The sequence below is a fragment of the Virgibacillus chiguensis genome, from assembly GCF_900129865.1.
Taxonomy (GTDB): Bacteria; Bacillota; Bacilli; order Bacillales; family Amphibacillaceae; genus Virgibacillus; species Virgibacillus chiguensis.
The window spans coordinates 1-87,769 of sequence record NZ_FQXD01000008.1 but is presented as its reverse complement, the minus strand read 5'-3'; the positions used below and the strand labels follow the sequence as shown (position 1 = coordinate 87,769).

Annotated in this window: 87 protein-coding genes and 1 pseudogene; 56 read left to right on the top strand and 32 right to left on the bottom strand. The window is 36.6% G+C overall.

The genetic code is table 11. From position 1 onward, the window contains the following. From BUB45_RS19360 to BUB45_RS10670, 5 genes are all read left to right on the top strand, one after another. A partial coding sequence (locus BUB45_RS19360) for a hypothetical protein (protein ID WP_212590764.1) occupies nucleotides 1–547 on the top strand: 547 nt, incomplete at its 5' end. Between the two features lie 255 nt (nucleotides 548–802). Beyond that, a complete protein-coding gene (locus BUB45_RS10685; protein ID WP_084723618.1) occupies nucleotides 803–2,479 on the top strand; it encodes a hypothetical protein in 1,677 nt (558 codons plus the stop codon). Next, entirely contained in the window at nucleotides 2,463–3,047 is a 585-nt protein-coding gene (locus BUB45_RS10680) for a class D sortase (RefSeq protein ID WP_073008712.1), read from the top strand. Before BUB45_RS10685 ends, BUB45_RS10680 begins: the two co-directional genes overlap by 17 nt. Before the next feature lie 11 nt (nucleotides 3,048–3,058). Next, entirely contained in the window at nucleotides 3,059–4,135 is a 1,077-nt protein-coding gene (locus BUB45_RS10675) for a YheC/YheD family protein (RefSeq protein ID WP_084723616.1), read from the top strand. 23 nt (nucleotides 4,136–4,158) lie between these two features. Further along, nucleotides 4,159–5,232 (top strand): D-alanine--D-alanine ligase family protein, encoded by a 1,074-nt coding sequence (locus tag BUB45_RS10670; RefSeq protein WP_073008706.1) that lies wholly within the window; start codon nucleotides 4,159–4,161, stop codon nucleotides 5,230–5,232. Nucleotides 5,233–5,557: 325 nt separating this feature from the next. Here the strand turns inward: BUB45_RS10670 and nheC (BUB45_RS10665) are convergent, their stop codons facing one another. From nheC (BUB45_RS10665) to nheA (BUB45_RS10610), 12 genes are all read right to left on the bottom strand, one after another. Continuing rightward, nucleotides 5,558–6,646 (bottom strand): non-hemolytic enterotoxin subunit C, encoded by a 1,089-nt coding sequence (nheC, locus tag BUB45_RS10665; RefSeq protein ID WP_073008703.1) that lies wholly within the window; start codon nucleotides 6,644–6,646, stop codon nucleotides 5,558–5,560. A 100-nt stretch (nucleotides 6,647–6,746) separates the two neighbouring features. Beyond that, nucleotides 6,747–7,937 carry a non-hemolytic enterotoxin subunit B gene (nheB, locus tag BUB45_RS10660; RefSeq protein WP_073008700.1) on the bottom strand — a complete coding sequence of 397 codons (1,191 nt, stop codon included), beginning with the start codon at nucleotides 7,935–7,937 and terminating at the stop codon, nucleotides 6,747–6,749. A 29-nt stretch (nucleotides 7,938–7,966) separates the two neighbouring features. After that, a complete protein-coding gene (nheA, locus tag BUB45_RS10655; protein ID WP_073008697.1) occupies nucleotides 7,967–9,088 on the bottom strand; it encodes a non-hemolytic enterotoxin subunit A in 1,122 nt (373 codons plus the stop codon). Between the two features lie 757 nt (nucleotides 9,089–9,845). Beyond that, nucleotides 9,846–10,628 (bottom strand): ABC transporter permease, encoded by a 783-nt coding sequence (locus BUB45_RS10650; protein WP_073008695.1) that lies wholly within the window; start codon nucleotides 10,626–10,628, stop codon nucleotides 9,846–9,848. Continuing rightward, complete coding sequence (locus tag BUB45_RS10645) at nucleotides 10,621–11,556, bottom strand: ABC transporter ATP-binding protein (RefSeq protein WP_073008691.1); 936 nt, start codon at nucleotides 11,554–11,556, stop codon at nucleotides 10,621–10,623. The genes BUB45_RS10650 and BUB45_RS10645 overlap by 8 nt, the downstream gene beginning before the upstream one ends. Further along, a complete protein-coding gene (locus BUB45_RS10640; protein WP_073008688.1) occupies nucleotides 11,553–12,152 on the bottom strand; it encodes a TetR/AcrR family transcriptional regulator in 600 nt (199 codons plus the stop codon). The genes BUB45_RS10645 and BUB45_RS10640 overlap by 4 nt, the downstream gene beginning before the upstream one ends. Before the next feature lie 485 nt (nucleotides 12,153–12,637). Further along, nucleotides 12,638–13,147, bottom strand: a complete 510-nt coding sequence (locus BUB45_RS10635) for a QueT transporter family protein (protein ID WP_073008685.1) — start codon at nucleotides 13,145–13,147, stop codon at nucleotides 12,638–12,640. A gap of 136 nt (nucleotides 13,148–13,283) precedes the next feature. Beyond that, a complete protein-coding gene (locus tag BUB45_RS10630; RefSeq protein ID WP_073008680.1) occupies nucleotides 13,284–14,039 on the bottom strand; it encodes a 3-oxoacyl-ACP reductase in 756 nt (251 codons plus the stop codon). A 24-nt stretch (nucleotides 14,040–14,063) separates the two neighbouring features. Beyond that, nucleotides 14,064–14,285: a DUF2829 domain-containing protein gene (locus BUB45_RS10625; RefSeq protein WP_073008677.1), complete on the bottom strand. Its 222-nt coding sequence runs from the start codon at nucleotides 14,283–14,285 to the stop codon at nucleotides 14,064–14,066. 127 nt (nucleotides 14,286–14,412) lie between these two features. Continuing rightward, entirely contained in the window at nucleotides 14,413–15,471 is a 1,059-nt protein-coding gene (nheC, locus tag BUB45_RS10620) for a non-hemolytic enterotoxin subunit C (RefSeq protein ID WP_073008675.1), read from the bottom strand. A 211-nt stretch (nucleotides 15,472–15,682) separates the two neighbouring features. Further along, nucleotides 15,683–16,882, bottom strand: a complete 1,200-nt coding sequence (gene nheB, locus BUB45_RS10615; RefSeq protein ID WP_073008672.1) for a non-hemolytic enterotoxin subunit B — start codon at nucleotides 16,880–16,882, stop codon at nucleotides 15,683–15,685. A 26-nt stretch (nucleotides 16,883–16,908) separates the two neighbouring features. Then, nucleotides 16,909–18,033, bottom strand: coding sequence for a non-hemolytic enterotoxin subunit A (gene nheA / locus BUB45_RS10610; RefSeq protein WP_073008669.1), 1,125 nt, complete (start codon nucleotides 18,031–18,033; stop codon nucleotides 16,909–16,911). Between the two features lie 766 nt (nucleotides 18,034–18,799). On the opposite strand from nheA (BUB45_RS10610), the gene BUB45_RS10605 reads away from it, so the two are divergent. Beyond that, on the top strand, nucleotides 18,800–19,825 hold the full coding sequence (locus tag BUB45_RS10605; RefSeq protein WP_073008666.1) for an NAD-dependent formate dehydrogenase: 1,026 nt from the start codon (nucleotides 18,800–18,802) through the stop codon (nucleotides 19,823–19,825). A gap of 398 nt (nucleotides 19,826–20,223) precedes the next feature. Here the strand turns inward: BUB45_RS10605 and BUB45_RS10600 are convergent, their stop codons facing one another. Then, the gene (locus BUB45_RS10600; protein WP_237342776.1) at nucleotides 20,224–20,541 is read right to left on the bottom strand and encodes a TM2 domain-containing protein; all 318 of its coding nucleotides are present in this window, start codon (nucleotides 20,539–20,541) and stop codon (nucleotides 20,224–20,226) included. Nucleotides 20,542–20,931: 390 nt separating this feature from the next. Here BUB45_RS10600 and BUB45_RS10595 point away from each other — a divergent pair, with 390 nt between their 5' ends. Further along, complete coding sequence (locus BUB45_RS10595; RefSeq protein ID WP_073008663.1) at nucleotides 20,932–21,372, top strand: OsmC family protein; 441 nt, start codon at nucleotides 20,932–20,934, stop codon at nucleotides 21,370–21,372. A 207-nt stretch (nucleotides 21,373–21,579) separates the two neighbouring features. On the opposite strand, the gene manZ is transcribed toward BUB45_RS10595, so the two are convergent. From manZ to BUB45_RS19885, 4 genes are read right to left on the bottom strand one after another with little or no spacing between them, the layout of a single operon-like run. Then, a complete protein-coding gene (manZ, locus tag BUB45_RS10590) occupies nucleotides 21,580–22,431 on the bottom strand; it encodes a PTS mannose transporter subunit IID (protein ID WP_073008660.1) in 852 nt (283 codons plus the stop codon). Nucleotides 22,432–22,449: 18 nt separating this feature from the next. Further along, entirely contained in the window at nucleotides 22,450–23,262 is an 813-nt protein-coding gene (locus BUB45_RS10585; RefSeq protein WP_073008657.1) for a PTS mannose/fructose/sorbose transporter subunit IIC, read from the bottom strand. A gap of 21 nt (nucleotides 23,263–23,283) precedes the next feature. Continuing rightward, the gene (locus BUB45_RS19890; protein ID WP_073008655.1) at nucleotides 23,284–23,772 is read right to left on the bottom strand and encodes a mannose/fructose/sorbose PTS transporter subunit IIB; all 489 of its coding nucleotides are present in this window, start codon (nucleotides 23,770–23,772) and stop codon (nucleotides 23,284–23,286) included. Continuing rightward, nucleotides 23,773–24,204 carry a mannose/fructose/sorbose PTS transporter subunit IIA gene (locus BUB45_RS19885; RefSeq protein WP_073008652.1) on the bottom strand — a complete coding sequence of 144 codons (432 nt, stop codon included), beginning with the start codon at nucleotides 24,202–24,204 and terminating at the stop codon, nucleotides 23,773–23,775. It abuts the gene before it with no gap. A gap of 267 nt (nucleotides 24,205–24,471) precedes the next feature. Here BUB45_RS19885 and BUB45_RS20185 point away from each other — a divergent pair, with 267 nt between their 5' ends. The 11 genes from BUB45_RS20185 (at nucleotide 24,472) to BUB45_RS10535 (ending at nucleotide 34,060) form a co-directional block, all read left to right on the top strand. Next, nucleotides 24,472–24,669 (top strand): hypothetical protein, encoded by a 198-nt coding sequence (locus tag BUB45_RS20185; RefSeq protein ID WP_073008650.1) that lies wholly within the window; start codon nucleotides 24,472–24,474, stop codon nucleotides 24,667–24,669. Between the two features lie 221 nt (nucleotides 24,670–24,890). Next, a complete protein-coding gene (locus BUB45_RS19880; protein ID WP_170861747.1) occupies nucleotides 24,891–25,043 on the top strand; it encodes a hypothetical protein in 153 nt (50 codons plus the stop codon). A gap of 217 nt (nucleotides 25,044–25,260) precedes the next feature. Beyond that, nucleotides 25,261–26,244, top strand: a complete 984-nt coding sequence (locus BUB45_RS10565; protein ID WP_073008647.1) for a LacI family DNA-binding transcriptional regulator — start codon at nucleotides 25,261–25,263, stop codon at nucleotides 26,242–26,244. 307 nt (nucleotides 26,245–26,551) lie between these two features. Further along, complete coding sequence (locus BUB45_RS10560; RefSeq protein WP_073008644.1) at nucleotides 26,552–27,949, top strand: sucrose-specific PTS transporter subunit IIBC; 1,398 nt, start codon at nucleotides 26,552–26,554, stop codon at nucleotides 27,947–27,949. A 108-nt stretch (nucleotides 27,950–28,057) separates the two neighbouring features. Further along, nucleotides 28,058–29,509, top strand: coding sequence for a glycoside hydrolase family 32 protein (locus tag BUB45_RS10555; protein ID WP_073008641.1), 1,452 nt, complete (start codon nucleotides 28,058–28,060; stop codon nucleotides 29,507–29,509). A gap of 66 nt (nucleotides 29,510–29,575) precedes the next feature. Next, the gene (locus BUB45_RS10550) at nucleotides 29,576–30,436 is read left to right on the top strand and encodes an ROK family protein (RefSeq protein ID WP_073008639.1); all 861 of its coding nucleotides are present in this window, start codon (nucleotides 29,576–29,578) and stop codon (nucleotides 30,434–30,436) included. A gap of 197 nt (nucleotides 30,437–30,633) precedes the next feature. Further along, a complete protein-coding gene (locus BUB45_RS10545) occupies nucleotides 30,634–32,016 on the top strand; it encodes a M17 family metallopeptidase (protein ID WP_073008619.1) in 1,383 nt (460 codons plus the stop codon). A 107-nt stretch (nucleotides 32,017–32,123) separates the two neighbouring features. Continuing rightward, nucleotides 32,124–32,267: a copper homeostasis protein CutC gene (locus BUB45_RS20630; protein ID WP_280157421.1), complete on the top strand. Its 144-nt coding sequence runs from the start codon at nucleotides 32,124–32,126 to the stop codon at nucleotides 32,265–32,267. A 37-nt stretch (nucleotides 32,268–32,304) separates the two neighbouring features. Then, nucleotides 32,305–32,481, top strand: a complete 177-nt coding sequence (locus tag BUB45_RS20625) for a copper homeostasis protein CutC (protein WP_280157420.1) — start codon at nucleotides 32,305–32,307, stop codon at nucleotides 32,479–32,481. A gap of 49 nt (nucleotides 32,482–32,530) precedes the next feature. Then, nucleotides 32,531–32,713 carry a hypothetical protein gene (locus BUB45_RS20410; protein ID WP_244527713.1) on the top strand — a complete coding sequence of 61 codons (183 nt, stop codon included), beginning with the start codon at nucleotides 32,531–32,533 and terminating at the stop codon, nucleotides 32,711–32,713. A gap of 258 nt (nucleotides 32,714–32,971) precedes the next feature. Beyond that, nucleotides 32,972–34,060 carry a glycosyltransferase gene (locus BUB45_RS10535; protein ID WP_073008616.1) on the top strand — a complete coding sequence of 363 codons (1,089 nt, stop codon included), beginning with the start codon at nucleotides 32,972–32,974 and terminating at the stop codon, nucleotides 34,058–34,060. A 397-nt stretch (nucleotides 34,061–34,457) separates the two neighbouring features. Here the strand turns inward: BUB45_RS10535 and cydC are convergent, their stop codons facing one another. From cydC to BUB45_RS10515, 4 genes are read right to left on the bottom strand one after another with little or no spacing between them, the layout of a single operon-like run. After that, complete coding sequence (cydC, locus tag BUB45_RS10530; protein ID WP_073008613.1) at nucleotides 34,458–36,209, bottom strand: thiol reductant ABC exporter subunit CydC; 1,752 nt, start codon at nucleotides 36,207–36,209, stop codon at nucleotides 34,458–34,460. Then, entirely contained in the window at nucleotides 36,206–37,930 is a 1,725-nt protein-coding gene (cydD, locus tag BUB45_RS10525; RefSeq protein ID WP_073008976.1) for a thiol reductant ABC exporter subunit CydD, read from the bottom strand. Before cydD ends, cydC begins: the two co-directional genes overlap by 4 nt. A gap of 11 nt (nucleotides 37,931–37,941) precedes the next feature. Continuing rightward, a complete protein-coding gene (gene cydB, locus BUB45_RS10520) occupies nucleotides 37,942–38,961 on the bottom strand; it encodes a cytochrome d ubiquinol oxidase subunit II (protein ID WP_139300140.1) in 1,020 nt (339 codons plus the stop codon). Next, on the bottom strand, nucleotides 38,942–40,345 hold the full coding sequence (locus BUB45_RS10515; RefSeq protein ID WP_073008610.1) for a cytochrome ubiquinol oxidase subunit I: 1,404 nt from the start codon (nucleotides 40,343–40,345) through the stop codon (nucleotides 38,942–38,944). The genes cydB and BUB45_RS10515 overlap by 20 nt, the downstream gene beginning before the upstream one ends. Nucleotides 40,346–41,147: 802 nt before the next feature. Between BUB45_RS10515 and BUB45_RS10510 the strand changes: the two genes are divergently transcribed. Together BUB45_RS10510 and BUB45_RS10505 are read left to right on the top strand one after the other, a co-directional pair. After that, on the top strand, nucleotides 41,148–43,220 hold the full coding sequence (locus tag BUB45_RS10510; RefSeq protein ID WP_073008607.1) for a peptidoglycan D,D-transpeptidase FtsI family protein: 2,073 nt from the start codon (nucleotides 41,148–41,150) through the stop codon (nucleotides 43,218–43,220). A 173-nt stretch (nucleotides 43,221–43,393) separates the two neighbouring features. Beyond that, nucleotides 43,394–43,906, top strand: coding sequence for a GrpB family protein (locus BUB45_RS10505; protein WP_073008604.1), 513 nt, complete (start codon nucleotides 43,394–43,396; stop codon nucleotides 43,904–43,906). A gap of 183 nt (nucleotides 43,907–44,089) precedes the next feature. On the opposite strand, the gene BUB45_RS19875 is transcribed toward BUB45_RS10505, so the two are convergent. After that, on the bottom strand, nucleotides 44,090–44,257 hold the full coding sequence (locus BUB45_RS19875; RefSeq protein ID WP_170861746.1) for a hypothetical protein: 168 nt from the start codon (nucleotides 44,255–44,257) through the stop codon (nucleotides 44,090–44,092). Between the two features lie 275 nt (nucleotides 44,258–44,532). Between BUB45_RS19875 and BUB45_RS10500 the strand changes: the two genes are divergently transcribed. Continuing rightward, nucleotides 44,533–45,993 (top strand): SulP family inorganic anion transporter, encoded by a 1,461-nt coding sequence (locus BUB45_RS10500; protein WP_073008601.1) that lies wholly within the window; start codon nucleotides 44,533–44,535, stop codon nucleotides 45,991–45,993. Between the two features lie 204 nt (nucleotides 45,994–46,197). Beyond that, on the top strand, nucleotides 46,198–46,614 hold the full coding sequence (locus BUB45_RS10495) for a universal stress protein (protein ID WP_073008598.1): 417 nt from the start codon (nucleotides 46,198–46,200) through the stop codon (nucleotides 46,612–46,614). A gap of 222 nt (nucleotides 46,615–46,836) precedes the next feature. Here the strand turns inward: BUB45_RS10495 and BUB45_RS10490 are convergent, their stop codons facing one another. Continuing rightward, nucleotides 46,837–47,973: an NAD(P)/FAD-dependent oxidoreductase gene (locus tag BUB45_RS10490; protein WP_073008596.1), complete on the bottom strand. Its 1,137-nt coding sequence runs from the start codon at nucleotides 47,971–47,973 to the stop codon at nucleotides 46,837–46,839. A gap of 195 nt (nucleotides 47,974–48,168) precedes the next feature. On the opposite strand from BUB45_RS10490, the gene BUB45_RS10485 reads away from it, so the two are divergent. From BUB45_RS10485 to BUB45_RS10475, 3 genes are all read left to right on the top strand, one after another. After that, a complete protein-coding gene (locus BUB45_RS10485) occupies nucleotides 48,169–49,098 on the top strand; it encodes a manganese-dependent inorganic pyrophosphatase (protein ID WP_073008593.1) in 930 nt (309 codons plus the stop codon). 210 nt (nucleotides 49,099–49,308) lie between these two features. Next, nucleotides 49,309–49,824: a GNAT family N-acetyltransferase gene (locus BUB45_RS10480; RefSeq protein WP_073008590.1), complete on the top strand. Its 516-nt coding sequence runs from the start codon at nucleotides 49,309–49,311 to the stop codon at nucleotides 49,822–49,824. A gap of 103 nt (nucleotides 49,825–49,927) precedes the next feature. Continuing rightward, nucleotides 49,928–50,080, top strand: a complete 153-nt coding sequence (locus BUB45_RS10475) for a small acid-soluble spore protein P (RefSeq protein WP_073008587.1) — start codon at nucleotides 49,928–49,930, stop codon at nucleotides 50,078–50,080. A gap of 14 nt (nucleotides 50,081–50,094) precedes the next feature. Here BUB45_RS10475 and BUB45_RS10470 read toward each other — a convergent pair whose 3' ends face one another. Continuing rightward, nucleotides 50,095–50,463, bottom strand: a complete 369-nt coding sequence (locus BUB45_RS10470; protein WP_073008582.1) for a MazG nucleotide pyrophosphohydrolase domain-containing protein — start codon at nucleotides 50,461–50,463, stop codon at nucleotides 50,095–50,097. A gap of 245 nt (nucleotides 50,464–50,708) precedes the next feature. Then, nucleotides 50,709–50,999, bottom strand: a complete 291-nt coding sequence (locus BUB45_RS10465) for a MazG-like family protein (protein WP_073008580.1) — start codon at nucleotides 50,997–50,999, stop codon at nucleotides 50,709–50,711. Nucleotides 51,000–51,342: 343 nt separating this feature from the next. On the opposite strand from BUB45_RS10465, the gene BUB45_RS20620 reads away from it, so the two are divergent. From BUB45_RS20620 to BUB45_RS10400, 14 genes are all read left to right on the top strand, one after another. After that, on the top strand, nucleotides 51,343–51,468 hold the full coding sequence (locus BUB45_RS20620; RefSeq protein WP_280157418.1) for a hypothetical protein: 126 nt from the start codon (nucleotides 51,343–51,345) through the stop codon (nucleotides 51,466–51,468). A 96-nt stretch (nucleotides 51,469–51,564) separates the two neighbouring features. Then, nucleotides 51,565–51,957, top strand: coding sequence for a large conductance mechanosensitive channel protein MscL (gene mscL / locus BUB45_RS10460; protein ID WP_073008577.1), 393 nt, complete (start codon nucleotides 51,565–51,567; stop codon nucleotides 51,955–51,957). A gap of 17 nt (nucleotides 51,958–51,974) precedes the next feature. Continuing rightward, on the top strand, nucleotides 51,975–52,574 hold the full coding sequence (locus tag BUB45_RS10455) for a GNAT family N-acetyltransferase (RefSeq protein ID WP_073008574.1): 600 nt from the start codon (nucleotides 51,975–51,977) through the stop codon (nucleotides 52,572–52,574). Next, nucleotides 52,558–53,091, top strand: coding sequence for a DUF4269 domain-containing protein (locus BUB45_RS10450; protein WP_073008571.1), 534 nt, complete (start codon nucleotides 52,558–52,560; stop codon nucleotides 53,089–53,091). Before BUB45_RS10455 ends, BUB45_RS10450 begins: the two co-directional genes overlap by 17 nt. Before the next feature lie 243 nt (nucleotides 53,092–53,334). Beyond that, nucleotides 53,335–53,700: a CotD family spore coat protein gene (locus tag BUB45_RS10445; RefSeq protein ID WP_073008569.1), complete on the top strand. Its 366-nt coding sequence runs from the start codon at nucleotides 53,335–53,337 to the stop codon at nucleotides 53,698–53,700. Nucleotides 53,701–53,851: 151 nt separating this feature from the next. Continuing rightward, nucleotides 53,852–54,406, top strand: a complete 555-nt coding sequence (locus BUB45_RS10440; protein ID WP_073008566.1) for an SLOG family protein — start codon at nucleotides 53,852–53,854, stop codon at nucleotides 54,404–54,406. A 203-nt stretch (nucleotides 54,407–54,609) separates the two neighbouring features. Next, the gene (locus tag BUB45_RS10435; protein ID WP_073008563.1) at nucleotides 54,610–55,578 is read left to right on the top strand and encodes a nuclease-related domain-containing protein; all 969 of its coding nucleotides are present in this window, start codon (nucleotides 54,610–54,612) and stop codon (nucleotides 55,576–55,578) included. Nucleotides 55,579–55,840: 262 nt separating this feature from the next. Continuing rightward, nucleotides 55,841–56,491, top strand: coding sequence for an SIMPL domain-containing protein (locus BUB45_RS10430; protein ID WP_073008970.1), 651 nt, complete (start codon nucleotides 55,841–55,843; stop codon nucleotides 56,489–56,491). Between the two features lie 111 nt (nucleotides 56,492–56,602). Continuing rightward, nucleotides 56,603–56,968, top strand: a complete 366-nt coding sequence (locus tag BUB45_RS10425) for a DnaJ family domain-containing protein (protein ID WP_073008561.1) — start codon at nucleotides 56,603–56,605, stop codon at nucleotides 56,966–56,968. A gap of 223 nt (nucleotides 56,969–57,191) precedes the next feature. Next, nucleotides 57,192–57,671, top strand: coding sequence for a GNAT family N-acetyltransferase (locus BUB45_RS10420; RefSeq protein WP_073008559.1), 480 nt, complete (start codon nucleotides 57,192–57,194; stop codon nucleotides 57,669–57,671). Between the two features lie 115 nt (nucleotides 57,672–57,786). After that, nucleotides 57,787–58,209 carry a cupin domain-containing protein gene (locus BUB45_RS10415; RefSeq protein ID WP_139300139.1) on the top strand — a complete coding sequence of 141 codons (423 nt, stop codon included), beginning with the start codon at nucleotides 57,787–57,789 and terminating at the stop codon, nucleotides 58,207–58,209. A 14-nt stretch (nucleotides 58,210–58,223) separates the two neighbouring features. Next, nucleotides 58,224–58,730 (top strand): GNAT family N-acetyltransferase, encoded by a 507-nt coding sequence (locus BUB45_RS10410; RefSeq protein WP_073008553.1) that lies wholly within the window; start codon nucleotides 58,224–58,226, stop codon nucleotides 58,728–58,730. 269 nt (nucleotides 58,731–58,999) lie between these two features. Beyond that, on the top strand, nucleotides 59,000–59,542 hold the full coding sequence (locus BUB45_RS10405) for a GNAT family N-acetyltransferase (protein ID WP_073008550.1): 543 nt from the start codon (nucleotides 59,000–59,002) through the stop codon (nucleotides 59,540–59,542). A 104-nt stretch (nucleotides 59,543–59,646) separates the two neighbouring features. After that, the gene (locus BUB45_RS10400; RefSeq protein ID WP_073008547.1) at nucleotides 59,647–60,576 is read left to right on the top strand and encodes a phosphotransferase; all 930 of its coding nucleotides are present in this window, start codon (nucleotides 59,647–59,649) and stop codon (nucleotides 60,574–60,576) included. 257 nt (nucleotides 60,577–60,833) lie between these two features. Here the strand turns inward: BUB45_RS10400 and BUB45_RS10395 are convergent, their stop codons facing one another. Next, nucleotides 60,834–61,187 carry a carboxymuconolactone decarboxylase family protein gene (locus tag BUB45_RS10395; RefSeq protein WP_073008544.1) on the bottom strand — a complete coding sequence of 118 codons (354 nt, stop codon included), beginning with the start codon at nucleotides 61,185–61,187 and terminating at the stop codon, nucleotides 60,834–60,836. A 495-nt stretch (nucleotides 61,188–61,682) separates the two neighbouring features. Between BUB45_RS10395 and fosB the strand changes: the two genes are divergently transcribed. Beyond that, the gene (fosB, locus tag BUB45_RS10390) at nucleotides 61,683–62,102 is read left to right on the top strand and encodes a metallothiol transferase FosB (protein ID WP_073008541.1); all 420 of its coding nucleotides are present in this window, start codon (nucleotides 61,683–61,685) and stop codon (nucleotides 62,100–62,102) included. Between the two features lie 157 nt (nucleotides 62,103–62,259). On the opposite strand, the gene BUB45_RS10385 is transcribed toward fosB, so the two are convergent. Then, the gene (locus BUB45_RS10385; RefSeq protein WP_073008538.1) at nucleotides 62,260–62,670 is read right to left on the bottom strand and encodes a DUF6376 family protein; all 411 of its coding nucleotides are present in this window, start codon (nucleotides 62,668–62,670) and stop codon (nucleotides 62,260–62,262) included. 184 nt (nucleotides 62,671–62,854) lie between these two features. Here BUB45_RS10385 and BUB45_RS20615 point away from each other — a divergent pair, with 184 nt between their 5' ends. The 15 genes from BUB45_RS20615 to ilvA all read left to right on the top strand — a co-directional run bounded on the left by BUB45_RS20615 (nucleotide 62,855) and on the right by ilvA (nucleotide 81,527). Then, nucleotides 62,855–62,977, top strand: coding sequence for a hypothetical protein (locus tag BUB45_RS20615; RefSeq protein WP_280157417.1), 123 nt, complete (start codon nucleotides 62,855–62,857; stop codon nucleotides 62,975–62,977). 48 nt (nucleotides 62,978–63,025) lie between these two features. Continuing rightward, nucleotides 63,026–63,790 (top strand): hypothetical protein, encoded by a 765-nt coding sequence (locus BUB45_RS10380; RefSeq protein WP_073008536.1) that lies wholly within the window; start codon nucleotides 63,026–63,028, stop codon nucleotides 63,788–63,790. A gap of 850 nt (nucleotides 63,791–64,640) precedes the next feature. Further along, the gene (locus BUB45_RS10375; protein WP_073008533.1) at nucleotides 64,641–66,065 is read left to right on the top strand and encodes a DHA2 family efflux MFS transporter permease subunit; all 1,425 of its coding nucleotides are present in this window, start codon (nucleotides 64,641–64,643) and stop codon (nucleotides 66,063–66,065) included. A gap of 453 nt (nucleotides 66,066–66,518) precedes the next feature. After that, nucleotides 66,519–67,610, top strand: a complete 1,092-nt coding sequence (gene proB, locus BUB45_RS10370; RefSeq protein ID WP_073008530.1) for a glutamate 5-kinase — start codon at nucleotides 66,519–66,521, stop codon at nucleotides 67,608–67,610. 27 nt (nucleotides 67,611–67,637) lie between these two features. Then, the gene (locus BUB45_RS10365; RefSeq protein WP_170861744.1) at nucleotides 67,638–68,885 is read left to right on the top strand and encodes a glutamate-5-semialdehyde dehydrogenase; all 1,248 of its coding nucleotides are present in this window, start codon (nucleotides 67,638–67,640) and stop codon (nucleotides 68,883–68,885) included. A 289-nt stretch (nucleotides 68,886–69,174) separates the two neighbouring features. Next, nucleotides 69,175–69,504: a chaperone CsaA gene (csaA, locus tag BUB45_RS10360; protein WP_073008524.1), complete on the top strand. Its 330-nt coding sequence runs from the start codon at nucleotides 69,175–69,177 to the stop codon at nucleotides 69,502–69,504. Nucleotides 69,505–69,824: 320 nt separating this feature from the next. Beyond that, the gene (gene ilvD, locus BUB45_RS10355; protein ID WP_073008521.1) at nucleotides 69,825–71,510 is read left to right on the top strand and encodes a dihydroxy-acid dehydratase; all 1,686 of its coding nucleotides are present in this window, start codon (nucleotides 69,825–69,827) and stop codon (nucleotides 71,508–71,510) included. Between the two features lie 972 nt (nucleotides 71,511–72,482). Next, the gene (gene ilvB, locus BUB45_RS10350; protein ID WP_073008518.1) at nucleotides 72,483–74,204 is read left to right on the top strand and encodes an acetolactate synthase large subunit; all 1,722 of its coding nucleotides are present in this window, start codon (nucleotides 72,483–72,485) and stop codon (nucleotides 74,202–74,204) included. Continuing rightward, nucleotides 74,201–74,719, top strand: a complete 519-nt coding sequence (ilvN, locus tag BUB45_RS10345) for an acetolactate synthase small subunit (protein WP_073008515.1) — start codon at nucleotides 74,201–74,203, stop codon at nucleotides 74,717–74,719. Before ilvB ends, ilvN begins: the two co-directional genes overlap by 4 nt. 18 nt (nucleotides 74,720–74,737) lie before the next feature. Further along, on the top strand, nucleotides 74,738–75,781 hold the full coding sequence (ilvC, locus tag BUB45_RS10340; protein WP_073008512.1) for a ketol-acid reductoisomerase: 1,044 nt from the start codon (nucleotides 74,738–74,740) through the stop codon (nucleotides 75,779–75,781). Beyond that, nucleotides 75,768–77,318, top strand: a complete 1,551-nt coding sequence (locus BUB45_RS10335) for a 2-isopropylmalate synthase (RefSeq protein ID WP_073008509.1) — start codon at nucleotides 75,768–75,770, stop codon at nucleotides 77,316–77,318. The genes ilvC and BUB45_RS10335 overlap by 14 nt, the downstream gene beginning before the upstream one ends. 16 nt (nucleotides 77,319–77,334) lie before the next feature. Continuing rightward, nucleotides 77,335–78,441, top strand: coding sequence for a 3-isopropylmalate dehydrogenase (gene leuB, locus BUB45_RS10330; RefSeq protein WP_073008506.1), 1,107 nt, complete (start codon nucleotides 77,335–77,337; stop codon nucleotides 78,439–78,441). A 17-nt stretch (nucleotides 78,442–78,458) separates the two neighbouring features. After that, nucleotides 78,459–79,871: a 3-isopropylmalate dehydratase large subunit gene (gene leuC, locus BUB45_RS10325; protein ID WP_073008503.1), complete on the top strand. Its 1,413-nt coding sequence runs from the start codon at nucleotides 78,459–78,461 to the stop codon at nucleotides 79,869–79,871. Nucleotides 79,872–79,905: 34 nt separating this feature from the next. After that, nucleotides 79,906–80,487 carry a 3-isopropylmalate dehydratase small subunit gene (gene leuD, locus BUB45_RS10320; protein ID WP_073008500.1) on the top strand — a complete coding sequence of 194 codons (582 nt, stop codon included), beginning with the start codon at nucleotides 79,906–79,908 and terminating at the stop codon, nucleotides 80,485–80,487. Between the two features lie 80 nt (nucleotides 80,488–80,567). Further along, entirely contained in the window at nucleotides 80,568–81,527 is a 960-nt protein-coding gene (gene ilvA, locus BUB45_RS10315; protein ID WP_084723613.1) for a threonine ammonia-lyase, read from the top strand. Between the two features lie 107 nt (nucleotides 81,528–81,634). On the opposite strand, the gene BUB45_RS10310 is transcribed toward ilvA, so the two are convergent. Together BUB45_RS10310 and BUB45_RS10305 are read right to left on the bottom strand one after the other, a co-directional pair. Next, entirely contained in the window at nucleotides 81,635–82,507 is an 873-nt protein-coding gene (locus BUB45_RS10310; RefSeq protein ID WP_073008494.1) for a YitT family protein, read from the bottom strand. 386 nt (nucleotides 82,508–82,893) lie between these two features. Continuing rightward, entirely contained in the window at nucleotides 82,894–83,352 is a 459-nt protein-coding gene (locus BUB45_RS10305) for an SRPBCC family protein (protein WP_073008492.1), read from the bottom strand. 311 nt (nucleotides 83,353–83,663) lie between these two features. Here BUB45_RS10305 and galE point away from each other — a divergent pair, with 311 nt between their 5' ends. After that, nucleotides 83,664–84,653, top strand: coding sequence for a UDP-glucose 4-epimerase GalE (galE, locus tag BUB45_RS10300; RefSeq protein WP_073008489.1), 990 nt, complete (start codon nucleotides 83,664–83,666; stop codon nucleotides 84,651–84,653). 939 nt (nucleotides 84,654–85,592) lie between these two features. Here the strand turns inward: galE and BUB45_RS20855 are convergent. From BUB45_RS20855 to BUB45_RS10290, 3 genes and pseudogenes are all read right to left on the bottom strand, one after another. Further along, the gene (locus BUB45_RS20855) at nucleotides 85,593–86,039 is read right to left on the bottom strand and encodes a DUF11 domain-containing protein (protein ID WP_483263800.1); all 447 of its coding nucleotides are present in this window, start codon (nucleotides 86,037–86,039) and stop codon (nucleotides 85,593–85,595) included. Between the two features lie 648 nt (nucleotides 86,040–86,687). Next, a pseudogene (locus tag BUB45_RS20850) lies at nucleotides 86,688–87,101 on the bottom strand (hypothetical protein); the annotation flags it as partial. A gap of 198 nt (nucleotides 87,102–87,299) precedes the next feature. Further along, a partial coding sequence (locus tag BUB45_RS10290; protein WP_139300137.1) for a DUF11 domain-containing protein occupies nucleotides 87,300–87,769 on the bottom strand: 470 nt, incomplete at its 5' end.

Genomic DNA, 87,769 nt, shown 5'->3' with positions numbered 1-87,769 from the left:
GATGCCGACGCTGATGCCGATGCCGATGCTGACGCTGATGCCGATGCTGACGCTGATGCTGACGCTGATGCCGACGCTGATGCCGATGCTGATGCTGACGCTGACGCCGATGCTGACGCTGATGCCGACGCCGATGCTGACGCTGACGCCGATGCCGACGCTGACGCTGATGCCGATGCTGACGCCGATGCCGACGCTGACGCCGATGCTGATGCTGACGCTGATGCCGATGCTGATGCTGATGCTGATGCTGACGCTGATGCCGACGCTGATGCCGACGCCGATGCCGACGCTGATGCCGATGCTGATGCTGACGCTGACGCCGATGCTGACGCTGATGCCGACGCCGATGCTGATGCTGACGCTGACGCCGATGCCGACGCTGATGCCGATGCTGACGCCGATGCCGACGCTGACGCCGATGCTGATGCTGACGCTGATGCCGATGCTGACGCTGATGCTGACGCTGATGCCGACGCCGATGCCGACGCTGACGCTGATGCTGATGCCGACGCTGACGCTGATGCCGATGCTGATGAGGATTTAGGCTCGGTTACAACTGTAAATAGCGACAATTCTACTGATAAAGATGGAAATAAGGAAAAAGGTAACGAGCTTCCCAACACATCAAACAACTGGCTAATGCTTTCTTTAATGGGGCTAACTTCACTAGTAGCAGGATTGTTTACTCGCTTGTTTAGAAGAAGAACACAGAACTAAGCATAATGTAAATGTTATAAAAATAGAGGGGCCATTGATAGAGTGGACCCTCTATATACATATAAATGAACGGAGTAGTATTGTGAATAAAACAAAAGATAAACTATTAAAATTGAAAGATAGTTTTATGGACGAGTATAAAAGGCTTGATTCTACCTATTATTTCAATAGTAGATTAATAGGATTTTTATCATTAGGTAACCCAGAGCAACGAGCAATTGTAGTACCAATAACAGCTAACAACTTAAGCAGTTTGTTTAGAAAGATGATTCAAGAAGTGGAAAAAAAAACGCAGGCAAATAGGAACTTCAAGTGGGTAAAAGTAGATATAGCTAAAAATTTTAACATACAAAAGTTTAGAGAGTTAAATTTAGATATCTTAAAAACAAAAAAAAACTATTTTCGTAAAGGGATATCATTAGATTTAGAGTTTAAATATGCATTACTAGAACAAGAGTTGAACGGCAATGCCATTTTGTCAAATGTAGGAAAATCAAGTGAGTTGGCTTTTAATCTAGATAATTTAGCAAGTTATTTCGCTCAAAGCAAAGCCGTGTCTAAAGGAAAACAAATAAATATGGATGATGATGTAGTTGTTTTTAATACGGATAGTAAATTTATAGATAATTGCGTCGTTGCATTAGAAGATTCGTATTATGAACATGGGTTCCCCAAAGTGGAAAAGTTAACAAAAAAAGAGATAGTAGAATTGATTACTCATTCTTCAGATTATCTAGCGGATCAAGTTCAAATCAATGGAAAATTTGTATACGGGTATTTTTCATCCTTCGACAAGCAAATTAATTTTTATAATAGCTTGCGCCATGCTAGTACAGTGTATTCTATGATAGAAGGTTATGAAGTAAATCCAAAGAAATCATTAAAAATGGCAATAGAAAAGGCAGTTAACTACTTAACCCACGAACTAATTCGTGAAAATGAATGGAAGAACGAGGCGTACGTTATTGATTGGGAGAACCATAACGAAATAAAATTAGGTGCAAATGCTGCGGCAATTTTAGCGCTTACTAAATATGCAAGTGTTTTTAAGTCTAGAATATTTCAACCTCTTTGTGAGAAATTAGCAAATGCTATTGTTTCATTCCAATTACCTGATGGAAATTTTAATCATGTATATACATATCCTTCTTTAGAATTAAAAGAAAAGTTTCGAATTATTTACTATGATGGCGAAGCAGCGTTTTCATTAATGAAATTGTACCAGCTTGATCATAATCCCAAATGGTTACTATCTGTAGAAAAAGCATTTGATTTTTTTATTCAACATAAATACTGGGAAAATCATGATCATTGGTTGGCCTATTGCACGAATGAGTTAACTAAAATAAGACCAGAAGATAAATACTTTGAGTTTGGGTTATTAAACGTTACACAGAAGCTGAATTTTATATTTCATCGTAAGACAACATACCCTACTTTTTTGGAGCTGACTCTTGCTAGTTATGAAATGATTAGGAGAATTCAAAAGTTAAAACGGGAGCACTTACTAACAATAGTGTCAGTTAAAGAATTGATACATGTAATCAATAAACGGGCTTTATATCAATTAAATGGGTATTTTTATGCTAGCTTTGCCATGTATTTTAAAAATCCAAAACGAATTTTACACGCATTTTTTATTCGGCACCAATCATTTAGAGTCAGAATTGACGATGTTGAACACAATATCTCTGGATATCGTCGATATTTAGATTGGTTAGATGAATTGGGAGAGAATGCAAATGAAAAAGTTGAGTAATGCTCTTCTCTTCATTGGCTTGGCTCTACTTATATTTGTTGGTTACCAAATTTATGAATATAAATTAAGTGAAAAGCAGGCTATGCAAGAAGTAAGACAGACAATAAATACCCATAAATCAAATGAATCCATTGATGTCATCACCAATAATTATCAAGTAAACAAAGGGGAAGCATTTGCTTTTTTACGCATTCCGTCTATTGGTTTAGAACTTCCTGTAGTTGAAGGAACAGATAATGAAACGCTAAAAAAAGGAGTAGGTCACCACCATTCTACATGGTTTCCTGGTGAAGGTAATCAAGTATTCTTAGCGGGTCATAACGATTCAGCGTTTAAAAATGTTGGAAACGTTAAAAACGGCGACGTGTTAGAAGTCGAAATGCCATATGGAACTTTTTCGTATGAAATGAAAAAAAGCGATATTGTTTTAGCGACAAACACTTCTGTTATTGGAAATATGGACGAAGAAACACTTGTATTATCAACCTGCTATCCATTTCATGCACTAACAGATACACCAGAGCGATATTTATTATATGCAGAACTAAAAAACATTAAAATAAAATAAAGGCAGTGGCAATGATGAAGAACAGAGTTGGAATTTTAAGATTGAATCAATCTCCCCAATTAAGAGATCAGATTGCATGTGTGATAGCGAAAGCAATGGATTTAAATGCATTCTTTTTTCGACCGCAAGATGTAGACTTTACTACCAATACAATACAGGGAATGCACTTTCATGATGAGCAATGGATTGTCGGAACACAATCATTCCCAGATGTTATATACAATCACTTACCCATTGGTAAAAACCATAAAGATACATTTATTCGTTTAGCGCAATCAATTCCTTTTACGACACATCGTATTGGTAACAAAAATGTGGTTTTGAAACGATTGCAAAATGATAGTGAATTTAGTGAATTTTTAGTACCTAGTTATACAGTGAAATCATCGATAGAAGTTTTTCGACTCATAGAGAAATATAGAAAAGTAGTCTTTAAACCAGCTAATGGTAAGCAAGGCAGAAGAATATATACGATTGAAGCCGAAGATGTACAAGACAATACCTTTTTATTTAAAGAGGTGACACATACAATGGAATTCAATAGAGATCGTTTAAAGGCTCGCATTATTGACGAGTTAAATCTAAATCCGATGATTATTCAACCATTCATAGAATCAAAAACAATACATGGACACTCATTCTGTATGCGAGTGCATGTAGCCAAGGCAAGTAGAGGTAAATGGAAGCTAATTCGCTATTTTCCTTATGTAAGTAATAATAATAAAGAAACAGTTAGCCATATTAGCCATGGAGCTTTTGCTACAACAAGGTTGGATATTTTTATGAAACAAAACTTTCCAAGTAATTACAAAGATATATCACGTAAAATTACACGCTTTGCAAAACTATTTCCACCTTATTTCGAATCATATTATAAGTATCCATTAGATGCATTAGGCATAGATATGGGAGTAACTAAAAATGGAGGTATTTATATATATGAAGTAAACAGTTTACCAGGTACTCGTTATGTTGAATTCCAAGCTGAATATGCAGCTATGCAATATTGTAAATATCTTGCTAATCATCATAATAAGAAATTGAAGCACGGACTTTATTTAGATTCTAAAGGTAATAGTGTATATTGATGCTTCAATAAAAGGAGAAAAATATGAGCAAATTAAACGTGGGACTGCTATTCGGTGGTGAGTCAAGAGAACATGAGGTTTCTCTACAATCAGCAAGTAATGTTGCTAAAGCACTGGATGTAACAAAATTTAATCTAATACCAATCGCTATTTCCAAAGATGGTAAGTGGCTTTATGCTGATTCGATAGATAAAATAATTATAAACCAAGAACACCCCCAGCATATTGAATTAGATGTAAGTAGAAGTAAGTTGGCTATTTTCCCTGGTGACAAATACCAATTTATGGAGATAGATAAATTAAAACCTATTCCAAAATTAGATGTAATATTTTCAGTACTGCATGGTGGTTCTGGAGAAAATGGAAGTATGAATGGATTGTTTAATATCTTAAGGGTTCCTTGTGTGGGATCTAGTCTGCTTTCATCGGCGATTTGTATGGACAAAGACCTAACAAAGAAATTATTACGGTACAACAATGTCAAAGTTGCGAATTATGTATCCGTTACAAAGGAAACAAAAGATGTCTTTACCTATCAAGAATTAAAAGAGACATTGGGTGAGGAATTATTTATTAAACCTAATGCCGAAGGATCGTCTATTGGGGTGCACAAAGTAACAAATGAGCAAGAGTTTACGAAAGCTGTTGCAAATGCTTTACTATATGACGAAAAAATTCTCATCGAAGAAAGAATTATTGGTAAAGAAATTGAGTGTGCAGTTTTAGGGAATCAAGAGCCTGAAGCTAGTACAACTGGCGAGATAACATTTGATAGTAATTTTTATAGTTACGAGGCTAAATATATTTCTTCAAGTGCTGCAAAAATTAGTATACCATCATCTTTATCAGAATGTTTGTCTAGTAAGGTAGCTAAATTATCAATCGATATATTTAAAATATTGGGTTGTAAAGGTTTAGCAAGAATCGATTTTTTTATCACTGAAAGCAAAGAAATCTATGTGAATGAGATTAATGCTTTGCCTGGATTCACAAATATTAGCATGTACCCCAAATTATGGGAGTTCTCGGGTGTGAAGTATAAGGATTTAATTACTAAGCTAATTATGTTGGCATTAGATAGAGAGGATGCTTTATAAAGTAACGAGTTTATGCACCTGAAGCCATCTGATTTATTAGTATTATTCTTATCCTTATTTTTAGCTAATTTTTTTCAGTGTGGCTAGAATTTTACAGCGTTTCATGTAACTATGGCTATCAATAAATAAGTGAGAGGATTTATTAATGAAAGATTTTATATATTATGCATTTATCATAATGATAGTAATAGCCATTATAGGTAAAGTTTCGCTATTTATTTCCAGTATTATGAAGTTGTTTAGCTCGAATATAATGTGAGTGGCGGGGGTAACTCCAGCCACTCAAGCACTCACTAGTTTGATTTTATTCGAGCAATTAATATAGTTATTTCGCACTATCTAGAACATCGTTTTGATTTAAACCTTGATTAATAGCATCAGCAAATTGCTTCAATTGATTCCAACTTTGCTTTGCTATTTGCAAGTCCTCTTTCAATAATTCAAAATCTTGCTCTTCCATGACAGACACATTGTCTAATAGATTGTTATACTTTGCACCCATAATATGCCAATTATTAGACATGCTTTGTAAAGAAGTAATTGCCTTATCAATGGTACTTGCCATATTTGTAAACTTACTTTGGATATCTGTTAATACTGCTATCTCTTTTTCTATCCCTGAGATTTTTGCTTCTAAATTAGCAATTTGTTCTTCAGCATCATTTTTTTCATCAACTGCATTTTTAATCATTGGGCCACCTGCAAGACATAAGATCCCTGTTGCGCAAAGAAGTGAACCAGCCGCTATTTTTCCATTCGCTGCATTGATAACATCATTATAATAAGCGATTTGTTTTCGCATTAATGGGATGTCTGCATTTGTTGTGGCGAGATTAATTTGTAACTGGTTAGCGTTATTTTTAAAACTTGTTACATCCTTATTCATATTGTTTCGAAATGTAATTAAATTCTCTATTAAATAATCTACTTGTTTATTGCTTGCTGAGATGTGTTCGTATAATTGTTCAATTTCTGATTGTAATTTCTTTGCGTCTTTTTTATCAATAGCAGCTACTATATTTTCATGGTGGTGTTGAAAAGTAGTATTAAAATCAATTGTTTGCTGAATGGATAGTCTCATATCTGGCTTTACTTGATCAAACCATTGATTCGCATTATCTTTGGCTTCTTTTAAATTGTTTTGCATATGATTCTTTAATGAATTATCAATAGACTGTAGATCATCCAACTTAGGTAGTTGTTTGGTTTTAATATATTGTGCATAACTATCAATAATTGCAATATTAGCGCCAACGTTCTCAATGGATTTTTGGAATTCTTCAGAAACAAGATTTTCTGCTGCGTTGTTTGCTTGTTCTTGAGCGAAAACGACTGGCTTTGGAACAATATAAGTTATGGTAAATACAGCGAGTATAATGATGACAAACCATTTGTTTATATTTTTTTTATTCATATACATCACCCACCTTATTTTGGCGGGAAGGCTTTCTTCTCCCCGCCAAGAGTAAAAACAGCTAACCTTTACGACAACCCTCTAACGTTACGTCTGTTATCTACAGATTATCGACAACTTTGGTATCTTCTACATATAACTTCTCAGCAAATTCTTTAATATTTCCCCAACTCTTTTTAGCAATAGTTAAATCTTCTTTTAGTAAATCAAAGTCGTCTGGAGACATGATAGCAATATTGCTTAGCAAACTTTTATATTTTGCATCCATTGTATTCCACTGTGTTGAAATGCTTTGTAAGGAATCAATCGCTATATCAATTGTTTCTGTTAAATACTCCATTTGCTGTTTTATGCCTGTCACACCAGCAAGTTGAATTTGTGCATCTGTTACTTTTCCTGTCAAGTTTTTAATTTCTGCTTCTGCTTCATCAATTCCTTTTTTCGCTAGTACGACGCCTGTTATGCCTCCGCCAGCTAGTCCTACTCCACCAGCGATAAGCCCTATTCCTAGCGGGGTGCCAGCTCCAGTAGCAAGAACTGCTACGCCTCCAACAATAATGAGAGGACCTGCGGCAGTAGCGACAGAAGAAGCTATTAAAATATTATTATACTTGCTAATTGCTTCATAATATGTTTCAATTTGCTTCTGTAAAAGTGGAATACCTGCATCTTGACTTGCAAGCAGTGTGGATAGTTCATTGGTATCCCCTTTTAAATTTTGTGTGTCAGACTGTAATTTTTGCCTAAACTCCTTTAAATCGACGATTAGTTTATCGACAGCGGCTTTATTATCAGAGACACTGTTTGCTAACCGGCTTAATCTGGCGGCTAAAGCTTTGGTATCTTTGTTTTCAGCCGCTTCTACTAATCTATCATAATACCCTTCAAATTTATTGTCATAATTAATAATATTTTGATTGGTAGTAATTAATTGTGGCTTTAAATCATCCAACCACGTTTTGGCGTTTCCTCGAGCATTCTTTTGATCATGTAAGATCTTTTTTTGTAATGGGTTATCCACGATATTGACATTGTTAAAGTTAATATCTGGTTGTTTTATAACGGTTAGCGCGTATAAATCCATGACCAGTGCGTTAGACCCAGTTGTTTCTAATGCATCTCGAAGTCCGTCTGGACCTAGCTCAAATTTTTTATGCTGATCGACTTGAACTGGTTGTTGTTTTACAGCTGTTTCTGCATAAGCGTAGGATGGAGCTATATTGCTAAAAATGACTGTTGCTGCCATTGCAGATAATAAAATTGGTTTAACTTTTTTTGTTTTCTTTGTCACTATTGTTACCCCCTAACATAGAGCAAGTTTTATTTAATACTTGTTGTAAAGGTCTCAAATTGCTTAGCTTGTTTACTCATATCATGGACAATTGTTTGCAAATATTTTAGTTGATTCTGTAATTCCTTATTGTCTATTTTTCCAGAAATAACTTCTTGTTTTAGATTTGTGAGTAGGCTATTTAAGGTTGCAAAATTGTTGGCTAAGTTGTCAAAAACAGCTACTTCTCTTTTCACCATTTCTGCAAAGCCTAAAATTTGATCTTCTACAACGGTAACTTCTGTTGCTTGGCGCTCAGCATCCGTTAATTTCTTAAATAAAGCAGTAACTTCTTGCTGTTTTTGTTGAATGGTAGAAGCGGATTCTTTGGTTTGAAAATCGCGAGCATTCATAATTTCTTTACCAATTGCTTCCACAGATGCAACATCAATGGTTTTATTTTCACCGCTTGTTTTTACTAAATCATAAAGTTGTTGACCAAATTTAAATGAAAAATCATACACTTCATTCGGGTTGTTCAATATTTTGATTAGCTCATCTTGAATTTCAGCAAGTAATTCTTTTATTTGCTTTCTTAACTTCGTTGCTTCGCCATTTTCACCATTTAACGATTCAATTGCCTTCTCTGCTTTTTCAGAGAATGATTGGGCATCAGCCAATATAAGATTTTTGTAAGCGTTTAAATCGTTTGATGTTCGTTCCAGAACAAATTGTGTATTTTCAAAGTTGTTTTCAAGTCGATTAAATCGATTTAAAAAGTTGGATTTAGCTTGTTCACTTTCGTTAATTTGCCCTGCTAAATCATATAGACTTTTGTAATACTGATCTACTCTTTGCGTTAGTCCATACATATTTTCATTAACGTAGATAAGTTTTGGGCTATATTCATCTAACCACTCATGCACGTTTCTTCTTGCTATTTTTTGGTCATTTGTAAGGCTACTCATGTTGTTCACGGCAAGATTTGGTTGTTTTAATATGACGAGTCCGTAAGATTCTAGTAAAGGGTATTGGGAACCTAAAGTTCGAATCCAATTAGAAAATGTCACACTTCTTAAATCATCATTTGATTTAGCAAAAACATTTTTCGGTACTAGACCACTAAAAATGATAGCTAAAATCATTAATGTTATAAGTATTTTTTTCTTCATGAAGAAAACCTCCTTTTATCATGGAAATCTACCAATATAATTCTTCATATGGCTAATATGAAATAGTTTATTGAATCAGATGTGGAAATGAAAGGTGTATAATTAATCACCTTATGAAAGTATTTAATTGTGAATTATTTGTACAAACCTTTTTTCCGTTATAGATATATTATTATCAAGTAACAATTGGTGAAGATAGCTCATCGCAATATATTTTCATTTGTTTTTTCTTTATTTATAAAAGAATGGTATAGAAATATATTGGTTTGCAAATACTTCACATCTACATGGTTTGATGTAAAAGTTCATTGAAACTGTGTTGCTTTCACTCCCTTTCTTTATTGCTTGTCCATACTATACAATGACTTAAATTGTAGCGTCAACCTTATTTAAGTGGTTGTTTTTACCAATTTAACACTTGGAAATAGGTAGTGGTGTATATTTTTTAACATTTTGTGGTGTGAATACGAATGTTCAGTTACATTTTTGTAACTAATTTTACATTTAAGTTACAAAATGATTTCAAAAAATATGGTGTTTTTTTGCGAAAAGCCGAGTTTTGTAAACATTTATTATTTCTCTCTAGTGGATACTATGATTTTTTGTTTTTCAAAAAAGCAAGTAGCTGCAAACGTAATATATTACGCTTGTAGCTACTTCATCCTTTAAAGAAAATCAATGTTTGTGATGTATGATATAAGTATTAACGATAAGAATTTTTTCCTACGTATTTATATCAGCACAGTTGTCAACTTTATTAGCATTGATCTGCTAATCGCCACCAAAGCATCGTACTTAACAATCCAAATGCACTAGTGAAAAGTAAAATAATTAAACTGACTTCTTCAACGATATATGCTTTGTTGCCAGCTGCTCCACTAGCAAGGGCGGGAATAGACCAGGGGAAATATGCACCGTATCCTGCTACTGCAACAATTTGCGCTAAGATGAGTGTGAAAATCATAAATCCAAGGGGAGATAAGTATCCGCGACCAATACTTGCAACCAAAGCGACGGGTGTAGAAAGAAGTACGGTCAATGTGGCACAAACTGCAAAGACGATGATGCCTTCAGCCACTATTCCCTTTGATCCTTGCGGTAAATCAAGCATCATTCCTACAAGTAGTCCAACCAATAAAACAAATAAAGATAACATAAGACACCAAATAAAGGATGTTAAAAACTTTGCCAAAACAATGGTACTTCTAGATAGTGGTAGAGCTAATAAATCTTTTATCGTTCGATCGGAGTATTCTCTGCCAAAGATCCAACTTATAATAAAACCGAAAATAATTAATCCGCCAATGGAAATTGCTTGTGCAAGTAAGCTAAGATAAGAGGGCCAATCCGCTGACCCTATTATTTGTGCTTTGGTAGAAATAAAACCAAGGGCCTCAGCAAAATCCGGATGCTTTAACACGAACATGAAAAAACCACCAATAAACGGTATGAGCATAAATGTAAGCAAAGTTATTAAAGGGATTTTTGAGTGGAATAATTTTTTAAATTCGACGGAAATGCTGGCGAAAAGTTTATTCATGTTGATCGCCTCCAAATTCTTGAATGGTTCTTAGAAAATACATTTCTAAATCTTCTTTTACTACTTGTAGCAATGTTGGTGGGTACCCAGCATTTACAAGTAATGTCGCAATTTTCCCAGGGTCATGTACTGCATTTGCTTCCTTCATTTGAAGTGGTGAGTTTTCTTCATTATTCGTAGTAACCTTATAACCTGCTGTCAATAGAGTGTGTTTGATTGCTAACCTATTTTTTCCATCTAATAGCAAAGTTTTGTGCAACTGTTTTTCCAGTTGTTCACCAGATATTTTTTTGATTAGTATGCCTTGATGTATGATGGCTATATTTGTAGCTATTTTTGAAATTTCATCCAACTTATGGCTAGAGATGAGAATGGTTACGCCTTTGTTTTGGGCTAATTCCTTCAGAAGTTGACGAACTTCAACGATGCCAGCAGGGTCTAATCCGTTCGTTGGCTCATCTAATATTAAAATAGGAGGATGGTGAAGTAGCGCTTTTGCTATTCCAAGTCTTTGGTTATTTCCCATAGATAGGTGTTTTGCTTTTTTAGCAGCGTAGGCTTCTAACTGTAAGTTTTTAATAATCCAATCGACACAACTTTTGTCTCTAATCCCTCTTAGTTTGCAGATAACGTCAAGGTTTTCTCTTACCGTTAACTCTGGATAGGAATAGGGTGTTTCCACCATATAACCGACATGACGCCAAATGTCCTTATTTTTAGAATGAACCTTTTCTCCATTGAGGTAGCATGTTCCAGAAGTAGGTGTGATCATACCTAATAGCATTTGGATAGTTGTCGTTTTTCCAGCACCGTTTAAACCTAAGAAACCATAGATTTCGCCTTTCGCAACAGATAAATCAACGTTATTAACTGCAAAGGTTTGCCCATATGCTTTTGTTAGATTTTCTGTATAAATAACGTCATTCATGTCTCAACCTCCTCTATAATTTGCAGAGCGATTCCCTTAATTAAAAGATTTAGAACTTCGTCAAATTCTTGCTCACCGATTTCTTCCATGTACATCATGCTCATGAAAATGGATCTTAATGAAGCTGCGACAACACGCTTATTTACATGGTCTTTTATCTTTATATAAGAAAAAACTTGCTCCATAAACATATCATCTAGTGAGTGGTGATTCATAATGAATTCTGGCGGTACTTTTCTCATGAGGTACTCTAATTCTTGCTGTTGAATAAGATTCATCAGAAAAGATTGTCTTACATTTTGATATAACTGAAAAATGAAATCAGTAAACTGTTCCACTCCTATGTTAGCTTCTTTCTCAAGTCTGTTTGCTAATTCTTTCATGAGTGATTTTTGATAGTCTTCTAAGACGTAAAAAAACAGGATTTCTTTTTGAGGATAAAATTTATAAAAGGCGCCCTTTGATATGCCGGCTATTTGGACAAGGTGATCGACGGTCGTTTTCCTAATACCGTACTTCCCAAGGCATTCCTTTGCAGCCTGTTGCAGTTTTCCTCTAATTATTTCTTTTTCGTTATTGGAGAAAGCGGTAGCCAAAATTTATACCTCCTTGCGTACTGTATGACTGGAATTGTTTGTTTAGTCATATAGTACACATTAGGCTTTTTGTTGTCAACACAATGCTGTGAGAAGAATAGTGTTCGAGGCTAGCCTTTGTTCTTGTCTAGGAAATTATAAAATTTAGCAGCTGTGAATAAACTTACTAAGTTATTTAGCCACGTCCGGCTCCAGCGCCAGCAACTAGGCGACTTCACTCCCTACGATAAGTTATTATCAATGTTTAAAGTCGCTAGTAGGTTAGTTAAAACAGGACAAAATTTGCACTTCAAACTATCGTCCTAAGCTTTTTTTGGGAAGGAATTACAACGAATCAAAACTTTACAGATAGAATAAATTACGGAGCTAGCGTATCTTCGTATTATTGTAGATAGCAACCTTTTAAATTTTTTCTGCGCCTATTTAAAAAACAAGCCTTTCATTTAGGAAGGCTTGTTTTCGTAAAAGGAATCTTAAGCTGTCTATTATTTTGTAAAATCTACTCTCTTTGCTAACAAGTATATCACTATTCCACCGATCGTCATGGATAATAGTTCCCCTATACCGACGGTTAACCATGTATAAAAGAAAGGCAAGTCAAATAGGAGCGTTAATTGTGCTGCAATTGTGAACATGGAGACAGCAAAAATAATAGTTGTTGTAGCTATTTTTAGTATGTCATTTTTCATCTGCTGGGTTACATGTCTACAAAAAATTAACACAAGAAAAGTAGAAATACTACCAATTGGAACATCCAGAAACCAAGTAGGGGACATGAAATTGGCAATAACAACTCCGAAAGTGACGGCAATAACGTAACGCTTATGATACAATGCTAGAAAATTAAACATTTCAGATAAACGAAACTGAAGAGCACCGAAACTAATTGGAGCAAGAGAAATGGTAACAATCACATAGAGGGAACTAATAATGGCAATTTTAGTTAGCTCGGAGATCATCGTTGGTGAAGATGTTTGGGATATTAACTTATGCATTTATATGTCTCCTTTGTAAAATAGCATCTAGCTATTTTAGTATTAACTGCAACCAAAGAAGGAAGTGCTACAGTGCATCTTTGTTATGTTTGCTACACTATTATATTAGAACGGAACAGCTTGCGCAATAATAGAATTATTTATTGGTCCATCCGCCGTCAATAGGAACAACGACACCATGCATATAATCAGCAGCCCTACTTGCTAAAAAAAGCGTGAGCTCGCCTACTTCTATGGGGTCTGCCCATCTCCCGGCAGGTGTCTGATTCGCTACCCATTCGGCGATTTTTCCATTTCCAGAAAAATCGGCTTTGTTCATTGGCGTTTTAATCGCACCTGGTGCAATTGCGTTAGCTCGAATTCCTTTTCTACAATAGTCATAATCTAATTGTTTGGTATAACCTATAATGGCATGCTTAGAAGCAGTATACGCAGCACCACCGCCACCAGCGACAAAGCCTGCAATGGATGACATATTGATAATAACTCCGCTTTCTTGCTGAAGCATATAAGGGAGTACGAAGTTGGTTACAAGGTAGGTTCCTTTTACATTTGTATCCATAACCTTATCCCATAACCATTCTTCTGTTTCTAATGTAGTTACATATCCATCCAGTATCCCCGCAGTATTTAGTAAAATATCAATGCGTTCAAATTTATGTAATGCGTATTGCACAGCTTTGTGTACAGACACTTTATCGGTAACACTTCCTATCGCATAGGTGAATTGTCCGCTATATTGTTCTTCCATTTCTGCTAAGTTTTTTTTCGCTTTATCGAAGACAAATACATTAGCGCCATTTTTTAAAAAACAGAGGGCTTGTGCTTTTCCTATACCCGAAGCGCCACCAGTGATAAAAACAGTTTGTCCTGTATATTCATCAAAATTCATATACAACCTCCAAAAACAATCATATTATTTAATGATGTTCCAGTCGTCAGCAAGAATATCACATACAGTAGGGGTGAACATAGTATAGCCTTCTCCTGAGACATTGATTAAAAAGTAAGGGTTTAGCTTTTTTCCCTCGTGCTTACTTTCTCCGACGAGCTTCACATATAGTTCAGCACCATGCCATCCACTGCGAATTACTTTCTTACCAGATTTTAATTGAGGTAATACTTCTTCAAATGTCATATGTGTTTTTCTCCTTTAATTCTGTTATCGCCACTTTGAAGTGAGGGGGAAAACCCTCACTGCTTACGTGTAATAAAGTGACATCAAAGATTTTAATAGGAATAAATGTGTGTATCGTGCTATTGTTCTATTTTAATGCTTGAGCTAGGTTTTTGGCAAACTGTTTAATTTGCTCCCAACTTTTACTTGCAATTTGCATATCCTCTCTTAAAAGATCTAATTCTGCTGGATTTAATATACGGACATCATCTAGCAGGTTTTGGTATTTAGAGTTCATGAGGTACCAGTAATTTGTTAGATTTTGGATGGAATCGATAGCTGTATCAATTTTTTGCACCATATTTGTTAGTTTACTTTGTATGTCTGTTATCGTAGCTATTTCTTTCTCAATCCCATCTATTTTTGCTTTAAGTTTGTCTATTTGATATTCTGCATCTCGCTTATCACTTGTAGCGTTATCAATCTCAATTCCCCCCCAAATACAGCCAATCAGGGAAGCACACGCTAATGAACCAGCAGCTATTCTATAATCAGTATTATCAATAACATCATTATAATAATTTATTTTTCTCTTTAAAAGAGGTATATCTGCTTTTGAAGATGATATGGCTTGGACATCTAATTGATTAGAATTGTTCTTGAAACGTTGTGTATCCTCCGTTACATCATCTCGAAACTGGGTTAAATTTTTTACTAATCTTTCTGCGTTTTCGCTTTGTCTTACAATATTATTATTAAGCCGTTCTACCTCAGCACGTATCTTTTCTTTGTCTTTATTCTCCAAAGCAGCTAATAATGCAGAATGACTTTCTTGAAATACATCGTTAAAATGTCCAATACTATCTAGAAATGTGTTCATAGAAGGTTTTAAACTGCTTGTCCAATATGTAGCGTTGTTTTTAGCATCGGCAAAATTATTGTTTATGTTACGTTTTAATTCGTTACTTACAGAATTTAAATTTGTTAAATTGGGTTTTGGTTCGTTTTGGATAGTTGTTGCATAGGAGTCTATGCTCGCTATACTAGTAGCCAATTCTTCTAAATTCTTTATTATCTTTTCTGAATCGGGTTTCATTGTTTCTGTTTGTTCAGCTGCATAAATCATTGTTTGTGGTAACGAATAGGTTACTAAAAAAATAGTTAGAATGGAGCAAATCCATATTTGTTTTATTACTTTCGTTTGCATGTTTATCACCTATTTTTCTCGGTTATAAGGTGCTGTAATCTGCTTTTAGGTTACACACTACTAATTTAAGTGGAAGATAACAGCATGAACTGCGTGTTGTTAGCATTCTTTAGATTTTAAAATATAAGCAAAAATTTAAGCTACCAACAATCAGTGGAGGAGGGTTAACCCCTGGACTGATTGTTGGTTCACTTATATTCTTGGTGGTAGTTTATTGATGATCGACCACTTTAATTTCTTCTACATATAATTTTTGCGCATAGTCTCGAATATTACTCCAACTCATTTTAGCAATGGATAAATCTTCCTTAATAAGATCAAGGTCTTCAGGACTCATAAATTCAATATCGCTAAGTAAGCTTCTATATTTTGCATCCATCGTACTCCACTGTGTTGAAATATTTTGTAAAGAGTCAATTGCTAGATCAATCGTCTTGGTTAAATTATTGGTTTGTTGTTTGACTCCTGTTGTCAATGCTAATTGAATTTCTGTATCTGTTAATTCTTTGGTTATAGATTTAATTTCTGACTCTGCTTCATCAATTCCTTGTTTGGCTAATACAATACCTGCAATTCCTCCACCAGTTAAACCAGTTCCACCTGCAATAAGAGCAACACCGAGTGGCGTTCCAGCGCCTGTAGCAATTACAGCGATTCCCCCTACAATAGCTACAGGTCCTAATGATGTAGAGACAGAAGAGGCTATTAATACTTTGTTATATTTACTAATGGCATCATGGTAAGATTCAATTTGTTGTTTTAAAAGCGGTATACCTGCATCTTGGCTCTTTAAAATAGATGAAAGCTTATTTGTATCTGCTTTTAAATTTTGTGTATCAGACTGTAATTTTTGTCTGTAGTCTTTTAAATCGACAATTAATTGGTCGACTTCTTGTTTGTTTTTGGAAACGCTCCTTGATAGTCTTTTTATTCTAGCTCCTAAGGCATCTTTATCTTTGTTTTCTGCGGCTTCTATTAGCTTATCATAGTACCCTTCGAAACGATTATCATAATTTATAATATTTTCATTCGTTTTAATTAATTGTGGTTTTAATTGATCTAACCATACTTTTGCATTCTCTCTTGCAATGCTTTGATCCGATATGATTTTATTTTGTAAGTTATTGTCGATGATAACAACATTAGTAAAATTGATATCTGGCTGTTTTAAAACTGTTAAAGCATATAAATCCATCACCAACGCATTAGATCCTGTTGCCTCGAGTGCTTGTCTTAGTCCTTCTGGACCTAGCTCATATTTTTTATATTGATTGGCTAAGTCACTAACTTTATCTACCTGATGGTTGTTATCAGATAGATTAGCAGAAGCATAGGAAGGAGCAACGCTACTAAATACTAAAGTTGTTGCGACTGCTACTTGTAAAATAGGTTTTAAAAATTTTTTGGTCATTTGTAATCCCTCCCACTATAAAATGATTAGTATTTAACTGATGTAGTAAATTGTTCAAATTGTCCTGTTTGCTTGTCTATTTCATCCATTATATCTTTGTAATATCTAAGTTGTCGCTTTATTTCAGATGGAGTAATGTTGCCTTCCATAATATCTTCTTTTAAATTGCTCATAATATGATTCAGTTCAGTAAATTCATTGACCATATAATCAAAAATCGTAATTTGGCGTTTAACCATAGAAGTAAACCCAAATAGTTGATCTTCTGCAATAGTAACTTCTGTTGCTTGATGTTCAATTTCCGATAGCTGTTTCATTAGGGAAGTAACGGTTTTATGTTTTTGACGAATAGTAGAATAAGATTCTTTTGTATTCAGATCTTCGGAACTCATTAATGTTTTTCCTAAAGCTTCAATAGACGCTACATCTACCGTTTTGGTTTCCGCACCCGTTTTCACCGTGTTGTAAATCTCTGTACCTAGTTTAAAAGAGAAGTCATATACTTCGTCCGGGTTATTAAGTATTTTTACTAGTTCATTTTGAATATCTTCTAAATTAGCTTTGATAGCTGATCTTAATGTTGTTGCTTTGCCGTCTCCGCCGTTTAATGAAGCAGTTGCTTGATCTGCTTTTTTGGAGAAGTTGTTGCTATCTTCTGCCAATAGGTCATAATAAGCTTGTAAATTCATGGAGGTTCTTTCCATTTTGTATTGTACATCATCCATGACTCTCTGTAGTCGGTTATATCGACTTAAAAAGGAATTTTTAGCCTGCTCGTTACTATCTATTTGTTCCGATAGATTATAAAGGCGGTCGTAGTAATAATTGACTCTTTGTGTTAATCCTTTCATATTTTCATTAATGTAAATGAGTTTTGAACTGTATTCATCTAGCCATTCACGAACGTTATTCCTTGCTATATACTGGTTATTGGATAAGCTACTCATATTTTTGACGTTTAGATCTGGCTGCTTTAAAATTACTAATCCATAAGCTTGAAGCAGTGGGTATTGAGAACCTAATGTTCTTATCCAATTGGAAAAAGTCACGCTCCGCAAACTCTCTTTTGATTGTGCAAATGCGCTTTGGGGTATAAAGGCAGTAAATAGAACAACAAGAATCAATAAACATGATAGTATTTTTTTCTTCATAAAAAACGCTCCTTTCAAGTTGGCGGTTTCTGGATTAACGTAAAAAGATATTTAATACAGTAATCATAAGTAATAACAAAAGTATCGTATATAATAATTATTAACTACGAAACCCCTATTTGTGTAGTGAATCACTTAACAAATAGTCTTTGGTTGAAGAAAGGTATTCAGAAATATCACTCCAATTAATTAATTGAAACGAAAAATATTCTGAAAATTAAAATTAGTGAATCAGAAAAATATTTGAGTTTTATTTCACCTCCAGTTACTATTAACCTTTGGATTTGCAAGTACACGTAATATTGCAAAATAGCTAGATTGTTTATTATTTAAAAAATTGGGGGAGACGAAACAATCTAATTTTGATGTCTCGTAAGCAAGTTCCAAAAGTTAAAACCATGTTGTATAACACTTCACATTATAACTTCATTTCACCTCTTTCTTTATCTTTTTATTGTTCAAAATTAATATACAATGGAATAAAAAGGGTAGTCAACCACTTTTTATAGGCGTATAGAACTGTTTTTTGATATTTAATAGTCATATTTACTTATATTTTTACATATAATTACAAAATATCGCAAAAAACATATACAAATTAAAGATTTTTTTCTGTTCTTTATTGGAATTGCTTAAAATATGTAGAAGGAAAATAGTGAGTAGGATAAAAGTGGAACATTTGAATGAAAATGTTTAATAAAAGTAAAAAAGTGGTAAATCTATCATATGGATCAAATTATACAATATATACGAGGAGGAGTTACACATGAAGATCCTAGCACTTTTTCCAGAAGCTACAAGTGCTACACAATTATTATCCAAAGAAAAGACATTGGGGCTAGATGAATTCCTAAAGAATACAGAGCACGAATTAACAATTGTTACAAGTGATAAAGAAGTGGACGATTACATTGAAGATGTGGATGTAGTCATTTCATCACCATTTCTTCCAGCTTATATTACGAAAGAAAGGGCAAATAAAGCGAAAAACTTAAAGCTAGCTATTACGGCTGGAATTGGATCAGACCATGTCGATCTTGATGCTGCTATAGACAAAGGGATTACAGTAGTCGAAATACCTGGGAGTAATAATTTAAGTGTAGCGGAGCAAAACGTTATGGAAGCACTGTTACTACTAAGAAATTATGAAGAAGGACATAGACAAGCTGAAGAAGGAGAGTGGGATTTACCTAGAGTAGGTGCTAAAGCACATGACATGATAGGTAAAACAATAGGTATTTTTGGATTTGGTCGTATTGGCCAATTAACGGCAGAGAGATTAAAGCCATTTGAGGTACATTTACAATATAATGATCCTTATCGTAAAGAAGATATAGAAGAGAAGCTAGGAATTAAATATGTTGACTTTGACACTTTAGTAAAAACATCTGATGTAATTATTATTCAATCACCGTTAACAAAGGATACGAAAAATAAATTTGATAAAGACGTCATTTGTAACATGAAAGATAGTGCTGTACTTGTGAATTGCGCTAGAGGTGGAATTGTAGAACGAGATGCTATTGCAGAGGCAGTTAATCTTGGTAAAATTCGATATGGTGGTGATGTTTGGTATCCACAACCGGCACCAAAGAACCATCCTTGGCGTTCTCTTGAACAAACAGGTCTTACTGTTCATTATTCAGGTATGACTGTGGAGGCTCAGGAGAGAATACAAAAAGGCGTTTTTGAAATATTAACAAGCTTTATGGAAAATAATCCAATTGAAGAAACCTATCTAATTGTTGCTAATCATAAGGTAGCCAATAAAAGCTATCAAACCCAAAACTAAGTTTCTAAGAAAGAACAGCGTTAATAAATGGTGATAAATAGCCATCCGTAGTTTTAATGCGGGTGGCTTTGTTTACTCTATAGTAATTTGAAGGTTGTAATAATGTTTACCGTATTGTAGGTCGTCATGAATTGTACTTGCAGAGAACTCATTTATTAGAATAGGCATTGCACGTACAGGCGAGTTTCTATTCGAGCTGAAAAGATTTGGAGATAAAGATGTTTTTTCAAAGTTTCAAAGAAAGTCGCTGTAAAAGAAAAATAAAGGAGACGGCTTGGATTGCCGTTCACCTTTATTTAACTATAGGAAAGCATGAATTTTTTAGAGTTTTGACGCTTTATTGTCATAAAGATTTTGGCGATAGCCAAGTTTTATGAAATGTAAATGAATGACATCATTTAACGTAAATTTCGAATGATTTCTTGCTCAATACGTTCATTTTCTTTTTCGACCATACCTGGAACTAAGAATAGATCGATGAAAAGCCATATGCCCACGATAATAAGAGGGATAAACCCAATAAGAATGATTGCTGTAAGCCCACCTACAACACTGAGTATAAGTTGCGTAATAGCAGTCCCTTTTTTGTCAAGGTAGAATCGATGTATACCTAAGGTACCTAAGAAGATAAGTAATACATACGCTAAAAGCATGTTTTTACCTTTTCGGTTTAATTCTGAGCTTACGAGTAGTTTTTCGTGATCTGTTAATGCCAAATTCCTCTCCCCTTTTATTACTTCATTTATAAATGCCCATTCATTATATCATGAAATGAGCTATTATTTTTAGGGTTTTTCCATTTTTTTTAGAGGCAATGGACTATAGGTATAGGAAGGAAAAAGTGCTTTATAAATGTCTCTAGCTTATATATAGATCAATGAATATTTAAACAGTAAAAATATAACCACTTCCATTTTTATGAGCGAGAATAACAAAGCATGATTTGTAAAATCGAATGCTACTAATCCGATCCTTTTTCTCTTGTGTTTTTTCGATAGACAACGTAAATATTTGGATTTATAGTATAATTAAAACTCTAGATATAGCTTAAAAGATTGTGAGGTAGCGAAGTTTAGGTGTTTGTTATTTTTTATGGAGGTGTAAACATGGCAGAACATCGTTTTCATTTAACTGCAACGTGGCCTGGTGGAAGAAATTCTAGCGGTTATATTGCATCAGGAAATTTACGGACTAACGTATCCATCCCCCCGGAAATGGATGGTCCGGGTATTGGGACGAATCCAGATGAGATGCTGTTAGGAGCAGCGGCAACTTGTTACCTTATTACACTTGCGGCCATGATTGAACGTGCTGAGCTTCCTTTAGAAGAAATGAGCTTAGACTCAGAAGGCATTGTCGATGTTACACGAGGTGTATTTACATATCAAAAAATTATTCACCGACCAAAGGTTACCCTAAAGGTAGAAGCGACCGAAGAACAAAGAATTCAGCTGCAAAAGCTTGTTGAAAAAGCGGAGAAAAGCTGTATGATCTCAAGAGCTATACAAGGAAATGTAAAAATAGAGCTAGAGGCTGATCTAAACTAGTATACAAGCATCTTTTCACTATAGGGGAAAAGATGGTGTAGGTGAAATAGGGGAGAAAAGCATGTTTAGATAAGAAAATCCTTCTCAATGGTAAGACACATCAAGCTACAGGAAATGTAAATATTTCTGAATGAGGTGTTGAAAGACCCTTACTCCAAGGTCGTTATTTTATGAAGTGAGGGTCTTTAGCAACTTTTTAGGTTTACATTAAGCTAAAATTCCTCCCCAATATCCTAAAATACCAACGACAAACATACCCAAAATAACGGTTATAGGACTTAGTTTTTTTCTTAGTAGCCACATGACGAAAAAAGTTAATAACAGCGGTACTAATCCAGGAATCAATGAGTCTAAAATGTCTTGTACGGTTTGTACATCGACTTTTTTGGTTTCTGGATTTTTTATTTTTGACACAACGACTGGTATATTAATTGTCGTCCATTTATTAACTAACGCTCCCATAATAAATAACCCTAAAACAGAAGACCCAACGGTTAATTTTTGTAGTAATCCACCGTCCATATCTTTTATAATATCCATCCCTTTTCTGAAACCGTAATCTATCCCCCAATATCTAAACCCCATGCGTAAGATATTCCATAATATAAAAAATAGTATAGGTCCTAACAAATTTCCATTCATAGCAATACCTGCGCCTAAAGCAGCGATAACGGGACGTGCTGTACCCCACCAAACTGGATCACCCACACCAGCAAGAGGTCCCATCATTCCAACTTTTAATCCATTAATTCCAGCATCATTAATGGAAGCGCCTTTCTTCTTTTGTTCTTCCATCGCTGCCGTAACTCCAACAATTGGTGCAGCCATATAAGGGTGTGTATTAAAGAATTCTAAATGTCGTTTCATCGCTTGCTTTCTCTCATCATTGTTTTCAGGATACAGTTTTTTAAAAAAAGGAATCATCGTAAACAGATAGCCAAGGGCATGCATTCTTTCAAAGTTCCATGATCCTTGCCATAAATTTGAACGCCAAAATGAATGCTTAATTTCTTTTTTTGTAATTAGTTTATCTTTTTTGGGCATTTCGTTTGTTTTCATAATACTCCCTCCAATCTTTTAATCTAGCTCATCATCCAGGTCGTCGTCAGCGGAAATAGTTGTGTTGGTACCAGCTACTTGGATATTATTTTGATTAAACTGTGGACTTAATTGTACATACAAAATGGCTAGAACTAAGCCAATAATACCTAAGCCAACAAGGTTAAAATCTGTAAACGCCGCAATGGTGAAGCCTAAATATAAAAATGGCATAAGAGATCCAGTTTTCATCATATTAATAACCATAGCGTAACCAACAACGACAATCATTCCACCAGCAACGTTTAAACCACCAGTAATGACTTCTGGAATAGCATTTAAGAAAGATTGCACCGCATTTGTTCCTACAGTTAAAGCAACAATTAGTGCAGGTATAGCTACGCGAAGCGCTTGAACCAATAACGCCGATATATGAAGGAAATCAACCCTTCTAAAGTCACCCTTTTCTGCTGCACGGTCACCAGCATGTTGAAAAAATATAGTAATAGTCCGCACTAAAATGGTTAATACTTGTCCTGCAGCAGCAAGAGGTATAGCTAATGCAATCCCCGCACCAATATCCTGATTACCCGCAATAACGAATATCGTTGCAATGATAGAAGCTAAAGCAGCATCCGGTGCTTGAGCAGCGCCAATATTCATCCAACCTAGCGCAATCATTTCTAATGTACCACCAATGATGATACCTGTAGTCATATCTCCTAGTACCAAACCCATTAATGTACAAGCAATTAATGGGCGATGGGTTTGAAATTCATCCAAAACGCTTCCCATACCAGCTATACTAGCAAAAATAAATATGAGAATGATTTGCATAACGGATAAGTCCATTGCATATTCCTCCTTTCAAAATTATAGATTTTGTTTGTCTAAAAGTTTAATCATATCTTCTTTTGGATCACTAACTACGCCTCTTACGTCCAGTTCAATATCTTTTTCAGCAAGCCTCCTAAAACAGGTCGCTTCTTCCTTGTTTAGAAAGTTAGATTTATTTACTTTCACCTTACCTTCTTTATATGAAATTCCTCCAATGTTAATAGATGTTAATGGGATTCCTTTTTGAATAACTCGTTCAACGTCAAAGGGATTGGTAAATAGTAACATAACACGGTCATTTTCGTATTTTGGATTTTTATAAACCCGTATCAACTTGTCAATGCTTACAACGCTAGCTTTTACTGAAGGTGGAGCTACTTGCTTTAATAATGTTTTTCTTACTTCGTCATGAGCGACTTCATCATTAACTACAATTATTCTGCTAACGTTTGCATCTTTCACCCAGACTGTAGCTACTTGTCCGTGAATTAAACGATCATCTATTCTTACTAGTCCTATAATCATTTATAATTCATCTCCTTCTAAGTCATCCTTTTCAATGCTATTTTTATTCAATTGTGAAATGCCATTTTTCCCAGCAGTTATTGATATTTCAAGCAGTTGTTGCAAGGTTTTGGAGTTTCTCGATACCAAAGTTTCTAATAACATTGGAATATTAACACCTGTAATAACCTCAATTTTGTCATTGTGTAAAGCTATTTGAGAAGCTGCATTAAATGGAGAGCCGCCAAGTAAATCAACCATTATCAAAACGCCATTAGTACAATCTAATTGTTCGAATAGCAAGTGATATTTTCTTATTAAATCTGCGGTGTTTTCTCCAGGTACAAAATTAGTAGGTAATATATTTTCTTGTTTCCCCATAATCATTTCAACTGTTTTTAGTATTTCCATTGCTGTATCTCCGTGAGTACAAACGATGATTGCGCTATTCATAATCTCACCTCCTCCTTGGTAAAATTATACATTTGAAATCTGGTTGTTTGTAAAATAGATAGTAAATTTCAATATACTGTAAATTCTTTATTACATAATTGTGAAAACGTTTGCTCTCTAAGCTTAAAATTGTAAAAATATGTTATTATATACATATCTATACCATGCTTGTGTGTGAACAATAATTAGAGTTTGAACTCTAATCATTCTCTAAATGAAATTATTCATAAATACAGCAGATGAAAAGAAAGCTAGAGGTGTTAAACAATGAAGAAATGTCTGTCTTATCTTGCCATGTGTTTATTACTTTTTATCATAAATTTGTTTGTGACTTATATTGACGATGGCGCTTGGAAAGTGTGGAAAAGCCTTGGAATAGTAGCATTATTCCTTACCATTTTATTTGTTTTAGATGGATTGAATTTATTTCTCGTTAAGAAGAAAAAAGTTAAAAGTAATCAATAAGTAACTTTTGGTAAAGCTCTTCATTATATAAAAAGCTTTTACAAAAACTTATTTTGTTATAAGATAAGAAAATAGATACTTTAGGATAACGCAAGAACGTAATAGCCACGTCTGGCTCCATCGCCCAGTAACACTAGTTACTTCACTGCATGTCCCACGCTAAGTCACCATCGGTTCATTACTAAGCAGAACTAAAAGAATATTTTTCAGAGGCGAGTAATTTGCCTACCGTTGAAAAAGTATTGGATATTATTCACGAGGAAACAAAAAAATCACCACAAGTAATGTATGAAGAAGAAGAGGAAGGGTACTTTTATATTGATTATGTCGAGAGGGGGAAGCTGTGGCTACAACCAATGTTTGGTGGAAGGTAATTGGACCTTTGTCCGTACCAAAGAAGATAACAGATTTATGTGAGGAAGGCTGGCAACTAAGTGGAGTAGTGGGAAGAAGTCAGGGAAAATGGTATTGAAAGTGGTAACGTCTATAGATAAAGACGCTGTAGATTTTTTAACAGTATAGGAAAGAAAAAACTAAAACGATAAAGATTATTAAAAATCTAAACAGAACTGCTGTAGGGAGGATAGCTACTTGGTAACGATTAAGGATATAGCAACAATGGCAAATGTGTCAAGATCAACGGTTTCTCGTGTGCTAAATAATTCAGGCTATGTGAGTGAAGAGGCTAGACAAAGAGTAGAAAAAGTAATTGAGGCAACGGGTTATGTACCGAGTGGGTATGCTAAATCTCTGCGAACAAAGCAAACAAAAGTAATTGGAGTTATTTTACCAACCATACAAACGGAAACACCAAGCAGAGTTGTAACAGGTCTGGGAAGGGAACTATCTAAGCACGGATACCAAATCTTACTTGCGAATACGGATCATGATAAGGAGAAGGAACTTGAATATTTGGATCTGCTTGTCAGACAAGTAGATGGCATTGTATTAATAGCGACTAACACAGAGCCAGAGCTCACGCAAAAAATAAAAAGCATGAACCTTCCATTTGTAATGGTAGGTCAAGAAGCAGAAAATGTGATATGCGTGACGTATGATGATTATCATGTTGCTAGAGACGTGACAGCTTTTTTAGTTGATAAAGGACATACACAAATTGGATTTATTGGCGTGGATGAAACAGATCAGGCTGTAGGTTGTTTTCGTAAAAAAGGTTTTTACGATGAAATGAAATCCCGCGACTTGTCTATTGAAGAAGCTTGGGTGCAAAAAGGTGTGTTTGATATTGATTCGGGTTGTAAAGCGATGAAGAAAATTATAGAGGATTCCAAACAGCGACCAACAGCGATTTTTGCTGTTACAGACAGACTTGCTATCGGGGCGATGAGTTATGTAAAACGGATTGGTATGGAGATACCTAAAGATATTGCCATTGCAGGCATTGGTGCTTCTGAACTATCTCAATATGTCGATCCGCCTTTGACGACAGTGGATTACAAAAACGAAACAGCAGGAGAAGAAGCGGCTAAACAGCTACTAGCTTTTATTCAAGGTGAAGATTATCAAAAGAAAATTGTATTAGACTATAGACTTCTATCTAGAGATAGTGTATGATAAAGGTGAAATCGATTTCACCTATTTTTATGCGATGTGGTATCGATTCCATGATGGAATCATGCAACATTTTATCTTTAAACCCTCTTTTCAAGAATAGAGAGTGAATGGATGTTCGTTTGTTCCGCTATAGGAAATGATAGAAACTTTAGGGTTATAGCGGAAAAACTAGGACGTTTTTCTTCTGCTATAAGATTTATCCAAAGGTCAAGTTATTCTATTTAAAATTTCACTTATGAGAAGGTGAAGCGTTGCAATATTTTATCTGCCGTGTGGGATCGATACCACAAAATTAGGAGGGATAAAAATGTTAGATAACAAACAAATAGCTGAAGCACTGTTGGAAGCTGTTGGTGGGAAAGAGAATATTTCATCAGTCGCACATTGTGCAACTAGGTTACGTTTACTGGTGATGGATGAGGACCAAGTTGATCGTGAACAGGTGGAAAGCATAGCAAAAGTGAAAGGGGCATTTTTTCATTCTGGACAGTTTCAAATTATTTTCGGTACTGGTACAGTAAATCAAATTTATGAAGAAGTAGAGAAGCTTCATGTTTCTACGATTAATAAACAGGAGCAAACGAAGAAAGCTAGTCAGAGCGGAAATAAGTTACAACGTGCAATTCGTACATTAGGAGACGTGTTTGTACCCATTATTCCAGTACTTGTAGCAACAGGTCTATTTATGGGGCTACGTGGGTTACTTATGCAGGAGAAAATTTTAGCTTTATTCGGACTCGTTCCAGCCGATATTCCTAATAATTTTATCTTGTTTACGCAAATATTAACGGACACGGCTTTTATTTTTTTACCAGCACTCGTTGCTTGGTCCACGTTTCGTGTATTTGGTGGTACACCGATTATAGGAATTGTACTTGGATTAATGCTTGTTAGCCCCTCGTTACCAAGTGCTTGGGGAGTTGCAGAAGGTGCTGAACCATTACTGTTTTTTGGCTTTATACCTGTAGTAGGTTATCAAGGATCGGTACTTCCAGCGTTTATTGCTGGAATTATTGGAGCTAAATTGGAGCGTGCAATTCGTAAGCGTGTGCCGGAAGCATTGGATTTAATTATAACGCCGTTTTTAACATTACTTATAATGATAGGTGCAGCTCTGTTTATCATTGGACCCATTTTCCATGTGGTAGAAAATTATATTTTAGATGGTACACTTGCTGTTTTAAATTTACCATTTGGGTTAGCTGGTTTGCTTATCGGTTTTTTGCACCAAATTATTGTCATTACTGGTGTTCACCATATTTTTAATCTTTTAGAAATAAAACTGTTAGAGGATGTAGGAAGTAATCCATTTAATGCTATTATTACCGCTTCTATTGCTGCCCAGGGTGGTGCAGCTCTTGCTGTTGGTTTAAAAACAAAATCAAAGAAATTGAAAGCTTTAGCTTTTCCATCTTCATTATCTGCTTTCTTAGGTATAACGGAACCAGCTATATTTGGGGTGAATTTACGCTATGTAAAACCATTTATTATGGGGTTAATTGGTGGTGGCGTAGGAGGTTTTTCCGCTATGTTGTTAGAATTAAAAGGGACTGGAATGGCTATTACCGTAATTCCAGGTACATTATTGTATTTGGATGGGCAAATTCTTTCCTATTTACTTGTGAATATCATTGCAGTTGGAGTAGCATTTGCGCTAACTTGGTTATTTGGATTTTCCGATAAGCAATTGAAAGACAATGGATAAAGGCTATCAAAATCAAAATAAGTGATTCCTGTTTTACTCTAATTTTGAAGGGGAGGACTTATAGATTGAAGTTTCATTGTATCATATATAAGTTTAGGAGTTTAGGATATGAATAATAACGTAACAAAAGATATGGTATGTAAACAAATGGAGAAAAACCAACCTTTAATAGCAAGAGATCCCTATCGTTTGCATTACCATTTAATGCCTTCAGTAGGACTATTAAATGATCCAAACGGTTTTGTCTTTTTTAAAGGAAAATATCATATTTTTTATCAGTGGAATCCTTTTGCTGTTGAGCATGGTGTGAAATGTTGGGGGCATTCTATATCTAAAGACCTTATTCATTGGCAAGAAGTACCTGTTGCTTTACTACCTGATCAATGGTATGACCAAAATGGATGTTATTCTGGAAGTGCTGTTGTATACCAGAATCAACTGTACGTTTTTTATACGGGGAATGTGAGGGATAATGAAGGAAATCGGCAATCTTATCAGTGTTTGGCAATATCGAATGATGGAATCCATTTTGAAAAAAAGGGACCAATTATTCAAGTTCCAGACGGTTACACTGCTCATTTTCGTGATCCAAAAGTATTCTATATGAATGAAGCATGGTGGATGGTGCTTGGTGCACAAACAGAGGCGAAAAATGGAGAGGTTGTGTTATATCGTTCTGCTGATTTATGGAATTGGACATTTGCAGGAACGTTAACTGGAAACGGACATCAAGGGTTAGATCACTTCGGTTATATGTGGGAATGCCCTGATCTGTTTCAATTAGGAAATAAAGATATTCTGCTCGTTTGCCCACAAGGAATACCTGCACAAGGCTTTCAATATCAAAATATTTATCAATCTGGGTACTTTGCTGGGGAGATAGAGAAAAAAACAATGTCTTTTGAGCATGATGCTTTTGTGGAATTGGATCGAGGTTTTGATTTTTATGCCCCTCAGACGATGCAAGATCAGGAGGGGAGGAGGATATTGATTGGGTGGATGGGAAATGCCGAGGAAGGTTCCTCCCAGCTTCCTACAGCAAATTATGGATGGGTACACGCTTTGACTGTTCCGCGTCAATTGGATTGGAAAGACGGAACATTGCTACAATATCCTGTGGAAGAGTTTCAGCAGTTACTGGAAAACGAAGTTCGTTTTAATGAAGTTGTATTAAATGCGCAACAATTGTTATCATTATGCGTTGACAAGGCATTTGCTGTATATTTAACTGTGGAAGATATGAAGCAATCCTGTTTAAATATACAAATAGCTGGGTCTCAAATTATATATGATTCGTTATTAAAAGTTTTTACTTTTAAACGAAAAAGCTTTACAAGTTATCAGACTATGGAAAGCAGACACTGCAAATTAGATACTCTCAGCGACATACTTATTTTAAAAGATACGTCCTCTATAGAAATTTTTCTAAATCAAGGAGAGGAAGTGTTTACTTCTCGAGTATTTGACGATAAGAACGAAGAGAGTGTTCTGTTTACAGCGGACGGTGAAATAAAGCTTGATGTGAAAAAATGGGATGTACGTCGAGTTATGGATATTTAGACATGAAATGGAGATAAAATTAAGAAAAAAATGTTGCTTTTCCCCGCTTATAGGAGGTAGATGTTTATGTTAATTGGAGCAATGGAAGCAGGTGGTACAAAATTCGTTTGTGCGGTTGGCGATGAAAATGGAAACATTCTTCAAAAGACGAGCTTTCCAACTGTTTCTCCAGAGGATACACTAGCTTCAGCAAAACAGTTCTTTTCTTCATTTAAGATGGAGGCGTTGGGTGTAGGTACGTTTGGGCCTGTTGATTTGAATAAGAACAGCAAAACATATGGCTCCATTTTAAATACCCCGAAAACAAAATGGCGTTACTATCCGCTTCTTGAAAAATTGCAAAGCGAATACAATATTCCTGTATATTTGGATACGGATGTGAATACAGCTTGTCTGGGTGAGTATTACTACGGTGCTGGTAAGCATGCGGAGAGCTGTTTATACATGACGGTAGGAACTGGAATTGGAGCAGGGTTTGTTGGGGAAGGGAAAGTGTTTCAAGGAAAAAATCATCCAGAAATGGGACATATGTTACTAAAGCAACACCTGAATGACACTTTTGTAGGAAGTTGTCCGAGTCATAGGTCATGCTTCGAAGGGCTTGCTTCTGGGACGGCGATTGAAAAACGATATGGTAGAAAAGCAAATTTACTCACACATCTTGATGAGGTATGGGAGATAGAAGCGTATTATTTAGCGCAAGGGCTAATGAATATCTATGTTATTCTCTCCCCAGAGAAAATGGTTATTGGTGGCGGAGTAATGAAACAGGAAAGGCTTTATGCAATGGTTCGCGAGCAGTTTATGAAGTTGTTAAACGACTATTTGGAAGTGAACGATGTAGATGAATTAATTGTTCCACCGAAACTTGATGATGAACAAGCAGTTAAAGGTGCTATTGCTCTAGCAGTGAAAAATAAGAGATAGATGTTAAGAACTATTAAGAAATATAGGAAAATAAAAGATGGCTTATGTGCATGACGCTACTGGGTCGTCTTTTTTTGTACTATGAGGGAGTAAAATTCTATATTCTAAGTATAAGTAAACCTAAAGCAATTGCCATAAAAATTCGGTAATAAGCCAAGTTTTTTTAATAATTTCTACTTGTACTGGGAGGTTAGAAAATGGAAATTCATGTTTGTCCTTTAGAGCCTAGTCCGCTTTTAAGTCATTCATTTGTTAAAAAAGCATCTTTTGGGGAGATGAAATTATTTTATACGGAAACAACGATCTATTTATTGGTTTGTATCCGTTCAGGAAATAAAAATATGGAAGATATCCGACATCTTGGTGGAGAATTACGAAAGAAGGTGGACAAAGAATTTTTGTCTCAAACAGTTACTATCAATTTTAACGGCTTGTTCAAAGGATTGGAACATGTAATGGAGGGAAGCAATGTTGCAAATTATGTTACCGCTTTTATGGAAGGTTGGTATTTGGCTGGTTATCGGTTTCAGTACTATAAGCGTAATCGTTTAGAGATGGACTATGTGCTAGAATTTAATTATTCATCTTATAGCCCATATGTTGCATTGGCGAAAACGAAAAGTGATGCTGTATGTTTAGCTAGAGACTTATGTAATGAGCCTCCTAGTAAACTGACGCCAGAAGCTTATGCAAGCAAAATAGTAGAAATTTTTAGAGATACAGATGTAGATGTGGCTATTTTGGATACAGCTGATCTTACGAAACATGGTTTAGAAGCTGTTAAAACGGTCGGAAAGGGAAGTGTTCATCCTCCTAAAATGGTCGTTCTTACATTAAAAAATACAGTAGGAAAGCATGTAGCGCTTGTCGGTAAAGGAGTGACCTTTGATGCAGGAGGTGTTAATGTAAAAACAGGGACTGGACTTTGGGAAATGAAAATGGATATGGGGGGATCAGCGGCTGTCGTAGGTGCGATGAAGCTTTTATCTGATCTGAATAGCTCTGTATACGTTACCGCAGTTATTCCATTAGTAGAAAATGTAGTAGGGAAAAATGCATACTTGCCGGCAGATGTAATTTCTTATGCAAATGGAATGCATGTGGAAGTAGGTAACACGGATGCAGAAGGTAGACTAATTTTAGCCGATGGTATTTTATACGCTCAAGACGTAGGAGCGGAAACTATTATTGATATTGCTACACTCACAGGCTCTATTGGTCAAGCCTTAGGGTTAAAAACAGCTGGTGTTTTTACTAATAACGAGAAGGATTTGTGGACATATAAAGAAATTGGCGAAGAAACTGGGGATCATGTATGGCCTATGCCATTAATTGAAGATTATAAAGCATATTTGCACAGTGATTATGCAGACTTAAATAATAGGAGTGCTTCTAAATATGGTGGTTCGATTACGGCAGCCATTTTTTTGCAACAATTTATAAAGCGACATATGAAATGGGTACATATTGATATGGCAAATACGGTGCTACCTTGGAAGGTGTATGGCTATCATGTCGAAGGGGCTACTGGTTTTGGGGTCCGATTATTAACCAAATTGATAGAAAAGGAGTTGGAGTAACGAATTGCAATTGGAACTGATTGTACAGCAAAAACACGATACATTGCAAGCCGAAAAGCTATTAAGCAGATCGATTAGAGCTTGTTTCGGCGATACAGGAGGGGGGTTTGACACCAAACTTTGGGATGATAAAGACAGTCTTACGAAGCGTGCATATACCTGTTCAAGTTATGATACGACCACATAGTCATGATTTCTATTATCAAGAAGAGGAATTTTCAGTTATTTGTGAAGATTTAAAGGCACTGTAGAGCTTGCAATGTAATCGGGTTGTATTTGGCGCACTAAATGAGGAGCATACAATTTAACGAACAAATGCTTCATAATCTCATTGAACGCTTTCCGGGATTAGATATTACGTTTTATCGTGCTTTTAATGAAGTGAAGGATATGCAGGCAGCATACAAAACGCTAGTAAAGTATAAAGATAATGTAAAACGTATTCTAACATCTGTTGGCAAGTAAAATTGTGAAGCAGGAAAAGAACAACTTGCTCATTTAGTTCAATATTCTCTTGAAACAGGAGGACCTAATATTATGCCTGGTTGCAGGTCTTACTTCAGATAATATTGCTGAAGTCAAACAGACAACAAAAGCAGAGCAATATCATTTTGGTAAAGCAGTTTGTGAAAGACAGTCATTTGCGAAAATGATTTCAGCACAAGCAGTGGAAAAAGTGTTCTGCTGTTTAAAATAAAGCAGTGCTTGATGGAACGTCTGTTTTATAATCAACTTCATTGAAGGATAGTTCTTGACGCTTCAAAGTATGTAATTTTATTCTGATTATAAAGCAATATAAAAAATGAAGAAATCCACTATTTGATTCCACACCAAAACCCGTTATATAATCTCACTCCTAGACTGAAAAGGTATAACCTAATTTTACAAAAAAATGTTTCCAAAGGAAGAATGGTTACATATAGTAAAATAACAATAATTTTGGTGGTGTATCGTTATGATTACAATAAGTTTATGTATGATTGTAAAAAATGAGGAAGAGGTGCTGGAGCAGTGTTTATCGAGTGTGGAGGATATCTGTGATGAAATGATTATTGTAGATACTGGCTCAACAGATCAAACAAAGGATATTGCAAAAAAATTTACGGATAAAGTTCTCGATTTTGAGTGGATCGATAATTTTTCTGCTGCACGAAATTTTTCTTTCCGCCAAGCTACTTCAGATTACATTCTATGGCTGGATGCAGATGATGTGCTACTGGAAGAAGACCAAAATAAATTGAAAGCGTTAAAAAAGAAATTAGATTTTTCCGTTGATGCTGTTTCTATGATCTATCATATAGCCTTTGATGAGTATGGAAATCCTACATTCAGCTTCCGAAGAAATAGGCTTGTTAAGCGAGAGCGTAATTTTAAATGGATTGGACCTGTACATGAATATTTAGAAGTATATGGTCATATATTGCCTGCAGATATCGCTATTACGCATAGGAAATCAACGAAATCCAATGATAGTAATACTAGTGATCGTAATTTAAAAATCTATGAAAAAAGAGTAGAGCAAGGGGAAAAATTTACCCCAAGAGATTTATTTTATTATGGAAATGAACTTAAAGATCATCAGTACTATGAGAAAGCTATAAAATATTACCAGGAATTTCTAAACACTAAAAAAGGTTGGGTAGAAGATGAAATTCGCGCTTGCATAAATATGGCCGCTTGCTATAGAGCCTTGGGTGATTTAGACAAAGAAATAGATGCTCTCGTTCAATCTATTAAATACGATGTCCCTCGTCCAGAAGTTTCTTGTCGGTTAGGAGATTTATACAAGGAAAAAAAATTGTTTAAAAAAGCAATTATTTGGTATCAGCTAGCTATTCAAGTGGATTTAGAAAATAGTATGGGTTTTCAAGAAAAAGTATATTCAACTTGGTATCCTCACTTACAATTATGTGTTTGTAACTGGGGAATTGGTGAAAAAGAATTGGCATGGGAGCATAATAAGAAAGCAAAGATGTATCGTCCAGATGATCCGCAAGTAGCATATAATGAACAGGTATTTGCAGCTTATTTTGCTAACAAATAGCGGTTTTCTGTATAAAATTATAATGAAAGCTTTAACGGAACGGTTTCTCAAGGTTGTGACGTCACTAGTAAACAAAACGTTGGCTGTCTCTGTAATAATGAGACAGCTTTTATTTGACAAGTAGGGCAATTTCAGTCCCATTATGCTCACCACTTTCTAGTAATTTGGCAAGCTATTTCTTTTTAAATGCATATGCGTGAAAACTTCCAAGACCTTTTTAAAATGAGATATTCAGTATGAACTTCTCCTAGCTGTAAGCACTTTTCAAAGCGTATTAGCGCATTTTCATAGTCCCGATCTACGTAATTTGGATATTGATCAATGCTTAAGCAATGAGAGCTTTAATAATGTAAACTAAAAAAGCCTCAGTTGCTGTTGACAACTGAAACTTTTAAAACTAAACTTGCACCATTTTACGAATTGATGGTGGGACGTCTAAATAGTATAAATTTTGATATCGCTGTGAAGTGCTTAGTAGTTTTTGGTGCGAACCTTGCATTTGAATATAGCCGTTTTCTAAAAAGACAACTTCATCCATACGCTGCATACCAGCTAAATGATGTGTAATCCAAATAACGGTTTTATCATCAAGCGTTAAAAAAATGGTTTGTAACAAGTCAGCTTCTGTTTTTGAATCTAAGCCGACTGTCGGCTCATCGAGAATAACGACAGGAGAGCCTTTTAATAATATTCTTGCTAATGCTACTCGTTGTTGTTGACCGCCACTAAAGATTTGTCCTGATTCTTCCATCATCGTGTTATAACCTTTTGGCAGGCTCATAATATAATCATGGAGCTGCACCTTTTTAGCCGCTTCTACAATCTCTTGATCCGTTGCTTTTTGGTTGCCGAGTCGTAGGTTATTAGCAATCGTCGTGTTAAATAAATGAGGTCGTTGATTTAAAATCGATACGATTTCAAATAGAGAATCGCCGTAAGCTGTTGCATCGATGCCGTTAAGTGTAACATTTCCTTTTGTTGGTGCATAAGAACCACAAATTAGTTGGATGATACTTGATTTTCCAGCACCACTTTTTCCCAACAAAGCTAATTTCTTTCCTTGAGGTATCGAAATGGAAACATCTTTTAAAATTTGTTTGGCAAAGCCCGGATATTGAAAGGCAACATGATCAAGCTGAATATCAACAGAGTTAGATGTTTCTGGTAAAGATATGTTTGACTCAGTAGTATCCTTTTCTTGATCTGTTTCTTCGAGCGTTTCTAATCTTGTTAGCGATTCTGTGTATTCTGGAATTTGTTCTAAGGCTTCAGATACGGGCAAAAAAGCTTCTGCAATAGCCAATGTAACTAAAACGAAAGCAGCAATTAATGTCACGTGCATATTTCCTTCAGCTACCATCGAACTTGACCAGTACACCATGGAAATCACCATCGCACCAATGATGAGCTGAAGAAATAAGTCGCGAATTCGTTGCTCACTTTTAACGCGTCGCTCAACAATGGCAACAGCTTGATCTTTTTTTGTATCATGCTTCGTAAATTCATCTGGTTTTCCAGCAATCATCCAATCTTTAATACCAAGTAATCCATCTGTTAATATATGATATTGATCATAGCGCCCCTGTTTTATTAAAGCTGTACGTTTTCGACTAGTCCACAAAGAAAACAACGGAATGAACACAACGATAAAAAAGAGATATATTGCCATAAGTGAAGCAAACACCATATCAAACCAGCCTAGACAAGCAATAGCGATGCCGTACATACCAAGCGCAGTGATACTCGGTAAAATCGTACGAATAAATAAATCTTGCAAATGGTCGATATCATCTGATAATACGCCTAGTATCCTACCAGTTTGGAAACGAGAACGAATAAAAGCTGCTTGTGGCTCTAACGTTTGATACAATCTGCTACGCATATTTGCTAGTACGCGCAGAATCGTATCATGGCTCGTTAATCGAGAAAGATAGTGAAATACCGCTCGAAAAATACCAAAGGCTCGCACTGAAACAACAGGAATATAGACCATTAAAATATTTTCAGGTCTTAAGGCGGATTTGGAAATTAAGTATCCAGATGTAAACATAAGCGCTGCACCACAGGCTAGAGCTAATAAACTAATAATAATACTGGCTGCTAGCCCTTTGTAATGCATTTTTACATATGGAATAATCCATGCTTTCATTGTACTCCCTCCAATTGTGATAGCACGAGGTCATAGTATTCTCCGCGACGAAGCAATAATTCATGTGGTGTCCCCACTTCTACAATGACGCCATCTTTTAACACAATAATTTTATCCATTTGCTCCATCCAATGCAGCCGGTGCGTTGCAAAAAAGACTAATTTATCTTTAAACAATGTTGTCATCGTTTGTTTCAATTCGTATTCCGTTTCTATATCCAAATGGGCAGTCGGCTCATCTAATAACAGGATAGGGCGATTACCAAGAAAAGCTCGGGCCAATGCGACACGTTGTTCTTGACCGCCGCTAATTGCACGTGCGCCAGTACCAATTTCTTGTTCTATACCATTTGGAAAGGTATGGATTAACTTATCCAATTCTGCATCTTGAACAGCTTGCCACACATCTTCATCCGATGCATTTGGTTCATAAAATCGAATATTATCTGCAACCGACTGACTAAAAATATATGGACGCTGTGGAATGTATGTGATTTGACGCTGCCAAGCTTCTGTATTTAAGCTATCTAAAATTTGCTGATTGACGCGAAAACGCCCTTGATTAGGTGTTAAAAATCCACCTAATATATCAATTAAAGTCGACTTTCCTGCACCGCTTGCACCAACAATACCAATATTTTCAAAGCCTTTTACTTGCATGGAAATGGTAGATAGAGCTTGTAAGCCGTTATCGTCATGGGAATGACTAATAGAAGAAAGCTTTAAGGTACTGTTAGCTGTCCAAGCAATGGAGTTGGTAATAACGGAATGATTCTCTGGAACAGGCTCTGCTAATATCCGATCAATTGCTTTGGCTGCTTCTTGTCCATTTAATGTTGCATGGTAGTCTGCTCCAACTTCTTTTATAGGAAGAAAAAACTCTGGAGCTAAAATTAATACGACTAATGCAATATCTAATAATAGATTTCCTTCAATGAGACGTAATCCTAACCCTACAGCAACAGAGGCAACTGATAACATCGTAAAAAAGTCAAGTGCAAAAGATGAAAGGAAAGCAATTCGTAATGTTGATATAGTGGATTTTCGGTATTCATCACTCACTTTTTCAATTGTATCTCCATGTGATTTACTTTTACCTAAAAACTTTAATGTTTCTAATCCCCGTAAAGAATCAATAAAATGATTGGATAATAAATGATAAGAATGCCATTGACGCTCCATTTTCTTATTTGCAGCTAATCCTAATAAAATCATAAATGCAATAATGATAGGAACGGTTAAAAATAAAATGATACTTGACAGTTTATCTTGAAAGAAAACGTAAATGAGTACCATTGGTGGAATAATACATGCAGCAATCATCTTGGGAATAATTAATTCTAAATAAGTACGTTGTTGGTTTGCGCCTTCCATAGCTAAATTAACTAACTTGGCTGTACCGTGTTTACTCGTGTAGCTAGGGCCAAGCGCAAAAAGCTTGGCCAATAATAGTTTTCTTTTTTCCACTCTTGTTTTTTCAGCAAACTGGAAGGTTATTTTTTTCTTTAATGTACCCATAAGATACCTTGTAACAAAGGCAATAAGGAAAAAAACGCCTAACTTCCATGTTTCTTGAAATAATTCGCCGTTAAATAAGCGAAATAACCATTCTGCTAACCATTTTGCTTGCAGAATGATGGCTATTGCTTCCACGATTGTAATGGAAATAACAATGGCAAGTGTCGGTTTTACCCCTTTGTACGTTAGTAAATGATTACGCATCATTTTCTTCATTAGTATTCTAAATGCTCCTCTTCTTTAATACGTTTACGGAATACATAATAACTCCAGATTTGATAACCAAGTACAAAAGGTAATAAAGTGACGGCTACAATGGTCATGACTTTTAACGAATAGTCTCCTGAAGCTGCATTGTGAATCGTTAAGTCAAAAGTATGATTTAAGCTACTTACCATTACACGTGGGAATAAACCGACGAATACAGACGTTACTGTGAGCGCGATAGTTAATCCGGTCATCGTAAATGCCCAACCATCACGACTTTTCTTAGCAAAACTTCCAGCTAAGACAACTGCCAATACAATAAGCGCAAAAATAGGAATTAATATGGCACCTCTTACCTCGAAAATATCTGTGTAGAAATAAGATGCAGCCACAAAGGTAACTAAAGCTATACCAACAGCGTAAACAATTTTTTTGGCAGTTTCACGAGCTCTACTTTGTAGGTCACCTGTAGTTTTCAACGTGATAAAGAATAGCCCGTGTAAAAAGCAGAGCAATGTAATTGCAATTCCACCAATTAACGTATACGGTGTGATGTAATCAAAGACAGAAGCGTAAATATTCATCTCACTATCAATTGGTAAGCCTGCCATCAATGCGGCGAACACAACTCCCCATAATAATGGGTTCAATAGGCTACTAATAAAGATTGTCCAATCCCAAGTGTCCCGCCATTTAGGATTATCTAGTTTACTTCTAAACTCAAATGCTACTCCGCGCCCTATGAGCAAGAGAAGCATGATTACTAGTGGCATGTATAAGCCACTGAACAAAGTGGCATACCAATTTGGAAATGCAGCAAACATCGCCCCACCTGCTGTAATTAGCCAAACTTCATTTCCGTCCCAGACAGGACCAATTGTATTAATTAATACCCGACGTTCAACTGGCGTTTTAGCAACAAAACGCATCGCCATGCCAACACCAAAGTCAAAGCCTTCCAAAAACAAGAATCCGACAAACAATACAGCAATTAAAATAAACCATACCTCACTTAGCATAGGAACCATACCCTTCCTCTCCAAAAGGATCTGTTGTTAGTTTGACATCTTTTTCTTCTTCAACAGGGCCTTTTTTGATTACTCGAACGAACAAGTAAGCCATCACAAGTGCAAGGATCAAATAGATGGCACTAAATGAGATGAGTGAGAACAGGACTTGTCCAGCGGTTACGTTTGGTGAAACTGCGTCTTGTGTTTGCATTTCTCCAAATACGACCCAAGGTTGTCTACCAATCTCTGTCATGATCCAGCCGGCTGTTCCTCCAATAAACGGTAAAGCAATTGCCCAAAGCATCGTTTTTAAATACTTTCTGCTTTGTTCTAGCTTGTTACGTTTTACTAAGTAAGCACCATATAGTCCTAATACGATCATTAACCCGCCTGTGAACGTCATAATACGGAAGCTCCAGAATGTTGTTTTAACTGGAGGGATATAGTCTCCTTCTCCATACAACTCTTCATATTTGGCTTGGATGGATTTCATTCCTTCCACGCTTCCGCTAAATTCGCTATAGGAAAGATAACTTAATATATATGGGATATTGACTTCAAAGGAGTTTTCTTGATTTTCCGTATCAATGTGAGCAAAGACTGTCCATGGAGCAGGATCAGCGCTGTCTTCCCATAAACCTTCTGCTGCTGCCATCTTCATTGGTTGTGTTTCTACCAAAAATTGCGATTGAGCGTGACCAGTAAAGGCAATACCTAAACCAGAAATAATTGCAACAACTAAAGCGATATGAAATGATTTTTTAAAGAAATCTGTATCTTGTTTTTTAAGTAATTTCCAAGCACTTACACCTGTAATTAGAAATGCTCCTGTGGCTAATGATCCAAATACAGTATGTGGGAACTCCACCCATACTTGACCGCTCGTAATTAATGCTAGGAAGTCATTCATTTCGGCGCGACCATTGTTAATTTCATAACCGACTGGATATTGCATAAATGAGTTAGCGACTAATATCCAAAACGCAGAAATAATCGTTCCAATAGATACAAGCCAAATACATAGGAGATGTACTTTTTTAGAAAGTCTTTTCCAACCGAAAATCCATAATCCTATAAAAGTAGATTCCATAAAGAAAGCTAATAGTGCTTCAACTGCGAGTGGTGCACCGAATACGTCACCGACAAAGCGAGAATAGTTAGACCAGTTCATCCCGAATTGAAATTCCTGTAATATACCGGTAACGACTCCGACGGCAAAGTTAATAAGAAATAAGTGTCCCCAAAACTTTGCCATTTTTTTGTACTTTTCTTGCCCTTTTACAACGTACAATGTTTCCATAAGTGCAACTAAAAATACTAAACCAATGGATAAAGGCACGAAAATAAAGTGAAAAATGGTTGTAGATGCGAATTGGATTCGCGATAACATAATAACGTCCATAAAGGTTCTCCTTCCTCCCATTCTGTGTGGGGTTAAGCTTTTTTCAGTAGATCTCATAATCCGATTAGTAGTGGAATGTGTCTCTTGTTTAAACATCCCCGTATGGAGTGAGCCAAATGTGAAAAAGAAATATTTATTACGTTCCGTATGTCTCGTCATGTTCGCTATTGAACAATTTAAATAATGACAAGCATTCTGTTTATGAAGATAGATTTTATAACCATTTCAGATGTATGGAAAGCTTGCAAAAATAAATGTATGTGATCGATAAGACCTATGTTCGGTTGCAAGCGCAAAAAATAGTTTCCAAAAATATCATGCGAGCAAAATATAGTTAATGAGAATATCTCTAATATAAGGATGTCTTGACATTAATCTCTCGCCTGCATGATTGTATCCTACTATGAAAGCAAAAATGGAACTTTATAAACAGAATTAGCCCCTTTATACTATGACATTTGGACCTCCTGTTAATACTATACAATTAAAACCTAGTTTGTAACGAAGGAAATATTGAATTTTTTGTAACGTACTTTCGACAAAATTGTTAATGATTGTATTCTGTATTAACAGAAGAGTTGCTTTTGGGTAACTCAGTAAAGGTGTAAGTGATGAAAAAAGAGCAGCCACTATTTTAAAGACGTGTAGTGTAATTAACACATGCCTCTAAAAGGAAATTATTGGTTGATGGTGTATTTGTAACGTGATATGATCAATTCAAAAGGCGTAACAAGTGGAAATTTTAAAATAATTGAAATGGGCATTCTTTAAAGGGGAATAATTTAATTAAGGGGGGAAAGCAATGAGTAAGGGAATAAAGAAAAAAGAACGGAAGGATAAGCTGCCATTTCGATTGAATTTGTTATTTTTTATTATGTTTATTATGTTTGCAGCTTTAATTTTTCAGCTTGGTATTGTGCAAATTCTGAAGGGCGAAGAATTTCAGAAAGAGATCGATCGCACGGTAAACGATACAACGAAAGTGCCAGTGCCGCGTGGACAAATATATGATAGAAATCATCAACTAGTTGTTGGAAACAAACCGCGATATGCCATTACTTATACTCCAGCTAAAAGAACACAGGCGAAAGAGAGATTAGAGGTAGCTGAAAAGTTAGCTAAGCTCATTTCAGTTGAAGTAAAAGATGTTGCAGACATTAATGAAAGACTGAAAAGAGAGTATTATTACTTGAATCATAAAGAGGATGTAATAGAAAGACTTACGGATGAAGAAAGAAAGAAATTAGATGATACAGAAGAATATGATCTTGCCCTAGAACGAATAAAGAAGCACGAGATGAATGACTTGTCAGAGCAAGATAGGTTAATTATTGCCATTAAAAAGGAATTAGATAAAGCATACGCATTAACGCCACAAATTGTTAAGAATGAAGGTGTAACTGCCGAAGAGTACGCCGAAGTGTCAGAAAATTTAAGTGATTTACCTGGCGTCAATGCGATTGCAGATTGGGAGCGTAAATACCCATATGAGGAAACTTTTAAAAGCCTAGCTGGTAAGATTACATCTCAAGAACGGGGACTGCAAAAAGAAAAACTGGAATACTATTTAACTAGAGGATATAGTCGGAATGATCGAGTTGGAATTAGTGGGATTGAAGAATATTATGAACACGCTTTACGAGGTAGAAAGGAGCAAGTACAATACACTACGACGAAAGATGGTACCACAATAGGTTCAAAAGTAGCTGTGGAAGGAATGACTGGGAAGGATCTTATATTAACCATTGATATGGATTTACAAAAAAAAGTAGATGAAATATTACAAGCAGAGTTACAGAAAACCATTCAAAAGCATCCTTATCAGCATCAGTACATGTCAGATGCGATGGCGGTAGTTATGAATCCAAAAACAGGAGAGTTACTCGCTGTCAGCGGTGTATTGTATGATAAGAAAAAAAATGAATATAATAACGCTCCATATAAAGCAATTCATGATGCGCATTTGCCAGGATCTTCTATAAAAGGGGCGACCGTTTTAGCAGGTTATGAGTCAGGCGTTATTTCTCCAGGGCAAGTATTTCATGACAGGAAAATAAAGATTGCCTCTGGTGCTCCGAAAGGATCTTATAATGATTTAGGTTCAGTAAATGATTTTGATGCACTACGTCGCTCATCAAACGTATATATGTTTTATATTGCATTAAAAATGGGAGGGGAACATCGTTATCCATTTCCCAATGGAGAAAGTGCTGCATTTGATGTAGCAGCATGGGATGAAATGCGTAGCTATTTTCAACAATTTGGTTTAGGTAGCCGAACCGGTATCGATTATCCTGAGGATCCAAAAGGAGTAATTGGCGATAAACAATTTCAACCAGGTTTATTGATGGACTTTGCCATTGGGCAGTATGACAACTACACCGCATTACAGCTAGCGCAATATGTATCCACAATAGCAAATGATGGCAATCGTGTTCGCCCTCGTTTAGTAAGGGAAATTCGTAATCCGTCGCCAACACAAGATCAATTAGGTTCTGTTTATGAAAGCAAGGGGACAGAAGTATTAAATCGTATTGATATGAGCAAATCAAATATTGAACGTATTCAAGAAGGATTTAGGCAAGTGTTCAATGAATCACAAGGAACTTCCGTACGTTTTTTCGGAACATCCAAGTATCGAGGTTATAAAGTTGCTGGAAAAACAGGAACGGCTCAAAACGCTTATTATGCCGATGGAGAAAAGAAGGCTGATACAGAAAATCTCACGCTTGTTGGTTATGCACCTTATGATGACCCTGAAATGGCTTTTGCTATTATTGTACCTCACACTGGGATTGTTAATGGAAAACATCAGATTAACCAAACAATCGGGCAACGGATTATAGATGCTTATTTTACTGATAAAGAGGAATAGTAAATCTGATAATAAAAAGTAGCATACGCGTAATATAAGTTTTTTTGGTTGCGAAAATGCACTCTTTTAGGGGAAGACGACAACAGTTTTCCTAAGAGAGTATTGTATTATATGAAATGAGGCTTCTCATTCACAGGAGCCTCATTATAATAACGGGAAGAGGAGATAAATCCATGCGTGAAGTAGTAGTTATTCCATACCAAAGTCAGTGGCAGCAACTTTTTGGACAAGAAGCAACATATATAAAAGAGTTATTTCAAACGGAATTAGTTACGATACATCATATTGGTAGTACGGCTGTGCCGGGTTTAGCTGCTAAACCAATTATAGATATAATGCCAGTAGTAAAGTCGATTGAGAAAGTAGGTGAGTATATAGAAGGAATGGAAAATCTAGGGTATCATACATTAGGTGAATATGGTATCGAAGGAAGAAGATTCTTTATTAAAGGTGAGTACAAGCGGACGCATCATGTACATATGTTTCAACAAGGAGACCAGCATATCAAACGGCATATCGCATTTAGGGATTATTTAATCCATCACCCCTCGACTGCTATCGAATATGGAAACTTAAAACGGACTTTGGCAAAAAACTACTCAAATCAAGTGGAAAAATATATGAGAGGAAAAAATGATTTTGTAAAAGATGTAGAGCAGCGGGCATTAAGTTGGTATAAACAGTAAAGAAGAAATGGAAAGATGTTATGCTTGCTACTATTTTCTTGTACGCGGTAGGGGGATCAGGATAGCTCGGATGGGATGAGTAACCATCGATTAGAAAAATGGCGTCGTGATCGATGTATTTTTTCCCTCCTGCTACTTGTTCGTAGCCCATAGATGAAAAATGTGGCAATAAACTAAGTCTTTCTAAAACTGCCTGCAATCGATATGAGATGGAAGTAATTCTGTTGTTTGTACAGGAGAAGTCCGTTCTAAATCATAATCTGTAATTACATCCTGCAACCAAAACCAACATAATATAAGTACAATCATTGTAAAAATAATTACTGCGAAAACAGCTATCTTTCCTTTCATAACAATTTATCCCCCAATGTATCTTCATGTTCAATGGTATTAAATATAAAGTTAGCTTACCAAACCTTTATGTTAATGTAAATATGTTAATAAGATTACTTTTAACAAATGAGGTAGTGAATCAAAGTAAATCAAAGTAAAATAAATATAGGTAAAAATGTACCCGCTTTCTTGCGTGTTTAGTGAAAGATAATCTTATGCTATAATGCTAAGGTTAATTACGGATTTAAGCTAGGAGAGGCTTGAAGAATACTCATAGAAAGAGGTAGAACTATTTGATAGTACAAGATTGGAAGCGGGAGTGGTTTGGTAACGTTAAAGGGGATATTTTAGCTGGAATTGTGGTTGCCTTAGCATTAATTCCAGAAGCAATTGCTTTTTCTATTATAGCTGGAGTTGATCCGATGGTTGGATTATATGCATCCTTTTGTATCGCAGTAGTGATTGCTTTTGTCGGAGGGCGTCCAGGTATGATTTCCGCTGCAACTGGAGCAATGGCTCTTCTAATGGGGGGATTAGTTGCTGCGTATGGGTTAGATTATTTATTAGCAGCAACCATTTTAACTGGTATTATTCAAATTATTTTTGGGGTTTGCAAGCTTGCTAAAGTGATGAAATTTGTTCCCAGGTCAGTAATGGTTGGTTTTGTAAATGCGTTGGCAATCTTAATTTTCACAGCGCAAATCCCCCATTTTCAAGGTGAAAGCTGGGTGATGTTCGCGTTGGTAGGCGTAACTTTAGCGATTATCTACCTATTACCAAGAATTACGAAAGCAGTTCCGTCAGCTCTAGTGGCAATTGTGGTCGTAACAGCTATTGTTATTTTCGGTGATATTCAAGTTGGTACGGTTGGCGATATGGGAGCACTAACGCAAGAGTTACCTGCATTTTTAATTCCATCTGTTCCATTTACGTGGGAAACATTCATGATTATTTTACCTTATTCCTTTGCGTTAGCTATTGTCGGGTTATTAGAATCACTACTCACATCAAGTATTGTAGATGATATGACAGATACAGAAAGTGATAAAAATAAAGAAAGTCGCGGACAAGGTATTGCCAATATTGCTGCGGGTTTCTTTGGCGGCATGGCAGGTTGTGCGATGATTGGACAATCCGTTATTAACGTCAAGTCTGGTGGGCGTGGGAGATTGTCCGCTCTAGTGGCAGGTGTGTTTCTCATGTTTCTTATCATTGCGTTAGGCGGGTTAGTAGTGCAGATTCCTATGGCTGCTTTAGTAGGAGTTATGATTATGGTATCTGTCGGCACATTTGATTGGAACTCTGTCAAGCATATACATCGAATACCGCGCACAGATGCCATTGTTATGCTTACAACGGTAACTGTAGTGGTTTATACACATGATTTATCTAAAGGCGTACTTGCAGGTGTTGTTCTTAGCGCTATTTTCTTTGCGGCTAAAATTTCCCATGTAACTGTACAGAGTAAACGAGTAAATGGAGAAAACAAGCGTATCTATTATGTGGTAGGACAGCTTTTCTTTGCTTCTGTCAGTGATTTGCCAAGTAAGTTTTCGTATACGGAGAATATTCAATGTGTAGAAATTGATTTGTCACAAACCCATTTATGGGACGACTCAGCAGTAGGCGCATTAGATAAAATAGAAGCCAAATTCGCTCAACAGGATATTCGTGTGGAAATCACAGGTTTAAATGAAGCAAGCAGAAATTTAAAGCAGAGAATTGGCGGTGTTTCTAACGCATCTGGACATTAAAACAATTTAAAGTATAAGTGAAACTTACGATGAGCCAAGTTTTTTAAAAGAAATAGTGTATGTAACCGAAATCTGTAGTTCAGCAAAGTGCGTTATTCTCTATACAATAGTGTTTATAGTATAAGAAGAAAGATAGCGTTTTTCCGCTATAAAGATTTGGCAATAATGCAAGTTTTTCTAAAAATAATATGTGAGGTGAAAGCTTTGTTTCAAAATATTTTATTAGCAGCAGACGGATCTTCTCATTCGGTGAGGTCTGCTGAGTATACTGTGGAAATAGCTAAAAAGTTTGCTTCTAAAGTAGAAGTGGTATATGTGGTTGACGGTGAGACTGCAAAAGCAGATGTGCTACATGCTACAGATCATACGCAAGTAGAAAAAAACAGGCAAGAAAGGATGCAACCTGTAACAGAGGTGCTACAAGAAGGAGAAATAGACTATACGGTTACTGTTTTACATGGGGAACCAGGTCCGAAAATTGTAACTTATGCCAATGAACATGATATCGATTGTGTCATTTTAGGAAGTCGTGGTAGGAATAACCTACAAACGTTTTTGTTAGGTAGTGTCAGTCACAAAGTTGCTAAAAGAGTGGAATGCCCTGTGTTAATTGTAAAATGAACGAGTTGCTAGAATTTTAAGTAAGGTCGGATGGGATCAATAGATTATCTTTGATTTCATCCGACCTATTTTATTCCTAAAAACTCGATTCGTTCAAATGCATTAAGGTCCTACTTTTGGAATTCTAAACAATGAGTGGGGATGAAAGAAAACCTCATTCATTGATATTACCTATTTTACAAAAAATGTGTAAAAATGTTGCCATGATTTTCCCAATGTATATTAAGGCAGGTTTCTCATAGCGTTTCGTACATCATAAGGAGATAAGTCAATCTCTGGTTGTGTATTCATTGCTAAACATGCTAGTTGAGATCCGATAAATGGTCCCATCGTCAGACCTGTTGATCCAAGTCCATTTGCTAAGAGCAATCCTTGAAAACCAGCGAGAGCCCCAACAACTGGTAGATGTCCTGGCGTTACAGGACGAAAGCCAACGCGTGCTTCTACAATTGACGCATCCTTTACGTGTGGTGCGAATTCCATCGCTTTTGTAATTATTTCATGCATTCCACCGACAGTTACCCGCCAATCGTAACCAACATTATTTTCATATGTTGCACCGAGGACAATTCGATTGTTTGGAAAGGTGAGCATATATTGGTTATTGGGTGGCTTTACAACGGGTGCAGTAGACAAGTCTACATTTTGGTTTGCAAGTTGTACGTGTAAAATTTGTGCTCGTTGCGCTTCAACTTGAAAAGAAACTCCTAAAGGAGAAAGTAATTCACGCATCCAAGCACCTGTTGCAGCAATAACGATATCTGCTTTTATCTCTTCTCCATTCTGTAGAGTAACTCCTGTAATACTTTGTCCAATGTTTTGTAAGGTTGCTTCTCCTTTGATTAGCTTTGCGCTGTGCTTTTGTGCTCCTCGAAGAAGTGCATCACGGAGCTTTCTTCCGTCAACACGTGCTGCTCCACTAACATATACAGAACGGTAGCTGTCGTCTAATAGAGGAAACTGTGCTTTCGTTTGTTCGGGAGATAATAGCTCTATATTGCCAATTTCGGGTGCATCTGCTTTTCGTTTGTCTGCTCGTTCTTTCATTGCGATTAATTTTTGCTCATCTCGATGTAAATGTAATGCCCCAACTTGTTGATACCCAGTTTCATTTTCTCCATCCTTAGCAAGCGATTTCACTAAGTTTGGGTACATTCTAGCACCTGCTTTGACCAATTCATACCATGCCTTATTTCTTCGTTGGGACAGCCACGGGCAAACGATCCCTGCTGCTGCGTCTGTCGCTTGTCCTTTTTCTTTACTATCAACAATGGTGACATCCCAATTGCTTTTGGTAAGGTAATAAGCAGCAGAAGCACCAACAATGCCACTGCCAATGATAATTGCTTTTTTTTTCATTAAAGATATTCCTTTCGTTTTCATACTGTATCTAAAAATAATATTCTATACCATCATAAAAATAAGTGTGAAAAAAGTAAATCCATGGCTATTCTTTACGACTATTCTAATGAATTTTTGTTAAATTGCTATTCAAGCTAAATGAATTTTGATAAGCTAATAGTGGTAAAAGCTTATTAGAAGGAGAAATGATTGATGGCAAAGACGATAATTTTTGGACATAAAAACCCAGATACAGATGCAATTTGTTCTGCAATCGGATATGCGAATTTAAAACAGCAATTAGGAATGGATGTGGAGTCTGCTAGATTAGGTGCAGTTAGTAAAGAAACGCAATATGCACTTGATTATTTTGCAGCAAAAGCACCTGCGCTAATAGAGGAAGTAGAGCCAGGAACGAATGTAATTCTCGTTGACCATAATGAATTTCAACAAAGTGTAGCGAATATTAAAGATGCTCGTATTACGGAAGTGGTTGACCACCATCGAATTTCCAATTTCGAAACAAGTGAACCGTTATATTTCCGTGCTGAGCCTGTTGGATGTACAGCTACTATTTTAAATAAGATGTATAAAGAAAATGCGGTTGCTGTTCCAAAGCAAATTGCTGGTTTATTACTATCAGCTATTATTTCTGATTCTTTACTGTTGAAATCTCCAACGTGTACACAAGAAGATATCGATGCGGCTTATGAATTAGCAAAAATTGCTGAAGTAGATGTGCATACGTATGGTCTTGATATGCTAAAAGCAGGTGCAGATTTAGGAGATAAGTCTATTTCCGAATTAATAACCATGGATGCAAAAGAATTTTCTATGGGTGGTGCAAAAGTAGAAATTGCCCAAGTAAATGCTGTTGATACAGAACAAATCTATGCAATGCAAGCAGAAATTGAAGCGGAAATTTCCAATATCATTAAAGAAAAAAATCTTGATTTATTTTTATTCGTTGTTACGGATATCTTGAACAATGATTCAGAAGTACTTGCTGTTGGTAGTGGGAAAGCGAAAGTAGAAAATGCATTTAAGGTTGACCTTGACAAGCGTAGCCGTGCGTTGTTAAAAGGAGTTGTCTCACGTAAAAAGCAAATCGTAACAGCATTAACAAATGCCTATGAGAAATAAATAAGAATGCATAAGGGAAAAGGAATATACGCAAATAGACTAAATAAAAAAAGATATTATGCTCCACATGGGCATATATCTTTTTTATTTAGAAAAGCTTCTTATAAAGTGTATGTTAGTTAGGATGATGCATATGAAGGGGAACATCTGAATGCAAAAAAATTCTATTTTTTGCGTTCATGTCAATAAATAATTTTAGGGAGAATTTGTATGAAAATAAGAACAGAAAGATTGTTGATACGTAATTTTGAATGGGGTGATTGGCAAGAAGTGTACCACTATACGTCCCAAAGCTCTGTTATGAAATATATGCCGGAAGGATTGCTATCAAAAGAGGAAACACAGAATTGTATGAAACAGAACATGGGTAAATCAGCCAAAAAATTCCCAGTAATATTAGTTAATACAAACACTTTAATCGGCCACGTTAAATTTTTCGAATATTTCGGCAACCACACTTATGAGATAGGGTGGGTATTTAATCCCAAATATCATAATAAAGGTTACGCATCAGAGGCTGCATTTGCAATGCTAAAATATGGATTTGAAGAGCTACAGTTACATAGGGTGGTAGCCACTTGCCAGCCAGAGAATGTTCCTTCATATCGTGTCATGGAAAAGATTGGTATGAGGAGAGAAGGCTACTTTAAAAAATGCATTCCTCATGAAGACGAATGGTGGGATGAATATGCGTATGCTATTCTGAGAGAAGAATGGGAAAGGTAGCTCAGCTTCTTATTATCCTAGATAAATTTTTATGCGTATTTATCAGGAATAAACTGGGCGCTTCCTACAAATGCTAATTGTAACGAAAAGAGGAGGGATTTCCATGGGAGGTAAACCAAAAGGTCCAAAACAGCAATCACACCCTGACTTACCTGAAAGCCCCAGGCAACCTTATGGAGAACCGTTAGCTGGCTCTAAAAAGGTGAAAAAGGCAAATCATTCAAGTCAGAAGCATAATCCACATCATGGGTTATAAAGTGAAAAATTGAATCAGTGGGAGGTTTTTTCATCCCACTGATTGTTAAAGCTTTTATTTGCTTCATCATTAAAATAACGATCGGAGAGTTTCTTCTTATGTGACTGAAACACATCTTCTAGCGGGATATTATACTTATTTGCAATCACGATTAAATTACCCAACACATCCCCTAATTCTTCAGTTAACGCTTGTTTATTTTTCTCATAAGTTTCCTTCATTTCATCAGGTCTATCCCTTCCTATCTCAAGGGCTCTTACAGCACGTGCAACTTCACCCGTTTCCTCTGCTAAAAAACCGATACGAATAAAAATGTCTAATTCGGACCAGCCCCTACTTTCATAATATTCCTTTACCCATTGTTGAAATTCAATAACATTCATTCTCCTCTAACCTCCAATTTTACTACTAACAGTTTAACAAAAAATGAAAGTATTATATAATTTTATTTAGCGATGAATGGGGAGAGGTATAAAGGGAAAAAGTTAGCCGTATAGGTTTTTTATGGAACACCTTACTCCATTAAAAACCTATTTAATGAATATTGGAAAATGCAAAAAAGCAGTAAAAATAGCCCCTTAAGTTATTTTACTAAAGCACTTAGTAAATAATAAATTGCTCTGCTCTTTTACATTTTACGCTGCCATTTGTCCATTTTTGTTATTATTAATTCTTGTAACTCATTTTCATTTTCAGCGACTTTATAGAATAAGGCTAAAGTTACAAGAATGACATCTACACATTCTTCTTTTACTTCATGAATACCTAATTGTTTATATTCACTTCCATTTGCTTTTAAGTAAGATAATATTGCTTGTGATGTTTCTCCAACCTCTTCTGTTAATTTTAGTACCATTTGCTCCAATGTTTTTGGTTCTTTTTCACTTAGTAGCTTGATCTGCCTCAATAATTGCTCCATAGACGTATAATACCTCCAACTTTTATAATGGTTATATTCTCAAGTTATCATTTATGATATATATGGGGCCAGTTTTTGATGAATAATGACAATAAACAACTATTGCTTTTTATAGGATTCCCCCTACTCTAGATGAACTAATTCTTTTTATGCAATATCTATTATATAGTAAAAAAAATTTGTTTGATTTCTTTTTGGATATAGACTCTTTTGAGCGTATAAGGTATGTAAAGTAAATTCCCTTTAGATTTTGAGTCATAGTATTTGCATCTATGATACGCCTGTAAAACATAATACAGTAATATGGCATGTTTTGCGGAATAAGCTATCTCCATGTAAAAACATGTCATTACCAATAATCAGTCTTTTTGTAATGTCCTCCATTGCCCAGCAGTCCTATGATTTTATGGGGCTAGCAGCTACCAAAAGTATTACCAAAAATCCACTAGTAAAAGAAATTGTTTGCTAGGGTCTACATGACAGTTGTTCTTTCTTAACAGTTATACTTTTTAATTACTTTTTGCTATGATTAAACGTATAAATTGGCAGGAGAGGGTGCTTCGTTATGTGGAAAGATTTTAAAGAATTTGCGTTTAAAGGAAATGTGGTTGATTTAGCTGTAGCCGTTGTAATTGGAGCAGCATTTAGCGCCATTGTAACTTCCTTAGTAGAAAATATGATTACACCAATTATCGGCATTATTATGAATGGCATCGATTTTAGCAATTTATCAATCACCTATAAAAGTGCGACTATTAATTATGGGTTGTTCATCCAATCCATTGTTGATTTCTTTATTGTTGCAGGTTCTATATTTCTATTTATTCGGTTATTAATGAAATTTAAACGTAAAAGAGAAGAAGATCCTGTAGAGGAAGTACTAGAAGTGAACGCCCAAGAAGAATTATTAAAGGAAATAAGGGATTTATTGAAAGCGCAGAGAAACAACCAGAAATAGATATTGGAGGAGATTATTTGGAGATTAAAGCCTATCATCCTAAGTATGAAAAAGGGTGGTTACAATGTAGGGTATTGGCTTTTCTATCAACAGCTTACTATGATAATGTCTTACAAGAAAAAGAAAACTATAAGCACCCGTCTATTGAATTGGTGGCTATCCATCAAAGTAAAGTAGTTGGGCTGATCGATGTAGAATATGAGACGGAAAAGAATCAGGTATGTACAGGTGAACGGGGGCTTGGAGGCATGATTTGGCATCTTGCTGTACACCCTGATTATCAGCGGCTTCAAATTGGACAGCATTTATTACACCGAGTCGAAAACCTTGCCATTGAAAAAGGTTTGACCTATTTGGAAGCATGGACAAGAGACGATAACTGGGTTGTAGACTGGTATAAGAAAAATGATTTCCGCCCCGTTTATGCTTATTTGCATGTTTTTATGGAAGGTAAAAGTGAAATGCAACATGTAAAAAGTGAGATTAAAGCGCTTCGTCCTGTTCAAACTTGGGCTCATTACAATGGGGAGAACGAGGAATCTATTCGGCAAACATTTGAGCGAGTGCATACATGCACCGGTTTGGAAAAGAGGTTAGATGATGCTAAACGTTTATGAAAGGCTTCTAACTGGCGATAAACAGCAAAAGCAAGCGTATGAAGTAATCATGCATTTAAATGTATTGCATGATTTAAAAGCATATAATCCGATTTTATGCGGTACATTTCCGTTAGGGATTCACACTTCTAAGTCAGATTTAGATATCATTTTACATTCTAAAGATTTGCGGTGTTTGGAACAGAAGATCAAGCGGTTATATTCGCACCATGAATCATTTACATCAAAACGTAAAAATATTCGCGAACGGGAAGTGTTGAAAGTGAACTTTATTTATCAATCATTCTCTTTTGAACTTTTTGCGCAAAATCAGCCAGTCAATGAGCAATACGCCTACTTGCACATGATTATTGAAGAAAAAATATTGTTAAAGTATCCTGAATGGAAACAGAAAGTGATTCACTTCAAACAATCAGGGGTGAATACAGAGGCAGCTTTTTGTAAACTACTAGGGCTAGAAGGGGACCCCTTTGAAGCGTTAATTCAATATGGGAAACAAAATCATATTATAGCATAAAATAGGGGATTTTTATTTATATTTTGCTCGACTCACTATATGACGCTATAGGGAAATATATATTATGGTTTACAGTAATTAGCTTTGGTTTTTACTACATTTATGTTGTTGATGTAAATGAAAACAAACAGGACTAGTCTTTTTTTACAACATATTTTAGCTTTTTAGGTGATTGACTTATACAAAAGGGTGATACTTGCCATAGGTTATTAGTGAACCTATAACAGGAAAGGAGAATTTTTCATGTGGAATCATCATGGGAAGTGTTGTCCCCCAAAGCAGGTCGTTCATCCAACAAAATATGATTGTGTAAAACAATGTAGTGAAAATGTTGTAGAGCATATTCACCCTTCGCATACGACGGTGCAAAATCATCATACGACAATTAATAAGCATGTATTTCCTCATTCTACTTCTGTACAAAATACAAATAGCTGTGTAGATGTATATGGTGGATCTTTTAATGTACCATCTCAAGTAGGAGGAGCAATGGCACCAGGAATGGGAAATGGTCAAGTAGGAGGAGCAATGGCACCAGGAATGGGACCAGGAATGGGTCACGGCTGTCATAAGCCAAAACATTGCCAACCACCACATAAATGGTGTTAACTTAGAATGAGGGCTGGCATAGTATATGTCAGCTCTTTATTATCCCAAGCAGAAGTGTGTTATGTTATTGTTAGTACCTTCACTAATTTGATGTCATCGTATAAGGCTATTCTTTAGTGGAATAAAGACCCAATGAGTAGGAGCGTATAAAATGAAAATTTTAACCGTAACAGGATATAAACCAATGGAAATCAATATATTTAAAGAGGATGATGAACGGATTACATATGTAAAGACCGCAATAAAAAAGCGATTAATACCGATGATCGAGGAGGGCTTGGAATGGGTAATCCTATCTGGGCAAATGGGTGTGGAAATGTGGACTGCAGAGGTGATATTGGATTTGCAAGATAATTATGATGTTCAATTAGGAATATTTCCACCGTTTGAAAATCAGGACAGTCGCTGGCCGGAGCCATTGCAAGAGAAGTACCAATCCATCGTTGCAGCAGCTAATTTTTATAAACCCTTATATCAAGGCGATTATCGAGGAGCCTATCAGTTTAAAGCAAAAAACTTATGGCTAGCGGATAAAAGCGATGCCTGCTTATTACTTATGGATCAGGAGTATCCAGGAAGTATACGCTTCTTTTATGAAATAGCTAAACAATCTTTACCAGATCATTTCATTTATACGATTACACCGGCGGATTTAGACGATGTTGTTGAAGAAATTAGGATGGCTAATCCTGATTACTGGATGTAACTGTAAATTCGCTGAAGTTCATAAGGAAATCGCTTGAATTTATATGGAAGTCGCTGGAGTTCACAAGAAAATTGTTTGAAGTTCACCACTTTTTCGCTGAAGTTCACAATCTAAGCGTAATAAATTTAAACTTCTTGCAGGTTTTTGAAGTATGTTATCGAATCTGTTATTTTAGTAGTAACTTAAATAAAAGGAGTGATCGATTGATAATAAAGCCATTGCAAGCTCCACATTATCTTTTACAAATGGAAGCATTAGCACGAAGAATTTCGCCTCATCACATATTAAAAGAGAGCATTACAAGTAAAGCGAAACGATTGCGAGCAGGTTATATAGGCGAAGCATCCCTTGAATATTATCTCCAATTTTTACCCTACCATAATTTCTTCATCTTCTATAATATTCGCTTGAAAGATGAACACGGCTATTTTCAAATAGACATTCTCGTTGCCTCTACGAAGTTTCTCTTCATTTTAGAAGTGAAAAATATTAAAGATCATGTAATTTTTGATGACATGGGACAAGCTATTCGCTTTGTAAATGAAAAAGAAGAAGCTTTTACTCATCCAATATACCAAATAAATTTACAACACACGAGATTGCTTCGATGGTTGCGACAATACAACCTTCCGCCAGTCCCACTTGAAAAATTAGTCATTTATACTCACCCCAAGACCATTCTTAAAAATCTCACAAACGATCCGACGATTTCAAAACATATTATTCAAAAAGAAAAGCTACTTGAAAAGGTGGAGCTATTTCAAGAAACATATACGCAATCTTGCTTATCTGAAGAAGAACTGCTTCGTTTATCCTCTCTCCTAATTTCTTCCCATACAACAAAAGAGGTTGCTGTTATGCAGAAGTATGCGCTGACAAAGAATGAGCTTCTTCGAGGTGTATTTTGCTTTAACTGTAAGAAAAGCAAAATGTACTTTCATTATGGGACGTGGCGGTGCAGTAGCTGTCATCAACAGTCAAAAACAGCTCATCGACATGCGCTTTCTGATTATGCTTTATTGATAGAACCGTATATAACGAATCGCCAAGCTCGAGAGTATTTAGAAGTACCATCTTCCCATATGATGAAACGATTACTTATGAAAGAAAAAATGGGCGCTGTTGGAAATACTAGTGGCAGAAAATATAAGGTAGAAGTTTTACGATTCTAAGAGAGAGCAGGATACAAATTCTGTAAATTCGCTGAAGTTCACAAGGAAATCGCTTGAATTTATATGAAAGTCGCTGGAGTTCACAAGAAAATTGTTTGAAGTTCACCACTTTTTCGCTGGAGTTCACAATTAGTAAAAAGAATCCGTTTAAACTTCCTTGCTCTCTTTTTCATCTTTACGTTATTGTCCGCATAACCTTTAATGATTGCTATAAAGCATCATGAAAGGAGTGACCGTTCACATGTATCCCAACTATTATCAAATGCCTACAAGAACTGAGTCCGTCTCAAATAGGACAATGAAAGTGTATGGAACAGGAAAAGTAATGGTGGAGCCAAATATTGCTTCGGTTCAATTAGGAGTCGTTACTGAAGATCCTTCCCTTACGAAAGCGCAACAGGAAAATGCGCGCATCATGAATCAAGTAATTCAATCTTTAAATGAATTAGGTGTACCTCCACAAGCAATAAAAACCTCTTCCTTTACTATCCGACCTATTTTTGACTATAAAGATGGAAAGCCTGTAAATCAACGGTATCAGGTTATGAACACGCTTCAAGTTATGCTTACAGATTTTGAAGCAATAGGAGCTATTATTGATAGGACTGTCCTAGAAGGAGTAAACCGCGTATTTGATATTCAATTTTCAACTGATCAGCAAGCAGCCGCTTATGATCAGGCTTTGCAAAGTGCTTTAGAGGATGGAACTCGCAAAGCCAGCACCATTGCTCAAAATTTCCATGTAGTTCTAGATACCATTCCGCTTATGATTATAGAACAAACCTCACCATCTCCAGTAGCTTATAAAGCCTTTTCTGCTTCTGCTGAAAGTACTACGACCCCGATTCAAGCCGGTCAAATAGAAGTAGAAGCAAATGTGGAATTGTTATATCGGTATGCATTTGTCCAATAAAAAAAGCTTTTATTCTCAAATATTTTCCCTGTTTTTCGCTTTTGTGAAGCAGGTTATTTATGGAATATGTCGAATACTATAATAAAATAAAAAGTGAAAAGAGGGATGTGGATGGATAAAGAATCGAAAAAAGAGTATGAAGTGAATGAGCGAATTCAATATACTGATCCCATTAGTGAAATGGTTAAACGGGCAGAAAGGGAAGGACAATTTGAAAATTTACCAGGAAAAGGAAAACCACTAAAATTAAAGGGTGACAATTTTAGTCAAGAACAGCAGTTATATAAAACAATGAAGGATAATCACGTCTTACCAAGATGGATCGAATTAGCTAATGAAATTGACGTGTTAAAAGAAGAACTAGCTATTTTGCATGTAGAAGAAAGGAAGGCCAAAATAAAACTTACGAATAAAAAAATTAAACAATACAATCGCTTGTGCCCGCCTTCTTTACAGCGAAACAAAATACATGAATAAAGCAATTTTTGAAATCAAGCAAGAAATGATCACAAGTCTAAAAGATGGAACAGCTTTTTGAATGGCACGGAAGAGGCGTAAGCCGGGTTCTGCAACGAACGTTTGGGGGCCTAAGCAGTATGAGAGGAGAGCTTCGACTTCACTGTGAAGTATGGTTCACGCACATATAAAAACAATAGGCTAAAAACGATTTGCCTAATTTATACATACGAGGAGACTGAGCATGAATTTGAGCATACGCAAGATGGAAGAAGCAGATATTGAATCCGTTCAACAAGTAGCAGTAACAAGCTGGCACGCCACGTATGAAGGAATTATACCTAAAGGTACTCGAGATACATTTTTAGTTGGTGCTTATAGTGAAGATATGTTGCTTAGACGGTTAAAAGGATCGCATTTTTTCGTTGCTGTAGTAGACGCAAAGGTGATTGGATTTGCAAATTTTTCTCCTGTTACAGATAAAGGAACAATGGAATTAGCTGCTATTTATATATTGCCAGAATATCAAGGGTTGGGAGCAGGAACAGCACTATTAGAAGCAGGAAAACAAATAAATCGCAATGCGGCAATTTATATTCAGGTTGAGAAAGAAAATAAGCAAGGCACGCGTTTTTATGAACATAAAGGCTTTAAAAAAGTAGAAGAATTCACGGAAGATTTTGCTGGGCAACAATTGCAAACAGTTCGCATGGTGCTTTCATAAAGAAGCAAATGATAGTTGTAAATACTTATACAGTATGATTACCATTCAGTCCCCATCGTTTGTACTTGTCCCTTCAGGTTTATAAAAATAAAGCCGAGATCCTTTGCACCTTTTTATGACGACGTATAAAAATGGTAGAAAGGAAACGATTAAAATGAAAATTTATCGTTTTTCAACCGCGTATGCAAAGCAAGTTACAGCACATGAATCAAAAAATCTAAGCATTAGACCGTTATTAAAACTTGATAAAGCGTCCATCCAAATGAGTTGTCTATATCTAGAAGCTGGCGGTGTTGTTGGTGAGCATGCGGCTTCAACAGATCAGCTTCTTTTTGTAATTGAAGGAAGTGGGGAAGTAAAAGGAGCTGAAGGATACTTTCTACCTGTTCAAAAAGGAGAAGCTGTATATTGGGAACAGAATGAACGGCATGTAACGCAATCAGAACATGGGTTAACGGCTATTGTCGTTGAAGCGGCTATACTGAATCTATCTCATGATATATGCGCTGAAATGATAGAAAGAAACGAAGACTATTAAAAGGAGGTAAGAAGTTGCAGACACGTCAAGCAAATATAGATGATGCCGCATCTATAGCTAAAGTTCATATAGATAGCTGGAAAACAACGTACAGCGGAATCGTGCCAGATGAATTTTTACAAACTTTAACGTATGAGCCAAAAAAATGGCGCGAGCAAATAGTAAATCAACCAATCCATATAGCTGAAGATAAGGACGGCTATATGGTTGGTTTTGCTACAGGTGGCAAAGAAAGGACAGGAAAATATGCTGGATATGATGGTGAACTTTATGCTATTTATCTTTTAGAAGACTACCAAAGAAAAGGAATAGGGAACATGTTGTTTCAAAAGGTTGTGGAACAGCTCTATAAGGACGGTGTAAATACAATGATTGTCAAGGTATTAGCGGATAATCCAGCGAAACATTTCTATGAAGCTATGGATGGAAGCTTGCTCCAGCGCACAAAGCTGCATGTTGGAGGTCATGAATTACCAACGCTTGTATATGGTTGGAAAGATATAAGTATTTTTACACAATAAGAGTATAAAATTGAAAGTTTTATAGAATAAGTAAAGCTACAACTTACACCATAAGCCACGTTTTCTAAAAGAATACACCTTTTAGGAGCATGAGTCTTGAGACCCCACAGCGAAAAATTTTTGTGAGCGAAGAGGCTCAAGTAGCCCTGAGGAAAGCGTCCGCTGCAGTGGAAAGTAACGGGTGCAAGAGCAGATACAATTTTTATGAATGAATCAGATTAAGAAGGCGAAAAAGTAATGCCTAAACATACTATGCTAGGAGGTATGAAATGCAAAATAATCTTTCCATTCGGCCATTAAACAAGGAGCATCAAGCACTGCTAAGGAGTTGGTTGTGTGACCCTTCTGTTTTACAATTTTATGGAGGGAGGGATAAATCCTATACAATGGAAATGATAGAGGATAAATTCTATACAAATAATGCATTAATATCCCGCTGTATTATATATTGTAATGAAATTCCAATTGGTTATTTGCAGTATTATCCAATTAATAGTTGTACAAGTAATTTGATGCCCCTTGTAGGTTCAAGCGCTTACGGTATGGATCAATTCATTGGTGAAGGTAATTATCGAAATAGAGGAATTGGAACGGAGCTTATAAAAAAAGTGACGGCATTTCTCATTGAAGCGTACGGTGCGTCCAAGGTTGTCCTTGACCCACATGTAGAGAACGTTAGGGCGGTAGCCTGTTATGAAAAAGCAGGATTTCAACGTGTGAAAAAATTATTGCATTATGCGTTTCATGAAGGGAAATATCATGACTGTTGGCTATTGACGTATGACACTGATAAAAAAGTGCATCGTTCATAGTGTGGTGATATTTATTTCAAATTGCTTGTAAACTCTTCAAAATTAGAAAGTTAGATAAGTCCTATAATTGGGATAAACGACATTTAAAAGAGGAGGGAATTGATTTGCAGAGTACAAAAGTATTAGAGCACTTTCAAATAGCTGTTGATAAAGAGCCCAAAAGTATTTACCCTTTTTCTCCCGTTTACCATGTCCCATATAAAGGAAAAGAGGTTATTGTGAAGAAAACGCAAAAACCACTCGAACGTGCTGAAGCATTAGCGAAATACACACGATTTTTACGAGCAAATGGCGTTCCTATTGTTACACCGATAAAAATGGACACAAATAACCCGCAAGAACTGGAAGATGCGTGTTACGTTGTGTACCCATTTATCCATGGGAAATCGTATACAGCGACACATACACAAATATATGCATCGGGTTGTTTATTAGGGCATATTCATGCGTTATCACCAAAAGGAGAATTATTTCAAATTCCAGAATATGCTGTGTATGATTTCACGAATGAAGAAGTAGAGGAAAGCGTACGAACGATTACAACTCATGCTAAACGGAACCGTGTTACTTTTCCTATTACTCAGTTAGAAGAAAAATTACTTTCCTGTGTAACCAAACAATCTTGTTTGAAGGAACTTCTCTTGCCCCATGTTTTAACACCGCATGATTATAAAGCGAATAATCTAGTCTTTACACCTGAACCTTATTTGATTGATCCCGACAATGCTGCAAAAGTTCCGCGTGTTTTTAATTTAGCTTTAGCATTATTATTATTTCATAATGAATTATCATCTGCACCTGATTACGTATTTACCGTAGAACAATGGAAGACGTTTTTATCTGGCTATTATCAGTTTGTACAAGTAACAGAAGTAGAAAAAAGAGTGTGGAAAATGGCTTTAGAGCATGTGTTTTTAGACGAAGTAATGTGGCTGATGGCGGAAGTTCTTGAAGACTGGGAAAAGCCATCGCAACGTCAGCTCTTTTTAAGTGTTGTTCATTTGCTTTTACATAGCCAACCATATGAAATTTGAGAAGGACAAGAGTAACTTTTTCGTGAAAAATGTTAAGCCAATCGTTTTCTGCATACTACTCACCATGATGAGCATGTTGCTAACAACCTGCACGGAGGATTTTGTGTAAAAGTAAGTAAATGACTATTCTAGAAGAGCGTGTAAATAGGAAGCTAACCATTGAAGGAAGAGAATAAGATTACTTCTTAGCAAAAGCCAAGAGAAAGTTACCACATGCAAGCCAAGCGACAACGATTGTGGCAACTCTCTGTATTTGCTTAGTTTGAAAGTTCGTTAATGCACTCTAGAACAAGTGTTACTGCTTGGCTCATAGATGCTCCACCACCAAATGCTGCTGTAACAGCTGCCGCTTCTAAAATTTCCTGCTTTGTACAACCTTGGTCCAAGCATCCTTTTGTGTGATAAATAATACAATACTCATCTTGTGCATGTAAGCTGATACCTAGACCTATTAACTGCTTTGCTTTAGCAGAAAGCTCTCCTTCTTGAAAGCAAGCTTCTGTAAAATCATGATACTTTTTCGTAAATGCAGGCATTTGTTTTGAAAAGATGTCTACACCCTTTTTGTACGCTAATAACGTCTGTTCAATCGAATTTCGATGAGGTTCCATATATTACTACTCCTTTTTCGCTATAGATGTATAAAATTTTGGTATATCGTATAAGAAAAACTACAGCTTTTGCTATGAGATTTGGCGACAGTTTTTCTAATAGTTATATGTTATTAGTATGACCAATTAAACAGCGAATATTTGCGAGAATTTGTTTGGTTGTAGTTAAAAAAGGGAATGCATTTTTAATGTATAACAACAAAATTTCATTTAATTGTAATTTGCGATAAAATAAAGTATAAATGGGAGGGTTTATGATGAAGAAATTAATCCGAAAATTAATTAAATATGGACCAGTCATATATCCAATAGTGAAGAAATACCTTCATAAACGAAAATCGAATAAAACCTATTATGGTGAATAATACTATGCACTTCTTCCTGCTAAATATAAGACAAGTTATTCTGTCAAATGGTGACTTGCTCTTTAAAATTATTGTGCTTTAAGTCCAAAAGACCACAATCACTCCATATACATAGGAACGGAGGGGAAAGATGATGAAGGGAATAAATCACGTTTTATTTTCTGTTTCCGACTTAGAAAGGTCGGTTGTATTTTATGAACAAGTCTTCGGGGCAAAGCTGTTAGTTAAAGGGAGGAGCACTGCATATTTTGATTTGGATGGGCTGTGGCTTGCGTTAAACGAAGAAAAAGATATTCCGCGGCAAGAAATCCATCAATCTTATACACATCTTGCGTTTTCCATTGATGAAGCAGAGTTTGACAGAGCATATGATTTATTGTGTAGGTTAAATGTGAATATTTTGCAAGGAAGAGAAAGAGATGTGAGGGATAAAAAATCCATCTATTTTACAGATCCTGATGGGCATAAGTTCGAATTTCACACAGGCACTTTAGCAGATCGGTTAGCTTATTATAAAAAGGATAAACAGTATATGAATTTTTTTGAATAATTTTTTTAAAACGAGACGGAATTAGTGAAAAGCCAAGTTATTTTGTACATCACTAATTGAATGCTCCTTAAATAGGTTATTCGCATGTAGTTATAAAACTTCCAAAATATGATTTGAAACTTGCTTTGAAGTCTCCATTAAAGAACAGTTCACCCGACTACAGTTCCAGTTGTTCAATTTGGTTTTGCAACGATTGGATATTTTCAATCGTACGATAAAGCTCTGTATCTTTGAGTTGTTCAACTGTTACCTCCCCTTGATTCATTAAATCGTTCGTTGTATCTAATAATTGTTCACTTCTACTTTTTAATTCTTCGTGTATGTCTTCAGCAATGGTAGGCGGGTCGATATCAATAAAGTCAGTTATTGTAGTTTGTAGATTTTCCAGTTCTGTTCTTAGTTCATCTGCTTCTAAAGTAGAAGCTTCTTCTAGAAAAAGGTTTAAATCATTAACGTAGGCAGTTGCTTCCTCTGCATAATTTAAAGAATTCGTCGTTTCCTCTAATAGGGCACAACCACTCAACCATAACAAGGATAGACTTAACAAACCGAGCGTTACTTTTTTCATAGTTATTCCAACCTTTCTTTAATTCGCTATAAGAAAGCATTAAATCTTTAGGATTAATAGCAAGTTTTTCTAATCCATATCACACAATTCCGGGAATTATTTCTGAAGTAAATGGGAGACATTTACAATAAGTTGAATTTTAAACAATTAAAAGTATTTATTGTATATTCTATTCTAATTACCGTTGAAAATAATTTCGCTTTCCTTAGCGAGTGTGGAAGTATTTGCTGCTCCTTACCCTCTATTACTAGGTACGAATAATACATCCAGAAGGTTTCAAGTAATTGGTATAATTGTAGCTGACTAATTTGGCAAAACTACATATTTGAGAGCACTAAAACAAAGGATGGTTCGTATGCAAAAAAGAAAATGTGTATCGATATGTGTGATTTTGCTTTTGCTTTTAACAAGTGAACAAGCAATAGCAGCTTCTCTTCATGAACCTTTAACAAAATCCAGTTCAATGGATAATAAAGAACGACAGCGTTATAATGAAATGTTATTGATGTATACGGCGAAGGAAATGGGCATTCAAGTAGAAGGGAAATCTAAGACAACATTACAAAAAGAAGTAGAGCAGTCAATGATAGAACAAGCTAGGAAAAAATATGCCATTCAGCCAGAAGGAAGAAGTAAAAGAGAGCTACTAGAAGCGATTCATTATACGCAGGTGGTTCAAAAAGCAAAACAGCTTGGTTTAAAAACAACTGGAAAATCGACAGAACAATTAATGACAGAAGTATTTGATAAACAATTAAGGAAGAAAGCCAACCAATTGGGGGTTGTATGTGAAGGTAAAACGACAGAACAATTAAAACAAGCATTAATCCAATTTGAGGTAGAGGTAGAAGCAAAGCGATTAGGAATAAAGCAACGTGAAAAAGGCATAGATCAGCTAATTAAAGAAGTACATGAAGCTAAATTATACCATACTGCAGAACAATTAGGGTTACTTACAATGCATAAAACTCCTGTTGATTTAATGGAAGAAATTATTGTTAACCATGCAACAGAAGCAAAAAAATTACAGTTATACCCATTTCAAAATGGGGAACTTCATAGCTACCTTCACTTTAAATTTGAACTAGAGAATCGCTTTATAATATTTACAAACAAGTAGAAATTTTTTGTGAATGAGATGAGATTGAGTAAGTATATGTCGTATGCATTGCCCTTTAAAGGTATGCTTTCCATATTTTTTTGTACTATAGGAAAGTATAACGTTTTAAGGTTTATAGTATAAGAAAAACTACAACTTTCTCTATAAGACTTGGCGACAAGCTAAGTTTTTCTAATGGATTTTGTATAGGCTAAGTAATTCAGATCCAACTATTTATGGTTACTGATGTCTTGTCAATGAATGCTACTGTAAATATAACTTTGCGCTACTAGTATCACTCCTGTAATTTTGGATTTTATACTTTTAAACCATAAAACGTATTGGTTTGTATCATTTTTAACCTATGGTATGATGTTAGTTATGTCACATAGTAAGTAAATGTTGATTGTGGTTAAGTTTTCCCTAATAAAAGTGCGCTTGTTTCAAAGAATTGAAAGGTATGTGTTGGATAAATAGAAGTGTGAGGTAATAACTTCTAGGATGCTTTATTTCTTAAGCTTCCTTTAGATCATACCTTTGCACCCATAGGAAAACATAGGACAAACAACAGCGTGGTTATCTTACACTAAAGGAAAGTTAGGGTTTAACGGGGAAAACGACCATGTTTTTCGTCATAATGACTTGAGAATAGCCAAGTTTTTTAAAGAATGAGGATAAATTAAATTTTTTAAGCTACTAACAAGCGGTTGGATGAAAAGCCCCTCACTGCTTGAGGGTTCACTTTATTGTATAAAGAATTTTTTCTTGCTGAATAGACACACAAGTATTTCACGTGCTCCATTATTCAGGAGCGAGCAAAAGAACTCGTGCCTATGAAAAATAATTTTTTATGCATGAAGAAAGGGGAGGTATGGTGACTTTAGAAAATACAACAACAAATAATCCAAGAGAAGTAAATAAAGTACCACTGCTTATTGTTTTAATTTCAGGTGCATTTGTTGCCATTTTAAATCAAACTTTATTAGCAACTGCTTTGCCAAAGATTATGCAAGATTTACAGTTAGACGCCAATACTGTTCAGTGGTTACAGTCTATATTTATGTTAGTAAATGGCATTATGATTCCAATTACGGCATTTTTAATTGAACGATTTACGACAAGAGGACTCTTCCTAACAGCACTAAGTATATTTGCGGTAGGTACGCTTATATGTGCAATCGCGCCTAACTTTTCTGTGTTAATGGTTGGGAGAATCGGTCAAGCAGCGGCAGCAGGCATTATGATGCCATTAATGCAAACGATACTATTCCTGATCTATCCAATTGAAAAAAGAGGTACAGCGATGGGGATGTTCGGTATGGTGATTGCTTTTGCGCCAGCTATAGGGCCGACATTGTCTGGATGGCTAGTAGAGCACTTTCCGTGGAGAAGTGTATTCTATGTCGTATTGCCAATTATTATTATCGACATCGTTGTTGCCTATTTCATCTTAAAAAATATTACGAAACAAACATTTCCAAAAGTAGATGTGATATCGATTATCTTGTCTACATTGGGCTTTGGTGGTTTATTATATGGATTTAGTGTGGCAGGTAATAGCGGTTGGGGAAGCGCACAGGTAATTATATCGTTAGTTGTTGGTGCCATTACATTAACCATGTTTATTTTAAGGCAGATGAAATTGGAACAACCTATCTTAGAATTTCGCGTATTTCGTAATGCTGTTTTTTCTTTAACAACAGCGTTAGGAATGGTTACTTTTATGGCAATGATTGGCGCAGCAGTTATCATTCCTATTCTTGCACAAAATATGCTTGGGTTTACCGCCTTGGAATCTGGTTTAATGATTTTGCCTGGTGCCATTGTTATGGGAGTAATGAACCCAATTACTGGAAGATTATTTGATCGATTCGGTGCCCGTTGGTTAGCCATTATTGGTCTGTCTATTGTCACGATAACGACATTTATGTTTACAAATATATCTATTAATACGTCATTTGGCTATATTGCAACAGTAAATGCAGTTCGTATGCTTGGAATAGCCATGGTCATGATGCCTGTTACAACGGCAGGATTAAACCAGTTACCATTCCATCTTATACCGCATGGAACGGCTATGAATAACACGATGCGCCAAGTTGCCGGAGCTGTTGGAACAGCTTTGCTAGTAACAGTGATGACAAATGCTGCATTACCAGATCAAGGTATTCAAGGAATGATTCATGGAGTAAATATTTCATTTATTGTAGCTGGAGTGTTTGCGTTTATAGCACTTGTCTTATCTCTATTTATCAAAACGGAATCAAACAAAGGGTCGGTTAAACTTAGTAGATAAAGAGAGTTTTAGATGATACTTTTTCGTCTAGAAGCAATCAAATAAATAAAATAGTTGACATTCTTCGCTTTTGTATCCATAATATTATAAAAACAAGTTGAACGGTAAAAAAGGATTAGTATGTGGGTGATTCAGTGCCAGAGATGGGGAGTTAGAAGCTGGGAGCTTTCCACGCTTGAAGCCACAGAACCTGCCTTTTGAGTCCCATGAAAAATGGGCGCTATATTCGGCGTTATCGAAGCAAGCGGGATGTTATTCTAACATCTAACATAGGTGGTACCGCGGAAGAAGCTCTTTCGTCCTTGATTTAGAGGGATGAATAGGGCTTTTTTCACTATAGGTTAAAATTTCTAAGGTTTATGATAAGTAAAACAACGGTGTTAAGATCATGTTATATATCCATGTGATAGATACATATAAAATATAAAAGATATGGGAATAGGAGCATGTAAAGTGAGGAAACAGAGAGTTGTCGTAAAAATAGGAAGTAGTTCGTTAACAAATGCACATGGTGAAATGGATGAGGCAAAGTTAACGGAACATGTGGCAGCGATTGCCAAGCTTCGCGAATTAAACCATGACGTTATTTTAGTTTCATCAGGTGCAGTGGCCGCAGGTTTTCCGCAAATTGGCTATGCATCAAGGCCTGTAACCTTAAAAGGAAAGCAAGCTGCAGCAGCTGCAGGACAAGGGTTGTTAATCCAATCATATATGGAAAAATTTTCAGAATATGATTTGCGAGCTGCACAATTATTATTGACGAGAGACGATTTTAAAGATCGAGAACGATATAAAAATGCGTTTAATACGTTAATGGAACTATTAGAACGGCGAGTTATTCCGATTATTAATGAAAATGATACGGTATCCATCAAAGAACTTACATTTGGAGATAATGACATGTTATCAGCTTTAGTTAGCGGTATTGTTCATGCAGACCAGCTCATTATGCTGACCGATATTAACGGCATCTATGATGGAAATCCGCGTCAAAATCCAGCAGCTAGAAAATATGACTATCTTGCCCAAATTACAGAAGAAATGGTTGACCAGACAGATCAACATGGGTCGTCAGTAGGTACTGGAGGAATGAAATCGAAGTTGGAAGCTGCAAAGATGGCTTTATCATTAGGCGTTAATGTGTTTATCGGAACTGGAAACGGCGCTGAAAAATTATCGCATATCATGGAAGGAAGTGGAGATGGCACTTATATCTCTAATCCTGCTAAAGGTTCGATTACGACCAATAAGCAATGGATTGCACTTCATTCAGAGCCAGTAGGTCAAATTTACGTGGATAATGGTGCAGAAGAAGCCATTCTTTATCAAGGAGCAAGTTTATTAGCTGCAGGGGTCCGAAGAGTGCAAGGGCAGTTTAAGGAGGGTGACGTTGTAGAAGTATATGGAGAAAATGGATTAATTGGCAAAGGAGAGGCAAGTTGTTCCGCAGATGTAATTATGAAAGAATTGCAACTAAGGAGCGTGGACAAAGATTGCTTATCATCTAGAGTTATTCATCGAGACCGTTGGGTGAGATTAACATAATTTTAAATGAAACAGGGAGGAATGACGATGACAGAAGTACAAGAGAAAGGAAAGTTGGCAAAAGTTGCAAGCTACCAGTTGAATGGTATCACAACAAAGGAAAAGAACGAAGCGTTGGAATACATTGCAAAGCAGTTGGTAGAAGACAAGGAGAAGATTCTAAAAGAGAATCAGAAGGATTTACAGGTCGGAGAAAAAAATGGCATCTCAACATCGATTTTAGATAGAATTATGTTGGATGAGACGAGAATTGAAGCCATGCATGACGCTATATATCAACTCATTACATTAGATGATCCAATTGGAGAAGTTTTGGAGCGTCTTGAAAAAGATAATGGTCTTCGTATGGAAAGAAAACGCGTTCCCATCGGCGTAATAGGTATGATTTATGAAGCGCGACCAAATGTAACGATTGATGCGGCCACATTAGCTTTAAAAACAGGAAATGCGGTTATTTTAAGGGGAAGCTCATCTGCTGCGTTTTCCAATCGAGCTATCGTTGCATCGATTCACCAAGCTTTGGCTAAATCAAAGCTTCCAGTCGATGCGGTTCAACTCATTACGGATACAAGTAGAGAGACCGCACAACAATTATTTACGTTAAATGAATACTTAGATGTATTGATCCCTCGAGGAGGGAAAAACCTCATTCAAAAAGTTTTACAATCTTCAACAGTACCAGTAATTGAAACTGGAGCTGGTAACTGTCATATGTTTATTGATGCTTCTGCTGAGCAAGAGCTAGCTTTTAAGCTGGTTTTAAATGCAAAATTACAGCGTCCGTCTGTATGTAATGCAATCGAATCATTGCTCGTTCATCAGGAATGGTTTAAGGAACATGGAAAATCTTTACTAGAAAAACTGGATAAAAAACAGGTGAAAATTTACGGGGACGAATATGTTTGTAAGGCTTTTTCAAAAGCGAAATTAGCGACAGAAGAAGATTGGTATACAGAATATCTTGATTTAGCAATTAGTGTTAAATTAGTTTCTACATGTGAGGAAGCGGTCAATCATATTAATAAGTATGGCACACGGCATTCAGAGGGGATTATTACGCAGAACAATGAACATGCTGCTTATTTCCAGCAGCACGTCGATGCCGCCGCTGTTTACCACAATGCTTCTACAAGATTTACAGACGGTTTTGAATTTGGGTATGGAGCGGAAATTGGCATTAGTACCCAAAAATTACATGCTAGAGGACCTATGGGATTACCTGCACTTACTTCAAGTAAGTTTTATATCTATGGAGACGGTCAGATTAGGGAATAATAGGAGTGGGAAAAGGTGTGGTATGCGCTTAAAAGTTGCACGCCTTTTTCCAAAATAAAAGATGTGTGTTGGAGTCAATAAGGGAGAAAAACAGCCCTACATGTTTTATTTCGTGGGCTAGGAAAATATAAAATGAATGCTCGTGTATAACAAGAAAATTGAATGGTCATGTCTAGAAGGTGGAAGAGATAATAGGATAAAAAACGAAATTTTTAGTGTTAAAATAGACTAGGATGAAAAACTTTTACGAATTGAAAACTCACTTTATTAAAATATTGGAGGCGTTAACATGGTTCATATAGAAGATTTCCAAAAAATAGATATGCGTATTGGAACAGTGAGCAACGCAGAACCATTTCCAGAAGCAAAGATACCAGCAATTAAACTATATATTGATTTCGGGGAGCTAGGCATAAAACAAGCATCTGCTCAGATTACAAAACGATACGAACCAGAAGATTTAGTAGGGAGGCAAGTAACAGCAGTTGTTAATTTTCCGCCTATGCGAATCGCAGGCTTCAAGTCTGAAGTGCTCGTATTAGGTGGAGTGCCAGAAAAAGAGGACGTTGTTTTATTAGCACCTGATGTTGTGGTGGCAAATGGGACAAAGATATCGTAATGATAAGTAAGTGCTTGCATGTTGAAAAAATGGTGTATGCGAGTAAACAGTAAAATGTTTAAAAGCGATATTCTACATAAATGAGTCTGAATTGCCCTACTTATTTGTCTAGTATAAACAATGTGAAGGATATTGCCATGTGAACTTAGCTAAAAGCCGAGTTCTTAAGCATAAAACGTATAAAGAATATAGCATAGCAACGATTGGGTTTTTCCGTTACAAAGTGTGGTGATAGTTTTAGTTTTCTAAAATAAAGTAAAAACATATTGAACTATTTGATAATTAGGCATATAATATTCCGAAAGAAAGGTGGGGTTTCATTGGATAAAGATTTGCGAATTAAAAGTCATGTTTTTAGTGATGGTGTTATGCGGGCGCCGAACCGAGCAATGCTTAGAGCAGTTGGTGTATCAGATGAGGATTTTAACAAGCCGATGATAGGTGTGGCGAGTACGTGGAGTGAAGTAACCCCGTGTAATATACATATTGATGAGCTAGCTCGTCAAGCAAAAGACGGGGCGCGAGAAGCGGGGGGTGTTCCATTAATTTTTAATACGATCACAGTGTCTGATGGAATATCAATGGGAACGCAAGGAATGCGCTATTCCTTGCCTAGTAGAGATCTAATTGCAGATTCCATTGAAACAGTAGTAGGCGCGGAGAATTTAGATGGGTTAGTAGCTATTGGTGGATGCGACAAAAATATTCCCGGATGTATGATTGCGATCGCTAATGCGGAAGTACCTGCTGTTTTTGTATATGGTGGAACGATTGCACCTGGCTCTTTAAAGGGGAAAGATATAGATTTAGTGTCGGTTTTCGAGGGTGTTGGAAAGCATAATAATGGTTCCATTGACGATGAAGAGTTACGCCAAATTGAATGTCACGCATGCCCTGGAGCAGGTTCATGTGGTGGTATGTATACGGCAAATACGATGGCTTCAGCAATAGAAGCGCTAGGCATGAGTCTTCCAGGAAGTTCTTCTAATCCTGCCGAATCAAAAGAAAAAGCAAATGATTGTAATAAAGCTGGTAAAGCAGTTTATCACTTATTAGAAAAAGGCATTTATCCAAAAGATATTATGACGAAAGAAGCTTTTGAAAATGCCATTACGGTTGTAATGGCATTAGGTGGCTCAACCAATGCAATATTACATTTGTTAGCTATTGCACACGCTATAGAAGTGAATTTAACCATCGAGGATTTTAATCGCATGCAAGTAAAGACGCCTCATTTAGCTGATTTAAAACCAAGTGGTAAGTATGTTATGCAAGATTTACATCGGGTGGGCGGTGTACAAGCTGTAATGAAGTTCCTTCATGAAAATGGGTATCTTCATGGCGATTGCTTAACGGTAACTGGTAAAACAATTGCAGAAAATTTGCAAGAAGCGCCGTCCTTACAAGAAGGGCAAGAAGTGATAATGCCCTTTCATAATCCGAAACGTAAAGATGGACCACTCATTGTGTTAAAAGGTAACCTTGCCCCAAATGGCGCTGTAGCAAAAGTATCTGGTGTAAAGGTAAGTCGACATGTAGGACCTGCGCGAGTTTTTAATACAGAAAAAGAAGCAACTGAAGCGGTAATGGATAATAAGATTAAAGAAGGAGATGTACTTGTCATACGCTACGTTGGGCCAAAAGGAGGCCCGGGTATGCCGGAAATGCTGTCTATTTCAGCTATTTTAGTTGGAAAAGGGCTAGGTGAAAAAGTAGCTCTATTAACCGATGGTAGATTTTCTGGTGGGACACATGGGCTAGTCGTCGGGCATATCGCACCAGAAGCGCAGGTTGGTGGTGCAATTGCTTTCTTACAAGAAGGGGATATGGTGACGATTGATTCTACGCAAAAAGAGATATCCTTTGCAATATCAGATCAAGAATTAGCGGAAAGACAGAAACATTGGACTGCGCCTCCGTTATATAAAAAAGGTGTGTTAGGTAAATATGCTCATAACGTATCCTGTTCTTCGTTAGGAGCTATTACGGATTATTTAAATAAATAGTCTAGTGAGATACCGATATATTTGTTCATGAAATACTTTTTCAAATTCATAACTAGCGCAATATATGCTAAAAATATATTGCGCTTTGTTATTTTTATTTTAAACCTATAATAATAAAGTTTTGACTGATATATCGCTTTGTAAAGAAAATGTAATAAAAAAGGCAAAATGAAGTCCGGCAATGCTGTAAGCGTATACAGTTTAACGTAAAAAATATTAATATCAAAAAACTTTAAAAAAGCTGTTGACGACTGATTGAAAACAGTATATTATTAACGGCAATATCAAAAAAACAAATAAATGGAAACAATGATTATTTACAAAAGAATATGTATTTAATGCGATGAAGGGAAAAAAGAGTATGACTACTGTATTCACAGAGATTCGGGGACGCTGGAAGCCCGAAAATACAATATACTCTGACATCATCTCTGAGTGCTGGACTGAACAGGCAACCTAATAGGCCAGCCAGGTGCAATTTGTATGTACCTGTTATCCAAAAGAGTTTAGGTTATGTTTCTAATATCGTAACCGATGATACTCGTCGAGTTAGTATTCGTGAGGATACTAAAAAGCTGGGTGGTACCGTGAAGAGCAGACGCTTTTCTCCCCAATTACTGTAATTAAGCTTGCAGTCTTATGGGGGAGGAGGGCGTTTTTTATTTGTTGTACAATAGGAAACCATCTAAGCTAACACGAATGCTTTCGCCCAATAGACTTTGGTAATAAGTTAATTTTCTCTAAGATTGGTGGCAACTATCTCGCTGAAAACAAACAATTTATTTTCAAAAGATTTGGTCTATATTGAAGCATAAGGAGTGATTGTGATTTAGAAATGATATGTGTAGAGCTTAATTTAATACAATAGACAATTTTAGGGATTATATAAGAAAAATGACAGCTTTCAAAATAAAAAGTTAGCGGCAAGCAAAATATTCCTAATATTTATTTTTTTAAAAGGAGGCACGAGAAGTGAAAGTGCAGGTAAAGCATGAATTGGAAAGTACAAAAGAATTAGTTACAGGTGCTGATGTGTTAATTAATGCCTTAGTAGAAGCAGAAGTGGATACAATTTTTGGTTACCCGGGTGGTGCGGTCTTACCGATTTATGATGCTATTTATCGCAGCAATGCACCATTTGAGCATGTTCTCTCTCGTCATGAACAGGGTTCCATTCATGCGGCGGAAGGATATGCTCGAGTTACAGGGAAGCCGGGGGTAGTTATTGCTACATCTGGTCCAGGAGCTACCAATTTAATTACTGGAATTACCGATGCCATGATGGACTCATTGCCAATTGTTGTTTTTACTGGTCAAGTAGCTAACAGCGTCATAGGTACCGATGCTTTTCAGGAAGCAGATGTCATGGGGATTACCACCCCAATTACGAAGTACAATTATCAAGTAACAAATCTGTTGGAGTTACCAAGAATTATAAAAGAAGCCTTTCATATTGCTTCTACTGGAAGACCAGGTCCTGTAGTCGTAGATATTCCGAAAAATATTTCTTCTGAGTTATCTGATGCTGTTTACGATGATCACTTTGCGCTTCCTGGCTATCAACCAAATAAAAACCCAAATCCATTGCAAATTACGAAACTAATGGATGCATTAAGCAAATCTAGCCGTCCATTAATTTTAGCTGGTGCAGGAGTTATTTTTGCAAATGCAAGTGAGAAATTAATCGCATTTGCAGAAAAGTTTCAGCTTCCAGTTGCGAATACGTTATTAGGGCTTGGAGGGTTCCCAAGATCGCATGAGTTGTCACTTGGTATGGCAGGTATGCATGGGAGCTATACAGCAAACATGGCAATCTATGAATGCGATTTGTTAATTAATATCGGTGCTCGTTTTGATGATCGTTTAACTGGTAACTTACAGCATTTTGCTCCTTTAGCTAAAGTAGCGCATATTGATATCGATCCAGCGGAAATTGGTAAAAATGTCTCGACGGAAATACCAGTGGTGGCAGACGCAAAAGAAGCATTAATAGCGTTACTAGCAACTTCTAATGAGCCTGTAGACCGATCAGCTTGGCGAGATCAATTAACTTCGTATAAAAAGCAATATCCGCTTTGGTACGATCGATCGGAAGCATTTATTTCACCACAATGGTTGATGGAACAAATTCATGATTTGTCAAAAGGAGAAGCGATTGTAACTACGGACGTTGGGCAGCATCAAATGTGGGCAGCACAGTATTATGCGTTTGAAAAGCCCAACCGCTGGGTTACATCAGGAGGCTTAGGGACAATGGGATTTGGATTTCCGGCAGCGATCGGCGCACAATTGGGAGCGCCAGATGATATCGTCATTTCGATTGTAGGGGATGGTGGATTCCAAATGACGTTTCAAGAATTATCCGTCGTAAAAGAGAAAAAATTGCCCGTAAAAGTTATTATTGTCAATAATCAAGCTTTAGGCATGGTAAGACAGTGGCAGGAAAGCTTTTATGAAAAACGTTATTCAGAATCCTTGTTTATGGAAAATCCGGATTTTGTAAAATTAGCTGATAGTTATGGCGTGCGTGGCATGCGTGTTGAAAAGGAAAAAGACGTTCCAAAAGTATTACAAGAAGCGTTAGCTTTCGATGGTCCCGTTGTAGTTGACTGTCGTGTTGTACAGCAAACTTCTGTTTACCCAATGATCGCACCTGGTAAGGGAATTCATGAAATGATCGGGGTGAGAAAATGAGGCGGATTATTACGGCAACCGTACAAAATCGTAGTGGTGTCCTCAACCGAATTACAGGAATGCTATATCGGCGACAGTTCAATATTGAGAGTATTTCTGTAGGTGCCTCAGAAACAGAGGGTATTTCAAAAATGACGTTTGTTGTTGAAATTGAGGACCATCAGAAGTTAGAACAGCTTACAAAACAGTTAAATAAGCAAATTGACGTATTAAAAGTTTCCGATATTACAGAAAAGGCAATTGTAGCGAGGGAACTAGCATTAATTAAAGTTGGTGGAAGTGGTCAGTTACGTGCAGAGATCCAAGGAATGATTACCCCGTTTCGGGCTTCTGTGATTGATGTGAGTAGAGACAGCTTAACTATTCAAGTAACTGGGAGGCCAGATAAGGTAGAAGCACTTATTTCATTATTAAAGCCGTATGGGATTAAAGAACTAACTAAAACTGGTGTAACAGCTTTCTTACGTGGACAGCAGCCAACACAGGTGACAGAACTTAATGCATTTACGATTTAAAATAGGGAGGAATAAAAAATGTCAAAAGTACTTTATGAACAGGATGTAAACACAGAGGTTTTAAGAGAGAAACGAATTGCTATTATTGGGTATGGTTCACAAGGCCATGCACATGCTCAGAATTTAAGAGAGAGCGGGTTTGATGTTGTCGTAGGACTGAGACCAGGAAAGTCTCAAGTAAAAGCAGAAGAGGATGGGTTTACAGTCTTGTCGGTAGCAGATGCTGTAAAACAGGCAGAAGTAGTCATGATTCTTTTACCAGATGAAATGCAAACTACCGTTTATACAGAGAGCATTGAACCGAACTTGCAACCTGGAAATGCGATCGCTTTTGCCCATGGATTTAATATTCACTTTAGTCAAATTGTCCCGCCATCTAATGTTGATGTTTTTCTTGTAGCACCGAAAGGACCTGGTCATTTAGTTCGTCGTACGTATGAAGAAGGAGCCGGAGTTCCTGCGCTTTATGGCATTTATCAAGATGTGTCTGGAAAGGCAAAAGAACTTGCATTAGCATATGCTCAAGGGATCGGCGCTGCTCGAGCTGGAGTATTAGAAACGTCTTTTCAAGAAGAAACAGAAACGGATCTTTTTGGCGAGCAGGCTGTATTATGTGGAGGCGTGACAAGTTTAATTAAAGCAGGATTTGAAACCTTAACGGAAGCTGGTTATCAGCCAGAAGTAGCCTATTTTGAATGTTTGCATGAGATGAAGTTAATTGTTGATCTTCTCTATGAAGGTGGCTTGGAAAATATGCGTTATTCTATTTCTGATACAGCCCAATGGGGGGACTTCGTATCAGGGCCACGCGTAGTAAATGAAGAAACAAAAGCTAGAATGAAAGAAATTTTGCAAGATGTGCAAACAGGAGCTTTTGCTAAAGGTTGGATCTTAGAAAATCAAGCGAATCGACCGCAATTTAATGCAATTAATGCGAAAGAGAACCAGCATCCAATTGAGCAAGTAGGAAAGGAGTTACGTGCATTAATGCCTTTTGTTTCAGAGCCGTTACAGAAAAAACAAAATAAACAAAAGGATGTGAAGGTGCATGTCAATAATTAACCTATTCGATACGACATTGCGCGATGGAGAACAATCACCAGGCGTCAATTTGAATAAACTAGAAAAATTAGAAATCGCCAAACAGTTAGAACGGTTAGGTATGGATCGGATTGAAGCAGGTTTTCCTGCTTCGTCCAAAGGCGATTTTCAAGCGGTCAAGGAAATTGCCGACACGATAAAAAATACGTCCGTTACTGCTTTAGCAAGAACAGTCAAGTCGGATATTGATACTGCTTGGGAAGCGTTAAAAGGTGCAGATGAACCGCGAATTCATATATTTCTAGCTACGTCGCCAATTCATATGACGTATAAGCTAAAAAAGACGCCGGAAGAAGTAATTACAACAGCAACAGATATGGTGGCATATGCAAAGCAAACATTTTCACAAGTGCAATGGTCAGCGGAAGATGCGTCACGCTCAGATTGGGAATTTTTAGCGCAAATTATTAAAAAGGTCATTGATGCTGGTGCGACTGTTATTAACTTACCAGATACGGTAGGTTACACAACACCGAAGGAATATGGGGAAATGTTCCATTATATTAGAATGAATGTTCCTAATATTGAAAAAGCAGTACTATCATGTCATTGTCATAATGATCTCGGGATGGCAGTTGCAAATTCTATTGCCGCTGTCGAAAATGGTGCGACACAAATTGAAGGAACTATTAACGGTATTGGTGAACGAGCAGGAAATGCATCCTTAGAAGAGATTGCCGTTGCTTTAAAGATTCGTTCTGATTTTTATCCTTATCAAACAAATTTAAAGCTTGATGAAATAAAAAGAACGAGTGATATGGTGGCAAAACTGACAGGAATGCATATCCAAGCAAACAAGGCAATTGTTGGTAGAAATGCATTTGCCCATGAATCTGGAATCCATCAGGATGGTGTGTTAAAACATGCTTCCACGTATGAAATCATTACTCCTGAGTTGGTTGGCGTTCAAGCAAATACGCTGTTTTTGGGGAAACATTCGGGGCGTCACGCTTTTAAAGATAAATTAAAAGAACTTGGAATGCGCGTTACAGAAGATAATATGAAGCAAGCGTTTGAAGCGTTTAAGCGATTAACAGATCATAAAAAAGAGGTAACCGATGACGATATTTTTACCATTGTAACGGAGATTCAAACCAACACTGCTACAGTGGATAAATATACGTTGGAAATGTTTCAACTACAATATGGATCCAATAACATTCCGACTGCTGCTGTTGAATTAAAGACCCCGTCTGGTAAAAAGGTGAAAACGGCGTGTACGGCACAAGGGAGTGTCGAAGCTTTGTATAAGACACTAGAGTCTTTAACCGAAGAAAAGACAAGATTAATTGATTATCAGATTAACTCTGTCGGAGGTGGAAAAGATGCGTTAGCGGAATCGCGCGTCCAACTTACAGTGAATGGAGAAACTGTAAATGGCCGGGGTTCGGCACAAGACGTCATGGAAGCTTCCGTGCAAGCGTATCTAAATGCAGTCAATCGGTATATTATTCAACAGGTGAATGCAGAGAAGAAAGAAGTTGTAAAAACTCAGTGAAAAGGAGAAGAAATGTATGAATAAGCAAATTGTTATTCTTCCTGGTGACGGTATTGGTAAAGAGATTATGGATGCCGCCGTACGTGTTTTACAAGCAATTGCTGAAAATTTTAATCATCAATTTACCTTCTCAGAACATCTCATAGGCGGAGCTGCAATTGATGGAGAACAATCGCCTTTACCGGAAACGACGATTCACGCATGCAAAAAAGCGGATGCCGTTTTATTAGGAGCAGTGGGAGGGGAGAAATGGGATGCCTTACCTGGAGATAAGCGACCGGAGAAAGGATTATTAGGTATTCGCAAAGAGTTAGGCTTATTTGCAAATTTGCGGCCAATTAAGGCTTTTACTCCTTTACTACATGCCTCTCCTTTAAAGGAAGAGATAGTAGCGGGAAGCAATATTTTAATTGTTCGTGAATTAACAGGTGGATTATATTTTGGCGAACCGAAAAAACGTATTCCAGAGGAAAATGCAGTAGTTGATACATTGTATTATACTCGAACAGAAATAGAGCAAATCGTTGATAAAGCTTTTCAAACAGCTAGAACGAGAAAGAAGCGTGTCACTTCTGTGGATAAAGCAAATGTTTTAGAATCAAGTAGGATGTGGAGAGAGGTTGTGGAAGAAAAGAGCAAACAATACCCAGACATTGCTGTGGATCATTTGCTTGTCGATGCTGCGGCAATGAAACTCATTACAAATCCAAAGCAATTTGACGTCATTGTGACGGAAAATATGTTTGGTGATATTTTAAGTGATGAAGCGTCTGTTTTAACGGGGTCTTTAGGAATGCTTCCCTCTGCAAGTGTTCGAACGGATGGCGTAGGTCTCTATGAACCTGTTCATGGATCAGCACCGGATATTGCTGGCAAAGGAATTGCGAATCCACTCGGGATGATTCTCTCTGCAAGCTCTATGCTCCGTCAATCCTTTGGTATGGAGCAGGAGGCTGACGAAATAGAGTACGCTGTAGAAACAACACTTGAACAAGGCTACCATACGCCTGATTTATCTATTAAAAACGGTACGGTCGTTGGAACAAAACAAATGACAGAGATCATATTAGGAAACCTTGCTACGAATGATGCTTCACAATGTATTTGTAATTCTTATGCATAACAAAGGTGGGTGAAAAATTGGCTACAGCAAAAACAATTATTGAAAAAATTTGGGAACAACATATAGTGCATCAAGAAGCAGGGAAACCAGATTTATTATATATTGATTTGCATTTAATTCATGAGGTAACTTCCCCACAAGCGTTTGAAGGTTTACGCTTGAATAATCGCAAAGTACGACGACCAGATTTGACCTATGCGACGATGGATCATAATGTACCAACCAAAAATAGAGAGGAAATAAGAGATGCGATTTCGCGGAAGCAGATGGAAACATTGCGGCGTAATTGTAAGGAAAACCATATATCATTAGCAGATATGTTCCACCCTGATCAAGGGATTGTTCATGTGATTGGACCGGAGTTAGGTTTAACACAACCGGGAAAAACGATTGTTTGCGGGGACAGTCATACGTCCACACACGGAGCGTTTGGAGCCTTAGCTTTTGGAATTGGTACGAGTGAAGTGGAACATGTATTGGCGACGCAAACGATATGGCAAGAAAAGCCAAAAACTTTAAATGTCCATGTGGAAGGTGATTTGGGACCAGGTGTAACTGCTAAAGATTTAATTTTAGCAATCATCGCTAAATTTGGTGTTCGTTTTGGAACGGGGTATGTTATTGAATACACGGGGGAAGCAATTCGTAATCTTTCCATGGAAGGTCGGATGACCGTTTGTAATATGTCCATTGAAGCTGGTGCGCGTGCAGGTTTGATTAGCCCTGACGAAAAAACGGTGGACTATTTACGCGGAAAGGTGCATGTTCCTGAAGGAGAAGCATTTAACGAACAAGCGCAACAATGGCTCGCTTTAGCTACAGATGAAGGTGCAGTATATGACCATTATGTCAACATCCGAGGTGACGAAGTAGAGCCACAAGTAACATGGGGGACAAATCCATCTATGTGTGTACCAGTAAATGGATCAACACCAAGTCTAGAGGAGACAGATTACCCTGAAGATGTAGAACGTGCGCTTCAATATATGGGGTTATCGGAGAAGCAGCCCATCTCATCTATTCATATAGATCATGTATTTATTGGCTCTTGTACAAATTCACGATTAAGTGATTTGCAAAAAGCTGCTTTTGTTGTAAAGGGGAGAAAAGTCCATCCTGAAGTACGTGCCATTGTTGTTCCTGGTTCGTTTAGTACTAAATTGCAAGCGGAGAAACTTGGAATAGATAAAATCTTTCAAGAAGCGGGATTTGAATGGCGTGATGCAGGTTGTAGCATGTGCTTAGCTATGAACGATGATGTAGTTCCTCCTGGTGGGCGCTGTGCTTCTACTTCCAATCGTAATTTTGAAGGCAGGCAAGGAAATGGCGCTAGAACACATCTAGTTAGTCCAGAAATGGCAGCTATTGCTGCGATTGAAGGGAGATTTGTAGACGTTCGAAACTATGCAAGCACAAAAGTTTCTTCTTAACTTATTTTTATGCATAAAAGAGGGAGGGTAGCCAGTGGAAGCTATTCAAAGGCATAGAGGTGTAGTATACCCATTAAATCGAACGAATGTCGATACGGACCAAATTATACCGAAGCAATTTTTAAAACGAATTGAGCGTACTGGGTTTGGGCAATATCTTTTCTACCATTGGCGATTCGATGATGATGGAGAGCTTAGAAAAAATTTCAACTTAAACGATAAACGGTATGAAGACGCCTCGATAGTAGTGGCAGGTGAAAATTTTGGTTGTGGTAGTTCCAGAGAGCATGCTCCATGGGCACTATTAGATTTTGGGTTCCGAGTTATTATAGCGCCAAGCTTTGCGGATATTTTCTATAATAATGCTTTAAAAAATGGCATCATCGTTATCCAAGTAAAAGAAGAGCTTGTAAACCAATGGTTAAAAAAAGCGGAACGAGGGGAACTTATTTTAGATGTAGATTTGGAAAAGCAGCAAATTATGGACCGAGGGATGGTTTATCCGTTTCAAATTCCAGAATACCATAAGCAAAAATTAATCAACGGATGGGACGATATAGCTTTAACATTACAACATGAGGAAAAAATTGCACGATACGAAAAAAGTATGCAATAAAAATCAAGAAAAATTCTAATTTCGATAGGGAGTGTGGAGATATTGGGGATTGCTTAACAGGTGAAAAGGTATATAATGCGTTGCAGCGACTTGCTCCGCTTGTTCATCGAACACCTTTATTAACATCACAGACAACGAATCAAGCTTTAGGGAAACATGTTTATTTTAAAATGGAAAACCAACAGAAAACAGGTGCCTTTAAATTTAGAGGTGCTACCTATAAATTAATGCAATTAAAACGACGGCAACTAGATCAAGGTGTGGTTACTGCTTCTGCTGGAAATCATGCACAAGGAGTCGCCTATGCAGCTCGTAAATTAGGAGCAAAAGCAACCATTTTTATGGCAGAGAAAACACCACAAGCAAAAGTAAATGCGACACGCAATTATGGAGCAGAAGTCGTTTTGTCTGGAGAAACTTTTCAAGAAGCATATGAGGCTTCTCTGGGTCATCAGCTTCGTACTGAGGCAACATATATTCATCCCTTTGACGATTACGATGTCATGGCTGGTCAAGGAACAGTTGCAATGGAATTATTACGTCAAGAAGATCGGATTGACACGATATTAGTTCCAGTAGGTGGTGGAGGGTTAATTAGCGGTATTGCTGTTGCAGCAAAGCACGTGAATCGAAATATAAAGGTGATTGGGGTGCAAGCGGAAGGAGCAGCTGCTATTTATAAAAGCTTCCATACTGGTGAAACAGAAAACCTGCATGCTGTCCAAACAATTGCTGAGGGAATTGCAGTAAAAAAACCAGGTGAACGAACATTACCGTTAATCAGGCAATACGTGGATGATATGATAACTGTTTCTGACGAAGCGATTGCTTCCTCTATTGTTTACATGCTTGAACGAAATAAAACATTAATGGAAGGAGCGGGAGCTGCAGCAATTGCCGCCTTATTCACCCATAATGAGCAAATAAAATCCCGACATTGTGGGGTCATTGTAAGTGGTGGAAACATGGATATTAGCACCATGCCCAAAATACAGGAACTAGCTGCACGTTTGTCTCACCGTGAGCTTGTTTACTCATAACGCTAGTTTATGGAACCCCATAAAAACGGTTTTCAAAAATTACCCCCGTACCATATGAACAAAAATGGTACGGGGGCTGCTATGCGAAGAACTATGGTAAAAATGATTTAGAGTTTTTGTCCATAATATTTATCAAGTGAGAAACCTCTACCTAGTATTTCGGAAGCATTCAAGAAGATGACAAATGAATCGGTTTCCTCTCGCTGCAATATCTTCTTTAATTGAACCGCCTCTTGCTGTTCTGCAACACAAAGAATCATTGTTTTCTTTTTATCGGAATAACCTCCAATAGAACGTACTTTTGTTAAACCTCGATCCAATTCCGTTCGAATAATGGATTGAATACGCTCTTCATTATCCGTAATAATCATCACCAATTTTGTCGCTGAGGTTTGTAGTTGAACAATATCGATGGTTTTACTTGTGATATAAATACACATGAGTGCAAAAAGTGTTAATTCCAAGTTAAATACAATAATGGAAGAAACGACAACTACTCCATCCACAATTAATTGGGAGTATCCGCTCGATAATCCGGTGAATTTCTTTACAATCTGCGCAATAGCTGCTGTACCACCAGTTGATCCATTTCCTTTATAAACAATCCCTAATCCAACTCCAAGGATAATCCCTCCGTAGATGGCACTAAGTAAAGGGTTGGTTAACGTAATGGGAATGTCGGAACTTAACCAAATAATAAATGGAACCCAAAATGTACCTACCAGCGTTTTCGAGCTGAAGTCTTTGCCTAACGCTATCCATCCTATAATAAAGATGGGGATATTAATTAAAAATTGAACGGAAGAAGGACTAATTTGGTACAACTCAAATAAAATGGTACTTACTCCAGATATGCCACCTGCTGCCAATTTAGCAGGTAATAGAAATATATTATAAGCTAAGCCTACTAGCGTAGCGCCAAAAATAATTTGTATGTATGCTAGTACGGTTGGATTCAATTTTTGCGTGATAGTCGTCATGTATATAAATCCCTCTCTTTAAAAAGCAAAGTAAACACGCATATCATTCTAACATGTAGGAAATATGCTGTCGACTTTCTCTAGAAAAGGAGATGTGTCAAGTTTTTCTAATGATTTATTAAGAATTAGCAATAGCAACTGCTTCGTAGTATAGGAAATGATAAACGGAGGTGCTTGTGAATAATGAAATAATCGAATAGCCACGTCTAGCTCCATCGCCTTGCAGCTAGGCGACTTCACCAAGTCGTTCTACAATAAGTCATCGTCGATTCGTCACTAAAAGGAAGGTCGATTTAAAAATGGGCTTGCTACCCGACGTCGACATAACCTTTTTTTAGTGGCAGGATTCCTAAATCTTTCGTTGATTCGTTCCCGTCGCTCTATTACTAAACGAGCGCTTGCGCCTTTGTTCCGTACATATGACGAATCATTGCATCTATGAAGTTTGAAGTTAGTTTCGGTAGAAATGCTCTTAATGAGCCATTTACCATTTTTCCAGCCAATCCTTTTGCATGGAGTGTAAGAGAGAAAGTGAAATTGGTTTCTCTATCGCTAAGCTTATTGGCGCAAACTGTTCCATTTCCTGTTAGCATTTGGTTGCTGCTAGATAGTTGGAAAGAGATTTTTTCTGGTTCATTCCATTCAGTAATAATTACGGTTAATTGAACCGTTTTTTGGAACGAACCAACTTTTCCTTCACATACCCAGATGGATTTCTTTTGGTTCACCATTTTATGCTGTTCATATCCAGGAACCAGTGGTGCCCAGTTATTAAGGTCACTAATAAATGACCAAATGTTATCAATATTTATCTTGATATTCCTTTCGCAAATGGTGTTTGGCAATGCATAACTCCTCCTCGTTGTAGTTTTACTATAAGTCAAACGTACACCAAAAGATATATATGCAAAAAATAAGGGATTAGAAGTAACTATTTGGTCCGTTTTATGTAAAAAATGTGACTAATTTTTGTGTAAATGATATATTACTTGTTTGAAAGTTATAAGCGATGTAGGATATAGTTGAAATAAAAAAATAATATCATCTTGAAAGCGCGTACTTCAAGAATGCTGTTAGATGAAGTATGCAAGGATAATAGGCGTTAACGATGGTATTTGCAACACCCAGTACATACAAAAAAGGGGCGGACAACAAAATGAGTATATTAGTATTAGGCGGTGCTGGTTATATAGGTTCTCATGCGGTATACCAATTAATTGATCAAGGAAAAGAAGTAATCGTAATAGATAATTTAGAGACAGGTCATCAAGAGGCAATTCATCCGAAAGCTGTGTTTTATAACGGAGATATTCGTGATATTCATTTTTTACGCACGGTTTTTGTTAAAGAATCCATTGAGGCTGTGATTCATTTTGCTGCCAATTCTTTGGTTGGTGAGTCGATGGAAAATCCGTTGAAATATTTTGACAATAATGTGTATGGCACGCAAGTTTTACTGCAAGTCATGACTGAATATAACGTGAAACATATCGTTTTTTCATCTACTGCCGCTACATATGGAGAGCCAGAAGCCGTTCCAATTACAGAAACAATGGCTACTCATCCAACTAATACGTACGGCGAAACAAAATTAACAATGGAAAAAATGATGAAATGGACTGAACAAGCACATGGAATAACATATGTATCGTTAAGGTATTTTAATGTTGCTGGAGCAAGAGAAACAGGTGAGATAGGGGAAGACCATCATCCAGAGACACATTTAATACCAATTGTGCTACAAACAGCGTTGGGACAAAGAGATCATATTACCATTTTTGGAGATGATTATGCTACGGAAGATGGTACATGTATTCGTGATTATATTCACGTACAAGATTTAATTGATGCACATTTACTTGCATTAGATTACTTACTGCGCGGAGGAAAAAGCGATATATTCAATTTAGGAAGTAGCCAAGGGTTCTCGGTGAAAGAAATTATTGATACGGCTAGACAAGTAACTGGTAAGAAAATACCTGCCCAAATTGGCAAAAGGCGTGCAGGCGATCCTAGTACACTAATTGCAAGTTCACACAAAGTGCAAGAGATATTAGGGTGGAATCCAAAGCGCACTCTAATAACAAAAATCATAGAGCATGCCTGGAATTGGCACGTAGGAAATCCTGAGGGATATCGTAAATAAATATAGGAAAGTATTCTGAATGATTAGTGTACTTGTCTTTGTTGGACAAGTACACTTTTTTGTGAAATAAAAAAATATAAAAATTAGATGCTTTGGGATAAGGAAATAACAGAATAAGCCACGTCCGGCTCCAGCGCCCAGCAACTAGGCGACTTCGCGAAATAGCCCTACGATAAGTTATCATCGGTTCGTACTATAGGAAGGTCGACTAAAGACGGGCTTGCCGGAGGGCGCCGGCATACTCCTGTTGCAGGAGCATGATTCCTAAACTTTCGTTGATTCGTTCCATTCGCTACGTTGCTAGACGGGCGTTTTCGTCTTTGTTCCACTATAGGAAAATTAAAGTATCACCCACGTTTTTGTTCTTTATTTAACAAAAAGTGCAGCATTAACTACATTATTGCGCTTATTAGCCAAGGAGCAGGTTGCAGCTGTATCTATTGTGGGAGTATTAATAGGTTTTGGTGCTTTTTATGCCAATAATATAAACCGTGGTTATGGGATTTCTGTTTTGATGTAGAAGTAGTGGAAATAGATTGGTGGCTCAGTAAACTAGTTATGTGAGGTGTGTCAAATAAAAACAAACAACACGTAAAGCAAACTCACATTTTCATGTTATGCTCACCGTTAAACCTTTTAATGAAGATGGGACATGAGGAGGTAAAGCAGAGCGTACAGATATGATGAACAAGGTAATAACATCTTAGATAAAAACGGGAAAAAAGCTTTAGATAAAGTGGAAACAACCGATTGGAATAAAAGAGAAGTAGAATGGCCCCCTAAAATACCTGCTTATACTTCTGTATACAAACAGGTATTTTTCCAATTTTCATTCTTTTTTGTTTGTCGTAAAAATAGATGAAATACCACTTGTAACTATCAGAAAGAAATCCTAAAACTATTTAAATTTGTCCCAAATAGTGTCTCGCGAGGACTATATCAACAATCTTTCGGACGGCAGTCATCGCAATTCTTACAAATGATAGTAATAACCTTATTGCTAGTCGTCACTTTCCCTGGGCAACCCTCATATTCGATCTCTGCTTCATCTATTACAAAGCCCGGTGATTGTTTCGACCTTATCAGCACCGAAAAGCTAATTGTTCTCGTTTGTCCCATTGCTAAAGTACCTATATTAATACCAGCAGCTGGATTGGCTCCTGAAAGCTGCATTCCATCCACAATGACACTATTTTCAATAAAGTCTACACCGCTCGGAATAACGTCCGTAAAAATAACATTACTTGCATCAGACAAACCGGTATTCGTAACTGTAATCGTATACGTTAATACATCACCAGGACAAGCAAGCAATGGATCAACACTTTTCAAAACTTCAAATATCGGATCCCCTTCATCTATTTGTATGCCGAGTGCGTTCGGCATGTATTCATCTCCTATTGTCGTAAAACGAAAAACAGCAGACGTTTGATTGTTTACTAGATTAGCTGATGCATCGACATTGGTTATATCCCATCCTTGCCTACCTGCTACAATGTTCGTTCCAGGAGTTCCATTAATTTGGTTTCTTGACCCATAAGTGCCGGACGTGTCCAAATTACCGGTATCATCATTAATTTGTGATGCAAAGAAGTTCGTACTGAAATTGTTGGGACCAGATAAATTAAAAGCTGGATTGACAACATCGGCAACAGTAGGTGCAAACCGTGCTTGATCACCAGTGATAACAGCATCTCCTTCTCCAGCACTAATTAGCACTCTCCCATTTACTGGTCCTGCAGCTGGTGTTGAGAAACCACTTACAGGTACGTCAACAATTGGATTGCTGAAATTATTAACTATTCCGTTGGCACCAACGAATAACGTCATATTGCGTAGTGGAAAAGCAATATTTCGATACACTACCGCTAACGTCCAACCAGCATGATTTGTTGCAATTGTCGAAGCATTCAGCGGATCGACAAGCCCAGGTACTCCACCAGTTGAATATTGACCCGCTCCTTCTCCTATTACAATGTTCGTCACATCAGCAGAGCGCATATAAAAGCTAATATTGAAACCAGATATAGCTATTGTACCAGTGTTAGCTGTAACTGGATCTGGGGCAATAATTCGTGGTGCACCACTTGGGCCTGTAAATGTCACAGAATTATTAATGCTTCCAACAATATTTTGGTCTCGCGATTCATAATTTCCTCCCCAGATTAACTCTGCATGAAGAACTGTGCTGCCAGCCGGAATGTTAAGAAGTGCTGCCGAGCTATTTTGATTAAAATCAAGCGTGGTCGTTGCACCTGGTGTAAGAGGACCTGGATCAACTGGATAAGCATCAACAGGTGGTAAAGCTGTATTTAGTGTAATGAAAGCACCAATTGAATTATTAGTACCTGCATTATTTGTATTTGCTTCATTACTAAGCCCTAAAGTGTTTCCAGTAAAAGTCATAGCACCACATGTAATCGTATTGAAGCGATTAATAAAGGGCACTTTTTTAAACCTCCTTTCCTATAAAAATAAACAGCTTCATCATTTAATTCAAACATATAAATTGTATATTAACCTTATCTATATGCTTTTTTCACTTTCTATTAATTATATGGTGACCGAAATGGTTTAGTGTTGGTTGTGCGCCTTATTTAACCAATTTATATGAAAGTGGTAAAATTTTTGTAACCCCAATGAAATTTAATCACAGTCACAACATACAATGGTTATGACTTGATTACTCGTTGCTGATCGATCAAGGCAATATATAACGTCTGCCGTATTCGGAATGAAACAATCATCAATCCCACTCACAACCCGAAATGAAACCGTCCTTGATTCTCCAACAGCAAGTGAGCCAATGGGGATACCAGCATTCGGGTTGGCATCAGGCACTAACACGTCATCAATCACAACACTCCCCTCAATAAAATTCGTTCCGGAAGGCTCTGGATCTTTTAAAATAATTTGACCAGAACTGTCTGGGCCTTCATTCGTAATCGTAATCGTGTACGTTATAATATCACCACAATTAATGAGCTGCGGATTTGCCTCTTTTACAATTGATATATCCGTCATGGCTTGATTTGTAATAACTTCATTCGAAAACGTTTCTTCCACATTATCTCCGCTCACACTTGCCACATTCGTGATCGGAAAAGTACCAAAAT

Coding starts and splice junctions, on each gene's coding strand:
- BUB45_RS10680 (WP_073008712.1), top strand. CDS start 2,463: ATGAAAAAGTTGAGTAATGCTCTTCTCTTCATTGGCTTGGCTCTACTT.
- BUB45_RS10675 (WP_084723616.1), top strand. CDS start 3,059: ATGATGAAGAACAGAGTTGGAATTTTAAGATTGAATCAATCTCCCCAA.
- BUB45_RS10670 (WP_073008706.1), top strand. CDS start 4,159: ATGAGCAAATTAAACGTGGGACTGCTATTCGGTGGTGAGTCAAGAGAA.
- nheC (WP_073008703.1), bottom strand. CDS start 6,646: ATGAATAAAAAAAATATAAACAAATGGTTTGTCATCATTATACTCGCT.
- nheA (WP_073008697.1), bottom strand. CDS start 9,088: ATGAAGAAAAAAATACTTATAACATTAATGATTTTAGCTATCATTTTT.
- BUB45_RS10650 (WP_073008695.1), bottom strand. CDS start 10,628: ATGAATAAACTTTTCGCCAGCATTTCCGTCGAATTTAAAAAATTATTC.
- BUB45_RS10645 (WP_073008691.1), bottom strand. CDS start 11,556: ATGAATGACGTTATTTATACAGAAAATCTAACAAAAGCATATGGGCAA.
- BUB45_RS10635 (WP_073008685.1), bottom strand. CDS start 13,147: ATGCATAAGTTAATATCCCAAACATCTTCACCAACGATGATCTCCGAG.
- BUB45_RS10630 (WP_073008680.1), bottom strand. CDS start 14,039: ATGAATTTTGATGAATATACAGGACAAACTGTTTTTATCACTGGTGGC.
- BUB45_RS10625 (WP_073008677.1), bottom strand. CDS start 14,285: ATGACATTTGAAGAAGTATTACCTCAATTAAAATCTGGTAAGAAAGTA.
- nheC (WP_073008675.1), bottom strand. CDS start 15,471: ATGCAAACGAAAGTAATAAAACAAATATGGATTTGCTCCATTCTAACT.
- nheB (WP_073008672.1), bottom strand. CDS start 16,882: ATGACCAAAAAATTTTTAAAACCTATTTTACAAGTAGCAGTCGCAACA.
- nheA (WP_073008669.1), bottom strand. CDS start 18,033: ATGAAGAAAAAAATACTATCATGTTTATTGATTCTTGTTGTTCTATTT.
- BUB45_RS10605 (WP_073008666.1), top strand. CDS start 18,800: ATGAAGATCCTAGCACTTTTTCCAGAAGCTACAAGTGCTACACAATTA.
- BUB45_RS10595 (WP_073008663.1), top strand. CDS start 20,932: ATGGCAGAACATCGTTTTCATTTAACTGCAACGTGGCCTGGTGGAAGA.
- manZ (WP_073008660.1), bottom strand. CDS start 22,431: ATGAAAACAAACGAAATGCCCAAAAAAGATAAACTAATTACAAAAAAA.
- BUB45_RS10585 (WP_073008657.1), bottom strand. CDS start 23,262: ATGGACTTATCCGTTATGCAAATCATTCTCATATTTATTTTTGCTAGT.
- BUB45_RS19890 (WP_073008655.1), bottom strand. CDS start 23,772: ATGATTATAGGACTAGTAAGAATAGATGATCGTTTAATTCACGGACAA.
- BUB45_RS19885 (WP_073008652.1), bottom strand. CDS start 24,204: ATGAATAGCGCAATCATCGTTTGTACTCACGGAGATACAGCAATGGAA.
- BUB45_RS20185 (WP_073008650.1), top strand. CDS start 24,472: ATGAAGAAATGTCTGTCTTATCTTGCCATGTGTTTATTACTTTTTATC.
- BUB45_RS10560 (WP_073008644.1), top strand. CDS start 26,552: ATGTTAGATAACAAACAAATAGCTGAAGCACTGTTGGAAGCTGTTGGT.
- BUB45_RS10555 (WP_073008641.1), top strand. CDS start 28,058: ATGAATAATAACGTAACAAAAGATATGGTATGTAAACAAATGGAGAAA.
- BUB45_RS10550 (WP_073008639.1), top strand. CDS start 29,576: ATGTTAATTGGAGCAATGGAAGCAGGTGGTACAAAATTCGTTTGTGCG.
- BUB45_RS10545 (WP_073008619.1), top strand. CDS start 30,634: ATGGAAATTCATGTTTGTCCTTTAGAGCCTAGTCCGCTTTTAAGTCAT.
- BUB45_RS20625 (WP_280157420.1), top strand. CDS start 32,305: ATGAGGAGCATACAATTTAACGAACAAATGCTTCATAATCTCATTGAA.
- BUB45_RS10535 (WP_073008616.1), top strand. CDS start 32,972: ATGATTACAATAAGTTTATGTATGATTGTAAAAAATGAGGAAGAGGTG.
- cydC (WP_073008613.1), bottom strand. CDS start 36,209: ATGAAAGCATGGATTATTCCATATGTAAAAATGCATTACAAAGGGCTA.
- cydD (WP_073008976.1), bottom strand. CDS start 37,930: ATGCGTAATCATTTACTAACGTACAAAGGGGTAAAACCGACACTTGCC.
- cydB (WP_139300140.1), bottom strand. CDS start 38,961: ATGGTTCCTATGCTAAGTGAGGTATGGTTTATTTTAATTGCTGTATTG.
- BUB45_RS10515 (WP_073008610.1), bottom strand. CDS start 40,345: ATGGACGTTATTATGTTATCGCGAATCCAATTCGCATCTACAACCATT.
- BUB45_RS10510 (WP_073008607.1), top strand. CDS start 41,148: ATGAGTAAGGGAATAAAGAAAAAAGAACGGAAGGATAAGCTGCCATTT.
- BUB45_RS10505 (WP_073008604.1), top strand. CDS start 43,394: ATGCGTGAAGTAGTAGTTATTCCATACCAAAGTCAGTGGCAGCAACTT.
- BUB45_RS19875 (WP_170861746.1), bottom strand. CDS start 44,257: ATGAAAGGAAAGATAGCTGTTTTCGCAGTAATTATTTTTACAATGATT.
- BUB45_RS10490 (WP_073008596.1), bottom strand. CDS start 47,973: ATGAAAAAAAAAGCAATTATCATTGGCAGTGGCATTGTTGGTGCTTCT.
- BUB45_RS10485 (WP_073008593.1), top strand. CDS start 48,169: ATGGCAAAGACGATAATTTTTGGACATAAAAACCCAGATACAGATGCA.
- BUB45_RS10480 (WP_073008590.1), top strand. CDS start 49,309: ATGAAAATAAGAACAGAAAGATTGTTGATACGTAATTTTGAATGGGGT.
- BUB45_RS10475 (WP_073008587.1), top strand. CDS start 49,928: ATGGGAGGTAAACCAAAAGGTCCAAAACAGCAATCACACCCTGACTTA.
- BUB45_RS10470 (WP_073008582.1), bottom strand. CDS start 50,463: ATGAATGTTATTGAATTTCAACAATGGGTAAAGGAATATTATGAAAGT.
- BUB45_RS10465 (WP_073008580.1), bottom strand. CDS start 50,999: ATGGAGCAATTATTGAGGCAGATCAAGCTACTAAGTGAAAAAGAACCA.
- BUB45_RS20620 (WP_280157418.1), top strand. CDS start 51,343: ATGTCATTACCAATAATCAGTCTTTTTGTAATGTCCTCCATTGCCCAG.
- mscL (WP_073008577.1), top strand. CDS start 51,565: ATGTGGAAAGATTTTAAAGAATTTGCGTTTAAAGGAAATGTGGTTGAT.
- BUB45_RS10450 (WP_073008571.1), top strand. CDS start 52,558: ATGCTAAACGTTTATGAAAGGCTTCTAACTGGCGATAAACAGCAAAAG.
- BUB45_RS10445 (WP_073008569.1), top strand. CDS start 53,335: ATGTGGAATCATCATGGGAAGTGTTGTCCCCCAAAGCAGGTCGTTCAT.
- BUB45_RS10440 (WP_073008566.1), top strand. CDS start 53,852: ATGAAAATTTTAACCGTAACAGGATATAAACCAATGGAAATCAATATA.
- BUB45_RS10430 (WP_073008970.1), top strand. CDS start 55,841: ATGCCTACAAGAACTGAGTCCGTCTCAAATAGGACAATGAAAGTGTAT.
- BUB45_RS10425 (WP_073008561.1), top strand. CDS start 56,603: ATGGATAAAGAATCGAAAAAAGAGTATGAAGTGAATGAGCGAATTCAA.
- BUB45_RS10420 (WP_073008559.1), top strand. CDS start 57,192: ATGAATTTGAGCATACGCAAGATGGAAGAAGCAGATATTGAATCCGTT.
- BUB45_RS10415 (WP_139300139.1), top strand. CDS start 57,787: ATGACGACGTATAAAAATGGTAGAAAGGAAACGATTAAAATGAAAATT.
- BUB45_RS10405 (WP_073008550.1), top strand. CDS start 59,000: ATGCAAAATAATCTTTCCATTCGGCCATTAAACAAGGAGCATCAAGCA.
- BUB45_RS10395 (WP_073008544.1), bottom strand. CDS start 61,187: ATGGAACCTCATCGAAATTCGATTGAACAGACGTTATTAGCGTACAAA.
- fosB (WP_073008541.1), top strand. CDS start 61,683: ATGATGAAGGGAATAAATCACGTTTTATTTTCTGTTTCCGACTTAGAA.
- BUB45_RS10385 (WP_073008538.1), bottom strand. CDS start 62,670: ATGAAAAAAGTAACGCTCGGTTTGTTAAGTCTATCCTTGTTATGGTTG.
- BUB45_RS10380 (WP_073008536.1), top strand. CDS start 63,026: ATGCAAAAAAGAAAATGTGTATCGATATGTGTGATTTTGCTTTTGCTT.
- BUB45_RS10375 (WP_073008533.1), top strand. CDS start 64,641: ATGGTGACTTTAGAAAATACAACAACAAATAATCCAAGAGAAGTAAAT.
- BUB45_RS10365 (WP_170861744.1), top strand. CDS start 67,638: ATGACAGAAGTACAAGAGAAAGGAAAGTTGGCAAAAGTTGCAAGCTAC.
- csaA (WP_073008524.1), top strand. CDS start 69,175: ATGGTTCATATAGAAGATTTCCAAAAAATAGATATGCGTATTGGAACA.
- ilvN (WP_073008515.1), top strand. CDS start 74,201: ATGAGGCGGATTATTACGGCAACCGTACAAAATCGTAGTGGTGTCCTC.
- ilvC (WP_073008512.1), top strand. CDS start 74,738: ATGTCAAAAGTACTTTATGAACAGGATGTAAACACAGAGGTTTTAAGA.
- BUB45_RS10335 (WP_073008509.1), top strand. CDS start 75,768: ATGTCAATAATTAACCTATTCGATACGACATTGCGCGATGGAGAACAA.
- leuB (WP_073008506.1), top strand. CDS start 77,335: ATGAATAAGCAAATTGTTATTCTTCCTGGTGACGGTATTGGTAAAGAG.
- BUB45_RS10310 (WP_073008494.1), bottom strand. CDS start 82,507: ATGACGACTATCACGCAAAAATTGAATCCAACCGTACTAGCATACATA.
- galE (WP_073008489.1), top strand. CDS start 83,664: ATGAGTATATTAGTATTAGGCGGTGCTGGTTATATAGGTTCTCATGCG.
- BUB45_RS20855 (WP_483263800.1), bottom strand. CDS start 86,039: ATGCCGAACGCACTCGGCATACAAATAGATGAAGGGGATCCGATATTT.